At 64.3% G+C, this 115,343-nt stretch carries 108 protein-coding genes, 1 other RNA gene, 4 pseudogenes and 1 riboswitch (2 of these 114 cut by a window edge); of the genes and pseudogenes, 42 read left to right on the plus strand and 71 right to left on the minus strand.

Going from position 1 to position 115,343, the window contains the following annotated elements; all coding sequences use genetic code 11:
• Positions 1–610 carry the 3' portion of a citrate synthase gene (locus ORS3428_RS04200; protein ID WP_071095124.1) on the plus strand. It extends 536 nt beyond the left edge of the window, so 610 of the gene's 1,146 nt are visible here — the last part of the coding sequence; its start codon lies beyond the left edge, outside the window; its stop codon occupies positions 608–610.
• A 42-nt stretch (positions 611–652) separates the two neighbouring features.
• Here ORS3428_RS04200 and phaR read toward each other — a convergent pair whose 3' ends face one another.
• The gene (gene phaR / locus ORS3428_RS04205; RefSeq protein WP_071094870.1) at positions 653–1,252 is read right to left on the minus strand and encodes a polyhydroxyalkanoate synthesis repressor PhaR; all 600 of its coding nucleotides are present in this window, start codon (positions 1,250–1,252) and stop codon (positions 653–655) included.
• Between the two features lie 306 nt (positions 1,253–1,558).
• On the opposite strand from phaR, the gene ORS3428_RS04210 reads away from it, so the two are divergent.
• From ORS3428_RS04210 to ORS3428_RS04235, 6 genes are all read left to right on the plus strand, one after another.
• A complete protein-coding gene (locus ORS3428_RS04210) occupies positions 1,559–2,746 on the plus strand; it encodes an acetyl-CoA C-acetyltransferase (RefSeq protein WP_071094873.1) in 1,188 nt (395 codons plus the stop codon).
• A 114-nt stretch (positions 2,747–2,860) separates the two neighbouring features.
• Complete coding sequence (gene phbB / locus ORS3428_RS04215) at positions 2,861–3,586, plus strand: acetoacetyl-CoA reductase (protein ID WP_071094875.1); 726 nt, start codon at positions 2,861–2,863, stop codon at positions 3,584–3,586.
• 713 nt (positions 3,587–4,299) lie between these two features.
• Positions 4,300–7,662 carry a helicase-related protein gene (locus tag ORS3428_RS04220; RefSeq protein WP_071094877.1) on the plus strand — a complete coding sequence of 1,121 codons (3,363 nt, stop codon included), beginning with the start codon at positions 4,300–4,302 and terminating at the stop codon, positions 7,660–7,662.
• A 14-nt stretch (positions 7,663–7,676) separates the two neighbouring features.
• Positions 7,677–8,069: an RNA-binding S4 domain-containing protein gene (locus ORS3428_RS04225; RefSeq protein ID WP_071094879.1), complete on the plus strand. Its 393-nt coding sequence runs from the start codon at positions 7,677–7,679 to the stop codon at positions 8,067–8,069.
• A gap of 136 nt (positions 8,070–8,205) precedes the next feature.
• Positions 8,206–8,544, plus strand: a complete 339-nt coding sequence (fdxA, locus tag ORS3428_RS04230; RefSeq protein ID WP_071094881.1) for a ferredoxin FdxA — start codon at positions 8,206–8,208, stop codon at positions 8,542–8,544.
• Positions 8,545–8,916: 372 nt separating this feature from the next.
• Positions 8,917–9,498 (plus strand): CarD family transcriptional regulator, encoded by a 582-nt coding sequence (locus ORS3428_RS04235; RefSeq protein ID WP_071094883.1) that lies wholly within the window; start codon positions 8,917–8,919, stop codon positions 9,496–9,498.
• Between the two features lie 169 nt (positions 9,499–9,667).
• On the opposite strand, the gene ORS3428_RS04240 is transcribed toward ORS3428_RS04235, so the two are convergent.
• The 3 genes from ORS3428_RS04240 to ORS3428_RS04250 form a co-directional block, all read right to left on the minus strand.
• Positions 9,668–10,435, minus strand: coding sequence for an amino acid ABC transporter ATP-binding protein (locus ORS3428_RS04240; RefSeq protein ID WP_071094886.1), 768 nt, complete (start codon positions 10,433–10,435; stop codon positions 9,668–9,670).
• Positions 10,432–11,112 (minus strand): ABC transporter permease subunit, encoded by a 681-nt coding sequence (locus tag ORS3428_RS04245; RefSeq protein ID WP_071094888.1) that lies wholly within the window; start codon positions 11,110–11,112, stop codon positions 10,432–10,434. The genes ORS3428_RS04240 and ORS3428_RS04245 overlap by 4 nt, the downstream gene beginning before the upstream one ends.
• Positions 11,113–11,337: 225 nt before the next feature.
• Entirely contained in the window at positions 11,338–12,111 is a 774-nt protein-coding gene (locus ORS3428_RS04250; protein ID WP_071094890.1) for an amino acid ABC transporter substrate-binding protein, read from the minus strand.
• Positions 12,112–12,417: 306 nt separating this feature from the next.
• Here ORS3428_RS04250 and ORS3428_RS04255 point away from each other — a divergent pair, with 306 nt between their 5' ends.
• The gene (locus ORS3428_RS04255) at positions 12,418–13,281 is read left to right on the plus strand and encodes an RNA polymerase factor sigma-32 (protein ID WP_071094892.1); all 864 of its coding nucleotides are present in this window, start codon (positions 12,418–12,420) and stop codon (positions 13,279–13,281) included.
• A gap of 158 nt (positions 13,282–13,439) precedes the next feature.
• On the plus strand, positions 13,440–15,449 hold the full coding sequence (locus tag ORS3428_RS04260; RefSeq protein WP_071094894.1) for a caspase family protein: 2,010 nt from the start codon (positions 13,440–13,442) through the stop codon (positions 15,447–15,449).
• 91 nt (positions 15,450–15,540) lie between these two features.
• Here the strand turns inward: ORS3428_RS04260 and ORS3428_RS04265 are convergent, their stop codons facing one another.
• The 4 genes from ORS3428_RS04265 to thiB all read right to left on the minus strand — a co-directional run bounded on the left by ORS3428_RS04265 (position 15,541) and on the right by thiB (position 20,728).
• Positions 15,541–16,947, minus strand: coding sequence for a M48 family metalloprotease (locus ORS3428_RS04265; RefSeq protein ID WP_244507850.1), 1,407 nt, complete (start codon positions 16,945–16,947; stop codon positions 15,541–15,543).
• A 214-nt stretch (positions 16,948–17,161) separates the two neighbouring features.
• A complete protein-coding gene (gene thiQ, locus ORS3428_RS04270; RefSeq protein WP_071094896.1) occupies positions 17,162–17,947 on the minus strand; it encodes a thiamine ABC transporter ATP-binding protein in 786 nt (261 codons plus the stop codon).
• Positions 17,944–19,551: a thiamine/thiamine pyrophosphate ABC transporter permease gene (gene thiP / locus ORS3428_RS04275; protein WP_244507851.1), complete on the minus strand. Its 1,608-nt coding sequence runs from the start codon at positions 19,549–19,551 to the stop codon at positions 17,944–17,946. The genes thiQ and thiP overlap by 4 nt, the downstream gene beginning before the upstream one ends.
• A 166-nt stretch (positions 19,552–19,717) precedes the next feature.
• Positions 19,718–20,728 (minus strand): thiamine ABC transporter substrate binding subunit, encoded by a 1,011-nt coding sequence (gene thiB / locus ORS3428_RS04280; RefSeq protein WP_071094900.1) that lies wholly within the window; start codon positions 20,726–20,728, stop codon positions 19,718–19,720.
• A 43-nt stretch (positions 20,729–20,771) separates the two neighbouring features.
• Positions 20,772–20,886, minus strand: a riboswitch (TPP riboswitch).
• 146 nt (positions 20,887–21,032) lie between these two features.
• On the opposite strand from thiB, the pseudogene ORS3428_RS31090 reads away from it, so the two are divergent.
• The 3 genes and pseudogenes from ORS3428_RS31090 to ORS3428_RS32175 all read left to right on the plus strand — a co-directional run.
• Positions 21,033–21,674: pseudogene (locus ORS3428_RS31090) on the plus strand (thiamine diphosphokinase); the annotation flags it as partial.
• A gap of 4 nt (positions 21,675–21,678) precedes the next feature.
• Entirely contained in the window at positions 21,679–23,499 is a 1,821-nt protein-coding gene (locus ORS3428_RS04290; protein ID WP_071094904.1) for an ABC-F family ATP-binding cassette domain-containing protein, read from the plus strand.
• A gap of 134 nt (positions 23,500–23,633) precedes the next feature.
• Complete coding sequence (locus ORS3428_RS32175) at positions 23,634–23,795, plus strand: type II toxin-antitoxin system CcdA family antitoxin (protein WP_244507852.1); 162 nt, start codon at positions 23,634–23,636, stop codon at positions 23,793–23,795.
• Positions 23,796–24,076: 281 nt separating this feature from the next.
• Here ORS3428_RS32175 and ORS3428_RS04300 read toward each other — a convergent pair whose 3' ends face one another.
• Together ORS3428_RS04300 and ORS3428_RS04305 are read right to left on the minus strand one after the other, a co-directional pair.
• Positions 24,077–25,834 (minus strand): hypothetical protein, encoded by a 1,758-nt coding sequence (locus ORS3428_RS04300; RefSeq protein ID WP_071094906.1) that lies wholly within the window; start codon positions 25,832–25,834, stop codon positions 24,077–24,079.
• Positions 25,835–25,903: 69 nt separating this feature from the next.
• Complete coding sequence (locus tag ORS3428_RS04305; RefSeq protein ID WP_071094907.1) at positions 25,904–27,202, minus strand: adenylosuccinate synthase; 1,299 nt, start codon at positions 27,200–27,202, stop codon at positions 25,904–25,906.
• 267 nt (positions 27,203–27,469) lie between these two features.
• On the opposite strand from ORS3428_RS04305, the gene ORS3428_RS04310 reads away from it, so the two are divergent.
• The gene (locus tag ORS3428_RS04310) at positions 27,470–28,408 is read left to right on the plus strand and encodes a DMT family transporter (RefSeq protein ID WP_071094910.1); all 939 of its coding nucleotides are present in this window, start codon (positions 27,470–27,472) and stop codon (positions 28,406–28,408) included.
• 120 nt (positions 28,409–28,528) lie between these two features.
• On the opposite strand, the gene serA is transcribed toward ORS3428_RS04310, so the two are convergent.
• From serA to glmM, 5 genes are all read right to left on the minus strand, one after another.
• Positions 28,529–30,130 carry a phosphoglycerate dehydrogenase gene (gene serA, locus ORS3428_RS04315; protein WP_071094912.1) on the minus strand — a complete coding sequence of 534 codons (1,602 nt, stop codon included), beginning with the start codon at positions 30,128–30,130 and terminating at the stop codon, positions 28,529–28,531.
• A 63-nt stretch (positions 30,131–30,193) separates the two neighbouring features.
• The gene (locus tag ORS3428_RS04320; protein WP_071094914.1) at positions 30,194–31,369 is read right to left on the minus strand and encodes a phosphoserine transaminase; all 1,176 of its coding nucleotides are present in this window, start codon (positions 31,367–31,369) and stop codon (positions 30,194–30,196) included.
• Between the two features lie 293 nt (positions 31,370–31,662).
• Positions 31,663–32,541 (minus strand): outer membrane protein, encoded by an 879-nt coding sequence (locus ORS3428_RS04325; RefSeq protein ID WP_071094916.1) that lies wholly within the window; start codon positions 32,539–32,541, stop codon positions 31,663–31,665.
• Between the two features lie 207 nt (positions 32,542–32,748).
• Entirely contained in the window at positions 32,749–33,597 is an 849-nt protein-coding gene (locus ORS3428_RS04330) for an outer membrane protein (RefSeq protein ID WP_071094918.1), read from the minus strand.
• 222 nt (positions 33,598–33,819) lie between these two features.
• Positions 33,820–35,172: a phosphoglucosamine mutase gene (glmM, locus tag ORS3428_RS04335; protein ID WP_071094921.1), complete on the minus strand. Its 1,353-nt coding sequence runs from the start codon at positions 35,170–35,172 to the stop codon at positions 33,820–33,822.
• A 369-nt stretch (positions 35,173–35,541) separates the two neighbouring features.
• On the opposite strand from glmM, the gene ORS3428_RS04340 reads away from it, so the two are divergent.
• Positions 35,542–36,402, plus strand: a complete 861-nt coding sequence (locus tag ORS3428_RS04340; protein ID WP_071094923.1) for a hypothetical protein — start codon at positions 35,542–35,544, stop codon at positions 36,400–36,402.
• A 385-nt stretch (positions 36,403–36,787) separates the two neighbouring features.
• On the opposite strand, the gene ftsH is transcribed toward ORS3428_RS04340, so the two are convergent.
• The 9 genes from ftsH to ybgC all read right to left on the minus strand — a co-directional run bounded on the left by ftsH (position 36,788) and on the right by ybgC (position 46,894).
• On the minus strand, positions 36,788–38,722 hold the full coding sequence (gene ftsH / locus ORS3428_RS04345) for an ATP-dependent zinc metalloprotease FtsH (RefSeq protein WP_071094925.1): 1,935 nt from the start codon (positions 38,720–38,722) through the stop codon (positions 36,788–36,790).
• 106 nt (positions 38,723–38,828) lie between these two features.
• A complete protein-coding gene (tilS, locus tag ORS3428_RS04350; protein ID WP_071094928.1) occupies positions 38,829–40,220 on the minus strand; it encodes a tRNA lysidine(34) synthetase TilS in 1,392 nt (463 codons plus the stop codon).
• 51 nt (positions 40,221–40,271) lie between these two features.
• Positions 40,272–41,393: a tol-pal system protein YbgF gene (gene ybgF / locus ORS3428_RS04355; RefSeq protein WP_071094930.1), complete on the minus strand. Its 1,122-nt coding sequence runs from the start codon at positions 41,391–41,393 to the stop codon at positions 40,272–40,274.
• A gap of 269 nt (positions 41,394–41,662) precedes the next feature.
• The gene (gene pal / locus ORS3428_RS04360) at positions 41,663–42,169 is read right to left on the minus strand and encodes a peptidoglycan-associated lipoprotein Pal (RefSeq protein WP_071094932.1); all 507 of its coding nucleotides are present in this window, start codon (positions 42,167–42,169) and stop codon (positions 41,663–41,665) included.
• Between the two features lie 244 nt (positions 42,170–42,413).
• The gene (tolB, locus tag ORS3428_RS04365; RefSeq protein ID WP_244507855.1) at positions 42,414–43,685 is read right to left on the minus strand and encodes a Tol-Pal system beta propeller repeat protein TolB; all 1,272 of its coding nucleotides are present in this window, start codon (positions 43,683–43,685) and stop codon (positions 42,414–42,416) included.
• Positions 43,686–43,764: 79 nt separating this feature from the next.
• Positions 43,765–44,922, minus strand: coding sequence for a cell envelope integrity protein TolA (locus tag ORS3428_RS04370; RefSeq protein ID WP_071094936.1), 1,158 nt, complete (start codon positions 44,920–44,922; stop codon positions 43,765–43,767).
• Positions 44,923–44,930: 8 nt separating this feature from the next.
• Positions 44,931–45,392: a protein TolR gene (tolR, locus tag ORS3428_RS04375; protein WP_071094939.1), complete on the minus strand. Its 462-nt coding sequence runs from the start codon at positions 45,390–45,392 to the stop codon at positions 44,931–44,933.
• Between the two features lie 9 nt (positions 45,393–45,401).
• Positions 45,402–46,112 (minus strand): protein TolQ, encoded by a 711-nt coding sequence (gene tolQ / locus ORS3428_RS04380; RefSeq protein ID WP_071094941.1) that lies wholly within the window; start codon positions 46,110–46,112, stop codon positions 45,402–45,404.
• A gap of 308 nt (positions 46,113–46,420) precedes the next feature.
• Positions 46,421–46,894 carry a tol-pal system-associated acyl-CoA thioesterase gene (ybgC, locus tag ORS3428_RS04385; protein ID WP_071095127.1) on the minus strand — a complete coding sequence of 158 codons (474 nt, stop codon included), beginning with the start codon at positions 46,892–46,894 and terminating at the stop codon, positions 46,421–46,423.
• A 122-nt stretch (positions 46,895–47,016) separates the two neighbouring features.
• Here ybgC and ORS3428_RS34190 point away from each other — a divergent pair, with 122 nt between their 5' ends.
• Entirely contained in the window at positions 47,017–47,148 is a 132-nt protein-coding gene (locus ORS3428_RS34190) for a hypothetical protein (protein WP_274534781.1), read from the plus strand.
• Positions 47,149–47,257: 109 nt separating this feature from the next.
• Here ORS3428_RS34190 and ORS3428_RS04390 read toward each other — a convergent pair whose 3' ends face one another.
• The 7 genes from ORS3428_RS04390 to rcdA form a co-directional block, all read right to left on the minus strand.
• Positions 47,258–48,166 carry a metallophosphoesterase gene (locus ORS3428_RS04390; protein ID WP_071094943.1) on the minus strand — a complete coding sequence of 303 codons (909 nt, stop codon included), beginning with the start codon at positions 48,164–48,166 and terminating at the stop codon, positions 47,258–47,260.
• Between the two features lie 129 nt (positions 48,167–48,295).
• Positions 48,296–49,333, minus strand: a complete 1,038-nt coding sequence (gene ruvB, locus ORS3428_RS04395) for a Holliday junction branch migration DNA helicase RuvB (protein ID WP_071094945.1) — start codon at positions 49,331–49,333, stop codon at positions 48,296–48,298.
• A gap of 43 nt (positions 49,334–49,376) precedes the next feature.
• The gene (gene ruvA / locus ORS3428_RS04400) at positions 49,377–49,997 is read right to left on the minus strand and encodes a Holliday junction branch migration protein RuvA (RefSeq protein WP_071094947.1); all 621 of its coding nucleotides are present in this window, start codon (positions 49,995–49,997) and stop codon (positions 49,377–49,379) included.
• 10 nt (positions 49,998–50,007) lie between these two features.
• Positions 50,008–50,427, minus strand: coding sequence for a type II toxin-antitoxin system VapC family toxin (locus tag ORS3428_RS04405; RefSeq protein WP_071094949.1), 420 nt, complete (start codon positions 50,425–50,427; stop codon positions 50,008–50,010).
• Positions 50,405–50,674, minus strand: a complete 270-nt coding sequence (locus tag ORS3428_RS04410) for an AbrB/MazE/SpoVT family DNA-binding domain-containing protein (protein ID WP_071094951.1) — start codon at positions 50,672–50,674, stop codon at positions 50,405–50,407. The genes ORS3428_RS04405 and ORS3428_RS04410 overlap by 23 nt, the downstream gene beginning before the upstream one ends.
• Positions 50,675–50,730: 56 nt before the next feature.
• A complete protein-coding gene (gene ruvC / locus ORS3428_RS04415) occupies positions 50,731–51,240 on the minus strand; it encodes a crossover junction endodeoxyribonuclease RuvC (RefSeq protein ID WP_071094954.1) in 510 nt (169 codons plus the stop codon).
• Between the two features lie 211 nt (positions 51,241–51,451).
• On the minus strand, positions 51,452–51,985 hold the full coding sequence (gene rcdA / locus ORS3428_RS04420; RefSeq protein ID WP_071094956.1) for a protease adaptor protein RcdA: 534 nt from the start codon (positions 51,983–51,985) through the stop codon (positions 51,452–51,454).
• Positions 51,986–52,505: 520 nt separating this feature from the next.
• On the opposite strand from rcdA, the gene ORS3428_RS04425 reads away from it, so the two are divergent.
• On the plus strand, positions 52,506–53,057 hold the full coding sequence (locus ORS3428_RS04425; protein WP_071095129.1) for a DUF2269 family protein: 552 nt from the start codon (positions 52,506–52,508) through the stop codon (positions 53,055–53,057).
• A 34-nt stretch (positions 53,058–53,091) separates the two neighbouring features.
• Here the strand turns inward: ORS3428_RS04425 and ORS3428_RS04430 are convergent.
• Positions 53,092–53,858: pseudogene (locus ORS3428_RS04430) on the minus strand (sulfite exporter TauE/SafE family protein).
• A gap of 174 nt (positions 53,859–54,032) precedes the next feature.
• Here ORS3428_RS04430 and ORS3428_RS04435 point away from each other — a divergent pair.
• Positions 54,033–54,490 (plus strand): annotated as a pseudogene (locus ORS3428_RS04435) (GNAT family N-acetyltransferase).
• 30 nt (positions 54,491–54,520) lie between these two features.
• On the opposite strand, the pseudogene ORS3428_RS04440 reads toward ORS3428_RS04435, so the two are convergent.
• Positions 54,521–55,246, minus strand: a pseudogene (locus ORS3428_RS04440) (class I SAM-dependent methyltransferase).
• Positions 55,247–55,458: 212 nt separating this feature from the next.
• Between ORS3428_RS04440 and ORS3428_RS04445 the strand changes: the two are divergent.
• The 10 genes from ORS3428_RS04445 to ORS3428_RS04490 all read left to right on the plus strand — a co-directional run bounded on the left by ORS3428_RS04445 (position 55,459) and on the right by ORS3428_RS04490 (position 65,045).
• Positions 55,459–56,106, plus strand: coding sequence for a thiamine phosphate synthase (locus ORS3428_RS04445; RefSeq protein ID WP_071094958.1), 648 nt, complete (start codon positions 55,459–55,461; stop codon positions 56,104–56,106).
• A gap of 1 nt (position 56,107) precedes the next feature.
• A complete protein-coding gene (locus tag ORS3428_RS04450; protein WP_244507853.1) occupies positions 56,108–57,268 on the plus strand; it encodes a tetratricopeptide repeat protein in 1,161 nt (386 codons plus the stop codon).
• 131 nt (positions 57,269–57,399) lie between these two features.
• Positions 57,400–57,966, plus strand: coding sequence for an elongation factor P (gene efp / locus ORS3428_RS04455; protein WP_040974387.1), 567 nt, complete (start codon positions 57,400–57,402; stop codon positions 57,964–57,966).
• Positions 57,967–58,089: 123 nt separating this feature from the next.
• A complete protein-coding gene (locus tag ORS3428_RS04460) occupies positions 58,090–58,890 on the plus strand; it encodes an inositol monophosphatase family protein (protein WP_071094960.1) in 801 nt (266 codons plus the stop codon).
• Between the two features lie 98 nt (positions 58,891–58,988).
• Entirely contained in the window at positions 58,989–59,681 is a 693-nt protein-coding gene (gene trhA / locus ORS3428_RS04465; RefSeq protein ID WP_071094962.1) for a PAQR family membrane homeostasis protein TrhA, read from the plus strand.
• A gap of 101 nt (positions 59,682–59,782) precedes the next feature.
• Positions 59,783–60,802 carry a MotA/TolQ/ExbB proton channel family protein gene (locus tag ORS3428_RS04470; protein ID WP_071094964.1) on the plus strand — a complete coding sequence of 340 codons (1,020 nt, stop codon included), beginning with the start codon at positions 59,783–59,785 and terminating at the stop codon, positions 60,800–60,802.
• A gap of 1 nt (position 60,803) precedes the next feature.
• Positions 60,804–61,832, plus strand: coding sequence for a peptidoglycan -binding protein (locus ORS3428_RS04475; protein WP_071094966.1), 1,029 nt, complete (start codon positions 60,804–60,806; stop codon positions 61,830–61,832).
• A 254-nt stretch (positions 61,833–62,086) separates the two neighbouring features.
• Positions 62,087–62,479: a hypothetical protein gene (locus ORS3428_RS04480; RefSeq protein ID WP_071094968.1), complete on the plus strand. Its 393-nt coding sequence runs from the start codon at positions 62,087–62,089 to the stop codon at positions 62,477–62,479.
• Positions 62,480–62,900: 421 nt separating this feature from the next.
• Complete coding sequence (locus ORS3428_RS04485; protein WP_071094970.1) at positions 62,901–63,326, plus strand: hypothetical protein; 426 nt, start codon at positions 62,901–62,903, stop codon at positions 63,324–63,326.
• Between the two features lie 234 nt (positions 63,327–63,560).
• Entirely contained in the window at positions 63,561–65,045 is a 1,485-nt protein-coding gene (locus ORS3428_RS04490; RefSeq protein WP_071094972.1) for a carboxypeptidase M32, read from the plus strand.
• A 35-nt stretch (positions 65,046–65,080) separates the two neighbouring features.
• Here ORS3428_RS04490 and ORS3428_RS04495 read toward each other — a convergent pair whose 3' ends face one another.
• Positions 65,081–66,883 carry an ABC transporter transmembrane domain-containing protein gene (locus ORS3428_RS04495; RefSeq protein ID WP_071095131.1) on the minus strand — a complete coding sequence of 601 codons (1,803 nt, stop codon included), beginning with the start codon at positions 66,881–66,883 and terminating at the stop codon, positions 65,081–65,083.
• Between the two features lie 206 nt (positions 66,884–67,089).
• Between ORS3428_RS04495 and rpmE the strand changes: the two genes are divergently transcribed.
• Positions 67,090–67,311 carry a 50S ribosomal protein L31 gene (rpmE, locus tag ORS3428_RS04500; RefSeq protein ID WP_071094974.1) on the plus strand — a complete coding sequence of 74 codons (222 nt, stop codon included), beginning with the start codon at positions 67,090–67,092 and terminating at the stop codon, positions 67,309–67,311.
• Between the two features lie 403 nt (positions 67,312–67,714).
• Here rpmE and ORS3428_RS04505 read toward each other — a convergent pair whose 3' ends face one another.
• From ORS3428_RS04505 to ORS3428_RS04515, 3 genes are all read right to left on the minus strand, one after another.
• Positions 67,715–68,041 (minus strand): SelT/SelW/SelH family protein, encoded by a 327-nt coding sequence (locus ORS3428_RS04505; RefSeq protein WP_071094976.1) that lies wholly within the window; start codon positions 68,039–68,041, stop codon positions 67,715–67,717.
• A gap of 18 nt (positions 68,042–68,059) precedes the next feature.
• On the minus strand, positions 68,060–68,809 hold the full coding sequence (locus ORS3428_RS04510) for a YebC/PmpR family DNA-binding transcriptional regulator (RefSeq protein ID WP_071094978.1): 750 nt from the start codon (positions 68,807–68,809) through the stop codon (positions 68,060–68,062).
• 225 nt (positions 68,810–69,034) lie between these two features.
• Positions 69,035–69,358, minus strand: coding sequence for an ArsR/SmtB family transcription factor (locus tag ORS3428_RS04515; protein WP_071094980.1), 324 nt, complete (start codon positions 69,356–69,358; stop codon positions 69,035–69,037).
• Between the two features lie 52 nt (positions 69,359–69,410).
• Here ORS3428_RS04515 and ORS3428_RS04520 point away from each other — a divergent pair, with 52 nt between their 5' ends.
• Genes ORS3428_RS04520 through ORS3428_RS04530 form a run of 3 tightly spaced genes read left to right on the plus strand, consistent with a single transcriptional unit; the run spans position 69,411 to position 70,822 of the window.
• Complete coding sequence (locus ORS3428_RS04520) at positions 69,411–69,893, plus strand: SRPBCC domain-containing protein (protein ID WP_071094982.1); 483 nt, start codon at positions 69,411–69,413, stop codon at positions 69,891–69,893.
• Between the two features lie 29 nt (positions 69,894–69,922).
• Entirely contained in the window at positions 69,923–70,312 is a 390-nt protein-coding gene (locus tag ORS3428_RS04525) for a VOC family protein (protein ID WP_274534782.1), read from the plus strand.
• Between the two features lie 42 nt (positions 70,313–70,354).
• Positions 70,355–70,822, plus strand: a complete 468-nt coding sequence (locus ORS3428_RS04530; RefSeq protein WP_071094986.1) for an SRPBCC family protein — start codon at positions 70,355–70,357, stop codon at positions 70,820–70,822.
• Positions 70,823–70,846: 24 nt separating this feature from the next.
• Here ORS3428_RS04530 and ORS3428_RS04535 read toward each other — a convergent pair whose 3' ends face one another.
• The 4 genes from ORS3428_RS04535 to ssrS form a co-directional block, all read right to left on the minus strand.
• A complete protein-coding gene (locus ORS3428_RS04535) occupies positions 70,847–71,614 on the minus strand; it encodes a TerC family protein (RefSeq protein WP_071094988.1) in 768 nt (255 codons plus the stop codon).
• An 82-nt stretch (positions 71,615–71,696) separates the two neighbouring features.
• Entirely contained in the window at positions 71,697–72,521 is an 825-nt protein-coding gene (locus tag ORS3428_RS04540) for a TIGR00282 family metallophosphoesterase (protein ID WP_071094991.1), read from the minus strand.
• A gap of 69 nt (positions 72,522–72,590) precedes the next feature.
• Positions 72,591–73,178 (minus strand): 5-formyltetrahydrofolate cyclo-ligase, encoded by a 588-nt coding sequence (locus tag ORS3428_RS04545; RefSeq protein WP_071094993.1) that lies wholly within the window; start codon positions 73,176–73,178, stop codon positions 72,591–72,593.
• A gap of 82 nt (positions 73,179–73,260) precedes the next feature.
• A non-coding RNA gene (gene ssrS / locus ORS3428_RS04550) (6S RNA) lies at positions 73,261–73,416 on the minus strand.
• A gap of 113 nt (positions 73,417–73,529) precedes the next feature.
• Here ssrS and ORS3428_RS04555 point away from each other — a divergent pair.
• From ORS3428_RS04555 to msrB, 4 genes are all read left to right on the plus strand, one after another.
• Positions 73,530–74,369, plus strand: coding sequence for an AAA family ATPase (locus tag ORS3428_RS04555; protein WP_071094995.1), 840 nt, complete (start codon positions 73,530–73,532; stop codon positions 74,367–74,369).
• Between the two features lie 88 nt (positions 74,370–74,457).
• Entirely contained in the window at positions 74,458–74,904 is a 447-nt protein-coding gene (locus tag ORS3428_RS04560) for a GNAT family N-acetyltransferase (protein WP_071094997.1), read from the plus strand.
• Positions 74,905–74,911: 7 nt separating this feature from the next.
• Positions 74,912–76,102 carry a vWA domain-containing protein gene (locus ORS3428_RS04565; RefSeq protein WP_071094999.1) on the plus strand — a complete coding sequence of 397 codons (1,191 nt, stop codon included), beginning with the start codon at positions 74,912–74,914 and terminating at the stop codon, positions 76,100–76,102.
• Between the two features lie 96 nt (positions 76,103–76,198).
• Positions 76,199–76,603: a peptide-methionine (R)-S-oxide reductase MsrB gene (msrB, locus tag ORS3428_RS04570; protein ID WP_071095001.1), complete on the plus strand. Its 405-nt coding sequence runs from the start codon at positions 76,199–76,201 to the stop codon at positions 76,601–76,603.
• A 74-nt stretch (positions 76,604–76,677) separates the two neighbouring features.
• Here the strand turns inward: msrB and ORS3428_RS04575 are convergent, their stop codons facing one another.
• Positions 76,678–77,022 carry a hypothetical protein gene (locus ORS3428_RS04575; protein WP_071095003.1) on the minus strand — a complete coding sequence of 115 codons (345 nt, stop codon included), beginning with the start codon at positions 77,020–77,022 and terminating at the stop codon, positions 76,678–76,680.
• A gap of 135 nt (positions 77,023–77,157) precedes the next feature.
• On the opposite strand from ORS3428_RS04575, the gene ORS3428_RS04580 reads away from it, so the two are divergent.
• Complete coding sequence (locus ORS3428_RS04580; RefSeq protein WP_071095005.1) at positions 77,158–77,667, plus strand: arsenate reductase ArsC; 510 nt, start codon at positions 77,158–77,160, stop codon at positions 77,665–77,667.
• Positions 77,668–77,795: 128 nt separating this feature from the next.
• Here ORS3428_RS04580 and ORS3428_RS04585 read toward each other — a convergent pair whose 3' ends face one another.
• The 10 genes from ORS3428_RS04585 to ORS3428_RS04630 all read right to left on the minus strand — a co-directional run bounded on the left by ORS3428_RS04585 (position 77,796) and on the right by ORS3428_RS04630 (position 89,514).
• A complete protein-coding gene (locus ORS3428_RS04585) occupies positions 77,796–78,245 on the minus strand; it encodes a DUF4268 domain-containing protein (RefSeq protein ID WP_071095007.1) in 450 nt (149 codons plus the stop codon).
• Positions 78,246–78,265: 20 nt separating this feature from the next.
• Positions 78,266–78,526, minus strand: a complete 261-nt coding sequence (locus tag ORS3428_RS04590) for a DUF2312 domain-containing protein (protein WP_040974416.1) — start codon at positions 78,524–78,526, stop codon at positions 78,266–78,268.
• A 218-nt stretch (positions 78,527–78,744) separates the two neighbouring features.
• A complete protein-coding gene (gene pyc, locus ORS3428_RS04595; RefSeq protein WP_071095009.1) occupies positions 78,745–82,203 on the minus strand; it encodes a pyruvate carboxylase in 3,459 nt (1,152 codons plus the stop codon).
• 438 nt (positions 82,204–82,641) lie between these two features.
• The gene (locus tag ORS3428_RS04600) at positions 82,642–83,760 is read right to left on the minus strand and encodes a branched-chain amino acid ABC transporter substrate-binding protein (RefSeq protein ID WP_071095012.1); all 1,119 of its coding nucleotides are present in this window, start codon (positions 83,758–83,760) and stop codon (positions 82,642–82,644) included.
• 137 nt (positions 83,761–83,897) lie between these two features.
• Positions 83,898–84,245: a DUF6867 family protein gene (locus ORS3428_RS04605; protein WP_071095014.1), complete on the minus strand. Its 348-nt coding sequence runs from the start codon at positions 84,243–84,245 to the stop codon at positions 83,898–83,900.
• An 18-nt stretch (positions 84,246–84,263) separates the two neighbouring features.
• Positions 84,264–84,992 carry an ABC transporter ATP-binding protein gene (locus ORS3428_RS04610; RefSeq protein ID WP_071095015.1) on the minus strand — a complete coding sequence of 243 codons (729 nt, stop codon included), beginning with the start codon at positions 84,990–84,992 and terminating at the stop codon, positions 84,264–84,266.
• Positions 84,992–86,380, minus strand: coding sequence for an ATP-binding cassette domain-containing protein (locus ORS3428_RS04615; RefSeq protein WP_071095017.1), 1,389 nt, complete (start codon positions 86,378–86,380; stop codon positions 84,992–84,994). The genes ORS3428_RS04610 and ORS3428_RS04615 overlap by 1 nt, the downstream gene beginning before the upstream one ends.
• Positions 86,380–87,804 (minus strand): high-affinity branched-chain amino acid ABC transporter permease LivM, encoded by a 1,425-nt coding sequence (gene livM / locus ORS3428_RS04620; protein WP_071095019.1) that lies wholly within the window; start codon positions 87,802–87,804, stop codon positions 86,380–86,382. The genes ORS3428_RS04615 and livM overlap by 1 nt, the downstream gene beginning before the upstream one ends.
• Positions 87,805–87,808: 4 nt before the next feature.
• Entirely contained in the window at positions 87,809–88,711 is a 903-nt protein-coding gene (locus tag ORS3428_RS04625; protein WP_071095021.1) for a branched-chain amino acid ABC transporter permease, read from the minus strand.
• Between the two features lie 416 nt (positions 88,712–89,127).
• Entirely contained in the window at positions 89,128–89,514 is a 387-nt protein-coding gene (locus tag ORS3428_RS04630; RefSeq protein ID WP_071095023.1) for an ectoine synthase, read from the minus strand.
• A 165-nt stretch (positions 89,515–89,679) separates the two neighbouring features.
• Here ORS3428_RS04630 and ORS3428_RS04635 point away from each other — a divergent pair, with 165 nt between their 5' ends.
• Positions 89,680–90,567: a LysR substrate-binding domain-containing protein gene (locus tag ORS3428_RS04635; protein ID WP_071095025.1), complete on the plus strand. Its 888-nt coding sequence runs from the start codon at positions 89,680–89,682 to the stop codon at positions 90,565–90,567.
• A gap of 18 nt (positions 90,568–90,585) precedes the next feature.
• Here ORS3428_RS04635 and ORS3428_RS04640 read toward each other — a convergent pair whose 3' ends face one another.
• The 3 genes from ORS3428_RS04640 to ORS3428_RS04650 are packed head-to-tail and all read right to left on the minus strand — an operon-like array spanning position 90,586 to position 93,891.
• Complete coding sequence (locus ORS3428_RS04640; RefSeq protein ID WP_071095027.1) at positions 90,586–91,587, minus strand: 4-hydroxyproline epimerase; 1,002 nt, start codon at positions 91,585–91,587, stop codon at positions 90,586–90,588.
• Positions 91,588–91,620: 33 nt separating this feature from the next.
• The gene (locus ORS3428_RS04645) at positions 91,621–92,952 is read right to left on the minus strand and encodes an NAD(P)/FAD-dependent oxidoreductase (RefSeq protein WP_071095029.1); all 1,332 of its coding nucleotides are present in this window, start codon (positions 92,950–92,952) and stop codon (positions 91,621–91,623) included.
• Between the two features lie 45 nt (positions 92,953–92,997).
• On the minus strand, positions 92,998–93,891 hold the full coding sequence (locus ORS3428_RS04650) for a dihydrodipicolinate synthase family protein (RefSeq protein ID WP_071095031.1): 894 nt from the start codon (positions 93,889–93,891) through the stop codon (positions 92,998–93,000).
• 69 nt (positions 93,892–93,960) lie between these two features.
• On the opposite strand from ORS3428_RS04650, the gene ORS3428_RS04655 reads away from it, so the two are divergent.
• Positions 93,961–94,653: a GntR family transcriptional regulator gene (locus ORS3428_RS04655; RefSeq protein WP_071095035.1), complete on the plus strand. Its 693-nt coding sequence runs from the start codon at positions 93,961–93,963 to the stop codon at positions 94,651–94,653.
• A gap of 9 nt (positions 94,654–94,662) precedes the next feature.
• Here ORS3428_RS04655 and ORS3428_RS04660 read toward each other — a convergent pair whose 3' ends face one another.
• The 3 genes from ORS3428_RS04660 to ORS3428_RS04670 form a co-directional block, all read right to left on the minus strand.
• Positions 94,663–94,980: a hypothetical protein gene (locus tag ORS3428_RS04660; protein ID WP_071095037.1), complete on the minus strand. Its 318-nt coding sequence runs from the start codon at positions 94,978–94,980 to the stop codon at positions 94,663–94,665.
• Positions 94,981–95,243: 263 nt separating this feature from the next.
• Positions 95,244–95,549, minus strand: a complete 306-nt coding sequence (locus tag ORS3428_RS04665; RefSeq protein ID WP_071095039.1) for a hypothetical protein — start codon at positions 95,547–95,549, stop codon at positions 95,244–95,246.
• Between the two features lie 434 nt (positions 95,550–95,983).
• Entirely contained in the window at positions 95,984–97,480 is a 1,497-nt protein-coding gene (locus ORS3428_RS04670) for a CoA-acylating methylmalonate-semialdehyde dehydrogenase (protein ID WP_071095041.1), read from the minus strand.
• Positions 97,481–97,852: 372 nt separating this feature from the next.
• On the opposite strand from ORS3428_RS04670, the gene ORS3428_RS04680 reads away from it, so the two are divergent.
• The 3 genes from ORS3428_RS04680 (at position 97,853) to ORS3428_RS04690 (ending at position 101,489) form a co-directional block, all read left to right on the plus strand.
• Complete coding sequence (locus ORS3428_RS04680) at positions 97,853–98,734, plus strand: LysR family transcriptional regulator (protein ID WP_071095046.1); 882 nt, start codon at positions 97,853–97,855, stop codon at positions 98,732–98,734.
• Between the two features lie 155 nt (positions 98,735–98,889).
• On the plus strand, positions 98,890–99,330 hold the full coding sequence (locus ORS3428_RS04685; protein WP_071095048.1) for a hypothetical protein: 441 nt from the start codon (positions 98,890–98,892) through the stop codon (positions 99,328–99,330).
• A 38-nt stretch (positions 99,331–99,368) separates the two neighbouring features.
• Positions 99,369–101,489 (plus strand): phospholipase D-like domain-containing protein, encoded by a 2,121-nt coding sequence (locus tag ORS3428_RS04690; protein WP_071095133.1) that lies wholly within the window; start codon positions 99,369–99,371, stop codon positions 101,487–101,489.
• 5 nt (positions 101,490–101,494) lie between these two features.
• On the opposite strand, the gene ORS3428_RS04695 is transcribed toward ORS3428_RS04690, so the two are convergent.
• The 10 genes from ORS3428_RS04695 to rsfS all read right to left on the minus strand — a co-directional run bounded on the left by ORS3428_RS04695 (position 101,495) and on the right by rsfS (position 111,299).
• Complete coding sequence (locus ORS3428_RS04695; RefSeq protein ID WP_071095050.1) at positions 101,495–102,751, minus strand: D-amino acid dehydrogenase; 1,257 nt, start codon at positions 102,749–102,751, stop codon at positions 101,495–101,497.
• 22 nt (positions 102,752–102,773) lie between these two features.
• Positions 102,774–103,298 (minus strand): nucleoside-diphosphate kinase, encoded by a 525-nt coding sequence (locus ORS3428_RS04700; RefSeq protein ID WP_071095052.1) that lies wholly within the window; start codon positions 103,296–103,298, stop codon positions 102,774–102,776.
• Positions 103,295–103,714 carry a nucleoside diphosphate kinase regulator gene (rnk, locus tag ORS3428_RS04705; protein ID WP_071095054.1) on the minus strand — a complete coding sequence of 140 codons (420 nt, stop codon included), beginning with the start codon at positions 103,712–103,714 and terminating at the stop codon, positions 103,295–103,297. The genes ORS3428_RS04700 and rnk overlap by 4 nt, the downstream gene beginning before the upstream one ends.
• Positions 103,715–104,061: 347 nt before the next feature.
• Positions 104,062–105,174, minus strand: coding sequence for an alanine racemase (gene alr, locus ORS3428_RS04710; protein WP_071095056.1), 1,113 nt, complete (start codon positions 105,172–105,174; stop codon positions 104,062–104,064).
• Positions 105,175–105,633: 459 nt separating this feature from the next.
• Positions 105,634–106,152: an RNA pyrophosphohydrolase gene (locus ORS3428_RS04720; RefSeq protein ID WP_071095060.1), complete on the minus strand. Its 519-nt coding sequence runs from the start codon at positions 106,150–106,152 to the stop codon at positions 105,634–105,636.
• 48 nt (positions 106,153–106,200) lie between these two features.
• Positions 106,201–107,394, minus strand: coding sequence for a divergent polysaccharide deacetylase family protein (locus tag ORS3428_RS04725; RefSeq protein WP_071095135.1), 1,194 nt, complete (start codon positions 107,392–107,394; stop codon positions 106,201–106,203).
• A gap of 164 nt (positions 107,395–107,558) precedes the next feature.
• Complete coding sequence (locus ORS3428_RS04730; RefSeq protein WP_071095063.1) at positions 107,559–108,890, minus strand: S41 family peptidase; 1,332 nt, start codon at positions 108,888–108,890, stop codon at positions 107,559–107,561.
• Position 108,891: 1 nt separating this feature from the next.
• Positions 108,892–110,226 carry a murein hydrolase activator EnvC family protein gene (locus tag ORS3428_RS04735; protein ID WP_071095065.1) on the minus strand — a complete coding sequence of 445 codons (1,335 nt, stop codon included), beginning with the start codon at positions 110,224–110,226 and terminating at the stop codon, positions 108,892–108,894.
• A 151-nt stretch (positions 110,227–110,377) separates the two neighbouring features.
• Entirely contained in the window at positions 110,378–110,860 is a 483-nt protein-coding gene (gene rlmH, locus ORS3428_RS04740; RefSeq protein ID WP_071095067.1) for a 23S rRNA (pseudouridine(1915)-N(3))-methyltransferase RlmH, read from the minus strand.
• A gap of 61 nt (positions 110,861–110,921) precedes the next feature.
• On the minus strand, positions 110,922–111,299 hold the full coding sequence (rsfS, locus tag ORS3428_RS04745) for a ribosome silencing factor (protein WP_071095069.1): 378 nt from the start codon (positions 111,297–111,299) through the stop codon (positions 110,922–110,924).
• A 241-nt stretch (positions 111,300–111,540) separates the two neighbouring features.
• Here rsfS and ORS3428_RS04750 point away from each other — a divergent pair, with 241 nt between their 5' ends.
• Complete coding sequence (locus ORS3428_RS04750; RefSeq protein WP_071095072.1) at positions 111,541–112,395, plus strand: mechanosensitive ion channel family protein; 855 nt, start codon at positions 111,541–111,543, stop codon at positions 112,393–112,395.
• 24 nt (positions 112,396–112,419) lie between these two features.
• Here the strand turns inward: ORS3428_RS04750 and ORS3428_RS04755 are convergent, their stop codons facing one another.
• The 3 genes from ORS3428_RS04755 to ORS3428_RS04765 form a co-directional block, all read right to left on the minus strand.
• The gene (locus ORS3428_RS04755) at positions 112,420–113,715 is read right to left on the minus strand and encodes an MFS transporter (protein WP_071095074.1); all 1,296 of its coding nucleotides are present in this window, start codon (positions 113,713–113,715) and stop codon (positions 112,420–112,422) included.
• A gap of 79 nt (positions 113,716–113,794) precedes the next feature.
• The gene (locus ORS3428_RS04760) at positions 113,795–114,382 is read right to left on the minus strand and encodes a nicotinate-nucleotide adenylyltransferase (RefSeq protein WP_071095076.1); all 588 of its coding nucleotides are present in this window, start codon (positions 114,380–114,382) and stop codon (positions 113,795–113,797) included.
• Positions 114,383–114,631: 249 nt separating this feature from the next.
• Positions 114,632–115,343, minus strand: the 3' portion of a protein-coding gene (locus ORS3428_RS04765) for a glutamate-5-semialdehyde dehydrogenase (RefSeq protein WP_071095078.1). 575 nt of this gene lie beyond the right edge of the window; the window shows 712 of its 1,287 coding nt (coding positions 576–1,287); the start codon falls outside the window, past its right edge; the stop codon is at positions 114,632–114,634.

The following is a 115,343-nucleotide window of genomic DNA, read 5'->3' on the forward strand; positions in this document are numbered from 1 at the left end:
AGCGGAGCCGGTCCATGAAAGGCTGGCGCGCGGCTGGTCGGTCGGCGCCGCCAGCGCCGATCTCATCCGCAAGGCGCTGGTGCTGCTCGCCGATCATGAGCTCAACGCCTCGACTTTCGCCGCGCGCGTCGCTGCATCCACCGGAGCGCCGGTCGCGGCCTGCCTGCTGGCAGGGCTCGCCACCCTTACAGGTCCCCGCCATGGCGGCGCAAGCGCCGCCGCAATCGCCCTTGTCGAGGACGCCGAGCGGCTGGGGGCGAACGACGCGATCGCGCGCTGGCTGGCTCACGATCGGCCGCTGCCCGGCTTTGGCCACCAGCTCTACGCCGAGGGCGATCCGCGCGCGGAAGCCCTGCTGCCGGATTTCGAGATTGATGACGCGCTGTTGCGTCTGCGCGACGCCGTTCTCGTCGCGACTGGCCTGCATCCGAATGTCGATTTCGCGCTGGCCGCGCTGACGCGGAGGCTGCGGCTGYCCGCCGACGCGCCGTTCCGCCTGTTCGCCCTCGGACGCAGCGTCGGCTGGACGGCGCACGCCATCGAGCAGGTGACCAGCAACAGGCCGATCAGGCCGCGCGCGCGTTATGACGGACCACTACGGCCGGAATGATCTAAGGTCTAACCGTTGGGGATCAGCCGAAAGGCCCATCCTTCACGACATCGTGTCGAGCTTGCGCTGCATCGCGGCAATCTGCGCCTTCAGCTCCTGCAGGTCGTCGGCCTTGTCCGATGCTTCCTTCTTCTGCGGCTCGGCCGGGGTAGAGGAATTGCTGTTGGCGGAAGGGAACGGCGTGAACATGCGCATGGCGTTCTGGAACATCTCGACATTCCGGCGCGTCTGCTCTTCCAGCGCCTTCATCGGCGTCTTCATCATGTCCATGGGCGTCTTGCCGAAGGCGCCCTTCATCTGCTCGCGGAAGCRCTCCTGTTCCTTGGAGAAGGCGATCATCGACTGTTCGAGGAAGCTCGGCACGATCATCTGCATCTGGTCGCCGTAGAAGGCGATGAGCTGGCGCAGGAACGGGATCGGCAGCATGTTCTGCCCGTCCTTGTTCTCCAACTCGAAAATGATCTGGGTGAGCACCGGATGCGTGATGTCGTCGCCGGTCTTGGCGTCCTGGACGGTGAACTCCTCGCCCTTCTTGACCATGTCGGCCAGATCCTCGAGCGTCACATAGGTGCTGGTGCCGGTGTTGTAGAGCCGGCGATTGGCATATTTCTTGATGACGATCGGGTCGTCTTTTGYGGCCATCCGTATCCTCCCCAGGATACCGGCGCGTCCACTGTAAGCAGCCGGTAACGATTGCGCCATTTATCGAGGATATGCGCAAAAGCATCACAATTCCAAGTGCTTTGTGCACTGCGGCATCATTTAATGCATTACCCCCGGAGCAATTCATGCTGCGCGGCGAAACTCGATGCCGTGGCGATCCGCCCGCGCTCTGCTTTCTCTGCATGGYGGCCATGCCTATTTCCGGTTTGACTCGGGTTCCCTAACGGGCAAGAAAAGTCTTCAATGCTCGCCTGAAACACGACACCCTGAAGCCTGGAGAAGAAAATGTCCGCTTCCAATTCAATTGTCGTCGCCAGCGCCGCCCGCACGGCGGTCGGCTCCTTCAACGGCAGTTTCGCCGCCACGCCCGCGCATGAGCTCGGCGCCGTGGTCATCAAGGAATTGCTCGCGCGGACCAAGGTCGATCCGGCGGAAGTCGACGAGGTCATCCTCGGCCAGGTACTGACCGCCGCCCAGGGCCAGAACCCCGCTCGCCAGGCCTCCATCAAGGCCGGCCTGCCCAAGGAGACCACCGCCTGGGGCCTCAACCAGGTCTGCGGCTCCGGCCTCAGGGCCATTGCGCTCGGCATGCAGCAGATCGCCACCGGCGACGCCAAGGTGATTGTGGCCGGCGGCCAGGAATCGATGTCGCTTTCGCCGCACGCCCAGCACCTGCGCGCCGGCGTCAAGATGGGCGACTACAAAATGATCGACACCATGATCAAGGATGGCCTGTGGGATGCCTTCAACGGCTACCATATGGGCAACACCGCCGAGAACGTCGCCCGCCAGTTCCAGATCACTCGCGACGACCAGGACCAGTTCGCRCTGGCCTCGCAGAACAAGGCCGAAGCGGCGCAGAAGGCCGGCAAGTTCAAGGACGAGATTGTCGCCGTCACCATTTCGGGCAAGAAGGGCGACACCATCGTCGACCAGGACGAATATATCCGCCACAGCGCGACGCTGGATGCCATGACCAAGCTGAAGCCGGCCTTCGACAAAGAAGGCAYGGTCACCGCCGGCAATGCTTCGGGCATCAATGACGGCGCCGCCGGCGCGCTGCTGATGACCGAGGCCGAGGCCGTGCGGCGCGGCATCACCCCGCTGGTCCGCATCGCTTCCTGGGCGACGGCCGGTGTCGACCCCACGATCATGGGAACCGGACCGATCCCGGCCTCGAAGAGGGCGCTGGAAAAGGCCGGCTGGTCGGTCAACGACCTCGACCTCGTGGAGGCCAATGAGGCCTTCGCCGCGCAGGCCTGCGCCGTCAACAAGGGCATGGGCTGGGATCCTTCGATCGTCAACGTCAATGGCGGCGCCATCGCCATCGGCCATCCGATCGGCGCTTCCGGCGCCCGCGTCTTCAACACGCTGGTCTACRAGATGCGCCGCCGCGGCGCCAGGAAGGGTCTGGCGACGCTGTGCATCGGCGGCGGCATGGGCGTCGCCATGTGTGTCGAAGCGCTGAACTGAGCGAATAGCGAATAGGGAGCGAATAGGGAAAGGCGTTCGCGCGGCGGGACATCAAATCCCTACTCGCTATTCGCTACTCCCTATTCGCTCCTCCGACCAAAGGGAGGAATACGCATGAGCAAGGTAGCAATCGTCACGGGCGGATCGCGCGGCATCGGTGCGGCGATATCGGTCGCCCTGAAGAGCGCCGGTTATTCGGTTGCCGCGAACTATGCCGGCAATGACGAGGCGGCGGCAAAGTTCAAGGCCGAGACCGRCATCCCCGTCTACAAATGGTCGGTCGCCGACTACGACGCCTGCGTCGCCGGCATCAGGCAGGTCGAGGCTGATCTCGGCCCGGTTTCAGTGCTGGTCAACAATGCCGGCATCACCCGCGACGCCATGTTCCACAAGATGACCCGCGAGCAGTGGCAAGAGGTCGTCGACACCAACCTCTCCGGCGTCTTCAACATGACGCATCCGCTGTGGGGCGGCATGCGCGACCGCAAGTTCGGCCGCATCATCACCATCTCCTCGATCAACGGCCAGAAGGGCCAGGCCGGCCAGGTCAATTATTCGGCCTCGAAGGCAGGCGATATCGGCTTCTCGAAGGCGCTGGCACAAGAAGGCGCGCGCGCGGGCATCACCGTCAACGTCGTCTGCCCCGGCTACATCGCCACCGACATGGTCAAGGCGGTCGACGAGAAAGTGCTCAACGAGCGCATCATCCCGCAGATTCCGGTAGGCCGCCTCGGCGAGCCGGAAGAAATCGCGCGCTGCGTCGTCTTCCTGGCATCGGACGATGCCGGCTTCATCACCGGCTCGACGATCGCCGCCAATGGCGGCCAGTATTTCGCCTGAAGCCTTTGACTGCCAATGGCGGGCGGTTCGRCACGGCCGGACCGCCCGCCATTGTCTGCGCTCGCGGCGCGGCTGCGCGACTTATGCCTCAATTCGGCACAGAAAGGTTAACGGGCGCGCCGCGCCCTGTGCAAAACCTCGCTCGCAACCTGTGAATTGTCGGTGCGCAAGCTGTGGACAACACCATATCTATGGGTGAACAAAACGGGAAAATTGGCGGATCGCTGATTCGTCGCCGATTCGTTCCGGCTTTGGTCGGAAGGTTAACACGGAGAGCCGAAAATGGCGCCGAAATGATTAACGGCGGTTAGGAAAGATCAACCATTTCATAATGTTGGTGTCTGAGCTCGCGCCGGCCCCGGTCGTTCATCGGCAAAGGTTAACAGCGCTCCCGTGCTTGCCTTGGCCAAGCATGAAACGGGCCAGTCCACAGATTCAGCATGTGGTGAGATTCGCCATCAAAAAATCCACATATAGCCGTGAACAAACCCTGAATCAGGACGAGTCAGTGATTCGTCGCCGATTCGTTCCAGACTCGTTCCAACGGTTAATCCACAGCAGATTTGATCGACGCCGACCGGAAATTGCCGGCTTCCTGGGGAACATTCTGCTTTCGCTTCGCGCTTTAAATCCCTATGTGTCGCCCTGTCACACGCGGCGGCGTCGCCGTGTTCCCGACAACAAGCGGCAGAAAGACTTAAACTTCCGAGCCGATGAACATTCAGCCGAAACACACCCAGCCGCTGATCCTTACGGGCCGCGACGTGACGGCCGTGCTTGGGCCGACCAACACCGGCAAGACCCATCTGGCAATCGAGCGCATGGTGGCGCATGAGACGGGCGTCATCGGCCTGCCGCTGAGGCTGCTCGCCCGCGAGGCCTACGGCCGCGTCTGCGAGAAGGTCGGCGCCCACAAGGTGGCGCTGGTCACCGGCGAGGAGAAGATCGTTCCCGCCGGCGCGAAATATTCCGTCTGCACCGTGGAGGCGATGCCGCGCGAGACCGATGCGGCCTTCGTCGCCATCGACGAGGTGCAGCTTGCCGGTGACCTCGAGCGCGGCCACATCTTCACCGATCGTGTCCTGCACCTGCGCGGCCGCCAGGAAACTCTGCTTCTCGGCGCCGCCACCATGCAGGGCATCCTGCAGCGCCTGCTGAAGGGCGTTTCGGTGGTGACGCGGCCGCGGCTGTCGCACCTTGCCTATGCCGGCTCGAAGAAGCTCACCCGCCTGCCGCGGCGCACGGCCATCGTCGCCTTCTCGGCCGACGAGGTCTACGCCATCGCCGAGCTGATCCGCCGCCAGCAGGGCGGCGCGGCCGTCGTGCTCGGCGCGCTCTCCCCCCGCACCCGCAACGCCCAGGTGGCGCTGTTCCAGTCGGGCGACGTCGACTATCTCGTCGCCACCGACGCCATCGGGATGGGGCTCAATCTCGACCTCGACCATGTCGCCTTTGCCCAGAACCGCAAGTTCGACGGCTACCAGTACCGCAACCTGACAGCGGCCGAGCTCGGCCAGATCGCCGGCCGCGCCGGACGGCACCTGCGTGACGGCACTTTCGGCGTCACCGGCCAGGTCGATCCGTTCGACGAGGATCTAGTCCAGAAGATCGAGGGGCACGACTTCGATCCGGTGAAGGTTCTGCAGTGGCGCACCGCTGATTTCGATTTCACCAGCCTCGATGCGCTGAAGCGCTCGATCGAGACCAACGCGCCGGTGGAAGGATTGACGCGCGCGCTACCGGCGGTGGACGCCCAGGCGCTGGAGCATCTGTCGCGCGACCAGGATATCCGCGCGCTTGCCTCGGGCGTGGAACGCGTCGCGCTGCTCTGGGAAGCCTGCGCGCTGYCGGACTACCGCAAGATCGCGCCCGCCCAGCATGCCGACCTCATCGCCTCCATCTACATGGACCTTGCGCGGCGTGGCCATGTCGACGAGAATTACATGGCCGAGCAGGTGCGGCGGGCCGACACGACGGATGGCGACATCGACACGCTGTCGCACCRGATCGCCCAGATTCGCACGTGGACCTTCGTCTCCAACCGACCGGGCTGGCTGGCCGATCAGGCACACTGGCAGGAAAAGACGCGCGAAATCGAAGACAGATTGTCGGATGCGCTGCATGAGCGGTTGACGAAACGCTTCGTAGACCGCAGGACTTCCGTCCTCATGCGGCGCCTTAGAGAAAATACCATGCCTGAAGCCGAAATCAGCCCAACCGGAACCGTCCTCGTCGAAGGCCATCACGTCGGCGAGCTGCAGGGGTTCCGCTTCACCGCCGACCAGAGCGCCGGCGGCGAGGACGCCAAGGCGGTGCGCACCGCCGCCCAGAAGGCGCTCGCTGCCGAGTTCGAGGCGCGTGCCGAGCGCTTTGCTGCCTGCGCCAACGGCGATCTTGCCCTGGGTTCGGACGGCACTCTGCGCTGGATCGGCGCACCGATCGGCACGCTTGTTGCCGGCGACGAGCCGCTGAAGCCGCGCCTTGTGCTGCTTGCCGATGAGCAGCTCACCGGCCCTGCCCGCGACAAGGTGGCGGCGCGCGCCGAGCGTTTCGTCAACTTCCAGATCGAAACGCTGCTGAAGCCGCTGGTCGATCTGAAGAATGCCGAGCAGCTTACCGGCATCGCTCGCGGCATCGCCTTCCAGCTCGTAGAGCATTTCGGCCTGATCAACCGCCGCGACATCGCCGAGGAAATGAAGTCGCTCGACCAGGAAGGCCGCGCGGCGCTGCGCCGCCTGGGTGTCCGCTTCGGCGCCTACCACGTCTTCGTGCCGGCACTGATCAAGCCGGCGCCAGCCGGGCTGGTGACGCTGCTCTGGGCGCTGAGGAACGACGGCAAGGACAAGCCGGGCTTCGGCGACGTCGTCCACGCGCTGGCCTCGGGCCGCACCTCGGTGGTCATCGATACGGCCTTCGACAAGACCTTCTACAAGCTCGCCGGCTACCGCAATCTCGGCCGCCGCGCCGTGCGCGTCGACATCCTTGAGCGGCTGGCCGACCTCATCCGCCCGGCGACCAACTGGAAGCCCSGGCTCGGCCAGCGGCCGGACGGCGCCTATGACGGCCATGCCTTCATGGTGACGCCGCCGATGATGTCGATCCTCGGCGCCACCGCCGACGACATGGAAGAAATCCTGAAGGGCCTTGGCTACCGCGCCGAGCCGAAGCCGGCCGCCGAGGTGAAGGCCAAGCTCGAGGCACTGGACAACGCCGCCCGCGAGGCCGCCGCTGCAAAGCTCGCGGCGGAAGAGGCTGCGCGCGCCGCGCAGGCGGCCGCAGCAACGGCCGGCGATGCTGCTGCCGAGCCGGTCGCCGAAGCTCTCGATACGGACGCGCCGACTTCCACCGAAATTGCTGCCGAACCGGGTACTGGTGCGGCTATAGAGCCTGTTGCAGCAGAAGAACCGGTTGCCGTGGAAGAACCAGCAGGAGCAGTTGAAGAATCCGCCGAAAGCGCCGAGGCGCCCACCTCACCCTCGATGGGGGAGGTCGCGGCGCGAAGTGGCGCGGGTGGGGGTGACGGCGCCGACGATGCAGGCAGTGCTGACAGCACCGGCGCTCCCCCTGCGCTGCGCGCCGACCCTGCCCACGAGGGGGAAGGTAATGGCCTCGAAGCCTCCGCCGAATCCGAGGAACCAAAGCCTATCCTCCTGTGGCGGCAGGCGCGCTTCGATCATCAGCGCCCGCGCCATCGCCACGACAACCGCCGCGACAATCGTGCGCGCAATGGCCAGGCCGCGCGCGAGGGCCAGGCAGGCGGCCCGGCCGGCGATCGGCCGGCTCAAGAAGGCCGCCGCGACCAGCGCGACGGCGCCGGCAAGCCGCGCTTCGATCGCAGCAAGTTCAAGCCGAGACCGGAGGCCGGCGAACGGCGCGAAGGCCGGCCGCAGGGCGAGCATTTCGACCGCCGCGAGGGGCGGCCTGACTGGAAGGCCAACAAGCCGGACGGCAAGGGAAATGCTTCCGCCGGCAAGCCGGTCTTCCAGAGCAAGCCGCGCGAGGAGCGCCCGCAGCGCTTCGACCCGGATTCGCCCTTTGCCAAGCTCGCCGCCCTGCGCGACCAGCTGAAGAAGTAGCCCGGCAGGTTGGAATGGTTGGAGAAGGCCGCCAGCGCATCGACAAATGGCTGTTCTTCTCACGGGCGGTGAAATCGCGGTCGCTGGCGGCGAAGCTCGTCGTTGCCGRTCGCGTCCGCATCAATCGCGACAAAGCAGCGCAGGCCTCGGATCTGGTCAAGCCTGGCGATGTGCTGACCATCACTCTCGATCGGCGCATCCTGGTCTGGAAGGTCCTGGACTGCGGAACCCGGCGCGGTCCTGCCGAAGAGGCGCGGCAGCTTTATGAGGACATGTCGCCGCCCCCGACGCCAAAGGGCGAGTCCGTTCCCGACGCCATCCCGGCTTTGCGCGAGAGCGGCAGCGGCCGCCCGACCAAGCGGGAGCGCCGGCAAACGGACCGGCTGCTCGGCGAGGATACAACCTGACCCTGTTGCGGCAAGCTGTTGGAATTCCATTCCGCGACGCCGGCACAGGCAGCAAGCCCTGCCCTTGCCAGCGGCGGACAAAGGCGTTACCTCACGCTTAAAAGCCCAGCAAAAACGGGACGTCCCGGAGCCTGCAATGACCTACGTCGTGACCGACAATTGCATAAAATGCAAATACATGGACTGTATCGAGGTCTGTCCGGTCGACTGTTTCTACGAAGGCGAGAACATGCTGGTCATCCACCCGGATGAGTGCATCGACTGCGGCGTCTGCGAACCCGAGTGCCCGGCCGATGCGATCAAGCCCGACACCGAGCCCGGCCTCGACAAATGGTTGCAGGTCAATTCCGAATATGCCGAGAAATGGCCCAATATCACAGCCAAGAAAGAGCCGCCGGCGGACGCCAAGAACTTCGACGGTGAGACCGGCAAGTTCGAGAAATATTTTTCRCCGGAGCCTGGCGAAGGCGACTGACGTGTGAGGCCGGCGGCGCCGGCATGACGCTGCGTAACAGGGCCGATACAATTGCTGTCTTGACAGGCAGAGGCGGCGCTCGGCCTTAGCGAACGCAGCAAAACCTTGATTCTTCCGACTTTTTGTGTTATATGAGCCAAACATGCCGGTGACACAACGTCGATTTATGGCGCCAAACGCCCCAAATCACTGAAAGGTGAGCTTCTCAATCCGGACCAGAGCGATCTGGGGCAGGCTGTCGCATTCGTGCGGTGTGCCGGTCTCGGCCTATCCGGTGGGTTCATCCTGTTGYGCGGCTGACGGTCGGCTACACCGATCGCATGGGTTTGGGCCGGCATGAGCCGGTGACACAACTAAGGAGTTCAGGGCGTAATGGCAACGATCACCCAGCAGAAGAAGTCCACCGCAGCCCGTCACGGGTTCAAGACCGGCGAGTTCATCGTTTATCCGRCGCACGGCGTCGGCCAGATCGTGGCGATCGACGAGCAGGAGGTTGCGGGTCACAAGCTGGAACTGTTTGTCATCGATTTCCAGAAGGACAAGATGCGGCTCAAGGTGCCGGTGGCCAAGGCGACCTCGATCGGCATGCGCAAGCTGTCGGAAGAGGACTATGTCGATCGCGCGCTGAAGGTCGTGCAGGGYCGCGCCCGCATCAAGCGCACCATGTGGTCGCGCCGTGCGCAGGAATATGATGCCAAGATCAATTCCGGCGACCTGATCTCGATCTCGGAAGTGGTGCGCGACCTCTACCGCGCCGACAACCAGCCGGAGCAGTCCTATTCCGAGCGCCAGCTCTACGAAGCCRCGCTCGATCGCATGGCCCGCGAGATCGCCGCCGTCAACCGCATGTCGGAGACCGAGGCGGTGCGCCTCATCGAGGTCAACCTCAACAAGGGCCCGAAGCGCGGCGCCAAGGCCGACAACGAGGAAGCCGAGCAGGAAGAAGCTGCCTGAGCTTCTCGCTTACCGATAACAAAGAAAAACCCGGCCTCGTGCCGGGTTTTTCTTGGGACTTTACCCTCCCCCTTGTGGGCAGGGTCGCTGCGAGGCAGCGGGTTGGGGGTGCGGCGCACACCCACCGGGATCTTCGGTCCGATCTCCCGACAAGCGGGAGGTAGAGGGCTTAAGCCCCGGCTTCCTTCCGCGCCTCCTGCCTGAGCGAAGCGATGAAGCGCTTTGTCCGCTCGCGCTCAGGCTTGTCGAACAAGACCGAGGCCGGCCCCTCCTCGACGATCGCGCCGGCATCGAGGAACACCACCTCCTGCGCGATCTTGGAGGCGAGCCTCAGATCATGCGTGGCCATGACCATGGTCGTGCCCTCGCGGGCAAGCTGTCCCAACACATCGACCACCTCCTGCGCCAGTTCCGGATCGAGCGCCGAGGTCGGCTCGTCGCAAAGCAGCACGCGCGGCGACGGCGCCAGTGCCCGGGCAATCGCCACGCGCTGCTGYTGGCCGCCGGACAGCGTTGCCGGCCAGGCATCGGCCTTGTGCGCCATGCCGACCTTTTCGAGCAGCGCCATTGCCCGCTCGCGTGCCCGCGGCTGCGGCCATTTCAGCACCGTCACCAGCCCTTCCATGACATTCTCGATCGCCGTGCGATGCGGAAAGAGCTGGAAGTTCTGGAACACCATGCCCGTCTGCAGGCGCACGCGCTGGACATCCCTTGCCGGCACCTTGCCGCCGGYGTGGAATTCCAATGTCTCGTCGCCGATGYGCAAGGCGCCGGAGGTCGGAATCTCCAGCAGGTTGATGCAGCGCAGCAGGGTGCTTTTCCCGCCACCCGAAGGGCCGACCAGCGCCGTCACGCTGCCTTCGTCGATGCTGACRGTGACCCCCTTCAGGACAAGGTTGTCGCCGAAGCGCTTCTCGATGTTGGTGAGGCCGATCATGCRCTGGCCTCCAGGAAACCGCCATAACGGTTGAGCCGCACTTCCAGCCGGGCCTGCAGCGCCGACAGCACCGAGCTCATCACCAGGTAGAGCGCAGCCGCCTCGACATAGAGGATCAGCGGCTCATAGGTGGTGGCGACGATGCGCTGCGCGGCCTGGAACATCTCCGGCACCGTTATCGCCGCCGCGAGCGAGGTGTCCTTGACCAGCGAGATGAAGGTGTTGGAAAGCGGCGGCACCGCGACACGCCCTGCTTGCGGGAGAATCGTGCGCCGCATCGCTTGGCTCCAGGTCATGCCGATCGAATAGGAGGCCTCCCACTGCCCCTTCGGCACCGAGCCGATGACGGCGCGAATGATCTCCGAAGAGTAGGCGCCGATATTGAGCGTGAAGCCGATCAGCGCGGCAGGGAAGGCATCGAGCAGGATGCCGGCGGACGGCAGGCCGTAGAAGATCAGGAACAGCTGGACCAGGAGCGGGGTGCCGCGGAAAATCCAGACATAGAAGCGCACGAGCGCGACCAGCGGCTTCGGGCCGAACAGCCTGAGCAGCGCCGTGATCAGCCCGGCGATGAGCCCGAGGGCGAAGGACAGCAGGGTCAGCGGCACGGTGAAGATCAGTGCCGCCCACAACAATGTCGGCAGCGACTCCAGCATCAGTTGCAACCAGTGCGGCACGGAGCCCTTCTCCTTTCCGGATGCGACGGCATCTTGCCTAATGCATGTCGCCCAAAGGTGCGCAGCGGTTTTGGCAGAACGACACGCATCAAAACAAAGACCTAAAGCGCGCCGCGGGAATTCGTTTCGTCGCGACGCGCTTTAGGATTGTCGAATGACTATCACGCAAAAGCCGGCGGGCCGTCAAAGACGACCCGCCGGGATTCAAAGGAAGGACGATCTGGCTTACTGCGAAACGTCCTGGCCGAAATAGGTGTCGGCGATCTTCTTGTAGGTGCCGTCGGCCTTGATGTCTGCCAGCGCCTTGTTGATCGCGGCGACCAGTTCCGGATCGCCCTTGCGCACGATGACGCCGGAATAGTCGGCGTTCTCTTCCTGCGCGGCGATCTTCACATTGGCGTCGGGCTTGTGCTTCTTGAAATCGAGGAAGGAGAGGCTGTCGTTGATGGTGGYGTCGGCGCGGCCGGTCAGAAGCAGCTGGATCGACTGGTCGAAGCCGTCGGTGCCGACGAGCTCGGCGCCGTTCTTCTCGGCGAGCTTGCCGAAATTGGAAGTCAGCGACTGCGCGGCCTTCTTGCCCTTGAGATCGGTGAAGGTCTTGATGTCGTTGTTGTCGCCGCGAACGATCAGCACCGCCTTGGACGCGATGTAAGGATCGGAGAAAGCGTATTTGGCCTTGCGGGCATCGGTGATGCCGACTTCGTTGATGACCGTGTCGTAGCGGTTTGCGTCGAGACCGGCGATCAGGCCGTCCCACTTGCCTTCGAGGAACTGGGCCTTGACGCCGAGCTTCTCAGCGATCGCCTTGGCGATCTCGACATCGAAGCCGACCAGCGCTCCGGATGCGTCATGATAGGTGAAGGGCGCGTAGGTACCTTCCGTGCCGACCTTCAGGACGCCGGCCTGCTTGATCTGGTCGAGATTGGCGCCGGCATGGCCGGCGGTGACCGCCAGAACCTGCAGCGTTCCGGCGACGAGGAGCGATTTGAGCCATTTCATTTTTCTGTGATCCCGTTTTGACCGGTGCCCCGGCGCATTGTGAGAGCCGCAAACTGACAGATAGATGTCAGCGAAATAAGGAACCAGATTTCAAAAATTGGCTCAGCCAGAAATCCGATTCTCGAAATTATTCCGACTCTCGGCAGGCGGCTTCCCGGATCGATGACAAAACCACACCTGGCGCACTGCGTGTGCGCGTCCGCCGCAAYGGAACCATCCATGCGGCTGACACGTTGCAGGCTGTTGTAGGGCGCGGTGACGTCTTTTCAACGGGTATCAGCGAAGCGACTGCCAAGAGGAGCCGGCATGATCGAAGACGCGGCAGGRCGGACATTGGTCCGGGCGGCAATGAAGGCTCCTTATCTCGAGCGAGAGGAGGAGCACCTTCTGGCCTTACGCTGGAAGGAGGAGAACGACCACCAGGCACTGCACAGAATCACCGTTGCCCATATGCGACTGGTGATTTCCATGGCCTCGAAATTCCGCCACTACGGCTTGCCGCTCGGCGACTTGATTCAGGAAGGCCATGTCGGACTGCTGGAGGCGGCGGCCCGTTTCGAGCCCGCACGCGAAGTGCGCTTCTCGACCTACGCGACCTGGTGGATCCGCGCCTCGATGCAGGACTATATCCTGCGCAACTGGTCGATCGTTCGCGGCGGCACGAGTTCGGCGYAGAAAGCTCTGTTCTTCAATCTGCGAAGGCTGCGCGCGCGGCTCGCCAACGGCGCCGAGCCGATTTCCAACACCTCGCTCTACCGTGAGGTCTCCGCCGCGCTCGGGGTGCCCGAATCCGACGTGGYGATGATGGATTCCCGCCTCTCAGCTCCGGACAGCTCCCTCAACACCCCGCTCGCCGACGAAAACGGCGCCGCCGAGCGGATGGATTTCCTGGTTTCGGAGGATCCGCTTCCCGACGAAGTGGTCGGCGAGACGATCGATATCGAGCGCCGCGCGGTTTGGCTGAAGAGCGCGCTCCGCGCGCTGAACGCCCGCGAGCTCAGGATCATCGAGGAGCGCCGGCTGAGCGACGACGGCGCCACGCTGGAATCGCTCGGCGCGGCGCTCGGCATCTCCAAGGAACGCGTGCGCCAGATCGAGGCGCGCGCCATGGAGAAGCTGCGGGCGGCGCTGGTCAAGCAGAACCCGGAATTCCTGGCGGAAGCGGCCTGAACGCTGACGCGGCGACTCGAGGTCGCCAACAAGCCATCGATCAGCCATACCGGCGGCTTCTCTTCACCCGTATCTGCGGATTGTGAATTCTTTAACAGACCCCCGCGTCCTAAACTGTCTTCCTAAATGCGCCAGATCAGAGCGGATGGGGGCTTGCCATGCTGCGGTGCTACGCGTTCCTTGCAGCCTTGATCCTCGTGGGCTTCACGACGTTCGAAGCTCATGCCGATCGCAGGGTTGCCTTTGTCATCGGCAATTCCGAATACCGAGAAATCCCGGCCCTCAAGAACCCGGATAAGGACGCCGAGGACGTGGCGAAAACGTTCCGGCTGGCCGGCTTCGATGTGTTCGTCGCCAAGGACTTGACCAAGCTTCAGTTCGAGGAGCGGTTTCGCAACTATCTCGCCGCTGCGGACGGCGCCGACCTCGCCGTCGTCTATTATTCGGGCCACGGCTTCCAGATCGGCGGCGAGAATTTCCTCATCCCGGTCGATGCCTCGCTGAAGAACGCTGCCGACATCGAGGTCCAGGCGTTCAAGCTCGACGACGTGCTGCAGCAATTGCGTTCGAAGTCGAAGATCCAGGTGATCATCCTCGATGCCTGCCGCAACAATCCGTTCCCGCGCAAGGACTATTGGCTGCGCGACCAGCTGATCGTCACCGGCGGCGCCGGCCTTGCGCAAGTGCAGAGCTCGCTGAACACGCTGATCGCCTTCGCAACCGAGCCGGGCGCGGTCGCCTATGACGGCACCGGTGCCCTCAGCCCATTCTCGTCCGCCTTTTCCCGCCGCGCGCTGGYGCCGAACCAGGAGATACGCGCCGTCATGGCCGCCGTTCGCCGCGACGTGGTCAAGGCCACCAACGGCAAGCAGGTTCCCTGGGAGAACTCCTCGCTGATCGATGACGTGGTGCTGATGCTCCGCGACGGCGCCGAGGGTCAGCAGGTCATGGCCGAGCAGGAGCAGCCGGGGGCGGAGAGCGGCATCCACATCACCGGCGCCGCAGAGGCGATCGAAAACCACGATATCAGCATCCCGGTCGGCATCGGCCCGGTTCCGCTGAAGCTCGATTTCCCGACCAAGGACCCCGCGGTCAGCCTCAAGCTCGCGAGCTATCCGGCAACGGGAACGCTGTCGCTGCCGGACCGGACCCTGTCTCCGGATTCCAGCCTGACGGCCGGTGAGGTCGACAATTTGCGTTACGAGCCGCAGATCGGCTCGGCAGCTCCGGTCGAGGTTGGCTTCCAAATCCGCGCCGGCAAACTGTCCAAACAGGCGACGATGAAGCTGTCGCCAAGCGTCGACCCCTGCGACCAGGCGGCGGGCGCACCGCTCGACCTGCAGGGCGTCGCCCCCGGCCGGTTGCCGAACGAGATCGGCGCCGATGCGGTGAAGGCCTGCGAGGCGGCGGTGAAGGCCTACCCCGATGTCGCCCGCTTCCGCTACGAGCTCGGGCGGGCGCTGCTGGCGGCCGGCAAGGTCGACGAGGCCAGGAAGGCCATTCACGATGCCGCCGACGGGGGGCATGTCAGGGCCGTCTTCGAGCTAGGCTACATCGCCTCGTCCGGGATAGGGGCAGCTGTGGATCCGACGAAAGCGAACGGCTTCTATTCAGAAGCGTCCGACAAGGGAGATCCCTACGCCATGGCCGCTTGGGGACGCGCCCTGTTCAATGGTTTCGGTGTCCAGCGCGATACCGGCAAGGGGCTGGACCTGCTGCTCAAGGCGGCGGCGATGGGAAATGTCAATGCCATGAACGATCTCGCGGTGATCTTCAAGGATGGCCGCAACGGCGTRCCCGCCGACGCGGCCCGTGCCTTGGCTTTCCTCAAAGCCGGCATTGAGCGGCAAGAGGTTTATTCGATGAGCCTGCTCGGTCTCTCCGCGCGCAGCAGCCCGACGGTCGCAGCGTGCAAGCCGCCGAAAGTAATCACGAAGATAAAGGTGGTCCGCATACCCGCGCCGAAGGCGCCAACGGTGACAGTCCCGGCAGCGGTCAAACCACCGCCGAGCGATCCCGGGCCGGCGCCCTGGCGTGGYAGTGGCGGCGATCATTCCGGGCCCAGCAACGGCGGCTCCAACGGCGGCAACTCTAACTCCGGCAGCACCGGCAGCTCTAACTCCGGAAGCATTGGCAACTCTGACACCGGCAGCACCGGGCTCTTCTGACGGACCACAGCAGCAATGGAATGGGTGGACCAGCCGAATAGACAGCGCCGAGCCATTTCCTGGCGAAGCCGCCTGAGCGCGGGCGCCGACCCTATTTGTCGGTGACGATCTTGACCTTGTCGCCGGCCGAAACGGTCGCGCCGGGCGACATTGCGTTGAGCACCCGGAAGAGATCCAGCTTGCGGTCRACGCCGACCATCTGGGCCGCAAGCGAGCCCATCGTCTGGCCGGCCTGGACGGTGAGCACCCGGATATGCAGCGGCTTGAGCGCCGCCTTCTCGGCCGCGCTCAGCGTGCGGAAGGATCCRCTGACCGAGCGCGCGACCGGATCCAGCGCGGTGCTGGCCGAAGGGGCTGCGGTCAGCAGCCGGTAGACCTGCCCGYCGGCGCGGATCACCGCGATGTCGAACTGCCACCCTTGAGCGACGGCATGCGCCGCCGCGGCGTCATTGCCGTTGATCGTTTCCTGGCGCACGCTGGTGTCATCCAGTCCGGCGACCCAGCCGCTGCGAATGTAATCGGTCAGCGAAACCGACTTGTCGATCGCCACGCCGTCAAAGCGGATGGCGATGTCGCCAGGTCCGGTCGCGGTCACCGCGGCCGCAGAATTATCGATGACGAAGCCGTCCGGCACCGAGAACGATACACCGAGGCCGGGATGCAGGAAAGTCTGACCGCGCACATAGCCCTCTTGCGGCGTGTCGCCATAGAGTAGGCCGTCAATGCCGGCGAGGAACGCATCGCGGTCGCGCGTGCCGACACCCGGCGGTCCGAAATTACGGGCGAGGCGCTGCGCCAGCTCGATGCGCTGCGGCGTGTTGGGATGCGTAGCCAGGAAGTCGAGACTGGCATCGGTCGCGCCGCTGACCGAGCGGAAATCGGTATAGGCGGACATCGACTGCAGGAAGCGGCCGGCGGCGTAGGGATCATAGCCCGCCTCGCCGATCGACTTGATGCCGATGGCATCGGCCTGCAGTTCCTGGTTGCGCGAGAACTGCGCGAGCCTGAGCTTGCCGCGGATCAGCGCCGCCTTGGCGGTCGGGCTGTCGCCGAGTACATCGGACACCACCTTGGTCGCCAGYCCTTCCTCGGCCTCGAGCTGCTGGCGCTGCAGGCCGTGATTCGCGGTGACGTGGCCCATCTCATGCGCGATGACGGCGGCAAGTTCCGACGAGTCGTTGGCAAGAGCCAGCAGCCCGCGCGTGACATAGAGATAGCCGCCCGGCAGCGCGAAGGCGTTGACGTTGGGCGAATTGAGGATGGTGATGCGATAGGTCTGTGTCGGGTTGGCCGACACCACCGTAAGGTTGCCGACGACCTTGGCAACCATGCGCTCTAGCTTGGGATCGGAATATTCGCCGCCATAGGTGGCGAGAATGCGCGGATGCTGCGCCTTCGCCATCTCTGCAAGCTTGGCGTTGGYGACGACGTTGTCGACCGTGATCGGCCTGTCGGACGGCTGGAAGCCGGATTCCTGAACCTCCGGAGGCGTGAACATCTGGYAGCTCGCCAGCGCCACGGTAAAACTGGCCAGCGCGAAAAATCGCGTCAGCGGCTTCGTCCACACTTTCTCCGCGCCGGTCGGCAGATCGGCCTCCTTTCCAGATTCTCGGCAAATCAGCCCGGCCCGGGCCCGCATGGCCGGACCTAGCCACACTCCCCCGGACAAGGCAAGCAAACGCCTGAGCGCCCACTTCCGGTTTGGCCGTAAATTATGTCCGCTTCCGGGCAATATGTCGTGATTCCCCGCGCACGCCTTTGGCTCCGATATAGCGGCGGAAGGCGTCCGGTCCAGAGCGATCGAAGAAATCCTTGGCCGGTCCGCTCGCGGCGATCCTTCCTTCGTCGAGAAATGCCATGTTCTCCCCGATGCGGCCGGCATCCTCCGGCTGGTGCGTGACGAAAAGCACGGTCATGTGCCGCTCGGCATGGATCGCGGCCACGAGATCGAGCATGTCGTCGCGCAGCGCCGGACCGAGCGAAGCGAAGGGCTCGTCGAGCAGGAGCACCGGCCGGTCGCGCAAGAGTACCCTTGCCAGCGCGACGCGTTGCCGTTCGCCGCCGGAAAGCTCGCGCGGCAGCCGCTTCTCCTTGCCGGCAAGGCCGACGCGCGCCAGAGCGTCCGCAACCGCGTGGCGGTCGGCGGCGGTCAGCCTGAGCGATGGCGAGCGGCCGAGCCCGACATTGCCTTCGACCGAAAGATGCGCGAACAGGTTGTTTTCCTGGAACACCATCGACACCGGGCGCGCGGAAGGCGGTGYGTTGCCGACATCGATCCCGCCGATCAGCACTTTTCCCGCGCCCGGCGATTCGAAGCCGGCCACCAGATTGAGCAGCGTCGACTTGCCCGACCCGCTCGGCCCCATGATGGCGGTGATCTTGCCGGCGGCGAATTCCGCCTCGAAGCGGAACGATGCCTCGCCATAGCTGAACGATACGCCCTGTAGCGTGACGGCCAGCCCCTTCTCCGCTGCAACGCCGCTGCTGGTCGCTGTCATGATTTTGCTTCCCGTCCCAGCCAGTCGGCGACGACCACCAGCATCAGGCAGACGAGGCCGAGCAGCAAGGCGAGCCCCGCGGCGTCGGCGGTCCGGTAGCTGCTCATGCGAGCGAGCAGAAGATAGGGCAGGGTCTGCACCGAATCGCTGCCGAACAGYGCGATCACGCCGAGATCGCCGAGCGACAGAGCCATGGCGAAGGCAAAGCCCGTGGCGAGCGGCCGCCTGAGCGACGGCCAGTCGACCAGGCGCAGCCGGTTCCAGCCGGAAATGCCGAGCGCCAGGCAGAGCCGCTCATGGCGCTCGCTCGCCGCATCATAGGCCGGACGAACGGCGCGGATGGCGAAAGGCATCGCCATCACAGCGTTGACGGTGACGACCATGACGGGCGCGACGGCGAAGACATCCGTGACGCCGCGCAGAGCCAAGAACCAGCCGGCGCCGACCACGATCGGCGGCACGACGAGCACGAAACCGGCGCCGGTGTCGGTAGCATGTTCGAGCAGCGACATGGCGCCGCCCGCGCGGCGCCGCAAGGCCAGCGCGCGCCGTGCCGCGATCAGCGAGAGCGACAGCATCACGCAAAGCAGCGCCGAGAGGAAAGAGAGCCCGGCGCTGGTGAGCGTCGCACGGCGCACAGCGTCCTCGCCGGCCAGCCGGCCGAGGTCCGCCCCCAGCCCGGCAAGCACCGTCGCCGCCATCGGCCCGGCGACGAACAGCAGGGCAAGCACAATCAGGCCGGCATTCAGCGCGGCCTCGACCTTGCCGCTCGCAAGATAGCGGCGTGGCGCCACCGGCAGATTGGCATCGCCAACCGTATTGGCGCCGAGCCGCGTCAGCACGGCGACCACGACGAAGGTCAGGGCGATCTGCAGCAGCGTCAGCACCACAGCGCGGGCCGGGTCAAAATCGAAGCGCAGCGCCTGGTAGATGGCAACCTCCAGCGTCGTCGCGGCCGGTCCGCCGCCCAGCGTCAGCACGATGGTGAAGGAGGTGATGCAGAGCATGAAGACCAGACCGGCCACGCCCGGCAAGGCCGCGCGCAGCGCCGGCCATTCGATAAGCCGGAACGCCGGCCGGGCGCCCATACCGAGTTGGCTTGCCAGCCGCCATTGGTCGGTGGGCACGGTGCTGAGCGCCTCCAGGAACAGCCGCACGGCAAGCGGCAGGTTGAAGAAGACATGCGCGATCAGGATGCCGGACAGGCCGTAGATGCCTGGCCATTCCCCTCCGCCAATCGTGCCGAGGACACCCGCGAAATAGCCGGCATGGCCGTAGAGCGCCAACACGCCAAGCGCCGCGACGATCGCCGGCAACGCCAGCGGCACCGTGAAAAGCTGCAGGATCAGGCGTCGTCCGGGAAAACCCGGATGCCTCGACAAGGCGCGCGCCACCAGCAGCGCCGGCGCGACCGACAGCAGCATCGACAGCAGCGCCTGCCACAGCGTGAAGCGGGCGACCCGCAGGAGATAGCCGTCGAAGGCCGCGGCAGCGCCGGATGGATCGCCCGCGCCTTCAAGGACGAGGCCTGCAAAGGCGCCGCCGATGAGCACGGTGATGGCCGCAAGGGCCACGATGCCGGCGGTTATGCGGGGGTCAGGCACCAACCTTCCACCCTCCCCCTTGTGGGGAGGGTCGGTGAGTGGATGCCGCGAAGCGGCATCCACGAACCGGGGTGGGGACGGTGAGAAAATGCGCAACGTCGCTACCCCCACCCCGCTCCGCTTCGCGGATCGACCCTCCCCACAAGGGGGAGGGTGAGAGCCGCCGTCACTTGCTCATCGCCGCCAGCCACTCATCCACCCAGGCCTTGCGGTTGGCGGCGACCTCCTCCGGACTGAACAGCAGGGTCTTGGTTGGCTTCACCAGTTTGTCGAAGGCCGGATTGAGCGGCTTGTCTGTCTTGCCAGCCGGGAACATCCAGTTKGTCTCCGGAATGACGTCCTGGAATTTCGGTCCCGTCATGAAGGCTATGAACTTTTCCGCCAGCGGGTTCTTCGCGCCGGTCTTGGTGATGCCGGCGACCTCGATCTGCAGATACTCGCCCTCCTCGAAAGACGCGGCCTGGTAGCGTTCGGTGTTCTCGGCCACCATGTGGTAGGCCGGCGAGGTAGTATAGGAGAGCACCATCGGCGCCTCTCCCTTGGTGAACAGGCCGTAGGCCTCGCTCCAGCCCGGCGTCACGGTCAGCACCTTCGACTTCAGCTTGGCCCAGGCTTCCGGCGCCTTGTCGCCATAGACCGACTTCACCCAGAGCAGCAGGCCGAGGCCGGGCGTCGAAGTGCGCGGATCCTGGATGACAATCTTGTCGGAACCATTGCCCTCGACCAGTTCCTTCAGRCTTTTCGGCGGCTCTTTTAGCTTCTCGGTGTCGTAGACGACGGCGAAATAGCCATAGTCGAAGGGCACGAAAGTGTCGTCGCTCCAGCCGCCGGGCACATTGATGCCGGACACCGCGCCGTGCGGCGCGAAAAGGCCGCTCGCCTTGGCGTCCGCGGTCAGGTTGGTGTCGAGGCCGAGCACGACGTCGGCCTTGGTGCCGGCGCCTTCCAGCTTGACGCGGTTGAGCAGTGCCACACCGTCGGCGACCGAGACGAATTCGAGATCGCAATTGCATTCGGCCTCGAATTCTTTCTTCACCGCGGGGCCGGGACCCCACTCGGCTGTGAAGCTTTCATAAGTGTAGACGGTGAGTTTGTCCTTAGCCTCGGCGGGCGCAGCGCCCGTGAGCAGCGAAACGAGGCCGGTCGCGAGAATAAGACGGGACAATAACGAGCGCATCGGCGCCTCCTTTCTTCGAGTGACAAGGAATTGAGGCGTCGGATGTTCCGAAGCGTCTAATCCCTCCGCCGGTACAAACCGGATCAGGTTCAGCGGGTTGGCTTTCTGCCTCTCAGCCGGTCCGCGAAAGTCAGCGTCCGGYACCCCGTTAGAGCGCTTCGAGACATAGGCCCGGCCGCAGCAGCGTGCAAGCGGAACTTTGCCGGGGCATCCAGTGCATTGCTGCCACTTAGGGCTTGGCTGCGTTCAGTCTGGACGCGGCCCGGCTTCCGTTTCGCGGGCGGGGCTGGTAAGGGCGACGCCCATGGGCACATTCACCATCCTGCTTGGCGGCGAGCTCTTCCGCACGCCTCGGCTCGATCGCCAGATCGAAGGCTCGCGCGTCATCGCCGCCGATGCCGGTATCGGCCATGCACGCATGCTGGGCCTCATGCCGGAACTCTGGGTCGGCGATTTCGACTCGGTGCCGCCGAATCTCCCGGATGATCTGGCGGCCGTGCCGCGAAAGGTCTTTCCGGCCGAAAAGGACATGACCGATGGYGAGCTCGCCATCGCCGAAGCGCTCGCGCGTGGCGCGACCAGCCTGGTGCTGGTCGGCGCATTCGGCGGCAAGCGCGCCGACCACGCCTTCCTGCATCTAGCGCTTGCGGTTCGGCTGGCCGAGGCGGGCACGACCGTCCTCCTTACCAGCGGTGCGCAGGAAGCGGTTCCCATCCTGCCCGGCAAAGCCGGGTTCGACTATGCCGACGGCACGCTGTTCTCAGTGCTTGGCTTCTCCGACCTTTCCGGCCTGACACTTACAGGCGCCAAATGGCCGCTCGACCGCGTCGAGGTGGCGTTCGGCTCATCGCTCACTATATCAAACGAGGTCAAGGGCCGGCTCGAGATCGCGCTTGAGCGTGGCCGAGCGCTGCTGCTCGCCCACCCCTATCCTCTTCCCGAAAGCTGWCATGGCTCCGCCTCTCCTCAATCTCGACGGCATAAAACTGACCTTCGGCGGCACGCCGCTGCTCGAYGGCGCAGCACTCAGTGCCTCCGCCGGCGAGAAGATCGCGCTGGTCGGGCGCAACGGTTCCGGCAAGTCGACCTTGCTCAAGATCGCCGCCGGGATGATCGAGCCGCAGGACGGCGAAGTGTTCCGCCAGCCCTCGGCGACGGTTCGCTACCTGCCGCAGATGCCCGACATGGATGGCTTTGCCAATGTGCGGGCCTATGTCGAGGCGGGTCTTGGCCCGGCCGACGATCCGCATCGCKCCACCTATCTGATGGAGCATCTCGGGCTTACCGGCGAGGAACGGCCGGGCGACCTTTCCGGCGGCGAGGCGCGGCGCGCGGCCCTTGCCCGCGTCATGGCGCCCGAGCCCGATATTCTGCTCCTCGACGAGCCGACCAACCATCTCGACCTGTCGGTGATCGAATGGCTGGAAGAAGAGCTTGCCCGCACCTCCTCGGCAGTGATCCTGATCTCGCATGACCGCCGCTTTCTGGAACGCGTTTCGCGCGCCACCGTCTGGCTGGACCGCGGCCGGACGCGCCGGCTGGACAAGGGATTCGCGCATTTCGAGGAATGGCGCGACCAGGTGCTGGAGGAGGAGGAGCGCGAACAGCACAAGCTCGGCCGCCAGATCGTGCGCGAGGAGCATTGGCTGCGCTACGGTGTGACAGCCAGGCGCAAGCGCAACATGCGTCGCCTCGGCGAGTTGCAAGCCATGCGCCAGCGCTTTCGCAGCCATCGCGGCGCCGAGGGCACGGCCACGATGGTGGCGAGCGATGCCGCCGAATCCGGCAAGCTGGTGATCGAGGCCAGGAACGTCGACAAGAGCTTCAGCAACCTGACTGTGGTCAAGGGCTTTTCGACCCGCATCCAGCGCGGCGACCGTGTCGGCCTCGTCGGCCCGAACGGCGCCGGCAAGACGACACTTCTGAAAATGCTGACCGGCGAACTGGCTCCGGATGCAGGCACTGTACGGCTCGGCGTCAATCTGGAAATCGCCACACTCGACCAGAAGCGCGAGGCCGTCGACCCGCAGGAGACGCTGGCGCACTATCTCACTGACGGGCGCGGCGAGAACCTTCTGGTCAACGGCGAGCAGCGCCATGTCGTCTCCTATATGAAGGATTTCTTGTTCAAGCCGGAGCAGGCACGCACGCCGGTGCGAGAGCTTTCTGGCGGCGAGCGGGCGCGGCTGCTGYTTGCGCRCGTGCTGGCGCGGCCGGCGAACCTACTGGTGCTGGACGAGCCGACCAACGACCTCGACATGGAGACGCTGGAACTGCTGCAGGAACTGGTCGCCGGATTCGCCGGAACAGTGATCCTAGTCAGTCACGACCGCGACTTCCTCGACCRCACCGTCACGAGCGTGATCGCGCCGGACGGCGGCGGACGCTGGATAGAATATGCCGGCGGCTATTCCGACATGCTGGCACAGCGCGGCGGCTCCAAGCTGGAAGATCGCAAGGCAAGGCCGAAGGTCGAAGCCGCTGAGGCAGGCACGACGGCCAAGGCCGATCAGCCTGCCTCGAAAAGCCCGGCGAAGAAACTCTCGTTCAAGCAGAAGTTCGCGCTGGAATCCCTGCCGAAGAAGATCGAGGCCGTGACCGCGTCGATCCAGAGGCTTGAGAACAACATCGCCGACCCTTCCTTCTACGAGCGTGACCCGGTCTCGTTCCAGAAGACCATCGCAGCCCTGGACAAGGAGCGCACGACGCTGGCGGCGCTGGAGGAAGAGTGGTTGGAGCTGGAGATGCTGCGCGAGGAGGTGGAGGGGTAGATTGAAGATGCGCCCCCACCCGCGTATCCATAAGGTGTAGCCGGAGGCGCGTATGTCCGAACCCAGTGCCCGATCTTCGCGAAGGCCRCTGAAARGCTCTATCGATCAGCAAATAATCGAAGACACGAAGGCGTTTGAGCATCGACATCCGTCGCGCCGCCGAGTTGGGCATCGCGAATGCGATTGCCGCCGAAAAGACCGGTCAATGGCAAGAAGAGAACAAGGACGCCATTGAAAGCTGGAACGACTACGTCAGGCARAACGGACTGCCCCTCGCCAAATATCGGTTATTCTAAGGAGACGCGWTAATGTCGGCCTCGGCGCCGCCCCTCATCCGCCTGCCGGCACCTTCTCCCCGTATAGTTACGGGGAGAAGGAGGAAAACTCCGACGCCAACGCCCCTTCTGGAACGCCGGTGATTGGCGAAATCGTCGATGACAGCGCCCCTCTCCCCGTCACTATGCGGGGAGAGGATGCCGGCAGGCAGGTGAGGGGCGGCGCCGACGTCGGAAACATACAGGGGCAAAGCCACCCCAGGCCGATTTCGTTTCGGAAAACATTTAAAACCTGGCGGGCCTCACCCCGACGTCTTCGCCGCCCAGGCCTTCAGCGCCTCGTCAAAGACCTTCTCGCCGGGAATGCCCTTTTCCATCGTGAGCAGGGCGCGGCGTCCGGTCTTGTAGACCACCGGCACGTCGATCCAGTCCTGTCCCCTGAGCAGCGTCAGATTGGCGTCCTCGTCAGCCTTGGTGTCGTTGAGCGCGACGAGGAAGAAGCCGTCGGCGATCTTTGCCGGGATGCCGATCAGCGGGCTGCCGRCATCCTGCTCGGAGCTCTTCATGGCGATGCGCAGGATGTTGTCGACACCGCCGCCGTCAAATCCTTCCGGCGTCAGGAAGATCATTTCGACGATGTGGCTGGCCGGCAGGGTCTGGTCGGTGTTGCGCCGGATCGTCATGCGCAGCTGGATATCCTTGCCGGGAATCGTCGCCTCGGCGCGGATCGCCGGCTCCGGCGGCAGGTCGCCGCCGGGCGATTCCTGCACCAGCGACCAGACGATGCTGCCCGGCTCAGCCGTGCCCTGCTGCGTGCTCGTGCGCTCCTCATAGAAGATCGCCTTCTGGCCGACCGGCACGGTCGCTTGGGCCGTTGCAGGCGTGGGCGCCGCGCCGGGCGCGGGCGGTGTGGTCCCGSCTGCCGGGGGCTTGGTGCCGGCGGCGGCCGCAGCCGGATTGGCAGGCGCTGTCGGCGGCGTTCCCGCGGCAGGCGGGGTCGCGCCCGGCGTCTTATTGGTTGGCGGTGTGCCGGCCGGCGGGATCGTCGTGGCAGGCGGCGGCGTGGTCAGCGCGGCGACGGATTCGCCCTCGCCGATTGTGCTCTGCCCGGCGGYAGGGCCGGCATCGACCTCTTTGCCTTCAGGTGTCAGGCRCTGTGTGAACTTGGCCGTTTCGGCTGGCTCATTCGCGGCGGCCGCGTTATTGCCCGCGGCCGGCGGAGTAGCTGCCGTCTCGGCAGCCGGCTTTGCCGGAGYGGGCTTGACCAAAGGCTCGGTCGAGACCGTCTTGCTGCCGCCTCCTCCGCCGAAGCCGAGCATCGAGCTGAACGCATTCTTGTTCAGCCAGATGCCGTAGCCGCCGCCGGCGAGCACCAGCAATGCGACAACGGTCGCAATCAATCCGCCATAGCTGCGCTTGCGCGGGGGCGGCCGCAGCCGCTGGAAGGTTTCGGCCGCCGGCTGCTCGTCATTGGCGAAGACATCGCTGCCATCCTCCAGTTCGCCGGCGTTCATGCCGGGCTGGTCGATGTCGTCCTCGCGCGGCGAGGGCATCGGCGGCGGAGGCGCCTTCTGCCAGCTCGGCTCCGACTTCGTTGTGCTTTGCCAGCTCGGTTCCGGCTTCGCAGCAGCACTCTGCCGGCTTGGCTCCGCCTTTGGCGCGCTGTGCCAGCTTGTTTCCGTCTTCAGCGGTGCCAGCGTCGGCTTGAGCGGCTCAGCCTTGGCAGGCTCGAGCTTCACCGGCGGCTGCCGGACATGGCTCGGCTGGTTCCTGTTGCGGTCGATCGACGAGAAGATGTGTTCGAGCTCCGCCAGCGGATCGTCGGCCGGAGCGCTCTTGGCCGGAGCGGGCTTGGTATACTCGCGCTCGACGCCGGAAATGGCATCCTCGAGCGAGCGCTTCTGCTTGCTGATGACTTCGGCGGACAGCGGCGGCGAATAGTCCGCGAGCTTCTTCRCCAGCATCTCACGAGCATTCTCGTAAATCCGCTTGCGCAGCTCCGGCGAGGGTTCGCCGTGCTTGTCAAGCTGCTTTTTCAGAACACTAACGAAATCCGCCATGCGTCAGTTGACCTGCATTCTTTTCGCGRCGCCCGCAAATCAGTCGAGGCGCCGGGAAGGGCTGTGAAACTAGTCTTGAAACGGGTCAGTCACAAGTATCGTGTCGTCCCGCTCCGGGCTGGTGGAAAGCAGCGCAACCGGGGCGCCGATCAGCTCTTCGATGTAGCGGACATATTTGACGGCTTGTGCCGGCAGATCGTTCCAGCTCCTGGCGCCCGCCGTGGTCCCCTTCCAGCCTTCGAGCGTCTCGTAGACCGGCTCGACGCGCGCCTGCGCGCCCTGGCTGGCCGGCAGATAGTCGATCAGCTCGCCATCGAGGCGGTAGGCGGTGCAGACCTTGATCTCGTCCAGCCCGTCGAGCACGTCGAGCTTGGTGAGYGCGATGCCCTTGATGCCGTTAACGGCGACGGCCTGGCGAACCAGTACGGCGTCGAACCAGCCGCAGCGGCGCTTGCGGCCGGTGACGACGCCGAATTCGTGGCCACGCGTGCCGAGGAACTCGCCGATCTCATTCGTCTGTTCTGTCGGGAAGGGACCTTCGCCGACGCGCGTCGTATAGGCCTTGGTGATGCCGAGCACATAGCCGATCGCGCCAGGGCCGGTGCCCGAGCCGGCGGCGGCCTGCCCCGCCACCGTGTTGGACGAGGTGACGAAGGGGTAGGTGCCATGATCGATATCGAGCAGCGTTCCCTGCGCGCCCTCGAACAGGATGCGCTCGCCCGCGCGCCGCTTGTCGTCGAGCACTTTCCAGACACGGTCCATGTAAGGCAGGATCTCGCCGGCCACCGAGGTCAGCTCCTGCATGATCGCCTCATGCGTCGCCTCGGCATGGCCGAGCCCGCGGCGCAGTGCGTTGTGGTGCGTCAGCAGCCTGTCGACCTTCAGGGGAAGTGTTTCCAAATCCGCCAAATCCATCACCCGGACGGCGCGCCGGCCCACCTTGTCCTCATAGGCTGGGCCGATGCCGCGGCGGGTCGTGCCAATCTTGGTTCCGGAATTCGAGGCGGCGTCTTCGCGGAATCCGTCCAGCTCCCGGTGCAGCGACAGGATAAGCGCGGTGTTTTCGRCTATTTTCAGGCGCTCGGGCGTCACGTCCACGCCCTGCTCCTTGAGCTTCTTGATTTCGGCGACGAAGGCATGCGGGTCGAAGACCACGYCGTTGCCGATGATCGAGAGTTTGCCCTGCCTGACCACGCCCGACGGCAGGAGCGACAGCTTGTAGACCTTGCCGTCGACGACGAGCGTATGACCGGCATTGTGGCCGCCCTGGAAGCGCACGACCACGTCGGCGCGTTCCGACAGCCAGTCGACGATCTTGCCCTTGCCTTCGTCGCCCCACTGCGAGCCGACGACCACCACATTGGCCATGTTCTTTTCCCTTGAGCTGCCGCCTTGGCGGCTTGAAACGACAGGCCTCTATAGACTCATGCGCCGGCCGATGCGACCCTTTCTTTGCCCCCGAAACCCCAGAGCATGATCCCGAAAAGTGGGGAGCCGGTTTTTCGGAGGAGATCATGCTCCAATCGTCATCCGGAACCAGGCACAACAAATTTCGGCTTCCGCATCATTTACTTGGCCTGGCCGCTGCAATAGGCCGGCTTAGCTCCTCGAACGCGCCCCGCACCGGATTGAGCAATGCATCGAGCCGCCTATCTGTTCCTTCTCTCCACCACGCTGCTGTGGGGCGGCAATTCCGTGGCCGGCAAGCTTGCCGTCGGCCACGTGTCGCCGATGACGCTGGTCTTCCTGCGCTGGGTGTTGGCGGTGCTGATCCTGCTGCCCGTCGKCTGGCGGAYGGTTCGCCAGGACTGGCCCGAGCTGCGGCGCAACTGGCTGCTGCTTGCYGGCCTCGGCGCCWGCGRCTTCACGATCTTCAACGTCATCTTCTACACGGCGCTGAATTACACGACCGCGATCAACGTCTCGATCGAGCAGGCCGCCATACCGATCGTCATCATTCTTGCCAATTTCGTACTGTTCCGCCTGCATGTGCAGCGCCTGCAGATCGCCGGCGTGGCGCTGACGATTATCGGCGTTGCCCTCACCGCGAGCCATGGCGATCTAAGCCAATTGCTGAAGCTCGAGCTCAATTTCGGCGACGCGATCATGCTGGTCGCGGTTGTCTGCTACAGCCTCTATTCGGTGGGGCTTCGCCTGAAGCCTTCCGTCCGCTGGCAAAGCCTGATGCTGGCTTTGTCGCTCGCCGCGCTCCTGACTTCGGTGCCCTTCTTCATCCGGGAGGTGGCGGTAGGCCGGGTCATCGTCCCGGATGCGCGCGGATGGACGGTCGCATTTTACACCGCGCTCGGCGCCAGCGTCGTCTCGCAGATCTTCTATATCAGGGGCAATGAACTGATCGGCGCCAACCGGGCCGGGCTGTTCATCAATCTGGTGCCGATCTTTGGYACGCTGCTTTCGGTGCTGATCGTTGGCGAGCGATTTGAGCTCTATCAGGGTGTGGCGCTCGCGCTGGTGCTTGGCGGTATCGCGCTGGCCGAATACAGCGGCAGGCGAGCTGCCTTGCCGGCATCACTCGCACCTTCTCCAAGCATTTCAAGCCGCGGCCAAAAATAACGACCCAGCGCAGGATTGCGCCTGGCATCCCTGCACATGAGGTCAGGTAGATCTGACATTGTCAAAACGCCCCGCTTGCTGCCGCAGGCGGGGCGTTTTGATCTCAGGCGATCGGCCCGTTCATTCGCTGCCGACGTCAAACCGCAGCCGCTTGGCCGAGACGATCGACTTGTGTGCCCTGAGCTGATCCAGCACCTTTTCCGGGAAGGGCGCGTCGAGATAGAGCAGCGCGATCGCGTCGCCGCCCGGTCGGTTGCGGCCGAGCTGGAAGTTGGCGATGTTGACGCCATTCTCGCCGCAGACGGTGCCGAGCAGGCCGATGATGCCGGGCGCGTCGGCATTGGTCGTGTAGAGCATATGCTGGCCGACTTCTGCGTCGAGATTGATGCCCTTGATCTGGATGAAGCGCGGCTTGCCGTCGGAGAAGCAGGTGCCGGCGATCGAGCGCGTCCTGTGTTCGGTCTTGACGGTGAGCTTGATATAGCCGTCGAAGACGYCCGACTTGTCGCGCTTGACCTCGGCGACGATGATGCCGCGCTCCTTCACCATGAYTGGTGCCGACACCATGTTGACGTCCGAGACCTGCGGCCGGATCAGGCCGGCGAGGGTTGCGCTGACCAACGCGCGCGTGTTCATCGTCGCGGTCGAGCCGTCGAACAAGATCTCGACCTCCTTGATCGGATCCTCGGTGACCTGGCCGACAAAGGCGCCGAGCACCTCGGCAAGCTTGACGAAGGGCCTTAGCCGCGGCGCTTCCTCGGCTGTGATCGAAGGCATGTTGATGGCGTTGGAGACCGCGCCCTTGATCAAATAGTCGGCCATTTGCTCGGCGACCTGCAGGGCGACATTCTCCTGCGCTTCGGTGGTGGAGGCGCCGAGATGCGGGGTCACCACGACATTATCCATGCCGAACAGCGGGTTGTTCTCGGCCGGCTCGACCTCGAAGACGTCGACGCCGGCGCCGGCCACCTYGCCGCTCTTAAGCGCGGCAACCAGGTCGGCTTCGACCACCAGCCCGCCGCGCGCGCAATTGATGATGCGCACGCCGTTCTTCATCTTGGCGATCGCCGCCGCGTCGATGATGTTGCGCGTCTTGTCCGTCAGCGGCGTGTGCAAGGTGATGAAGTCGGCACGTGCGAAGAGCTCGTCGAGCTCGACCTTCTCGACGCCGAGTTCCTCGGCGCGGCTGTCGGACAGGAACGGATCGAAAGCCACGACATGCATTTTCAGGCCGACGCCGCGCGTGGCCACGATCGAGCCGATATTGCCGCAGCCGATCACCCCCAGCGTCTTGCCGGTGATCTCGATACCCATGAAGCGGTTCTTCTCCCACTTGCCGGCATGGGTCGAGGTGTTGGCCTCCGGAATCTGGCGGGCCAGCGCGAAGATCATGGCGATCGCATGCTCCGCCGTGGTGATCGAATTGCCGAAGGGCGTGTTCATCACGATGATACCCCTGCGGCTTGCCGCGGGGATGTCGACATTGTCGACGCCGATGCCGGCCCGGCCGACGACCTTGAGCTTCGCGGCGGCATTGATCAGCTTCTCGGTGACCTTGGTCGCCGAGYGGATGGCGAGGCCGTCATACTGGCCGATCACTTCGAGCAGCTTTTCCTTGTCCTTGCCGAGATCGGGCAGGTAGTCGACCTCGATGCCGCGATCCTTGAAGATCTGCACGGCGGTGGTTGAAAGTTTATCCGAGACGAGAACGCGGGGCGCCATGGCGGCCTCCTTGAAGGAAATTGGATGTGTCGGGAAATGGCGGCCCGCAGGCCGCCAGGGATCTCAGGCCGCTGCTTTCAGCGACGCCTTCTGCATGGCGAAGGCCCAGTCGAGCCAGGRCAGCAGCGCTTCGAGATCGGAAGTCTCGACGGTCGCGCCGCACCAGATGCGCAGCCCCGGCGGCGCATCGCGGTAGGAGCCGATGTCGTAAGCGACACCTTCCTTGTCGAGCGCCGAGACGWTCCCCTTGGCGAAAGCCGCCTGGCCGTCGGAATCGAGCGCCGCGACTTGGCTGTCCGTGAAGGAGAGGCAGACCGAAGTGTTCGAGCGTGTCGCCGGATCGACGGCCAGATGGCCGAGCCAGGGCGACTTGTCCACGAACCGGTCGAGYACCGCAGCGTTGGCATCGGCGCGGGCAATCAGCGCTTCCAGGCCGCCGATCGACTTCGCCCAGTTGAGCGCATCGAGGTAATCCTCGACGCACAGCATCGACGGCGTGTTGATGGTCTCGCCCTTGAAGATGCCCTCGATCAGCTTGCCGCCCGAGGTGAGGCGGAAGATCTTCGGCAGCGGCCAGGCCGGCTTGTAGGTCTCGAGCCGCTCGACGGCGCGTGGGCTGAGGATCAGCATGCCATGCGCGCCCTCACCGCCCAGCACCTTCTGCCAGGAGAAGGTCACGACATCGAGTTTTTCGAATTCGAGCCTTTGCGCGAAGGCGGCTGAAGTCGCATCACAGATGGTGAGACCCTTGCGGCCGGCCGGAATGAAATCGCCGTTCGGTACCCGCACACCTGAGGTCGTGCCGTTCCAGGTCAACACCACGTCGCGGTCGAAATCGATCTGCGTCAGGTCGGGCAGTTCGCCGTAGCTGGCCTCAAAGCGCCGCACGTCGGCGAGCTTCAGCTGCTTGACCACGTCGGTGACCCAGCCGGAACCAAAACTTTCCCAGGCGACCATGTCGACGCCGCGCTCGCCGAGCAGCGACCATAGCGCCATCTCGACCGCGCCTGTATCGGATGYCGGCACGATGGCGATGCGGTAGTCGGCGGGAACCTTGAGGATTTCGCGCGTCAGCTCGATTGCCCGCTCGAGCTTCGCCTTGCCGACCTTGGCGCGATGGGAGCGCCCAAGCGCGGCAGCTTTCAGYGCCTCGGCCGACCAGCCGGGACGTTTTGCGCAGGGACCTGAGGAGAAATTGGGATTTGGCGGACGGAGTCCGGGCTTGGTAAGCGTCGTCATCGTGGTCTATCCTTCCAGATAGTGGCCCCTCGTTGGGGAGGGGTGGCCCACGGACGGCGATATGCGCTCAGGCTCTCGGCGTCAAGAGCAAAGTTTTTGTCGCTGGCGGAATACCGGTACCGCACCAACTGGCCGCGCTAAACGCATGTCGCCCAAAAATGYGCCGCGACTTTGGGAAACAACATGCGCAAATACAAAGGTTTAAACCGCGTCGCAGCGCGGCGCTTTAGGCGCAAAAGCAAATGGCGGATCATCATCCGACCCGCCATTGCGATTGGATGCATTCTGGACGGTCACCAGAGGTCGTAGCGCAGCCCGACCTTGACCTCATGATAATCGATACCCTTGTGGATCGAGGGCGTGCCCGAGCTGTCGATGGTAGCGAATTTCGCCGATGGCACCGACACATATTGGTAGCCGACATCAAGCGCGACATTCCTGCTGACCTGGTAGGCGAAGCCGGCGCCCAGCATGTATGCCAGATTGTACTGTCTTTCGCGCGTAATCGTGCCGTCGTAAACGCTCGAATTGAAACAGTTGAAAGTCGTTGTCGTCGTAGTGCCGCCGCCGACCGTTGTGACGGAATCGTCCTGRCAGTCCCTGGCGCCCTGCGCGAGCGTATAGGTGCTGTAGGCCACGCCGAGACCGCCGCCGACATAGGGCGTGAACCCGACATAGGTCCCGAGATCGACAAAGGCGCTGGCCATGACGTCATACGCCTTGTTCCTCGTGTAGTCCGAGCCGTCGCAGGAGCGGCTGCCGGGACCCGAAACCTGGCTGACGATGTTGCCGGACGTGTTGTCGGTTACCGTCGTGGTCTGGGTGCCTTCGCAGGTGGTGACATATTTGTTGTCGAACTTGCTGGTCGRCATCAGCCCGAAGTTCAGTTCGCCGCGCAGGTAATCGTTGAAATGATAGCCCATGCCGATGGAGCCCGAGAGGGCGCTGACATCGGTGACGACACCGGCCGGCGTCTCCGAAAAATCGTAAGGCTTGTTGAAGGCGTAGCCGACGTCGCCGCGCAGATACCAGCCTGAGCCGACCTCGACCGGCTGATAGTCCGGCGCCTCGTCGACATAGATCGGCGGATTGTAGTCGGCCGACACCGCCTGTGCCGCCGGCATCAGCACGATTGCGGCGAGCGCCAGTGCTATACGCGATTTGAGTGTCATGGTCCCCGGCTCCTAAAGTTGGCGCCAGTCGCGAACGCGAGCACAGCTGCCGTATCAAGGAGTATTGTTAACCATAGTGGTTAAGTGCCGGTTAAGGATAACAGGCGGTTACCAAATTGATTTCGGTAAGACTTTACCAGCCGCGCACAAAGCAAAACCGCCCGGCTGATGCCGGGCGGCTGGCAAATCTCAGGATATTCGAAGCGACTACTTGGTGTAAACTGGCTGCGGCTCGGGCACATAGGGTTCCGGCGGCGGAGCGCAGTCGGACCTGCCGAACTGATAACGCAGGCCGCCGCGCACTTCATGCACGTTGATGCCGCGATCGTAGCCCGGACCGACATTGCTGTCCGAGGCATATTCGAACATCTTGCCGCCGTTGATATGGCTGTAGCGATAGCCGACGTCGAGCTTGACGTGATCGGTCAGGCAGTAGGAGGCGCCGGCCATCAGAGCGTAAGCAAAGCGCCAGCCCTTGCCGCCGGCATGCTCGAAGGAACCGTCGAGATCCGTGTTGTGCAGCGTGTCCCACTTGACCCAGGCGCCGCCGATGCCGGCGCCGACATAGGGTGTGACACCATGCCAGGTGCCGATGTCGACATAGGCGTTGGCCAGAAGCAGCAATGCCGAATAGGACGAGGTGTCGACGGAGGTACAGGCCACCGTGCCGCCGGAGCAAAAGCCGTTGGTCGAGCCGCGGAAATCGGACCTGGCCAGCCAGTCCGCGGTGAGATCGGTGCGGAAATACTGGTTGACCTGGTAGCCGACACCGGCGCCGGCAGAGAAGGCCCCCTTCAGCTTGCCGCTGGCGAAGCTGCCGGGAATTTGCGGCGGCGTCCCGCTGTAAGTCGTGTAATCACCGCCCCGAAACTTCGACCAGTGATAGTCGATATCACCGCGGATGTACCAGCCGCCGACATCGACCGGCTGAGCCTCGACTACAGGCGGCGGCGCCTCTTCGACCGGTGGCGGTCCCGCGAGGTCGGCGGCAAAGGCCGGCCCGGCCACTCCCGCGAACAGCGCGGCAATCAATGCCATTCTTGCTGTATTGAACATGCTGTCACCCCTGAGAAGCCTCGGGACGACGCCGCCCGAAGATGGTTGCCTCGGGCGTGGATAATGAATTGCAAAGGTTAAAAGCCGTTTAACCGTACCGATTAACCACGAATCTATACAATTTTAGATGGAATGCCGTTGTCCGGACGACTGTGGGCGCACAWCAAAGCCCGCCGGGCGGCGGGCTTCCGGAAGGCGAAAAGGCTCGATTGGCGGCGGCTGTCAGGCGGCGTTGCGCGTTTCCGAAATGATGCCGACAATATCGTTGACGACGGCTTCGACCAGCTGCGGATCGTCGCCTTCGGCCATGACGCGGATCAGCGGCTCGGTGCCGGAAGGCCGAATGACGAGCCGGCCGGCCTTGCCGAGCCGGTTGCGCGCATCCTCGATCGCCGCCTTGACCGGCGCCTCCTCCAGCGGCTTGCCGCCGGAGATGCGGACATTCTTCAGAAGCTGCGGTACCGGCTCGAACTTCTTCGACAGCTCGCTCACCGGCCGGTTCTGCCGCTTGATGCAGGCCAGCACCTGCAGCGCCGAAACTAGGCCGTCGCCGGTGGTCGAGAAATCGGAAAGCACGATGTGGCCGGACTGCTCGCCGCCGACATTCAGCCCGTGCGCGCGCATATGCTCGACGACATAGCGGTCGCCGACCTTGGTGCGGTGCAGCTGCAGCTTCATGTCGCCGAGGAAACGCTCGAGACCGAGATTGGACATCACGGTGGAGACCACGCCGCCGCCGGCCAGCCGCCCGCTCTGGTGCCAGGATTCTGCGATCAGCGCCATGATCTGGTCGCCGTCGATGATGTCACCGTTCTCGTCGACGATGACCACCCGGTCGGCGTCGCCGTCGAGCGCGATGCCGATGTCGGCGCGCACCTCGTGCACCTTCTTCTGCAGGCCCACCGGATGGGTCGAGCCGCATTCCTTGTTGATGTTGAAGCCGTTCGGCTCGACGTTGATTGCGACAACCTCGGCGCCGAGTTCCCACAGCGCCTCGGGCGCCACCTTGTAGGAGGCGCCGTTCGCGCAGTCGACGACGATCCGAAGCCCGGAAAGCGACATCGAGCGCGGCAGCGTGCGCTTGGCGAATTCGATGTAGCGGTCATGAACGCCATCGACGCGCTTGGCCCTGCCAAGCCCGTCGGAATCGGCAAGCGCAAGCTCGATGTCCTTGTCGAGCATGCCTTCGATGCGCTCCTCGATCTCGTCGGACAGCTTGTAGCCGTCGGGGCCGAACAGCTTGATGCCGTTGTCGTAGTAGGGGTTGTGCGAGGCCGAGATCATCACGCCGATGTCGGCGCGCAGCGAGCGCACCAGCATGGCCACAGCCGGCGTCGGAATCGGTCCGAGCAGGAACACGTCCATACCGGCGGCGCACAAGCCCGACACCATCGCATTCTCGATCATGTAGCCGGAAAGCCGCGTGTCCTTGCCGAGCACGACGCGGTGCCGATGATTGCCACGCTGGAACGAAAGCCCGGCGGCCATCCCGACCCTCATGGCCACCTCGGCGGTCATAGGAAATTTGTTGGCCCGTCCGCGGATGCCATCGGTGCCGAAATAGTGCCCTGCCATGTCTGCCAATGTCCCCGTCGGTTTTTCAGCCGCCCCTACTGCCACAATGGGGCCGCATCCGATCATCACATTTCGTGATTATATATTACCATTCCTTAGAAATTCATTGTCGCAGGCGGTCCAAGTGATTCGGCAGCCTACCACGATCTCGCACTATAGCCGCAATATACCAGCCAAGGCGAGCTTTTCCGCCGGATGCGGCTTGGAAAAACCTTGTTTGCACGAACAAATGCAAGCAATTCATCACCTTATCGGGAGGAACACACTTTGTGAGGGTATCCGCGCCGGAAGCATCTGGCGCAGTCCGAAGTTGAGAGCTATTGATTTCGTATAGGGACACCACCTGGCGGCAGCAAGGGAGAAAACGCCATGCTTATTCATAGACTTGCAACTCTGACGGGCCTCGCCGTCGCAGCCTTTTTCGTGGCGGCGCCGGCGAACGCGCTGACCATGGYCGAGTGCAGCACCAAGTATAACGCGGCCAAGGACGCGGGGACGTTGAACGGCCAGACCTGGAACCAGTTCCGCAAGGCGCAGTGCGRCAGCGACGCCTCCGCCGCAAYGGACACGAAGGCAGCAACCGACACCAAGGCGGCTGCCGAGACCAAGCCGGCCAAGAAGGCCAAGGATACCAATGCCGCGGCAGCCGACAGCTCAGCCAAGGGCCTCAGCGCGAAAGAGTGCAGCGCCAAGTACCAGGCCGCGAAGGCCGCAGGCACGCTGAACGGCATGAAGTGGAACGATTTCCGCAAGACCCAATGCGCGGCCGGCGCCACAGCCGCTGCCGCCGGCGGTTCCACGACCACGGCCAAGACAGCGACCTCCACCACCGCGCCGGCGGCTGCCTCCGGCAAGGGCCTGTCGATGGCCGAATGCAGCAGCAAATATCAGGCTGCGAAGACGGCCAACAAGCTCAACGGCATGAAGTGGAATGACTTCCGCAAGGCCGAATGCGGCGCCGCCGCTGCCGACGACGACACCGTGYCGGCTCCGACGGAAGCGACCTACACCAGCGAGCCGGCGAAGCCGACCGTCGCCGCCCCGAAGGGCGTGACCTTCCCGACGGCCATCTCGCCGAAATTCGCCAACGAGACCCCGGCCAAGGGCCGCATGCACACCTGCCTCGAGCAATACTACGCCAACAAGGACGCCAACACTCTCGGCGGCCTGAAGTGGATCCAAAAGGGCGGCGGCTTCTACAGCCTCTGCAACGCCAAGCTGAAGGGCTGATCTCTCCTTCAGTCGATCTGAACAAAGGCCCGCGCACCCCCAGTGCGCGGGCTTTTGCTGCCCATCGACCCGTTGGTCGAACCACGCCTGATCGGTTTTGCAGTATTCGCAGGCCCTCACCTGCCTGCCGGCATTCGCTCCCCGTATACCCGTATAGTGACGGAGAGAGGGCGCTCTCATCGACGATTTCGCCATCGCCACGGCGCAAGGAGGGAGCCGCGGGCGCCCCCTCTGCCCTGCCGGGCATCTCCCCGACATGGGGGGAGATTGACCGTCACGCTGGCTTTCGCCAATCGCAAACGATGCAAGTCACGGACTCTCCCACCCCCAAGCAAAACGCCGCGGCAGGACCGCGGCGTTTGTTGAGCAGTATCCGTTTTGAAGCTTACCCCTGCGGCTGCGGCTCCATGCCGCCTTCGGGCTCGGGGCCCTTCTTGCGGCGGCCGCCGGTGCCGGCCTTCGGCACGGYCGAGCCGCGGCTGGGCGGCGTGTCGTCGCCGAGGTCGCGGGCGGGCTTGTGGCCGGCGATCAGCTGCTTGATCTCGTCGCCGGTCAGCGTCTCATATTCGAGCAGACCCTCGGCGAGCGCGATCCAGTCCTTCTTCTTCTTGGTGAGCACGCTCTTCGCGGTCGAATAGGCGTCGTCGATCAGCCGGCGCACCTCGGCGTCGATGATCTGCGCCGTCTCTTCCGAGATGTTCTGCTGGCGCGCCACGGAATGGCCGAGAAAGACCTCTTCCTGGTTATCGCCATATGCGACATGGCCGAGCTTGTCGGRGAAGCCCCAGCGCGTCACCATGGYGCGCGCCAGCTTGGTCGCCTGCTCGATGTCGGAGGAGGCGCCGGAGGTGATATTCTCCTTGCCGAACTTGAACTCCTCTGCGACGCGGCCGCCCATCATGATCGCGAGCCGCGAGATCATGTATTTGTAGCTCATCGAATAGCGGTCGCCTTCCGGCAGCTGCATGACCATGCCGAGCGCGCGGCCGCGCGGAATGATGGTCGCCTTATGCAGCGGATCGGCGGTCGGCACGTTGAGCGCCAGGATGGCGTGGCCGGCCTCGTGATAGGCGGTCAGTTCCTTCTCGGCCTGCGTCATCGCCGACGAGCGGCGCTCCGCGCCCATCATGATCTTGTCCTTGGCGTCCTCGAACTCGGCCATGGTGACGAGCCGCTTGTTGYGGCGCGCCGCCATCAGCGCGGATTCGTTGACGAGGTTCATCAGGTCGGCGCCTGAGAAGCCGGGCGTTCCGCGCGCGATGACCTTGAGGTCGACATTGGGCGCCAGCGGCACATTGCGCACATGCACCTTGAGGATCTTCTCGCGGCCGACGATGTCGGGGTTCGGCACGACGACCTGGCGGTCGAAACGGCCGGGCCTGAGCAGCGCCGGGTCGAGCACGTCGGGCCGGTTGGTGGCGGCGATCAGGATGATGCTTTCGTTGGACTCGAAGCCGTCCATCTCGACCAGCAACTGGTTCAGCGTCTGCTCGCGCTCGTCATTGCCGCCGCCGAGGCCGGCGCCGCGATGACGGCCGACCGCGTCGATTTCGTCGATGAAGATGATGCAGGGCGCGTTCTTCTTGGCCTGGTCGAACATGTCGCGCACGCGGGACGCGCCGACGCCGACGAACATCTCGACGAAGTCCGAGCCCGAGATGGTGAAGAACGGCACATTGGCTTCGCCCGCGACCGAGCGCGCGAGCAGCGTTTTGCCGGTTCCCGGCGGGCCGACGAGCAGCACGCCGCGCGGGATCTTGCCGCCGAGCCGCTGGAACTTCTGCGGATCGCGGAGGAACTCGACGATCTCCTCCAGGTCCTCCTTGGCCTCATCGACGCCGGCGACGTCCTGGAAGGTGACGCGGCCATGCGCCTCCGTCAGCAGCTTCGCCTTCGACTTGCCGAAGCCCATGGCGCGRCCGGAACCGGACTGCATCTGGCGCATGAAGAAGATCCACACGCCGAGGATCAGGATCATCGGCAACCACGAGATCAGGTAGCCGAACAGCGAGTTTGAGCCGTCGGTTTCAGGCCGCGCGTTGATGGTGACGTTCTTGTCCTGCAGCCGCGAGACCAGCGAGGGATCGCCCGGCGAATAGGTCTGGAAGCCGTTGGCATTGTCCGTGTAGTTGCCCGAGATGCGGGCGCCGGCGATGGTCACGCTCTTGACCCGGCCGGCCGAGACATCCTGCAGGAACTGCGAATAGGCAATCTCGCTCGAGGCGCCGCGCGTCTGCGGCGTCTGGAAAAGATTGAAGAGAGCGATGAGCAGGACCGCTATGATCGCCCAGAGCGCGAGGTTGCGATAATTCGGATTCATCTATTGTCCTGTTGGTGTCCGCATGCGGACCCACGATGTGAAGGAAAGCTTGGGTTCTAACATAGGGAGAGCGCCTCCCCTTGCCAAGCATAACAGCACGGGTCGGTTAAGCTTTCGCCCATGCTCCGCTGCGATCATGGCCGTGAAAAGGCAGAGCCGGCAGCGGCGGCGCACCGATCAGCGCGGCGACCGCTGCGGCAGGCGGCAAATCGAAGGACGGGAGGAAGGTGGCGAAGGGCGACACCACCGGGACGATTGCCATCGGCGGCGGCGCCATGCCACCGCCAGCAAAATCAAGGCATTCGCCGTCGCGCCAGGCCGCGGGTTCGGCGGCAAGCGCCCTGCGCAGCAATCCTGCCGGCGCGCCGTCTTCTGCCGCAAGGCGTTTGGCGGCGACCGCCCCTAAGGGAGCGATCACCAAACCGCCCGATCTGTCGCTCAATGTGATCCGACGCCGACCGTCCCAAACGGCCTGGTCCTCGRCCGGAATGGCGGCGGGCAGGTTGCGGTCCTCGCGGCAAAGGAAGATACYGGTCCGCCGCGTGTCGACCACTGTCCGCGACAATGTGGCGCAAAGCGTGCCGGACCGCAGACGCTCGAACAGCGCCCGGCAGCGCGCCTCGTCGACCAGGAACGAAACGCCGCCGACCGTGGCGAGCAGGATGCGGAGCGCATAGATGCCGGCACCGCTGTCACCGCTGGCGGTGAAATCGCGGTCGAGGCGGATGAGGCCGGGACCCGGTTGGCCGGCGAAGGCGCCGATCAGCGTGGCCGCGCGCCGGCCGAGTTCCTGACGCTCCGCCGCAGCTTGATCGGTTCGCGCGATGGCCTCCTTGAACCGGCCTTCGCCATCGGTACCTGCAAGGGATGCGCGCACCCGCGGCCGCTCGAAACGCTGGTCGACATTGGTCGGATCCTCGATCCAGCCGATGCCGCGGCGCTTCAGCATCTCGCGCAATGCCGCGCGGCGCGTACCGAGCAGCGGCCGGGCGATCCATACCCGCCAATCGTAGAGCGTGGCGGGCGCCATGCCGGCGAGGCCGCGTCCCTCGCGCGCATCCTCGCGGGCCCCTTCGTCGCGCGCCTGCCGCATCAGCACCGTCTCCGCCTGGTCGTCGGCAGTGTGGCCGGTCAGGATCAGGCGGATACCTGCTTCTTCGGCCGCCTTTGCCAGCAGCCGATAGCGCGCCTCGCGCGCGGCGGCGGGCAGGCCGGTCGACGGCTTGCAGCCGGACCAGACGAGCGTGCGATGCGCAATGYCGTGCTCGGCGCAGAGGTTGTCCACGGCTCGTGTTTCCGCTGCCGAACCTGGCCTCAGGCCGTGATCGATCGTCACCGCAAGCAGCTTTGCCGCGGGCACGGTTCGGTCGAGATGATTTTTGAGAAGAAAGAGAAGGGCGGTCGAGTCGCTGCCGCCGGACACGGCCGCAACGGCGCCGTGGGAGAAGTCGAAGTCTGAGAAAAGGCGATCCGAAAGGTCAGCCCCGGTATCGAGCATCAGTGCATGTCGCCCAAACTTGGTCCCGGCTCCGGGACAACGACATGCAAGCTAGCACGATGCCAGTGCCTTTTCCTGCTTGATGCGTTCCTTCAGTGTGCCGGAGACATCCGGATAGCGCTTGYCGATCTCGTTGAAGGTGGCGCAGGCCACGTCGTTCTGCTTGAGGCCGACCAGCGAAACCCCGAGCTTGAGCAGCATGTCGGGCGCCTTCTTGGCCTTCGGATATTCCTTGCTGGCTGCGAGGAACACCTCCGCAGCGTCGCGGTATTTCTGCTGGCCGAGCAGCGACTCGCCCAGCCAGTAATGCGCGTCCGCCGCCTTCGCGTCCTTGGGGAAGCGGGAGATATGATCGCGGAAACCCTGCTCGGCAGTGSGGTAGTCGCCCGACAGGATGAATTGGTAGGAGTTGCGGTAGAGCTCGTCGGGATCGTTGGTCGAGGGCAGCGAGGCCATCACCGTGCCGCCGGACTTGCCCTTGCCGCTCTTGGCGCCGGTCTCGGCCGCGGGAGCGCTCGCGGTGGCGGTCGAGGGCGCCGCCGGCGTGCTCGCCTGCGGATCGGCCTCGGCATTGACGACATTGCCGTTCTTGTCGACCGTGATGGTGCCGAAGGTCTTCGGCGGCGCGCCGGTGATCACCTTTCCAGGGTCGCCGGTCTGCGACTCGACAATGACCTCGCCGACGGTCTTGCCGCCGCCCTGCGCGCCGGTGCCGGCCGGGGCTTTCGTCGCCGGGGCATCGGCGACGCTGGTATCGGCGCCGGCATCGCCAGCACCTGTGTTGCCATCCTGAGGCGCGGCCTCGGACTTCTTCTGGCCGGCAGGTCTACCACCCTGCGACCCGCCCTCGAGCTGCTGAAAGCGGAACTCGTTGTCTTCCTGCTGCTTTCGCATCTGCTCCTGCATTTGCAGGATCTGGAAATTGAGCTCCTCGATCTTGCCGTTCATCTGACGGAGTTGGTCTTCCAGACCGGTCGCGCCGGCGCTGTCCTGCTGCGCCATCTGGGCCTGCTCCGGCTTCTTCTTGTCGCCGAAGATGCCGAGCGTCGGCAGATGGAAGGTGAATCCRCTGTCCGAGGATTGCCCGCTGCTGTTCGCCGGCGCGGCGACGCTCGCGATGCTTGATACGAGCAGCAGCGCAAGCGTGCCGCTCAGGACCGTTCTGAAATGCATTTATGTCTCTCGCCGTGAAAACTGTTGGCCTGATGCGCCTTTCCAAATCGGAAGGGAGGAAGCGCCCCCGCGCTCATAGCAGGACGCGAGACTTCGGCCAAATTTTGTTTCACCCTGTTGCAGACGAAAAAGGCGGCCCTGGGGCCGCCTTTCGTTCCGCAATGTTGTATTTTTGCCGCCCACAGCGCCGCGCGTCGCCAGACGCGCAAAGGACGCTGTGGCGCTTATGGTCCCTTCCGAAAATCGGTACCGATTTTCGGCGCGGCGCGTCAGGAGCCGGCRCCGGAGAGCGTCGTGACGGCGCGGCGGTTCTGCGACCAGCACGAGATGTCGTCGCAGACCGCGACCGGGCGCTCCTTGCCGTAGGAGATCGTCTTCAGGCGGTTGGCCGCGACGCCCTTGGAAACCAGGAAGTCGCGGGTAGCGGCGGCGCGGCGGGCGCCCAGCGCCAGATTGTATTCACGCGTGCCGCGCTCGTCCGCATGGCCTTCGATGACGATGGCATACTGTCGGTACTGGTTGAGCCACTGCGCCTGGCGCGCCAGCGTGGTCTGCGCGTCGGCGCGGATCGCCGAGGAGTCGGTATCGAAGAAGATGCGGTCGCCGATATTGACGGTGAAGTCCTGCGCCGAGCCAGGCGWGGCGGCGCCGGCGCCATTGAGGCCGAGATCGGCCGCGCTGTTCGGGGTCTTCTTCGAGGCRCAACCCGTAATGGCGAGTGCCGCCACCAACGCGATCATCGCGGGATTTCTGGTAAGTGCTGCGATACGGCCCATGCCGCCCTCTCCTTCGCATTCGAGTGATTTCGTTGATCACCCAGTAACCACGTTTGGGTTAACCGCGGTTCAAGAAACACAGTTAATATTTGGTTTCGGCCGCCGTCCTCGGCCATTCCGACAAGCGCCCAAGATGCGCGCGGACCGTAGGCGGAAATGCGRCCAAAACGCGACCAAGCCGCGAAAAGGCGGGATCTCGGCCCGGCTTCTTCAGTTCYTCAATTCCTCAGTTCCCCAATTCCTCTTACTCCAGCAACGGCGACCAGGCCGGATCCGAGGCGAAGTTCGACGTCGGGATCTGTTGCTCGTTGCGGCCGGYGAGATCGACGGTGACGAGCTTCGGCCCGCCGGCGGAGTCGCGGAAGAACATCAGCACGCGGCCGTTCGGCGCCCAGGTCGGTCCTTCCTGCTGGAAGCCGGAGGAAAGGATGCGCTCGCCCGAGCCGTCGGTGCRCATGACGCCGATCTGGAACTCGCCGCCGGTCTGCTTGGTGAAGGCGATGAGGTCGCCGCGCGGCGACCATACCGGCGTCGAATAGACGCCGTCGCCGAAGGAGATGCGGGTCTGGCCCGAGCCGTCGGCGCCCATCACATAGATCTGCGCGCGGCCGCCGCGGTCGGAGGTGAACACGATCTTGCTGCCGTCGGGAGAATAGGACGGCGAGGTGTCGATCGCGGTCGAATTGGTGAGCCGGGTGGTCGAGCGGCTCCTCAGGTCCATGGCGAAGATGTTCGAATTGCCGTCGTCGCGCAGCAGGCTCATGATCACCTTCTGGCCGTCGGGCGAGAAGCGCGGCGCGAACGTCATGCCGGGGAAATTGCCGACCAGTTCGCRCTGCCCGGTCTCGATCTGCAGCAGGTAGACCTTCGGCTGCCCGCTCTCATAGGACATATAGGTGATTTCCTGCCGGTTCGGCGAGAAGCGCGGCGTCAGCACGATCGAGCGGCCGTCCGACAGGTAGCGCACATTGGCGCCGTCCTGGTCCATGATGGCGAGGCGCTTCTTGCGACCGTTCTTGGGGCCCGATTCGTCGACGAAGACGACGCGCGTGTCGAAATAGCCCTTTTCGCCGGTGAGCCGCTCATAAATCGCGTCGGCGATGATATGGGCGACGCGCCTTGTGTTGGCGTCGTTGGCAAAGAACTGCTCGCCCGACATCTGCTGGCCGGCAAAAGTGTCCCACAGCCGGTACTGGGCGCGGATGCGGCCGTCGGCCTCCTTGCCGACGCTGCCCGTGACCAGCGCCTGCGCATTGATCACCTTCCAGTCTTCGAAGCGCGGCGTGGCATCCGGGCTCGAGATCTTTTCGATGAAGGCGCTCTTGTCGATCGGCGCGAACAGGCCCGACCGCTTGAGGTCGGCCGTGACGATTTCCGTGATCTGGGCGCCAAGCGCATCGCCGGACTTGAAATCCGTGATGGCGATCGGCAGCGGYTCGACATTGCCCTTATTGACATTGAGCTCGACGAGGGYCCAGGCCGGCAGGGTGGTGCCGGCCGTCATGCCCAGCGCCATGGCTGCAATCGTCAGGAGCGGCTTGAGGAAAGAWCTCATGTCTTCTCGCTTCTCTTCTTTGATGGTTCAGACGCCGGGCTTAGAGGCCAAGCATCTCCCTTGGATCGAAGGTGACCCGGATGTCATTCCAGATATCCTGCTTGCCGGCAGGAACCTGCAGGCCGGCCACATCGCATTTTTGAACTGCGCGGACGGCGCTTTCATCGAACTGCCTGTTACCRCTCGACTTCTCGACAGACGGGCGGCCGTCGAGCTTGCCGTTGGTGTCGAGATTGAACCGAACCACAACGACGAAATTCTCCGAACCTTCCAAGCCGACAGGCAGGGTCCAGCAGCCGCCGAGCTGAGCCTCAAGGGCTCCCTGCTCCGACTTCGACAGCTTCTGGCCCTGGTCCTTGTTGCCGCCGAGCGATGCCTGCTGCGTCGAGCGCTTGGCGCYGCCGCCGGATGGCTTCTGCTTGTCGAGCAGCGCGGAAATCTCGTCGGCGTTGAACTGCTTCTCATCCGACTTCGGCTTCGAGGAGGCCTCCTTGACCGGCTTTTCCGCATCCTTGCGGTCCGGCGCCTTGGCGCTCTCGGCCTGCGCCGGCTGCGGCTTTGGCCGCGCCTCCGGCGCCGGAGCAGAATCCGGAAGCTTGGCCTCTTCGGTCGGCTGTTCCTTGGCGATCGCCTGGGCGACGGCGTCAGGCTTCACCTCTTCCTTCGGCTGGATGGCAGCGGTCGTGTCCTTCGGCGGTGTCGGAGCCGGCTCCTTGGCCGGTGTCGGCTTGGGCTCCGTCTGCTTGACCGGCTGGGGCTTGACCTCTTCCTTCGGCGTCGGGGTCGGCGCCACTTCGGTGGCCGGCACCGGCTTCGGTTTTTCCTGCGGCTTCGGCACGTCCTCGACAGCCGGCTTCTCGGTCGGAGTCGGTGCCGGCGGTGGCGCCGATGTCTTTTCGACCGGCTTCGGCTTTGCCTCGTCCGTCACCGGCTTGTCGGTATCGACGCTGTTTTCGCCAACCTTCTGAGCATCGGGAACGATATCCGGACGCTTCGTCGGAACGGGCGCCGGCTTCTCATGCATGACGGCTTTCTTGTCGCCTTGCAGCGACTGCGCGATGGCCTCCATCGGCACGATGTCGACCGCCACCGACTCCACGTCGGCGGCTGGCATCGCGGGCGGCGACGACAGCGTGAACAGTCCGAAGGCCAGCACGACCGCATGCAAGATCACCGATGTGGTGAGACCCGTGCGCATCTTGGTGTCTACTGGTCCTGTTCCTGCAGCGAGATCAGGCCGATGTTCTTGTAGCCGGCAGCCTGGATGAGGCCCATCACCTTCATCGCGGCACCGTAATTGGTAGCCTTGTCGCCGCGGATGAAGATGCGCTCGTCATAGCCGGTCTTCGAGATCGCCTGCAGCTTCGCCACCAGCTCGTCGACCGGGATCTCGGTTTCCTGCAGGTGAATCTCGCCGGAGGCGCCGATCGAGATGATGATCGGCTGCGTGTCGACATTCAGCGCCTTGGCTTTGGTCTCCGGCAGGTCGACCGGAACGCCTACGGTCAAGAGCGGCGCCGCGACCATGAAGATGATCAAAAGCACCAGCATCACGTCGACCATCGGCGTGACGTTGATTTCCGACATCAGGCCATGATGGCGCCCACGCCGCCTGTGGCCGCGTCCGCCCCGCCCTATGCCACCTGCGCTAGCAGCAGACATCCCCATGATCGTACCTCAGGCCTTCTGCGCGACTTTTTCATCGATTTGGCGCGAGAGTATGGCGGAGAACTCGTCCGAGAACCCTTCCATGCGCACCGCGAGTTTGTTCGCGTCCGATGACAGCTTGTTGTAGGCGATGACGGCGGGGATGGCCGCGAGCAGGCCGATCGCGGTCGCGAGCAGCGCCTCCGCGATGCCGGGCGCCACCACCGAGAGGCTGGTGTTCTTCGAGGCGGCGATCGCCTGGAAGGAGGTCATGATGCCGATGACGGTGCCGAACAGGCCGATGAAGGGCGCGGCCGAACCAGTGGTGGCGAGGAAGCCGAGACGGCCCTCCAGCCTTTCCATCTCGCGGGTGAGCGCCAGATCCATCRCCTTGTCGATGCGCGTCTGCAAAGCCAGCGGCGATTTCGCGCCCTTCTCGAAGCTCTTTTTCCATTCGCGCATGGCGGCGACGAAGATCGCGCCCATGCCGGTGGTCTTGCGGTCGGACAGCGTGCGATAGAGTTCCTCTAGCGACTGTCCCGACCAGAACACCTGCTCGAAGCGGTTCAGTGCCAGCCRCATGCGGCTGTAGGCGACGAGCTTGTCGATGATGATCGCCCAGGTCCAGATTGAGGCGCAGAGCAGGCCGATCATGACCAGCTTGACCACCCAGCTGGCCTGCATGAACAGGGCCCATATCGACAAATGCGCGCCCGGTTCGGYGAGTGCGATGTTTTCCATGACTACGTCCTTAAGAATTTTCCGGGCATCGCTGGCGGCTCGCCCATGGGCATCCCTCTGGTCCGATCGCGCGAAGCTTGAAGCTTGCGGGACAAGCCCCGAATGCACCGTTTCGCGGCCTTTTCGGGGCAAATATTGGTGAAAGGAAGGCGCACGAATTGCGCCAATCTTCACCAATTCCTTCATGAACCGTTATGGTTAAGGATGGGTTAGGATATGAAGCGCGGCGCATTGCCGCGCCCACCCCCCGGCGCCACGCCTGGACGTGGCCGGTTAATGCCCTAAGCCGAAGCCGGCTGGAGGTGAAATCAACCGCTCGCCTTCGGCATGAAAGCGGCRATCCATTCCTTCGGAAATCTGCGCGGCCGGCCGTTCTCGCCGATGATCRCCGCCTCGACCTTCGCCTCGACCAGCACCTCGCCGCCGCGCTTCAGCTGCTGCGCCATGAAGATGCGAGCGCCGGAAATATCCTCTGWGCGCGTGTCGATGGTGAGGATGTCATCCATGCGCGCCGGCGAGCGGAAGTCGATCTCCATGCGCCGTACAACCCAGACGATGCGCTCGCCATGCTTGCCGTCAGCAAGTTCGGTATGATGAACGCCGGCAAGCCGAAGATAGTCCGAGCGGCCGCGCTCGAAGAATTCGAGATAGCGCGCGTGGTAGACGACGCCGGAGAAATCGGTGTCGGCATAGTAGACGCGAGCCATCAGGCGATGGCCGAAATCCGTCAGCGTCCCGGAAAGCCCGGCGCTGAATGTCGCCGATTCACCATGATCGTCCATCGCGCTTTCCTTTTCAGGCCCGAGCGGCACCTCAAGCCCGCGGGCTTTCATGCATGTCGCCCAAGACCGCTGCACACTTTGGGCGACACGCATAGCCGCGGCCCGGGAACCGGATGGCACTGTTGGGCGAGATGATCAAGACCTTGACGGCGGCGCTGCTGGCGCCTGACGCCATGATCAACCGCGCCGGGCTGAAGGTGATCGTACCTGCACCTCATCCCGTGCGGCGGCAACCGCCAGATCGGGACGAGTGAGTTGATGGACGGTTCCGCTATGGCGATGCCTCCGGCGGCGACAAGGCAGGGCCCAATGCGATGGATATGATCCGGTTACTTCGGCCAAGGCAGTCCTGCCTTGGCCTGGTCAGGCCGAGCCGAGATCGATCTGCACGATCTCCGGCGGCATGYCGAAGCGCACCGGCATGATGCTGAAGCCGAGCCCGCCCGAAACAATCAGGTTGCGGTCGTTCTCAACGACATGGCCATAGGCGTATCGGTTGCCGAAGTCGGACGGCACGACCGGCGAATAGCCGAACAGCCGCACCTGTCCGCCATGGGTGTGGCCGGACAGCGTCAGCGAAACCCGCCGAGGCACTTTCGGAAAAATATCGGGCTCATGCGCGAGCAGGATGATCGGTTCGCTGCCTTGCACCTTGGCCAGCGTGCCGTCGAGATCGTCCAGGCCCTTGAAGCCGTGGCGACCCAGGGCTCTGCTCGGCCGGATTGCCAGCTGGTCCGCAAGTCCGGCAACCCAGAAGCCATGTCCGTCTTTCTCCAGCCGCATGACGTCGTTTTCCAGCACCGGGATGCCGACACCCTCCAGTGCCTTGCGCGCGACCGTCGGCCCGACCTCGGCCCGTTGCGCGGCATGGTCGTGCCACCAGTCGTGATTGCCGAGGATTGAGAGCACGCCGAGCGGCGCCCTCAGTCCAGAAAGGGCGGAGGCCCAATCAGGCGCGGACACATCGGCGGTCACCAGGCGCATGCCGTCGACATAGTCGCCAAGCAGCACGATCAGGTCTGGCTGCAATGCATTCGTCTTTTCGACCAGGGAGGCGATGCGCTCCGGCGTCATCCAGGGACGGCAGGYATGGACGTCGGCCAACGCAGCGACRCGCAGCTTGAGGCCTGCCGGCCAGTGGGGTGGCGTGAGGGAATAGCGTTTCACATGGGTGAGCAGCATCGGCTCAATGCCGACCGCATAGGCGCTCAACGACACCATGGACAGGAACGAGCCGCCGACGAGGCGCAGAAAGCTACGTCTGGTGATCATCGGTCAGCCCCGGCCCCTGGGAATGCTCAAGCTTGCCTTAGAGGCCGCAATTGCGCCTTCAGCTTGGCGGAGCCAAGGAGATTTTGCGCAGGAAGGGTCTTTCAAGCGCGTCCGACGAACAAATGTCCGTTACTCTTCCTGGAACAGGCTGATCTGCTGCTGCACGAGGTCTCTCGGCGGATCCAGGCCGAGATGGCGCCAGGCATTGGCGGTCAGCACGCGGCCGCGCGGCGTGCGCTGGATGAAACCCTGCTGGATGAGATAGGGCTCGATGATGTCCTCGATGGCGTCGCGCGGCTCGGAGAGGCCTGCCGCGATGGTTTCGATACCGACCGGGCCGCCGCCGAAATTGCGGGCGATCATGGAAAGGTAGCGGCGGTCGAGCGCATCGAGGCCGAGCGCATCGACCTCCAGCCTGGTGAGCGCCTCGTCGGCGATGTGCTTGTCGACATGGCCGTCCCCGGCGACGGAGGCGAAATCGCGCACTCGGCGCAACAGCCGGCCGGCGATGCGGGGCGTGCCGCGGGCGCGGCGTGCGATCTCCAGCGCGCCATCGTCGCCAAGTGGCATTTGGAGGATGCGTGCGCCGCGGCGCACAATCTGCTCCAGTTCCTCGACGCTGTAGAAATTGAGCCTGACCGGGATGCCGAAACGGTCGCGCAAAGGATTGGTCAGGAGTCCGAGGCGCGTCGTGGCGGCAACCAGCGTGAAGCGGGCGAGGTCGATCTTGACCGAGCGCGCCGCCGGCCCCTCGCCGATGATCAGATCGAGCTGGAAATCCTCCATCGCCGGGTAGAGGATTTCCTCCACCGCCGGATTGAGCCGGTGGATCTCGTCGATGAAGAGCACGTCGCGCTCTTCGAGGTTGGTGAGCAGCGCCGCGAGATCGCCGGCCTTGGCAACGACCGGTCCCGAAGTCGAGCGGAAATTAACGCCGAGCTCGCGCGCCATGATCTGCGCCAGCGTCGTCTTGCCGAGCCCCGGCGGACCGACGAATAGCACATGGTCGAGCGCCTCGCCGCGGCTCTTGGCGGCATCAACGAAGACCTTGAGGTTGGCACGCGCCGCCGCCTGGCCRACGAACTCGTCGAGCGTCTGCGGCCGCAGCGTCTGGTCGGCGTCCTCGCCGCGCTTGTCGGGGGCAATGAGGCGGGGCGATAGGCTCATGCCGCGTTCCTCGCATATGGCTTATGGCAGGACAAGCGCTGCCTCACCGTGCCAGCTCCTTCAGCCCAAAGCGGATAAGCTTCGACGCATCGGCGCCCTCGCCGGCCGACTTCAGCGCCGCCGCCACCGCATTGGCGGCGATGTCGCGCGAATAGCCGAGATTGACCAGCGCCGAGACCGCATCGGTGATGGGTGCTGCCGCCAYGCCCTCGCCAAGCTCCTGCTTGAGGGCAATCGTGCCGTTGGCAGCGCCGGCATAGGCCGGCGCCTTGTTCTTCAGCTCCGTCACGATGCGCTCGGCCACCTTCTTGCCGACGCCGGGCGCGCGGGAAACCATGGCGATGTCGCGCAGCGCAATGGCATTGGCGAGATCTGCCGGCGCCAGCGTCGACAGCACCGCCAGCGCCACCTTGGCGCCGACGCCCTGCACATTGTTCATCAGGAGGCGGAACCATTCGCGCTCGAGCGCCGTCTGGAAGCCGTAGAGCCGGATCATATCCTCGCGCACATAGGTCTCGATGAACAGCACCACCGCCTCGCCGGGCCCCGGCAGCGATGCCAGCGTGCGCGCCGAGCAGTAGGCGACATAGCCGACGCCGTGCACGTCGACGACGCAGGAGTCTTCGTCGATCTCGTCCAGCGTGCCTTTCAGCTTGCCGATCATGTCCTGGCTCTCATGGGTGCGTTTCCGGAGAGATGATTTCGAGGTCGGGAAAATAGCTGCGGTAGCGAGCTGGGTCGCGTGTCAAAAGACGGTGCCCGGCAACGGTCGCATGAGCGCCGATGAAAAAGTCGGGCGGCGTCCTTTCCCGAACGCCGCCGGCGCGGCGGTAACGGGAATGCGCTGCTCCGGCCACAAACGCCGCCTCCCACGGCACAAGTTCGCGATCGATCTTGAGCATGTCCGTCGCTCTTCTAAGCTGCGCCTCTGTCGCGATCAGCGGCGCCAGCTCGGACCAGACGATCGTGTTGACCACCAACGCGCCTTCGCGCCGACAGGAGGCGAGGGTCTTGGCCGACCATTCCGTCGACAGCCCGACCGGGCCCCAGACGTCGATCAGCACATTCGTGTCAACCAACGTCGAGATCTTCACGCGGGCCCCTCAACCACTCCATGTATTCGTCGGTTGTCATGCCACCCAGATCCAGCGTCCCCTCCATTTTATCGAGGACCTCCCTGAATTTGCGGGAGACTTCCTCCTCGGACAGGTTTTTGTTGACGGCGATAATACGCGCGCCCTCGTCGGTCGCCACGAACTCCACCTCCGAGCCCGGCCCGATACCCAGGTGATCTCTTATCTGTTTGGGGATTGTGACTTGCCCCTTGGTGGTCACACGCATGGTAATACCTCGAAAGTATTACTTATCGTGCCGGCCGGAACAAGTCAAGAACATCGCTATCCGRCAATCGCCATCCGGTAAGCGGCGCTCTGCCGGTGATGTGCGTGGCAGATGGCGATGGYCAGAGCATCGGCGGCATCGTCGCTTTCGAAAATCGCCTTCGGCATCAGCACCTTCACCATCATGTGGATTTGCTTCTTCTCGCCGTGGCCGACGCCGATCACCGCTTTCTTGACCGCGTTGGGGGCATATTCGGCCACCACCAGCCCGGCGCGTGCCGGCACCAGCATGGCGATGCCGCGCGCCTGGCCGAGCTTCAGCGTCGCCGTCGCGTCCTTGTTGACGAAGGTCTGCTCGACAGCCGCCTCGTGCGGCATGGCCTGATGCAGCACCTCGGCCAGCCCGTCATGCAACTGGCAAAGCCGCGTCGCGAGCGGCGCCTTGTCGTCGGAGCGCACGGTGCCGGAAGAGACGAAGCGCAGCGAATTGCCGAGGCTGTCGACGATGCCCCAGCCGGTGCGCCTCAGTCCCGGATCAATGCCGATGATGCGAATCGTTTCCACCATGCGCCAAGTCTAGCTTCGACACATGGGGATGCCAGCGAAATGTGAACAAACCAGAAACGGCCACACAGGGACAGGCAGCTTCAGAATTTGGTCTGATGAGTCATATAGCGTCGTTTTCGAGAACCGGAGCGGAGCGTGCTCAACTACGTGAGCACCGGAAGCGCAGAAAACGGCGCTAGATGGCCATCGGAGCGAATTGTCAAGCGGCCTGTCAGCCGCGCGCGAAGGCCGTGTTCAGCAGACTGATCTGGTCGGAAACCGGATTGGCGCGCCGGCCAGCGGCCAGCACGTCGCTCATGGCGCCGCCGCCATAGATTTCCTCGTCCATGCGCCRCACCAGCGCCTGCAGGCGAAGCGACCGCGTGACGAGGTCCAGAAACTCCTTCGGCAATTCGTTCCAGCCGAGCGCTTCGTCATGCGCCGAAGCGGTGTCGAGCCGCACCTTGGATTTCTCCGAGGCGACCTGGTCGCGGGTCATCTCGCCGGAATTCGCCGCCCGCTGCAGCAGCAGCCAGGAAGCGACCTGCATCAGCCTGGTGGTCAGCCGCATCGATTCGGCTGCATAGAGCGTCGCTGCCGTGCRCGACAGCTTCTTGGCCTCGAGCCTGCCCTTGCCGTCGAGATATTCTGCCGCCTGCTCGACCAGGCCCATGCCTTCCTGATAGAGCGGCTTGAAGGATTGGGAGAAAACCCGGCGCTCCGCCAACTTGATGGTTTTCGCGCTCCCCTTCGAAGGCTCGTTCATCGATACGCCCCTGCACTGCCGCAAGCCGATTCGGCATCCTTGCCGATACAGCCTGCCCCTTAAACGACTGAGGCTTGAAAATGCGCTTCGACGCCCGCGAAGGCAAGCGCATGTTTAACAAACGGTTAACGCCGGGGTGCCCGTTGCCTTGCTTTGGCGGACAAAAAAAGAGCCGCGGATAAGGCGGCTCTCAGGAGTTTAACAGGGAGGCGTCAAACAAAGTGGCTCCAACCACTCGGTAAGAATCCAGAAAACTGGATGGCCTCAGTAAACGCCCGTAAAGCTTAATGAAGCCTTAACACGGAGCGGATTTTTTGACCGAACGGCCTTTCCTGTGCCGGAACGGGACAGTCGCCCTTTCCTGCCGGCCAGGATCCTCCGGCGCCTATTGCGGCGCGGAAACAACGTGACCGCCGCCGCGACATCGTTCCGAAACACGCCATGCGCTAAACGCCCGCACTCTCAACGGCCGTCGCAATCGACGCTGCAGCAATTCAAGATGGACATTCAGGGGCGCACCATGGACTGGTATTCAATCGTCAAATTCCTTCACGTCGTCTCGGCCATTCTGTGGGTCGGCGGCGGTTTCGTCCTGTTCCTGCTCGGCGTGCTTGCCGAGCGCGCCGGCAACGTCGAGGAAAAGCTGCAGGCGATGCGCGCCAGCGGCCAGCTCGGCGGCCGCTTCTTCGCGCCGATGTCGATGCTCACCTTGATCTTCGGCCTGATCATGTGCGGCTTCTGGGTCGGCTTCTCGGATCTGTGGGTCGTCATCGGCCTCGCCGGCTACGCCACGACCTTTTCGATAGGCATGCTCGTCTTCAAGCCGACGGGCGAGYGGATGGGCGCCATGGTCGCCAAGGAAGGCGTGACGCCGGCGCTGCTTGCCATGGGCCAGCGTATGATGGGCTGGGCGCGTTTCGACTATGCGGTGATGCTCGTGATCATCGCCGACATGGTGCTGAAGCCCACTTTGCATGACATCGGCATCCTCGCCGGCATGGTGATGGTAATCGCCCTCGGCGCGGCGCTCGCCCTTGGCGGCAGCCGTCAGATGGTGGCGAGCGCGGCCTGAGCATTTGTTGCTGCGGGCGGCCGGAGAGCCGCCCTCACATCAGGCCAGCGATGCCGTCCCAGAGCAGCTTCAACGCCACCACCGCGACTGTCGCGTAGGTGAATGGATAAAAGACTTCCGGCCGCATGCGGCRCACCAGCCAGGCGCCGGCAATGGTCGAGAGCGGCGCCAGCGGCATCAGCGCCAGCGATGCGGTCAGGTTGGCGCTGTCGAACTGGCCGAGCGCGAAATAGGGGATGAGCTTCAGCGCATTGGTGGCGGCGAAGAAGATCGCCGCCGTCCCCGACAGCACCTTCGGGTCGAGCCGGATCGGCAGCGCATAGACCTGGAAGGGCGGGCCGCCGACATGGGCGACGAAGCTGGTGAAGCCGGCGATGGTGCCCCAGAAAGCCGCCGCGATCCGGTTCGGCTCCGCCGCGTGATCGGCGCCGTRGCGGAACTGCAGGTAGATCCACCGCAACACGAAGATCAGCGCGACGGCGCCGACGATCAGGMGCACCATCTCCTCGGTCACCAGGGCCGCAGCCAGCCGAGGCCGATGCCGATGACGGCGCCCGGCATCATGTCGACCAGCATCTTGCGGTCGTAGATGCCCCACCACGTCCACACCGAGACAATGTCCATCAGGCAGAGGATCGGCAGCAGGATCGCTGCGGCCTGCACCGGTGGAATGGTCAGCGCCATTAGCGGCACGCCGACAAAGCCGACGGCTCCGCCGAAGCCGCCTTTCGACAGGCCGACCAGGATGACTGCCGGAATGGCGGCGGCATAGAACCATGGATCGCTGAGCAGGCCTGGCATGATGAAGGCGTCTGGGGGCGGGAGCGGGTGGCGGGAGGCCCGCAATAGACCACAAAGCCCGACGCCGCGATAGCCAATCTGCCCGCGCAGCCGATCGGCGCGTTAAATTGTCCGGTTTGCAGCGGGCCGCGCGGGCCGTACATAAGGTCGCCGGCCGRGCACGAGGGTTTGACAATGAGCGAGATCCTGATCCGCCGCGCGGAGGAGGCCGATCTCCCRGCGATCGTTGCGATGCTTGCCGACGATAGGCTCGRCAGCGCCCGGGAAGATGYCAGCATGCCGCTGGCGCAAGCCTATCTGGATGCCTTCGCGACGATCGACAGCAACCCGAACCAGTTCCTGGCGGTGATGACCGACGGCGCCGCTGTCATCGGCACTTGCAGATCGGCTTTCTCGCCGGGCTGTCGTCGCGGGGCGCCTGGCGCGGCCAGATCGAAGCGGTGCGCATCGCGGCRCATCGGCGCGGCGAAAGGCTCGGCCAGCGCCTGCTGCAATGGGCGATCGGCAAATGCCGCGAGCGCGGCTGCAGGGTCGTCCAGTTGACGACCAACAAGAGCCGGCTCGACGCGCATCGCTTCTACGAACGGCTCGGCTTCAAGGCGAGCCACATCGGCTACAAGCTGGACCTCTGATCCACCGCGGAGCGAAGCCGCCTGGCGCATTCATCGCCGGGCCTGTACCAGCAGGAACATGGGCCGCTCCAGCTCTTCGGCCAGTTCCGGCCTGGCGGCGATCTGCGCATCCGTCGGACGGAATTCCCCCACATGCCCGATGGTGAACCCGGCCTGGATCAGGTGATTGAGCGTGGTGCCGATGGTGCGGTGATGCTTCACCACGCCCGGTGCAAGCCAGTCGGTCGTGCGCGGTCCTTCGACCAGATACCGATCGACGGGCCATGTCTTTCTGCCGGCGACGTCGACGGACCACCCCGGATTGGTCGGTGCCATGAAGATCGGATGCTCCGTGGAAAAAGTCGAAGAACCCGCCGGGGACGAGAGCCTGATGAACAGTCGCGAACAGCCGTGCGACATCGCTGACATAGTGTAGGGCGAGCTGTAGGCGAGGTCGAAGCGCCCCTTCGGCAGGCTGAGCTCGTCGAGGTCGGCACGCTCATAGTTGATGTTACGATCGGAGCCGGCGGCGCGCGCCCGGGCGAGCATCTTCTCCGACAAGTCGAGGCCGAGAACCTCCTTGGCTCCATGCTCGCGCGCCCAGCGGCAGAACCAGCCGAAGCCGCAACCGAGATCGACGATGCTTAAGCCGTCGACCTTCGGCAGCATGGCGCGCAGCGCCGGCCATTCGGGCGCGCCGTCAAGTCCTTGCACCGAACGGTCGAGGCGGCTGTAACCCTCGAAGAAGTCGGCCTGGTCGTAGATGTTTTGCGCCATCGGCTCCTCGCTCTGTCTGTGCTCTCGTCCGCCGGCCAGCGGAGGACTTTCCACAGGCCGTCTGCCAATCATCAAAGATTGGCGCAAGCCGCCGCCGTCCGATACATTTCGGCCGCGATCCTTGCACGCCTCCTGTTCAAGCCGGATGCTTTGCTCTATGCCGCAATGCAACCATCTTCGCCCGGCATAGGCGAAACCGGGATCGAAGACCGATGAACGATTTAACGCCGCCCAACCGCTGCCGTATCGTGCTGATCGCGCCGAAAGATGCGCCGGCCGATCGCATTGTCCAGGCATTCGAGGGGGGAGACATCGCCTCGCTCATCCTGCCCGAAAACGGCATGGACGAGGCCTCCTTCCAGGCCTTCGCCGAAAAGATCGTGCCGATCRCCCAGGCCGCCGGCATTGCCGTCATCATCGCCGGCGACAGCCRCATCGCCGGCCGCGTTCACGCCGACGGCATCCATGTCGAGGCTGGCAGAAAAGACCTCGCCGAGACGATCGAACGCCTGGCAAGCAAGATGATGGTCGGGGCCGGCGGCGCCAAGACCCGCGACGACGCGCTGGAGCTTGGCGAGGAGCGGCCCGACTATATGTTCTTCGGCCGCTTCGGTTACGACAACAAGCCCGAGCCACATCCGCGCAACCTGGCACTCGGCGGATGGTGGGCCGAGATGATCCAGATCCCCTGCATCGTCATGGCCGGATCCGATCTCTCCTCGGTGGAAGCGGTAGCGGCCACCGGAGCTGAATTCGTGGCGCTCTCCAGCGCGGTCTTCGCCAATGGGCTCGACCCGCGCGCGGCGGTCGCCGCCGCCAATGCGCGGCTCGACGAAACCGCGCCGCGCTTCGAGGACTGACGTGCGCTGGCCTAGGCTTCCCTTCGTGGCACTGGCCGCCGCCTTGACGATCCAGGCGGCCGCGGCGATTGCCGGTGAGACCGTGCCGGTGCCGCAGCCGAGGCCGGACACGAGCACGCCGGACACACCTGCCCCCGATAATGGCGCTCCCAATGCTGGCGCTCCCAGTACTGGCGCCGCGAGCAATGGCGCCCAGAACACAAGCACCCCGAATGGAGGCGCCGCAAATACCGGCGCCGCGCATCTCGACAAGCCGATCGAGACGCCGCTGCCGCAGCCGGCGACGCTTGCGCCGCCATCGGCCGACACCGTCAATCCCGATCGCTTCGGCGCCAAGCCGCCGGACGCCGCCTACGGCGCCTTCCAGCGCGGACTCTACAAGACCGCCTACAACCTTGCCATGGTCCGCGCCAAGAATGGCGACCCCGCGGCCCAGACGCTGGTCGCCGAAATCCTGTCGCGCGGACTGGGCGTGCCGCTCAATGCGGCTGAGGCCGCGAAATGGTACGCGCTGGCCGCCGAGCAGGGCGTGCCGGAGGCGCAATTCCAGTACGCGCTGATGCTGCTCGACGGCCGTTATGTGAAGAAGGACGACAAGGGCGCCTATGCGCTGATGCAGGCTGCCGCCGAGGCCGGCAACCGGCTTGCGCAGTTCAATTTCGCGCAGTTGCTCGTCCAGCAGGATCCGGGCGATGCCGGCATTGCCAAGGCCGCCGTGTATTACCAGCGCGCCGCCGATACCGGCCTTGCCGACGCCGAATACGCGATGGCGCAAATCTACGCCAACGGCGCCGGCGGCAAGCAGCGCGATGACGCCAAGGCGCGCACGCTCTTGGCGCAGGCCGCACGCCAGAATTATGRCACCGCGCAGATCGATCTCGCCAGCTGGATGATCGAGGGCCGCGGCRGCGATCGCGACCTGAAATCCGGCTTTGGCTGGATGAAGCGCGCGGCCGAGGGCGGCAATGTCGCCGCCCAGAACCGCCTCGCCAAGCTCTATATGGCCGGCATCGGCACCGACCCGGACCTGATCATGGCCGGAGCCTGGTATATCGTCGCCYGCCGCGCCGGGCTGATCGACCCTGAGATGGACGATTTCCTGCAAGGCCTCGACGACGACCAAACCAAGCAAGCGCTCCAGAAGGCAAACCGCCTGCCCTGAAGGCGCTTTGCTGCGGCGGCCAGCTCGGTATCCTCCTTGCCGCCCTCCCTTGCCACCCAGGGCGATTTGTGGTCTTGGAGGCGCCAAAGCGCGGTCCGCGCCAAAAAAATCTCATTCCGGATCAGTTCATCATGGCCAAGATCAGTGGCAGCGAAATCCGTCCCGGCTACGTCATCGAGCACGATGGCGGCCTGTGGGTGGCGGTCAAGACCAACACCGTCAAGCCCGGCAAGGGCGGCGCTTACAACCAGGTCGAGCTGAAGAACCTGATCAACGGCACCAAGCTCAACGAGCGCTTCCGCTCGGCCGAGACCGTCGAGCAGATCAGGCTGGAGATGAAGGATTTTTCCTTCCTCTACGAGCAGGGCGACGCGCTGGTGTTCATGGATACCGAGAGCTATGAGCAGCTCGAACTGAACAAGGATTTCGTCGGCGAACGCGCGGCCTTTCTGCAGGACGGCATGATGGTGACGGTCCAGCTTTATGAAGAACGGCCGATCGGCATCTCGCTGCCCGATCAGGTGACGCTCACCATCACCGAGGCCGACCCGGTGGTGAAGGGCCAGACGGCTGCCTCCTCCTACAAGCCGGCGGTGCTGGAGAACGGCGTCCGCGTGCTGGTGCCGCCCTTCATCTCCGCCGGCGAGCGCATCGTCGTCGACACCAACGAGATCACTTACGTGCGCCGCGCCGAGTAGAGCATGATCCCGAAGTTGCAGACTTTTCGGAGAAGATCATGCTTCGAAGGAATGATTTTAGAGCGGGATGACGATTCAAGGAAACGCATCCCGCTCTAAGCGGCCAGCAACAGGAAGATAAGAATGGCACGCTCCGCGATCCTCAATGTCATGGTCCAGGCCGCGATGAAGGCCGGCCGGTCGCTGTCGCGCGATTTCGGCGAGGTGCAGAACCTGCAGGTCTCGATGAAGGGACCGGGCGACTATGTCAGCCAGGCCGACCGCAAGGCGGAAGAGATCGTCTTTGCCGAATTGTCCAAGGCGCGGCCGGGCTACGCCTTCCTGATGGAGGAGCGCGGCGCCGTCGACGGCGAGGACGACCAGCACCGCTGGATCGTCGACCCGCTCGACGGCACCACCAATTTCCTCCATGGCATCCCGCTCTTTTCGATTTCGATCGCGCTTGAGCGCCAGGGCCAGATCGTCGCCGGCGTCGTCTACAATCCGGCGATGGATGAGCTCTACACCGCTGAGCGCGGCGGCGGCGCCTTCATGAACGACCGCAGGCTGCGCGTCGCCGGGCGCGGCAAGCTCATCGATGCCGTGATCGGATGCGGCGTGCCGCATCTCGGGCGCGGCCACCACGGCAATTTCCTGATCGAATTGCGCAACGTCATGGCCGAAGTTTCCGGCGTCCGCCGCCTGGGTTCGGCGGCGCTCGACCTCGCCTATGTCGCGGCCGGCCGCATGGACGGCTTCTGGGAAACCGGCCTCTCGTCCTGGGACATGGCAGCCGGCATCCTGCTGGTGCGCGAGGCCGGCGGTTTCGTGTCCGACATGGATGGCGGGCAGGACATGCTCGACACCGGCGGGGTCGTCGCCGGCAACGAGTTCATCCAGCGCGCGCTGCTCAAGACGGTAAAAAAGCCGTTGCCAACGCGCTGACACGTTCGGCGCGCTGAACCGTCGCAGTCGCAAAACTGCCACCGAACCTTGAAATACTGATCCGTGACCGCCCAGATTTGGGGACTTCGGAATTATTCATGATCGACGCGCGGCCACAGACTCATATCGAAATGCCCTTGGTGGGGCGTTGGCACTATTCGCGCGCCGAGATGATCGCCGATGGCATCGTCCATGCCGTGGGCATCGTGCTGGCGATCGCTGCCGGCTCGGCATTCCTGGCGCTGGCCGCTTTCCATTCCGGTCCCGGCGAATATGTCGCCGCGGTCTTCTACGTCGTGTCCCTGCTCACAGTGCTCTCGCTGTCGCTGGCCTATAATCTCTGGCCGATATCGTGGCCGGCGAAATTGATATTGCGCCGCTTCGACCACGCCGCCATCTATCTATTGATCGCCGCAACCTACACCCCTTTGCTTGCCCAGCTCCGCACCACGTCGCTGGCCTTGCCGATGATCATTGTGGTGTGGGCCGCGGCGGCGATGGGTATCGCGATCAAGATGTTCCTGCCTGGCCGCTACGACCGGCTGGCGATCGTCTTCTATCTTGCCATCGGCTGGAGCGGGGTCGTGCTCGCCGGACCGCTGGCCGAGACGCTGCCGACAGCCTCGATCGTGCTGCTGGTCGCAGGCGGCATCGTCTATTCCTGCGGTGTCATCTTCTTCGCCTGGAAAGGCCTGCGCTTCCACAATGYGGTCTGGCACGGCTTCGTCGTCACCGGCGCCGGGCTGCATCTGGCCGCCATGGTCGACTGCTTGGTCATCAGCCGCTTCTGAACCTTGGCGGCGGCCATATTGCCAAGCGCCATTCATTTTGGTCACAATTCCGTTTAAAGTCGCGACCAAATTTCGGCGGTGGCATCGGAAACGGGACACGGATGGCTTTTCTCAGATCCTTCGGCAGGCGCTCGGATGTCCTGGTCTACGATCCGCACAAACTATCGAGCCCGCAGGTCTTCCTGCTCACCATGGTGATCTTCCTGATCATCGTCGCCTTCATCGCCGCCATCCTCACCCGCCAGATCTCGAGAGCCTTCTCCAGCAATCCCGGCCTTAACGGCTTGATCATCGGCGTGCTCGTCGTCGGCATTCTGCTCGCCTTCGTCCAGGTCGGCCGGCTGTTCCGGGAAGTGCGCTGGGTCAATTCCTTCCGCGCCGGCTCCGAAACCACCGAGCCGGTGCTGCTGGCGCCGATGAAGGCGATGATCGGCCGCTCATCGACCATCGCATTCTCGACGAGCTCGATGCGCACCATGCTCGATTCCATTGCYACCCGCCTCGACGAAAGCCGCGACACCTCGCGCTACCTGGTCGGGCTCCTGGTGTTCCTCGGCCTGCTCGGCACCTTCTGGGGCCTGCTCAACACCATCGCCTCGATCCGYGAGACCATCGAGGCGCTCGATCCCGGCACCGGCGACGCCGCCGCGGTGCTCGAAGCGCTGAAGCAGGGCCTGTCGGCGCCGCTCGCCGGCATGGGCACCGCTTTCTCGTCCTCGCTGTTCGGTCTCTCCGGCTCGCTGGTGCTCGGCTTCCTCGACCTGCAGGCCGGCCGCGCCCAGACCCGCTTCTATACCGAGCTCGAGAACTGGCTGTCCTCGGTCACCGATCTTTCGTCCGACATCGTCGTCGCCGACACCCACCGTGCCGAGCCGTCCGAGGAAATCCGCCTGCTGTCGGAACGGCTGCGCAGCCTGCAGGAGAACGGCGGCGGCTCCAACCCGCGCGTCGCTACCGCCATGGCCAACCTTGCCGACGGCATTTCCGGCCTGGTCAAGAACATGCGCTCCGAACAGCAGATCATGCGCGACTGGGTCGAGGCGCAGTCCGACGAGCAGAAGGCCATGCGCAACACGCTGGAGAAGATCGCCGACGCGCTGAAGAAGCAAGGGGTCCACTGACGTGGCGCTGGCAAGACGGCGCGCCGACCGCCGCATCGACTACTGGCCGGGCTTCGTCGACGCGCTGTCGACGCTGCTTCTGGCGATCATGTTCCTGCTMACCGTCTTCGTGCTGGCGCAGTTCCTGCTGAGCCGCGAGATTTCCGGCAAGGACGTGGTGCTCAACCRCCTCAACTCGCAGATCAACGAGCTGACCCAATTGCTGGCCCTGGAGCGCTCGAACAGCCAGGACAAGGAAGATTCGCTCGCCAATCTGCAGGCGTCGCTGTCGGCGGCGGAAGCCGAAAAGAGCCGCCTCGAACAATTGCTGGCCCAGGGCGCCGGCGCCGGCGACGCGGCCAACAAGCGGGCGGAAGCGCTGTCCGGCGAGCTCAGCAACCAGCGCCAGATCAGCCAGCAGGCGCTGAGCCAGGTCGAGATCCTCAACCAGCAGATCGCGGCACTTCGCAAGCAGATCGCAGCGCTCGAGGACGCGCTCAACGTCTCCGAGCAGCGCGACCGCGAATCCAACACCAAGATCGCCGATCTCGGCCGCCGCCTGAACGTGGCGCTGGCGCAGCGTGTCCAGGAGCTCAACCGCTACCGGTCCGATTTCTTCGGCCGGTTGCGCGAGATCCTTGCCGACCGCGAGAACATCCGCATCGTCGGCGACCGCTTCGTCTTCCAGTCGGAGGTGCTGTTTCCGACCGGCTCCGACGTGATCAACGATGCCGGCAAGGTCGAGATGAAGAAGCTCGCCGACGCCGTCATCGAACTGCAGAAGGAAATCCCGCCCGAGATCAGCTGGGTTCTGCGCGTCGACGGCCACACCGACAACAAGCCGCTGTCCGGCACCGGACGCTATCGCGACAACTGGGAGCTTTCGACCGCGCGAGCGACCTCGGTTGTGAAATTCCTGATCGAGAACGGCGTGCCGGCCAACCGGCTGGTCGCCGCGGGCTTCGGCAAGTTCCAGCCGCTCGATCCGTCCGATACGGATGAGGCGCGCAGCAAGAACCGCCGTATCGAACTGAAGCTCACCGAACGCTGAGCAGGCGCTGCAGCCGTTTCGCGCGAGTTGCGGCCTGATTGTGCAGCCGGGTTTTTAGGGCCCGATGCGCGAGTGACAAGGCCGGAAAACATTACCCTTTTTTAATTCCACTTGGCAGGGTACCGCCCCTAGGTTGTTATGTGGGCCGAGAACCGCCGGCGGTGACTCCCATCGCGACGCGACGGAACCAGACGGCCCGGGCCGGAAGGCGGGCCGTTCCGGCGCTGCCTTCTCAGCAAAAGGGAGGCGCAGCCATGCGCTCATTCAAGATTCCCAAGACCGCGGCACTCGCCGCACTTATCGCTGCCGTTCCGTTCACCGGCGCCTATGCCGCATCGGCGGGCTTCTACACCCCGCGCACGGCAGGCCTGATCGACCAGGCGCAGAGCGTCGATCAAGGCATCACGGCTGCAAGGCAGATGGACAAGATCAAGCCGGACGAGGCACGCAGCCTTCATGTGCGRACCGCGCACATCAGCCGAGTCGCGCAACGCGCGGCAACCGCTGGACATGGCTCTATATCGGCTCCGCAGTACCAGCAGCTGGTGGCGCAGCTCGATCACGTGAGCCAGAGCCTGCGGAACGCCACGGGCAGCAGCCCGCTCATCGGCGACGGCGCGGATGGCGGCTATTATCCGAACGGGTGAATTCCATCCATTGCAGCGCGCTTTACGCGACGGCCCTCGCGCGTCTTTTGGCGCGCGGGGCATACCGGCGGCTGCCTGGTTTCGGCACGCGGAATCGCTCGATTCGCCCGGCGCGGATGAGACGCTTAGCTAGGACCCCGCCGCATCGAATTGAACCTCACCGAAGGTTGATCCGGCATCACGCAAACTCACGCGAATTTGTTCGCCGGCTCAACTCTCGGGCGCAGAATGTCGGCAGCAAGGCCTGAAAACATTATCTTTTTTTAATTACCCACATCGACTTGGCGCTCCTAATTTGCCGCGCAGGGCCGGGGACCGCCGGCAATGCCTCCCATCGCGACGCRACGGAACCGGACGGCCCGCAAGGTCGGAAGGCGGAGCGGGATTGCCACTGCCTTCCCCAGCAGAAGGATGCGCCCTCATGCGCGCTTCACCATCTCTCAAGACTGCAACACTCGCCGCGGTTCTGATCGCCGCTCCGCTCGCCGGCGCTTATGCCGCCGGACATCACAAGGGGGTGCTTGACGCAACCGATCCAACCGATTTCACCGGACCGCGCGTGACCAGCCTCATCAATCAGATCCAAGGTGTGGACCAAGGCATCAGGGACGCACGGGAGGCGAACACCATCTCGGCCGCCGAGGCRCAGCGGCTGCATATGCGCGCCGCTCACATCAGCCAGGCTGCCGAGAGGGTCGCCGCCTCGGATCGTGGCAGGATCCCTGCCGCGCAATATCACAACCTGCTGCGCCGTCTCGACCATGTCGACCAGAAGCTGATGGTCGATACCGGCAGCGGCTTCCTGATGGGCGACGGCGCCGACGGCGGCCACTACCCGAACGGCTGAGCAATTGCGGGAACGGAAGGCGCCCGAGGGACCAGGCCCCGAGGGCGCCTTTTTTATCACCGGCGGAACCAAACCGGAAAATGGCGAGCACCGCCGGCATCGTCTGGATGGACAGGATCTTCCGGCCGGCGGTCGCCCGCCTCTCCGTCTGGCCTCCGCAAGGACGTGGCGATCGGGGTTGCCAATGTCCGCCCGTTGGTATCTTTTCGCGCCGTCCAAATTGCGGAACCCACCATGTCCTTCGAAAAACTCGACCAACTCGGCCACAAGCTCGAAGCGCTGGAGCATGCGCTCGCCATCCTCGGCGCCGACGAGGCGACCCATATGGCGGTCGGCGGCGGCGAGAAACGCGCCGAGGCGATGTCGGCGCTGGCCGGCATGCTGCACCGCCAGGCCACGGCGCCGGAGATCGGCGACTGGATCGCCGCCGCCGAAGCGGAGCCGCTGAACGACGAGCAACAGGCAGCGGTCAGGGAACTGCGCCGGCAATACACCAACCTCACCTGCCTGCCGGCCGAATTCGTCGAGCGCCAGACGACGGCGCGCATGCGCTCCGAGCAGCTGTGGCGCGACCTGCGCGCCAAGAACGACTGGACGGGATTCCTGCCGGCGCTGGAAGGCGTCGTGGCGCTGGTGCGCGAGGAAGCGGCGCTGCGCGCCGACGCGCTCGGCCTCGACCCCTATGACGCGCTGATGGAGCAATACGATCCCGGCAACCGCGCCGCCGAAATCACGCCGGTGTTTGCCGAGCTGAAGGTGTTTTTGAAGGATTTCGTGCCGCGCGCTTTGGCGGTGCAGGACGCACGGCTGGCGAAGCATCCGCGGAAGCCGCTCTCCGGCAGCTACGCCGTCGACAGGCAGCGCGAACTTGGCCTTGCCATGATGGGGGCGGTCGGCTTCGACCTCACCCATGGCTCGCTGTCAGTGTCGCACCACCCCTTCTGCGGCGGCGTGCCGACCGATGTTCGCATTACCACCCGCTACAAGACGTCCGACTTCCTGTCGGCGCTGATGGGTGTGCTGCACGAGACCGGCCACGCGCTCTATGAGCAGAACCTGCCGAAAGCCTGGTCGCACTGGCCGCTCGGCAAGGCGCGCGRCATGGCCGTGCACGAGAGCCAGAGCCTGTTCGTCGAGAAGCAGATCGGCCGCAATCCGGCCTTCTGGCGCTGGGCGTTGCCGGTGGTCGAGAAGCACCTCGGCGAGGCCTGGTCGATCGACGACATCCTGCCGCATGTCCACCATGTGGAGCGCGGCCTGATCCGGGTCGATGCCGACGAGGTCACCTATCCGCTGCATGTCATCCTGCGCTACGAGCTCGAGCAGGATCTCGTGTCCGGCCGGCTGGAAGCCACCGACCTGCCCGAGGCCTGGGACGCCAAGATGCGCGACTATCTCGGCCTGTCGACCGTCGACGACCCCGCCGATGGACCGATGCAAGACGTGCATTGGCCGAGCGCCGCCTTCGGCTATTTCCCGTCTTACACGCTGGGCGCCATGATGGCGGCGCAGCAATGGGCGGCAATGAGCAGGGAGCACCCGTCAGCGGACGAGGATCTCGCCAAGGGCGATTTCAGCGCCATCAACGACTGGCGCCGCAAAAGGATCTGGTCACAGGGCTCGCGCTGGTCAACGCCGGAGCTGCTCGAGCGCGCCACCGGCGAGAAGCTCAACGCCGCCTATTTGACCGAACATCTGCGCAGGCGCTACGGCGACTGACGCGCACCGGCTTGCGGCCGCAACCTTGGGCGCGGCTACTCGGCCGCGCCTTTGAAGGCGCTCGCTCCCGTTTCGAACTGCAGCTTGGCGAGCCGTGCATAAGTGCCGCCCTTGGACACCAGGCTCTGGTGCGTTCCCTCTTCGACGATGCGTCCGGCTTCCATGACGAGGATGCGGTCGGCCTTGAGCACCGTCGCCAGCCGGTGGGCGATGACGATGGTGGTGCGGCCGCGCATCAGGCGTTCGAGCGCCGTCTGCACCAGCGTCTCGCTTTCGGCGTCGAGCGCCGAGGTCGCCTCGTCGAGCAGCAGGATCGGCGCGTCGCGCAGGATGGCGCGGGCGATCGCCACGCGCTGGCGCTGGCCGCCGGAGAGCGTCACGCCGCGCTCGCCGACCTGGCTGTCATAGCCTTTGTCGAGCTTGACGATGAATTCGTCTGCAAGCGCTGCCTTTGCCGCCGCCTCGATCTCGGCATCGCTGGCGCCCGGCCGGCCGAAGCCGATATTGTCGCGCGCGCTTGCCGCAAAGATGGTGACGTCCTGCGGCACGATGGCGATGCGCCCGCGGATGGCGGCAGGATCGGCTTCGCGCAGGTCGACGCCGTCGATGACGACGCGGCCGCTTTCCGGATCGTAAAAGCGCAGGATCAGCGAGAAGACGGTGCTTTTTCCCGCCCCCGAGGGACCGACGATCGCCAGTGTCTCGCCGGGCTTCACCTGGAAGCTCAGGCCATGGACAGCCGCCCGGTCCGGCCGCGCCGGATAGGAGAAGGAGACGTCGTCGAAGCTGATCGCGCCTTTGGCCTTGGCCAGCAGCGGCTGCGGATCGACGGGCGGCTGGATGGCAGGCCGCTCCGCGAGGATCTCGGTCAGCCGCTCGGCGGCTCCCGCCGCCTGCGCCAGTTCGCTCCACACTTCCGACAGCGCGCCGAGCGCACTGGCGGCCAACACGGAATAAAGCAGGAACTGGCCGAGCGTGYCTGGCGACATCGTGCCGGCAAGCACGTCGCGCGAGCCGAACCAGAGCACCGCCACCACCGAGGAGAAGACCATGAAGATGGCGAAAAAGGTGAGGAAGGACCGCGCGAAGACCGAGGTCCGCGCCGCCTCGAAGGCAGCCTCCACCGCCGCCGAAAATCGTCCTGTCACCAGCGTCTCGTTGGTGAAGGCCTGCAGCGTGCGCACGGCACCGATCTGCTCGCTGGCATAGGCGGTGGCGTCGGCAAGCGTGTCCTGCGCCAGCCGCGACTTGCGCCGCACCGAGCGGCCGAAGGCGACCAGCGGCAGCACGATCAGCGGAATGGCGGCAAGCACCAAGCCGGAAAGTTTTGGGCTGGTGAAGACCATCATCGCCACAGCGCCGAGGCCGAGAATGACGTTGCGCAGCGCGACCGAGGCGGTGGCGCCGACCGCCGATTTCACCTGCGTCGTGTCGGCGGCAAGCCGCGACACGATCTCACCCGACTGCGCGCGATCGAAAAAGGCCGGAGACAAGGTCGTGACATGCGAAAAGACGTCGCGGCGGATATCGGCGACGACGCGTTCGCCAAGCGTGATGACGAAATAGTAGCGGCTGGCCGAGGCGGCCGCCAGCAGAGCTGCCATCCCCACCAAGGCGGCGAAATACTCCGCAATGAAGGTGGAGCCCGCCGCCTGGAAACCATGGTCGATCATGCGCCGCACGGCCATCGGCAGCGCCAGCGTGGCGGCCGCCGCGACCGTCAGCGAGATCAACGCGCCGACCACCATTGCCCGGTAGCAGGTGACATAGGGGAAAAGGTTCCTGAGCGGGCGGATCGAGCGCCTGCGCTCGTCTCCACTGACACCGATATCCGCCATGAGCTTTTCCTCCGGCCGCCTGCCGGTATTGCGCTTCAATATGCGCTTGCCGCGGCCTTGTGATTCAATTCCGGCTGATGTATAGGCTCGCCGACCGTTTTAGAAGCCGTGGCTTTTCATTAGCTGCGGCTTCGAGTTTTAAAAGGGGGCGCATCGACGCAGGCCATAGGCCCGTCACCAGCGCCGGCAAGCCAGGAAACACGACAATGAAGGCCGATATCCATCCCGACTACCACACCATCAAGGTCGTCATGACCGATGGCACCGAGTACCTGACCCGCTCGACCTGGGGTAAGGAAGGCGACACGATGAATCTCGACATCGACCCGACCACCCACCCGGCCTGGACCGGCGGCCAGCAGACCCTGGTCGACCGCGGCGGCCGCCTGTCGAAGTTCAAGAAGCGCTTCGAAGGCTTCGGCCTCTAAGCCGGGTAGCCTGCAGAATTTGAAAGACCCGCCTCGAGGCGGGTTTTTTGTTGCAGGTTTGGTCTCGTGCAGCGTCGGCGCTGCCCCTCATCCTTACCCTCTCCCCGTGAAGAACGGGGAGAGGGGGGCGCCGGCGCAGGAGCTTGTCCCTTCTCCCCGTTTTTCACGGGGAGAAGGTGCCGGCAGGCGGATGAGGGGYAGCGCCAACTGCGGCAAGTGGCCACCGCCGCGCCTCAAGTCTCAGAGCCTCGCCTGCTACCCACCCACCAGCTTCGTCAGCGCCATCCGCTTGCATGGCCGCGTCGCCCATCTGCCGGACGAGAAGCGCCGTCACGCGATCGCGGCAATGGCGCATCATCTTCGCATGGCGCTGAAAGCAGGGGGCAATTGCAAAGATCGCGCCTCAGGCGGGGTCTTTTTTCGTCTGGTCCTCGGATGCGTGACGCTTGCGGTCCGCATGCCCCAGATCGCGCTCCGGGTCGATGACATCGCGGACCAGTTGCTTGAGCTTGGYCGCATCCGGAAAGCCGCCGTCGCGCTTGCGGTCCCAGACAAGCACGTCGTTGCAGGCAATCGTGAAGATGCCGCCGGTGCCCGGCACCAGCGTCACTTCGCCGAGATCGGTGCCGAAGGTCGAGAGCAGTTCCTGCGCCATCCAGCCGGCACGCAGCAGCCACTGGCACTGCGTGCAATAGGTGATGCGGATGGTTGGCTGCGGCTTCTCGCTCATGCCGGATTGCGCGACCGATCAGGCCGCGCTGAGCTTGGCCATCGTCTCGTCGTCGACCTCGAAATTGGCGTAGACGCTCTGCACGTCGTCGTCGTCCTCGAGGGTGGCGACCAGCTTCATCAGCGACTGCGCGCGCTCTTCGTCGACCGGGACATTGTTCTGCGGCCRCCAGATCGGCTTCACCGATTCCGCCTCGCCGAGCGCGGCTTCCAGCGACTTCGACACGTCGCCGAGATTTTCGAAGCTGCAGTAGATGGTGTGGCCTCCCTCGTCCGACTCCACGTCGTCAGCGCCGRCCTCGATCGCGGCTTCCATGACCTTGTCGGCGCTACCGGCCGAGGCCGGATAATAGATCTCGCCGATGCGGTCCCACATGAAGGACACCGAGCCGGTTTCGCCGAGCGCCCCGCCGGCCTTGGTGAAGGCGGCGCGCACATTCGACGCCGAGCGGTTGCGGTTGTCSGTCAGCACTTCGACGATCAGCGCCACGCCGCCCGGCCCGTAGCCTTCATAGCGCACGGCCTCGTAGTTCTCGGCATCGCCCGCGGTCGCCTTGCTGATGGCGCGCTGGATGTTGTCCTTCGGCATCGAGACCGCCTTGGCGTTCTGCACGGCAAGCCRCAGCCGCGGGTTCATCGCCGGGTCCGGCGTGCCGGCCTTGGCGGCGACGGTGATTTCGCGCGCCAGCTTGGAAAACATTTTCGACCGCACCGCATCCTGGCGGCCCTTGCGGTGCATGATGTTCTTGAACTGTGAATGGCCAGCCATGGCACCCCTGTCGTATTCGGCTAGAGCATCCCGAAGCGAGGAGCCATCACCTCGCCCTCTGCAAAATGCTCGAATTCAAATTTTCAGAACGTCTGAGCTATGCCTGCGAAGGCACACGGCGCTCTCTGTCGGAATGGCCGGCTTATAGATAAATCGGCTCAATTCGTCCAGCCGCGCCATCGAGCCGGCAACCCAGCGCTCCGACAGCACTCCTACAACRCATGATCATCCTTCCAGATCCGACTTGAGCCGGTCGAGGATGCTGATCGCGTGCCCGGCATACTGGCTGATCCAGCGGTCGTGGATCTRCTTGATCGGCAGCGCGTTGAGATGGTTCCAGCGCTCGCGTCCCTCGCGCTTTGCCACGACGAGATCGGCCTCCTCCAGCACCTTGAGATGCATCATGACGGTGCAGCGGTCCATGTCCGGGAAAGCCTCGCAAAGGGTGCCCGTGGTTTGCGGCTGATCCTTCAGGCGATCCAGCAATTCGCGCCGGCGCGGATGCGCCAAGGCCTTGAAAACATGGTCGTCCGTGGTTTGGCTTGACATGTTATGTTTCTATAACATATCGTTCTGGCGAGCAAGGGAAGGAGCTGTGGATATGTCTCTCGGATTCAGGATTTCCGGACGCATCGGCAAACCGGTCGCAGAGGTCTTCGACGCTGTCGTCAATCCGACGAAGCTCAGCGGCTATTTCACCACCATCGGCGGCGCTTCGGCCCCGTTGGTCGCCGGAACCACCGTCACCTGGTGGAAAACCGTGCCTGTCGAAGTCGACGAGGTGACCAAGGACAGGCGCATCGTGCTGCGCTGGGATGCGACCGACGCCGACGGCAAGCCGGCCTACAAAACCCGCATCGAGATGAATTTCGAGCCGCTTGACGACGGCGGCACCTTCGTCACCATCGCTGAAGCCGGGTGGCACGAAGGCGAGGTCGGACTGAAGAAATCCTACCTCAATTGCGAAGGCTGGTCGCAGATGCTCGCCTGCATGAAGGCCTATCTCGAATACGGCATCAACCTGCGCGACGGCTACTATCGCGCCGAGATGAGGGGCGAGCCCGCCAACGAGACCAACATCTGAGCCCGACGCTCAAGCCAGGGAGATCGGCCGTGAAGGTAACCCCGTTCCTGATGTTCGAAGGCCGGGCCGAGGAGGCGATGACCCTCTATTGCGAGACCGTTCCGGGGAGTCGCGTCCTAGACGTCACGCGCTATGGCGCCGGCGAGGACGGCCCCGAAGGAACGGTCAAGCTGGCGCGCGCGTCGATCGGCGGCACGGAGGTGATGGTCTTCAACAGCCCTGTGCATCACGCCTTCACCTTCACGCCCTCGGTCTCGCTCTTCGTCGACTGTTCCTCCGAAGAGGAGTTGGAGCGCATTGTCGAGGCGCTGGCCAAGGACGGCGCGTTTCTGATGCCGACAGGCAATTACGGCTTCAGCCGCCGCTTCGCCTGGCTGAACGACCGCTTCGGCGTCTCCTGGCAGATCAACCTGCCTTGAGGCATCCAGCGGTTGGAGCCTTGGATGGAAGGGAGGACCGCCATGGAAATCAAAGAAGCCCCGATCGCCGAAGCCGGCATGYTGATCCGGCGGCCGGTCGCCGAAGTCTTCGAGGCGATCATCGAACCGGCGATCACCACGAAATTCTGGTTCACGCATTCGAGCGGCAGGCTGGACGGCGGCAAGCCGGTGCAATGGGAATGGCGCATGTACGGCGTCTCGACGACGGTCACGGTCAAGGAGATCGTCCCGAACGAAAAGATCGTCATGCAATGGAGCGAACCGCCGACCACCGTCGTCTGGACTTTCGCCGAAATGCCCGGCGACACCACTTTCCTGGAAGTCCGCAATTTCGGCTTCGCCGGCTCCGGCGACGAGCAGGTCAGCCAGGCGATCGRCTCGACCGGCGGCTTCTCGCTGGTGCTCGCCGGCGYCAAGGCGTGGCTGGAGCAAGACTTGGCGCTCGGCCTGATCGGTGACCGGCATCCGAAGGGCATTTCGGCCGAATAGGGCCACGCCCGTCCGGATTGGGGCTCAACGCCCGCTGCCGGACCTCTGCTTCTTTCGATGCCGCGCCAGCATGTTGAGGCCCTCGACCAGCGCGGAAAAACCCATGGCGGCGTAGATGTAGCCCTTGGGCACATGGTAGCCCATGCCGTCGGCGATCAGCGTCATGCCGATCATCAAGAGGAAGCCCAGCGCCAGCATGACGATACTGGGGTTCCTGGCGATGAAATCGGCGAGCGGCCCGGCCGCCAGCATCATCAGGCTGACCGCCGCGATCACCGCGATGTACATGATGGYGATCTCGTCGGTCATGCCGACGGCGGTGATGATGGAATCGATCGAGAAGACGAGGTCCAGCAGCAGGATCTGGAAGATGGCGCCGGCAAGGCTCATCTGCAGCGTGCCGCCCATCATCGTATCCTGATGGTCCTGTGGGTCGACCGTGTGGTGGATCTCCTTGGTCGCCTTCCAGACCAGGAACAGGCCGCCGGCGATCAGGATCAGGTCGCGCCAGGAAAAGCCGTGCCCGAGCGCCGTGAATATCGGCGTCGTCAGTTGCACGATGAGCGAAATGGTGGCGAGCAGGACGAGGCGCATGATCAGCGCCGCCGAGATGCCCAACCTGCGAGCGCGGGYCCGCTGCGCTTCCGGCAGCTTGTTGGTGAGGATCGAGATGAAGATCAAATTGTCGATGCCGAGCACGAYCTCGAGCACCACCAGCGTCAGCAGCGCGATCCATGCGGTCGGATCGGAAACGAAGGCGAAGTGTGGCGCCAGGAATTCGACAAGCTGCATGGAGGTCGTCCCCTCTACGATCTGAAGCAGGTTTTCGGCGAGTTCGGCGGGCAGTTAGGTATTTGGAGTTCCCATATCAATGTCACGACCAGAAGGCTGGCGCTGTTTCCTCGAGCCGCGGYCCGCGACGAAACGGCGCGATCTTCTCGGCAAGTCCGGTGCGGTCGGAAATCTCAACGCCAACGCCGCASAAGGTCGCCGGCCCGCTCGCCRCCTCGAAGCGGCCCTTCGGCACTTTCGACAGGAAGCGGTTGAGAGGCTCCTCCTTGTCCATGCCGAGCGAGGAATCATAGTCGCCGCACATGCCGGCGTCCGAGATGTAGGCGGTGCCGCCGTTGARGATCTGGTGGTCGGCGGTCGGTTGGTGCGTGTGGGTCCCGACCACCACGCTGGCGCGGCCGTCGACGAAATGCGCGAAGCACATTTTTTCCGAAGTCGCCTCGGCATGAAAATCGATCACCGCCGCATCGGCCTGCTCGCCGAGCGGACAGGCGGCAAGCTCGCGCTCGCCAGCCTGGAACGGATCGTCGAGCTCGGGATGCATGAAGACGCGCCCCATGATGTTGGCGACCAGCACCCGCGCGCCGTTCCTGGCGAGGTAGACGCCGGAACCGCGCCCCGGCGTGCCCTTGGGAAAATTGGAGGGGCGCAGGAAGCGCTCCTCGCGCGGCGCGAAGATCAGCGCATCACGCTGGTCCCAGACATGGTTGCCCGTGGTGACGACATCCGCGCCYGCCGCAAGGGTTTCGCGAAATATCTCCTCGGTGATGCCGAAGCCGCCGGCGGCGTTCTCGCCGTTGACGATGACGAAATCCAGCTTGAAGTCGGAAATTAGGCCCGGCAGCTGTTCCCACACCGCCGTGCGTCCTGTCTTGCCGACCATGTCGCCGAGGAAAAGAAGTCTCATACGATCCCTAGCCGAAAGCCCGCCAAGCTGCATGACTTTCGCGAAAGACCATGAGCCCCAAAGGACTATCTATAATTGGGGTGTGAACCGGCGCAACCCGCTCTCGGTGAGTATTTCCGGGATGATGACGTCGTGGTTCTCTTCCGGCACCATCGGAACCTCCTGGCAGTCGAAGGCGATACCGATTAGCCGGGGCGTCATCCCCTTGTCGGCGAGCCGGGCGATCGCCCGGTCGTAATAGCCGGCGCCGTACCCGATGCGGTGCCCGCGCGCGTCGAAGGCGGCGAGCGGCACCAGCATGAGCGCGGGGTCGAGCTCTTCAGCCTCCTCATGCGGCCCGATGGTGCCGAAGCCCATCTCGACCATCGGCGCGCCGTGCACCAGTTCGCGGAACACGATCGTGGTCTTGTCGAGGATCGCCGGCAGGCAGAGCCTGGCGCCCTTTTCGCGCAGCACAAACATCAACGGCCGCACGTCGACCTCGGTGCGCATCGGCCAGAAGCCGGACACGACCTGGCCGGGCTCGACGGCGATCTCATTCTTCGCGGTCTCGGCCATTTCGAGCGCGATCTCCACCCGCCAGAATTCGTCGAGCGCATCGCGCCGCGCCAGCGCTGCCTTGCGAAGCTGTTTCYTCAGGTCCTTTGGTGAGCTCATGCGCAGACGTTAGAAAAGGCCGGATTTGGATGGAGTTTCAGGAGCGACGTTTTCTACCGTACGAATCCCAAAATCGGGAAAGTGGCGATCCACACAACCGGTGGAGAGGTCGATCCCGGGTGCCTACAAAGTAGGTGGGCGCCGTGTGAGAAAACCCACGGGTCTTCCCAGGGACAGCTCCCTAAGGATCGATAAGGCCCCGGGGATAAGTTTCTCCTGCCGGGAAGCGCAGACCGCCAGCGCCAATATAAGCCGACACTCAGCCGGGCGCCACAAAAACGAATGGCCCTTCAAAGCTTGCACGCATCCTCATGGCTCCTTACGGTCCCGCCCGCACGGATAGGAGAAAAAATGCGTTTCGAAGGCACAGCGGCCTATGTCGCCGACAAGGATCTGATGGTGGCGGTCAACGCCGCGATCGCGCTGGAGCGGCCCCTGCTTGTCAAGGGCGAACCGGGCACCGGCAAGACCGAGCTCGCCCGCCAGGTGGCGGCGGCGCTCGGGCTGGAGTTCATCGAATGGAACGTCAAATCGACCACCAAGGCGCAGCAGGGCCTCTACGAATATGATGCCGTCTCGCGGCTGCGCGACAGCCAGCTCGGCGACGGCCGCTTCAACGACATCAAGAACTACATCAAGCGCGGCAAGCTGTGGGACGCCTTTGCCGCGCCGAAAAAGGTCGTTCTCCTGATCGACGAGATCGACAAGGYCGACATCGAATTTCCGAACGACCTCCTGCAGGAGCTCGACCGGATGGAGTTCTTCGTCTACGAGACCGGCGAGACCATCCGCGCCGAATTCAGGCCGATCGTCATCATCACTTCGAACAACGAGAAGGAATTGCCGGACGCCTTCCTGCGCCGCTGCTTCTTCCACTATATCCGCTTCCCCGACATCGAGACCCTGCACCGCATCGTCGATGTGCATTATCCCGGCATCAAGCAGAACCTGGTACGCGCGGCCCTCACCCAGTTCTACGAGATCCGCGACGTGCCGGGCCTGAAGAAGAAGCCGTCGACCTCCGAAGCGCTCGACTGGATTCGCCTGCTAGTCGCCGACGATATCGCGCCGGAAGACCTGCGCGCCGACCCGAAGAACATGCTGCCCAAGCTRCATGGCGCGCTGCTCAAGAACGAGCAGGACGTGCATCTCTTCGAGCGCCTCGCCTTCATGGCGAGACGGCAAGGATAGGCGACAGCAACAGCGATTTCCGCGTCTGTGGACCGTTGCCCGTGAGCCGTGGCTGCCGCAGCTTCGGACCAAAGCATTGGAGGAAGAAATGTCCGAGATCACCGTCCGCCCGCTGGCGCAGTCCGACCATGCCGACTGGCGGCGCCTGTGGACAGCCTACCTCACCTTCTACGAGACCAAGCTGCCGGACGAGGTCTATGACGTCACCTGGAAGCGCCTGTTCACGGCAGGCGAATTCGAGCCCAAGGGCTTCATCGCTACGCTGGACGGCAAGGCCGTTGGTCTCACGCACTACCTCTATCACCGCTCCTGCTGGTCTGAGGTCAACAACTGCTATCTGCAGGACCTCTTCGCCGACCCGGACGTGCGCGGCAAGGGCGTGGGCGCCGCGTTGATCGAGGCGGTGCGCCAGGAAGCCGGCAAGATCGGGGTGAAGAACGTCTACTGGATGACCCACGAGACCAACGCCACCGCGCGCCGGCTCTATGACCATGTCGCGCGCCGCACAGGTTTYATCGAATACGATCTGCTATAAGGGGCCGATGTTCATCCCCTTTTTCCTCGAACTGAAGGCCGCGCGGGTTCCCGTTTCGCTCAGGGAATATCTGTCGCTGCTGGAAGGGTTGGAAGCGGGACTGGTCGACTATGATGTCGAAGGTTTCTATTACCTCGCACGCTCGGCCCTGGTGAAGGACGAGCGCCATATCGACCGTTTCGACCAGGTCTTCGCGCATGTCTTCAAGGGCGTCGAGGCGCTTGCCGGGCCGGATGCCCTCGATGTCGTCAATATCCCGGAGGAATGGCTGCGCCGGCTCGCCGAAAAGCACCTGACCGACGACGAGAAAAAACTGGTCGAGGCGCTGGGCGGCTTCGACAAACTCATGGAGACGCTGAAGAAGCGGCTCGAGGAGCAGAAAGGCCGCCACCAGGGCGGCTCGAAATGGATCGGCACCGGCGGCACCTCACCCTTCGGCGCCTACGGCTACAACCCGGAAGGCGTGCGCATCGGCCAGCATGAGAGCCGGCATCGCCGAGCGGTAAAGGTCTGGGACAAGCGCGAGTTCAAAAACTTCGACGATGCGGTCGAGCTCGGCACCCGCAACATCAAGGTGGCGCTGAAGCGGCTGCGCCGCTGGGTGCGCGAAGGCGCCGAGGAGGAGTTCGATCTGCCCGGCACCATCCACGCCACCGCCGAGCACGGCTATCTCGACGTCAAGACGCGGCCTGAGCGGCGCAACGCCGTGAAGCTTCTGATGTTCTTCGACGTCGGCGGCTCGATGAATGATCATATCCGCAGCGTCGAGGAGCTGTTTTCGGCCGCGCGGGCCGAATTCCGCCAGCTCGAATATTTCTATTTCCACAACTGTCTCTATGAGCGCGTCTGGAAGGACAACCGCCGCCGTCTGGCCGAGACGATCCCGACCTTCGACCTGCTCCACAAATACGGCCCGGATTACAAGGTCATCGTCGTCGGTGACGCATCGATGAGCCCTTACGAGATCGCCCATCCCGGCGGCTCGGTCGAGCATTGGAATCCGGAAGCCGGCAGCGTCTGGCTCGCGCGGCTGTTGCAGCAATGGCCGAACGCGGTGTGGCTCAACCCGGAAGCTGAGAAGAACTGGCGCTACACCCACTCAATCGCGATGATCCGCGACATCTTCGGCGGCCGCATGTACCCGCTGACGCTCGCCGGGCTCGAAGCGGCGACAAAGCAGCTTTCGCGGAAACATTAGCGAACGACTGCGGCTGGGCAGGCCTGTAACAAATGCCTATGTTGGCGCGAATAGAGGCTGCAACCAACAACGAGCCGCCAAGGCCGAGGAGATTTCATGGACACCCACGCCTATCCCGTCACCCGCAGCGACGCCGAATGGCGCGCCCGGCTGACGCCCGAGCAATATGYCGTCATGCGCAATCATGGCACCGAGCGCCCCGGAAGCTGCGCCCTGCTCTACGAGAAGCGCACCGGCACATTTTACTGCGTCGGCTGCGACCAGCCGCTGTTCGAATCCAAGCTGAAGTTTGAGAGCGGCACCGGCTGGCCGAGCTTCAACGATCCGGTGCCGGGTTCGATCGAAACCACCGTCGACCGCAGCTACGGCATGGTGCGCACCGAATGCCATTGCTCGCGCTGCGGCAGCCATCTCGGCCATGTCTTCGAGGACGGCCCGCCGCCGACAGGCCTGCGCTACTGCATCAACGGCGTGGCGTTGCGCTTCGAGCCGGCGGCCTGAACGGCACTTCGCCATAGCTCCGGAAAGGGCGGCTTCGGCCGCCTTTTTTTGCACGCGCGGATACCCCGCACCGCTTACGCGACGACTGTCGCAATCAGCCAGAGCGCCGAGCCCAKCATCATCAGCGATGCCTTTGCGCCGCCTGTCTTTTCCGCGGTCCGCCAGACGGCCAGCGCAAGAAAGATGTTGTAGGGCACCGGCAGGAGATGCACCGTCAGCACCAGCCAGAGCGGAAGCTTCAGCCCGAGCAGGGCGAGCGCCAGTCCCGACGAGGCGATATTGATCGCCGTGCCGGCAAGCAGCATGTCGCGCCAGAACAGCCGGTCGAGCTGGGCTTCGCCTCTCCAGCGCGCGCGAAAGAAGCCGGCTGCGCGGTCGATTTTCGCCGGCGCGGTACCGGCTGGGTCAGGCTTGTCCATCAATCGAGCCTCATGGGCAGAATGAAAGCTTGACGCAGACGAAACAGAAACCCGCTGTCAAAGCGTGTATCATAACGGACCTGTGACCCACATCGTGTTCTGTCATTTGCACCAGCAAGCACAGCGAGGTTCGCAATGAGCGGTCATGTCTACAACGCTCTTTTTCTCTGCAACGCCAACTCGGCCCGTTCGATCATGGGGGAAGCCATCCTCAACCGCCTCGGCGGCGGCCGCTTCAAGGCCTACTCCGCCGGCGCGCACCCGAAGGGCACCGTCAGTCCTTATGCGCTCGAGCTGCTGGAAAGCCTCAGCTACGACACATCCTTCGCCCGCTCGAAGAGCTGGGACGAGTTTTCGGGCCCGGACGCGCCGGAGATGGATTTCATCTTCACCGTTTGCGACAGCACCGCCAATGAAAGCTGCCCGGTCTGGCCCGGTCATCCGATGACGGCGCTTTGGGCGGTGCCTGATCCAGCCAAGGCCGGCGGCACCGAAGCCGAGAAGCATCTCGCCTTCACCGATGCCTTCCGCATGCTGAGCAACCGCATCGCCGTATTCACGAATCTGCCGATGGAATCGCTCGACCGTCTGGCCGTGCAGCAGCATCTGGAGGAGATCGGCCGCGACCGCTCGCGGCCGGATTGAAACCGACTGCCTTGCGCGACAAGGCCTGGTGCGTGCCGCCCAAAACTGCGCAGCGGTTTTGGGGAACGGCATGCATCAAAACAAAGACTTAAAGCACGTCGTCCGAAAACGTTCAGCGCGACGTGCTTTTAAGGCTGGGCTTCGTCGCCCAGCACTTCGGTCACCGCGCGCTCGAAGCGCGAGCATTCCGTCACCAGCCAGTCGGCCATCGCCGGCCAGTTGTCCTCGGCAAAGCAGTTGACCCGCCACATCGAGTTGATGCCGAGGTTCTGCACGCTCTGCTCCGGCTTGAGCTTCAGYCGCGCCTCGATCGCCGGCCGGAACGGCTTCAGTCGCGTCCAGACATCCGTGGCGCCGAGCTTCTCGTTGCGGCCGAAGAAGACGCCGACCACATTCTCGCTGGGCGCGACATACATGGAAAGCACCAGCCCGAATTCGGGCAGCCCACGCTGCCAGAACCAGGGCCCGCGCCTAGCCAGCCGGGCCCTTTCTTCCGGATGCCGCTCGGCGAACAGCGTCCAGAACCCGCGGTGGCGGAACTCCGAAGCGCGGCGGCCGCCGAAGTCGAACTCATTCATGGCCGACCCCGGCCATGAGCTTAGACCATGCCGAGCGCGGCCTTGTAGAGGTCGAGGATGGATTCCTCCTCCTGCCGCTCGGCCTGGTCTTTCTTGCGCAGCCTAACGATGGTGCGAATCGCTTTGGTATCGAAGCCGGTGCCCTTGGCCTCGGCGTAGACGTCCTTGATGTCGTCGGAAATCGTCTTCTTTTCTTCCTCGAGCCGCTCGATGCGTTCGATGATGGCCCGCAGCTGGCCGGCYGCAACAGTCTGGCTGGTCTCGGTGATCTCGTCGGCCATTTTTCTCTCCGCGTTTTTCTGCGCCGCGGYGATTCCCGCCCGGCAAAATTGGAGCGGGTTCGATGCCCGAGCAGGCGCGACGGGTCAAGAAGTTATTGGTGCGGCATGAAAGGCCCGCTTGCTTCCAAGGCCGGCGCTGCCAGCTTCGACAATTGACTCGACGGCGGAACAATCTCGTTGCGTCGAACAATGYCTCGGAGCAGCCCGCCGACGACTACTCACCCAAACGCGATCAGCAGATCCTTGGCATCGATCTGGTCACCAGCCTTGACCAGCACTTCGGCGACCACGCCGTCGCGCTCGGCATGAAGTGCGGTCTCCATCTTCATCGCCTCGATCGAAAGCAGCACGTCGCCCGCCTTGACAGCCTGCCCTGGCGCCACGGCAAGCGCGGAAACCACACCCGGCATCGGCGCGCCGATATGCGCCTCGTTGCCCTGCTCTGCCTTGCGCCGCGCCTTGGCGGCGGAAGCGCCGTGCGCGCGGTCCGGCACTTTCACGCGCCGGGGCTGGCCGTTGAGCTCGAAGAAGACGGTGACCATGCCCTTTTCGTCGACGTCGGCGATCGCCAGGCAGCGTATGACCAGCGTCTTGCCCTTCTCGATGTCGACGAAGATCTCGTCTTCCGCCTTCATGCCGTAGAAATAGGTCGGCGTCGGCAGCACGCTGACGGGCCCGTAGGTTTCCTGCGCGGCGGCAAAGTCGGTGAAGACCTTCGGATACATCAGCCAGGATGCGAAGTCGAACTGCGAAAGCTTGCGCTCCAGCTTCTCTTCGATCTCCTTGCGGCTGGCCTTGAGGTTCGCCGGCTTGAGCAGCGAGCCAGGCCTGACCGTGATCGGCTTTTCGCCCTTCAGCGCCTTTTTCTGCAGCGCTTCGGGCCATCCGCCGGGCGACTGGCCGAGATCGCCGCGCAGCATCGAGACGACCGAATCCGGGAAGGCGATGTCCTTGGCCGGGTTCTCGACATYGGCGACGGCGAGGTCCTGGCTGACCATCATCAGCGCCATGTCGCCGACCACTTTCGACGACGGCGTCACCTTGACGATATCGCCGAACATCAGGTTGACGTCGTGATAGGCCTGCGCCACCTCGTGCCAGCGCGTTTCGAGCCCGAGCGAACGCGCCTGTTCCTTGAGATTGGTGAACTGCCCGCCCGGCATCTCGTGCAGATAGACTTCCGACGCCGGTCCCTTGAGGTCGCTCTCGAAGGCGGCGTACTGGTTGCGTACCGCTTCCCAGTAGAAAGAGATGTGGCGGATCCACTGCGGATCGAGGCCGGGATCGCGCTCGGTGCCCTTGAGCGCCTCGACGATCGAGCCGAGGCAGGGCTGCGAGGTGTTGCCGGAGAAGGAATCCATCGCCGCATCGATGGCGTCGACGCCGGTCTCGACCGCCGCCAGCACCGTCGCCGCCGAGAGGCCGGACGTGTCATGGGTATGGAAATGGATCGGCAGGTCGGTGGATTCGCGCAGCGCCTTGAACAGCACGCGTGCCGCTGACGGCTTGAGCAGGCCGGCCATGTCCTTGACGGCGATGATATGCGCGCCGRCTGCCTCGAGCTCCTTCGCCAGCCCGACATAGTATTTGAGATCGTATTTTGCGCGCGCCGGATCGAGGATGTCGCCGGTGTAGCACATCGCCGCTTCGATCAGCTTGCCCTCGGCGCCGACCGCATCCATGGCGACGCGCATGTTTTCGACCCAGTTCAGGCAGTCGAAGACGCGGAAGAGGTCGATGYCGCCGGCCGCCGCCTGGYGGACGAAATGCTGCACGACATTGTCGGGATAGTTGGTGTAGCCGACGCCGTTGGCGCCGCGCAGAARCATCTGCAGCAGAAGGTTCGGCGCGGCTTCGCGCACTTTGCTCAGCCGCTCCCACGGATCCTCGGTGAGGAAGCGCATGGCGACGTCGAAGGTGGCGCCGCCCCAGCATTCCAGCGACAAGAGCTGCGGCAGCGCCCGCGCATAGGTGCCGGCAATACCGGCAATGTCATAGGTGCGCATGCGGGTGGCGAGCAGCGACTGGTGGCCGTCGCGCATCGTCGTGTCGGTGACCAGAACCTGGCTCTGCGCGCGCATCCAGGCTGCGAACTTCTCAGGCCCGAGCGCATCGAGCCGTTGCTTGCTGCCGTCGGGAATGTTGCCGTTGAGATAGGGCACGACAGGTGGCGCGGCATCGTGCTTGGGCATCGGCCGTCCGCGCGTCTCCGGATGGCCGTTGACGCTGACGTCGGCGAGATAGTTGAGCAGCTTGGTGGCGCGGTCCTGCCGCTTCACCTGCTGGAACAGCTCCGGCGTCGTGTCGATGAACTTGGTGGTGTAGGAATTGTCGGCGAAGCTCGGGTGGTTGATGATGGCTTCGAGGAAGGTGAGGTTGGTGGCCACGCCGCGGATGCGGAATTCGCGCAGCGCACGGTTCATGCGCGCGATGGTCTCGGCCGGCGTCGGCGCCCAGGCCGTCACCTTTTCGAGCAGCGGATCGTAGAAGCGCGTGATGACCGCRCCCGAATAGGCGGTGCCGCCGTCGAGGCGGATGCCGAAGCCGGTGGCGCCGCGATAGGCGGTGATGCGGCCATAGTCCGGAATGAAATTATGCTCCGGATCCTCGGTAGTGATGCGGCACTGCAGCGCGTGGCCGTTGAGCTTGATGTCCTTCTGCGCCGGCACGCCGGATTCCGGTTTGYCGATGGCGAAGCCGTCGAGGATGTGGATCTGCGCCTTCACGATATCGATGCCGGTCACCATCTCGGTGACGGTGTGCTCGACCTGGATGCGCGGGTTGACCTCGATAAAGTAGAACTTGCCGGTATCGGCATCCTGCAGGAACTCGACCGTGCCGGCGCCGACATAGTTCGTCTCGCGCGCGATCTTCAGCGCATAGCCGCAGAGCTCCTGGCGCAATTCATTGCTGAGATACGGCGCCGGCGCACGCTCGACGACCTTCTGGTTGCGGCGCTGGATCGAGCAGTCGCGCTCGAACAGATGCACGGCATTGCCGTGCGTGTCGCCGAGCACCTGCACCTCGACATGGCGGGCGCGCTCGATCAGCTTCTCCAGATAGACCTCGTCCTTGCCGAAGGCGGCCTTGGCCTCGCGCTTSCCTTCCATCACCTCGCGGGCGAGGTCCGCTTCCGAACGGATGGCGCGCATGCCGCGGCCGCCGCCGCCCCATGAGGCCTTCAGCATCACCGGATAGCCTATCTCCGCGGCGAGCTTCTTCACCTCCTGCATGTCGTCCGGCAACGGATCGGTGGCGGGCACGACCGGCACGCCGACCTCGATCGCCAGGTTGCGCGCAGCGACCTTGTTGCCGAGCCGGCGCATCGTCTCCGGCTTCGGCCCGATGAAGGTGATGCCGGCGGYGGCGCAGGCCTCGGCGAATTCCGGGCTCTCCGACAGCAGGCCGTAGCCGGGATGGATCGCATCCGCGCCCGACAGTCTGGCGACGCGAATCACCTCGTCGATCGAGAGATAGCTTTCGATCGGACCCATGTCCTTGGCCAGATGCGGCCCGCGCCCGACCTGATAGCTCTCGTCGGCCTTGAAGCGGTGCAGCGAATATTTGTCCTCTTCCGCCCAGATCGCCACTGTTTTGAGGCCCAGTTCATTGGCCGCGCGAAAGACGCGGATGGCGATTTCGGATCGATTGGCGACGAGGATCTTCGTGATTGCCAAGGACTGGGCTCCAGCAGCGTAAGGTGGAATGAACCGGCGCAATGATTAGCGTGAAAATGCTGCAGCGCAAACAAAATCGCGCGACAATTAAAACGATTTAAATCGTTTGTTTGCGCCAAAGCCGCCGTGGCCACCCTCCGGCGGTTCAAATATGCATGCCGAGGCATCCTCGCGAAGGGCGACGCGGTCGACCCCTCGGCAAAGCACGCCTCCCGAAACTGGGAACCGGTTTCGGGACAAAGGCATGCGTAAAATCAAAAATCTCAAGCGCATGGAGCGAACCTGAAAGATCGCAACTCGCTTTAAGTCTGTTTTGATGCATGTCGTCCCCCAAAACCGCTGCGCACTTTCGGGCGGCATGCATTAGTTTCCCGGACAACAAAAATGCCCGGCGCTCGGCGCCGGGCATCCTTGAAAAGTCGGCTTTTGTTGGCCGGCTTATTTCTCGAAGTAGCTGTACTTGCCGTCCTCGCCCTTCTTCCACTCATAGATGACATAGTCCGGACGGGTGATGTCGCCCTTGGAGTCGTAGCCGATCTCGCCGATGGCCGTCTTCCACGGACCGCCCGACTTGATCGTGTCGGCAACCTTCTGCGCATCGTCAGCCGAGCCGACCTTGGCGATCGCCTGCGAGATGATCTGAATCGCGGCGTAGGAGTAGAGCGTGTAGGCTTCCGGCTCGAAGCCGGCCGCGCGGAACTTCTCCACCACCTCCTTGGCGGCCGGGTTCTTGCGCGGATCCGGAGCGAAGGTGTTCAGCGTACCAGCGACTGCGTCGCCGGCGATCGAGGCCAGTTCGTTGGAGACGATGYCGTCGCCCGAGAACAGAGGCGCCTTCAGGCCCTGGTCGGCCGACTGACGGATGATCAGGCCGGCTTCGGTGTGCAGGCCGCCCCAGTAGATCAGCGTGACGCCGTTTTCCTTCATCTTGGCGATGAGGGCCGAGAAGTCCTTGTCGCCGACATTCACGCCTTCATACATCACTTCCTTGATGCCGTTGGCGTTCAGGTTCTTCTTGGTCTCGTCGGCGAGGCCCTGGCCATAAGGCGTCTTGTCGTGGACGATGGCGATCTTGGCGTCCTTGAAGTTCTTGGCGATGTAGTCGCCCGCCACCTTGCCCTGCTGGTCGTCGCGGCCGCAGGTGCGGAAGGTGTTCCACAGGCCGCGCTCGGTGAGCTGCGGATTGGTCGCGGCCGGCGTCATGACGAGGATGYCGTTCTCCGCATAGACTTCCGACGCAGGAATGGTCACGCCCGAGTTGAAGTGGCCGTCGACGAACTTGACGCCGTCAGCGACGAACTTATTGGCGACCGAAATGCCCTGCTTGGGGTCGGAGACGTCGTCGCCGATCTCGAGCTTGAGCTTCTCGCCGTTGATGCCGCCCGCCRCATTGATGTCGGCGACCGCCTGTTCCGCGCCCTTCTGCAGCTGCGCGCCAAAGGCGGCGTTCGGACCGGTAATCGGACCGGCGACGCCGATCAGGATGTCGGCCCACGCGCTGCCRCTGAACGCGATGAACGCGGTCAGCGCCACGGCGGACAAAAGTGATTTTTTCATTGAAACGCTCCCATTTACGGAGTGGGCGTGGATGATACTTTCATGCGATGCCCACCCTTATCGCAGAAAGCATAGAATGCCGATTTTCAGGCACTTGTCACGCCGATTCATCCCCGAAACGACGTCAATCATGAACCTCAACCCTTCGGTTTCCAGCTCAATAGGGAAGCTCTTTCGTAGAGCCAATTATACTGCCTGACCATCTGGTTCGTGCGCGTGTATTGATAGCCGAGGAAGCCCAGTATCGTCAGTACGATGGTGTCGACGATGTAGTAGTGCAGCGAGAACATCGTGCCATCGAACAGGGCATGATGGATGAACCGGATGCCGATGCCGAGACCCAGCATATAAAGGAACAGCCGGAAGTGGCTGTTCCAGGTCTGCGCYGCCGCCTTGCCGGTCATCCAARCCGCCCAGCCGCCGAGCAGGCAGGTGACGAACAGGAACTGCCAGATCGAGGCTTCTTCGTAGAGAACGCCCTGCATGATTGATGTCTCCCGACCTTAGTGATGCCCGCCTTCGAGATAGGCGGCGCGCACTTCCGGATTGGCGAGCAGATCCTTGCCGGTGCCGCTCATCGTCACATTGCCATTGACCATGACATAGCCGCGATCGGCCAGCTTCAGGGCRCCGAAGGCGTTCTGCTCGACCAGGAACAYGGTCAGCCCTTGCGTCCTGTTCAGTTCGCGGATGGCGTCGAAGATCTGCTTGACGATCAGCGGCGCCAGACCCAGCGACGGCTCGTCGAGCAACAGCAGCTTTGGCCGCGCCATCAGCGCACGGCCGATCGACAGCATCTGCTGCTCGCCGCCGGACAATGTGCCGCCGCGCTGGTTGATGCGCTCCTTCAGCCGCGGGAACAGCGCGAAGACCTTCTCGGCATCCTCGTCATAATGCTTGAGATTGTCGATGCTGGCGCCCATCTGCAGGTTCTCCATCACCGTCATGCGCGGGAAGATACGGCGTCCCTCCGGCGACTGGGCGATGCGCATACGGGCGATCTCGTGCGTCGGCATCTGGGTGATGTTGGTGCCGGCGAAGGTGATGGTGCCCGCGCGGGCGCGTGGCGCGCCGAAGATGGTCATCATCAGCGTCGACTTGCCGGCGCCGTTGGCGCCGATCAGCGCCACGATCTCACCCTGGTTGACGGTGACGTCCACCCCGTTCAGCGCCCGGATGTTGCCGTAATAGGTCTGCACGCCCTTGATATCGAGCAGCGTTGTGCCGGCCATTATTTACCCCCACGCTTGGCTGCGGCCGCCCTCTTGGCGAGTACCTTGGCCTGGCCGATCCAATCCTCGCGAGCGATGCGACCGTCAAAGGCGAGATATTGTTCGGCCGCCTCGACGTCGRCCTTCTTCCAGGCCGCGATCTGGTCGAAATGGAAGATCCCATGCTCGTTGAGCGCCTTCTCGCTGATGGGCCCGATGCCCTTGATCAAGATCAGGCGGTCCGGTTTCCCGTCACGTGGCGCGTCGAGCGCATTGGAAACCGCCTTTGGCGAAGCCGACTTCGCCRCTCCCTTYGTCGAGGCGCTTTTCGCCTTGGAAGACGGTTTGGCGGATTTCGCAGAGGTTACCGACTTGCTGGCAGCCGATGCCGCGAGCRCATCGACCTGAGCCGCCCTCGAGGCGTTCTTCGACACCGTGACCTTTTCGCCCTGGTCCGCGTGTTCGACAGTATCGGAAACCGGACCCGCCATCATCGAAGCGGAACTAGCCGGCCCGTGCGCCGCATCCGGCCCGGTATCAAGCTGCTCGATGACGTCCTCGTCGCCGACTTCGGTCAGCACGGTCTCGACTTCCTCGTCGGCGACGCCGAGATAGGCGGCGATGACGCGCGGGTCGGTCCTGACCGACTGCGGGTTGCCGTCGGAGATCTTGCGGCCGTATTCGAGCACCACGACATGGTCGGAGATCTGCATGACCACTGACATGTCGTGCTCGATGAGCAGGATCGAGGTGCCGGTGTTGTCCTTGATATCGATCAGCAACTCGTTGAGCGCGGCCGATTCCTTCGGGTTGAGGCCGGCGGCCGGCTCGTCGAGGCAAAGCAGCTCAGGCCCGGTGCACATGGCGCGTGCGATCTCCAGCCGACGCTGCGCGCCATAGGGCAGGTCGCCGGCCGGATCGTCGGCGCGCTCGATCAGGTCGGCCTTCTCCAGCCAGTGCCTGGCGAGCTCGATCGACTCGGCCGAGGCCTTGCGATAACTCGGGAAGCCGAACAGGCCGAGGAAGGTGTAGCCCGAGGCCTTCATCAGCTTGTTGTGCTGGGCGACGAGCAGGTTTTCCAGCAGCGTCATGCCGGAGAACAGGCGGATGTTCTGGAAGGTGCGCGCCACCTTGGYGTGCGCCGGGATCTCGTGGTTGGGCAGGCGCTCGAGCAGATAGGTCGCACCGTCACGCCGGTTGAGCGTGATCATGCCTTCCGACGGCTTGTAGAAGCCGGTGATGCAGTTGAACACCGTCGTCTTGCCGGCGCCGTTCGGCCCGATCAGCGCGGTGATCTCGCCGCGCCTGGCCTGGAAGGACAGGTCGCCGATRGCGACCAGKCCKCCGAACYTCATCGACAGGTGYTCGACCTGCAGGATGAAATCGCTCACGGAAGCTCGCATGTCCATCAGCCGTGACCCTCCTTGGTGAAGGAGCTTGAGACCGCTCTTCGCTCCTTGAGGAAGGCCGTCGGCTCGCGGCTGCCGACAAAGCCGCGCGGCTTCCACAGCATGACGATGACCATGGCCATGCCGAACAGAAGCATGCGGTAGAGTTCAGGGGTGAAGTCGGAGCCGAAGCCCGGAATGACCGTCATGTTGCCCCAGCGCAGGCCGGTCTTGAGGAAGTCGAGTTCGCGCAGGATCTCGGTGCCGCCGATCATCACCRGCGCCGCCACCGCGATGCCGCCGAGCGAGCCCATGCCGCCCAGCACCACGATGGCGAGGATGATCGCCGATTCCAGGAAGACGAAGGATTCGGGGCTGACGAAGCCTTGCCGTGCGGCGAAGAACGCGCCGGCGAAGCCGCCGAACATGGCGCCGGTGGCGAACGCCGTCAGCTTGGTTGTGGTGGTGTTGATGCCGAGCGAACGGCAGGCGATCTCATCCTCGCGCAGCGCTTCCCAGGCCCGGYCCACCGGCAGGCGGCGAAGCCTGATCGTGACGAAGGCGGTGAGGAAGCAAAGCCCCAGGATCAGGTAGTAGAGGAAGATTTTGTAATAGGCGCCCGACTGGGTGATGTGCAGCACCTTGGCGWTGTAGTTCGGATCCGAGACGTTGAACGACATCAGGCCGAAGAACGACACCTTCGGAATGCCGGAAATGCCGGCCGACCCATGGGTCACGTCGCGCCAGTTGATGAGCACGAGTCGGATGATCTCGCCGAAGGCTAGGGTCACGATCGCCAGATAGTCGCCGCGCAGTCTCAGCACCGGGAAGCCGAGCATCATGCCCCAGAAGGCGGCCATGGCGCCGGCCGCCGGGAGCAGGATCCAGAAAGACAGGCCGAAATGCGTTGCGAGTAGCGAATAGGCATAGGCGCCGACCGCGTAGAAGGCGACGTAGCCGAGGTCGAGCAGGCCGGCCAGCCCAACCACGATATTCAGCCCCCAGGCCAGCATCACATAGATCAGGATCTGGATGCCGAAATTGTCGACCCACTTCAGCGAGCCCTGGAAGCCGAAAAGCGAAACCATCGCGACGGGATAGAGGATCAGCACCGCGGCGCCGATCTTGTTGAAGTTCCGCCGCACGAAACCCGGTTCCGCCACGGCCGCGGGCGCCTTGGCCTTTTCGGCCCTGGACCGCTCGATCGCCGGCACCGCGTAGGCGACATAGATGAAGCGGCCGACGGCGACCGCGATGACCACTGCGGCAAGCAGGCCCCAGCGCTGCACCAGGATCAGTTCGTTGCTGATGTTCTGGTCGGTTCTCAGCCCGATGAACAGCACGAACAGGCCGAGGGCGATGGCGCCGGCATAGAACCCTTCGCRCAAAGCGCGCTGCATGGGAGTGGYGACGACCTTGCTCCCCGAAGATACGGTAACGGCCATGGGATCAGACCTTTTCGACTTCAGGCCGGCCTAGTATGCCGGAGGGCAGGAAGATCAGCACGATCGCCAGGATCGAGAAGGCGGCCACATCCTTGTAGTCGATCGAGAAATAGGCCGACCACATGCTCTCGATGAAGCCGATGAGCAGCCCGCCGAGCACTGCGCCCGRCAGCGAGCCGATGCCGCCGAGCACCGCCGCGGTAAAAGCCTTCACGCCCGGCACGAAGCCGTCAGAGAACACAACCACTCCGTAATACATCAGGAACAGCGTGYCGGCGACGGCGGCAAGCGCTGCGCCCATGATGAAAGTGATGGAGATAGTGCGGTCGACATCGATGCCAAGCAGCGCCGCCATCTTGCGGTCCTGCTCGCAGGCGCGCTGCGCCCGCCCCAGCGACGTCCTGTTGACGAGATACCAGAAGATCGCCAGCAGCACGGCGGTGACCAGCACGATGATGATCTGCTTCAGCGAGACGCTGATGCCGTCGATCGTGTAGACTTGGCTGACCAGCGGCGGGATCGGCTTGTTGCGCGGACCTTGGGTCACCTGCACGAAATTGGACAGCGCGATCGACATGCCGATTGCGGTGATGAGCGGCGCCAGGCGGAACGAGCCTCGCAGCGGACGGTAGGCGACCTTCTCGATGGTCCAATTATAGAGGCCGGTGAGCAGCATGCCCACGATCATCATGATCAGAAGCGCCACCACCACCGGCACCGAATAGAACATCGCGCCGAGGATCAGGAAGACGATGAGGGCCGTGAAGGCGCCGACCATGAAGATGTCGCCATGGGCGAAATTGATCATGCCGATGATGCCGTAGACCATCGTGTAGCCGATCGCGATCAGCCCGTAGATAGATCCCAGCGTCAGCCCGTTGATAAGCTGCTGGACGAAGTACTGCATATTTACGCGGCTCCCCTGGAATRTCGCCTTCGCGGACGCATTCCTTTTCGTATTGCCCCTAGTCGTAAAGTTTCGAGCCCGGATTGCAACGTCATTTTTCAATCGTCGCGCGTGGTTTGGAAGCACGCCGCCCGATTGCCCGTTTTTTCGCACCCGGCCCCTTGGACTATCGCGGACCCTATCATTGGCACAACGCAATGTCTTTGACGATTCAGCCGTATCATGCGCGCGGTTTCGAAGAAATCGCCGTCAAGATAATTTGATGTGAAGATTCCTTGCGTCAACGGGAGCGTCCGATTTTGCCCTCCCACACATTCCGCAGGGTCAGGATTCTGCTCAGTATGACGGTCATGTGACGGCGAGGCGACGCCGCGAATATTCGCCTCGCCGATGAAGCATTCTCCCAGCCCGAAGTTTCAGTAAGCGGAGCCGCTTCCCCCGTCGAGAGTATGCCGCTCCGTTCCGTGGAGCGGCGGATTGAAGACACTGACCAGCACCATGTCGCCGGCCGCATCGGCGCGCAGGTAGTGATCGTCATGGGCATCGAGAACRTAGATCGTGCCAGGTTCGATGCGGTGGACCTCGCCCGACATATCCTCGACCTCGCCGCTGCCGGAGATGCAGTAGCAGGCCTCCAGGTGCCGCCGATACTGAAGCCGCGACTCGCTGCCAGCACGCACGACCGTATGGCAGACTGTGAACCCCATACCGTCCCGCTGGGTGAGGAGCCGATGGCTCGTGCCATTCCCCCAATCAACGAAGAAGTCAGTTTTTTCTACATCAGCCAATTGCCTGGTGAACATGGCATCTCTTTCTTCTGAGTTATAGCGAGAGCGACAATGCTCTCGGATTGATGTGGTTTTTGCCGTTTCGATGCGCTATTTTTCGAAACCGGGTCAAGAAATGTCGTAAGCGGCCGCAAAGTTCAAATGACCGATTTTCGCCCAACACATTAGAAAAATTTACAGATGGACTATTTGCCGCTGAACGCCATTCGCGCTTTCGAAGCCGCCGCGCGCCATCTCAGCTTCTYTGCCGCCGGCGAGGAGCTGCACGTTACCCATCCGGCGATCAGCCATCAGATCAGGCGACTGGAAGAGTGGCTCGGCGTGCCCTTGTTTCACAGGGATGCCCGCAAGGTCCGCCTGACCGACGCCGGGCTGGCTCTCCAGGCCTCGGCGAACGCAGCGCTCTCCGACCTCGCGGCTGCCTGCCGGCGTATCCGCAGGAACGCAGTTGTCGCGTCGATCTCGGTGGGCTGCATTCCATCCATTGCCAGCCGTTGGCTGGTTCCACGCCTGCCGGACTTTACCGCCCATCACCCCGAGATTGCGATCCGCGTCGCCTATGCGAAGGCCGAAGACCGGCTCGATGACGACGACAACGACATCCTGATCACGCTTGGCGCGGATCCATCCCCGAGGGCCACCAGCCTGAAGCTCTTTTCCCGCGTCAGCCAGCCCGCCTGCAGCCCGCATTACCTGACCCGCAAGGGCCGGCTTGGCACGCCGACGGACATTGCCGCAGCGGACCTTTTGCATGACGAGACACGGCAGGGCTGGCGCGAGTGGTTCTCGCAAGCTGGCATAGCCGGGGCCGATGTCGGCAACGGGCCTGTCTTTGCGGACTTCAACATATTGGCGACCGCTGTCATCGCCGGCCACGGCGTCGCCCTTTGCCCAATCGAGGTTTTCCGCGAGGAGTTGCGACGCGGCGATCTCGTTGTCGTCTCCGACATCGCGACCGATAAGGACAAAGGCTACTATCTCACCATGTCGGCGCAGCCCTCGGCCGCCGAAATCACCTTTGCCGATTGGTTCCGCAGCCAGGTTTCGACGGACGGCGAAGCGGCCTGACGCGTCGACCGGGAGCGATCAGGTGACGATGAACCCATGCGCGAACGGATCGCGGTCGTCGATGAAGATGGTGTTCAATCCGGTCATGCGCGCCCAGCCGCCGATCGAGGGGATGATCGCCGGTTTGCYGGCCACGCTGACCTCCTTTTCGACCCTGCCCTTGAACAGCGAGCCGATGATCGATTCATGCACGAAATTGTCGCCCGCCTTCAGCCTGCCCTTGGCATGGAGCTGCGCCATCCGCGCCGAGGTGCCGGTGCCRCAGGGGGACCGGTCGATCGCCTTGTCGCCGTAGAAGACGGCGTTGCGCGCATCGGCCTCGGCATCTCTCGGCTTGCCGGTCCACAGCATGTGCGACAGCCGGTTGATGCCCGGGTTTTCCGGATGCACGAATGAATATTTCTCGTTGAGCCGCTGCCGCACCACCGGGCTCCAGGCGATGAGGTCGCCGGCCGAATAGTCGGCCATGTCGCGGTAGTTCTTCTGCGGTTCCACGATGGCGTAGAAATTGCCGCCATAGGCGACATCCACACTGATCTCGCCAAGCACCGGGCACTCCACCGTCAGCCCTTCGGCATAGAGGAAGGACGGCACGTTGGTGATGCGCACCTCCTCGACGTATTCGCCCACCTGCTTGTATTCGGCGACGACCAGGCCGGCCGGCGTGTCGAGCCTCAGCACGCCTGGGGTCTTGGGCTTCACCAGCCCGTGCTCGACCKCCATGGTGACCGTGCCGATCGTGCCGTGGCCACACATCGGCAGACAGCCGGAGGTCTCGATGAAGAGGATGGCGATGTCGCAGTCCTCGCGCGTCGGCGGATAGAGGATCGAGCCCGACATCACGTCATGGCCGCGCGGCTCGAACATCAGGCCGGTGCGGATCCAGTCATACTCGGCGAGGAAATGCGCGCGCCGCTCCATCATCGTCTTGCCCTCGAGCAGCGGGCCGCCGCCGGCGACCAGCCTGACGGGATTGCCGCAGGTGTGGCCGTCGATGCAGAAGAATGATTTCTTGGCCATGGTGCTTCCTAAAATATCAGAACCTGGAGGATGTCAGAACCGTTGCGCACGGAAAGGGGTGAGATCGAGCGGCGGAATCTGCCCGAGAACGAGATCGCGGATCAAGCGGCCGGTCGCCGCCGCCTGGGTCAGGCCGAGATGCCCGTGGCCGAAGGCGTAGAAGACGTTCGGCGTCCGCGCCGCACTGATGACCGGCAGCGAATCCGGCAGCGAGGGGCGAAAACCCATCCACTCGCGCCCGCCAGACGGATCGAGCCCAAGCAGGAAGCGCCTTGCCTTTTCCAGCATCGCCTTGGAGCGGGCGAAATTCGGCGCCCGCTCGATGCCGCCGAGTTCGACGGCGCCGCCGACGCGCAGGCCTGTCTCGAGCGGCGTGATGACGAAGCCGTGCCCGGAAAAGATCAGCTGCCGCTTCACGTCGAAGGCCGAGACCGGCAGCGTCGTGTTGTAGCCGCGCTCGGTCTCCAGCGGGATGCGGTCGCCGAGATTTCTGGCCAGGAGATGCGACCAGGCGCCTGCCGCGACAACGAGCTGCCTTGCTGTCCGGGTCGTGCCGCCGGCAAGCACGATCGCGGCACCGTCCGCGCCGGCTTCGACGCGGTCGATGCGCGCATGCTCGAAGCGGGCGCCGAGCCGTTCCGCATAGGCCCAGACTGCCTTGCCGAGCAGCTTGGGATCGGCGACCGTCTTCCAGCCCGRCACGAAGGTACCCTTGACGAAGCGCGGCGAGAGACCCGGCTGCAGCGCCGCCATCTCCTCGCCCTCGACATGGCGGAAGCCGATGCCGAAGCGCTCGCGCGCATGCCAGCCGGACAGCGCGGCACGGAACTCCGCCTCGCTTTCGTAAAGCTCTAGCGAGCCGTCCTCGCGCAGCATCGGTCGCGTGCCGGAGCGGTCGAGCAGACCCATCAATTCGGCCTCGGCGAGCTTCATCATGCCGGCCTGCGCCGCCAGGCTTGCTTCATAGTGCTTCCCGGCACCGGCGCGCCAGAAGCGCACCAGCCACGGAAGGAGCTTGGGCAGATAGGCTGGCGGGATGGCTAATGGCCCGAGCGGATCGGCAARCCATTTCGGYAATTRCCTGATCATGCCCTTATGCGCCAGCGGCAGCACGTCGGAGAAGGCGAAGGCGGCGGCGTTGCCGGAACTCGTCTCCTCGCAAATGCCGGTGCGGTCGAAGACGGTGACGCTGCGCCCCGCCTCGGCGAGAAAAGCCGCGGCGCAGATGCCGATGATGCCGCCGCCGACGATGGCGATATCTTCCCCTTCTCCCCGTCTATGCGGAGAAGGTGCCTGAAGGGCGGATGAGGGGCGGCCCTCTTCAGTCGACTTGGTATTTCCTTGCACGTTGGCGCTGCCCCTCATCTGGCTGCCGCCATCTTCTCCCTGTGAACGGGGAGCAGAAAGCTATCAGAACGCCGGCAGTTCCGACCGCACGGCCAGCGCATCCCYGACGATCGTTTCCACCGTCTTGCGGCGCTCTCCCGACAAAGGCTGACGCGRCATGCGCACACGGTCATTGGTATCGATCGCCAGCACTTCGGCAAGCTTGATGTTTTGTACCAGATAGGTCGAGACATCGAGGTCGAGCAACGGCCGGAACCAGCGATAGATCTTTAGAGCCTCCTCGCGACRGCCCTTTCTCATCAGCTGGTAGATGGCGACGGTTTCGCGCGGGAAGGCGGTGACCAGGCCGGCCACCCAGCCGATGGCACCGACCGAAAGCGCTTCGAAGGCGAGGTTGTCGACGCCGGTGAAGAGATCGTAGCGGTCGCCGAGACGGTTGATGATCTCGGTCGAGCGCCGGATATCGTCGGAGGATTCCTTGATGGCGACGAAGCGTTCGTCCGATGCCAGTTCCTCCATCAGGTCGACGGTGACGTCGACGCGGTAGGCGAGCCGGTTGGAGTAGATCATGACCGGCAGGTCTCCGGCTTCCGCGACGGCGCGAAGCGCGGCGACCGTCTCTTGCCGGTCGGTATGGTAGATCGGGCTCGGCACCACCATCAGGCCGTTGGCGCCCTCCCTGGCGGCGCGGCGGGCGATGCTTGCCGCCTCGCGCGTCCCGGGCTCGTTGACGGTCAAGAGCACCGGCTTCTTGCCGGCCACCTTCTGCGCCGTCTTCAGCACCTCGATCTTCTCGTCATGCGACAGCATCGGCCCTTCGCCGAGCGAGCCGCAAACGATGATCCCGTCGCAGCCGGCCTCCATCTGCAGGGAAAAGCAGCGCTCCATCTCAGCATGATCAAGGCGGTCGTCGGCCGTGAATTTGGTCGTGACTGCGGGGAAAACTCCAGCCCACATGGCTATCTCTCCATCTGATATATCAGTCGTATATTTATTAAGAACCGGGCTGTCAATGCTGAATCCGCTATGATATATGAAAAATATATCAGGAGCTGCGCATTGATATCCATCGAAACGGGGGCGGCCTTCGAGCCGGTTGCGACCAAGGCCTATCGTGTGCTGGAGCACATGATCGTGACGCTCGAACTGGCGCCTTCGAGTTTCGTCACCGAGGGCGCGTTGATCGAGCGGCTGGGCCTGGGCCGCACCCCTGTGCGCGAGGCGATCCAGCGGCTGGCCTGGGAGGGTTYGCTGGACGTGAGACCCCGCGCCGGTATCGCCGTCGCGCCGCTTCACCCCGGCGACTGGCTGCGAGTCATCGACGCCAGGCGTGGCGTCGAGGTGGTGCTTGCCCGCTCCGCCGCCCGCTTCGTCACCCGCGAAGCCGCGGACCTGTTTCACGAAGCCGCCCTTGCCATGCAGAAGGCGGTGATCTCCGGCAACGTGCTTGCCTTCATCCAGGCCGACAAGGCGCTCGACGAAGCGCTGGCGATCGCAGCCGATAATCCGTTCGCGGCGCGCGTCGCCGCACCCCTGCAGACGCACAGCCGTCGGTTCTGGTTCCGCTACAAGGCAGACACCGGCCTGGCCGAGTCGGCCGAGCACCACGTTGCGCTGATCCGTTCGATCCTCGATGGCGACGAGGAGGCGGCCGCCAGGGACGCAGACAAACTGATGGCGCTGCTGCGCGGCCACGCCGAGGCGGCCGCGACACGCTGATCGGGGTATCTAGCCGCCCGGCTGCCCGACTGAGGTGGCCAGCGTGTCTTCCCATCCCTCACCGGCCGCCAGTATGCAGCTCTGGCCCTTTACGTCGGTCATCAGGATGGTCCAGGTTCCGCTTGCCGAGACGAACACCTCGAAGATGGCGGCTTCTCCGGCCACGCCGTAGCCGAGCCGTTTCTCCTCGAATGCCGTTGCCAGCCTTGCGACCAAAAGGTCGTGGCCGCCGCAGATGACTTGCGCCTTCGCGGGGAATGCCGGCAACGCCATCGCGACGCCAACCGCCGCCAGCTTGATCCATCGAAACGAAAATTTGCGTGCCATTGGGCACCTCCTTCGCCTAAGCATTCCGGCAAGGGAGGCACATTCGGCCGCCTCAGTGTGCCGGAATGCACCAGGCCGGATTGGACGTCTTCATCGCGTCACTCCTTCTGGTTTTCCGGTCTGTCGCAGGGAGCACATGGCTCCCTGGATTCGATATGGTGGGCCTCCTCACCATAAACAAGCGGGAGCGCGGTGGAGGGTTCCGTTGAGCGCGCGGACARCAAGAACCGTGGCGAGATGCCTGGCTCGGCCCTGCGGGTGTATCAGGCGCCCGGCATGGCCGCCCTGATGGAAGGGCTGTCCCAGCCTTCGCCGACGGAAAGGATGYAGCTCTGCCCCTTGGTGTCGGAGGCAAGCACGGTCCAACTGCCTTGGTCGGACACAAAGATCTCAAGCACCACGTTCGGATTGATCAGCCCGTGCCCGGCTTCGCTTTCATGGAACTTGTCGCCGAGCGCCTTGATGATGTCGGCGCGCGGTGCGCATTGCGCGGCCGCATTGGCTTGCGCGGTGCCGCCTAACACCGCCGCCGTCGCAAGGAACGTCGCCGCCATAAGAAATCGTGTCATCTGACACCTCCTCGCGCCAGGCGAGAAACCCCGGCTGCAACCGGCGCAGTTTGTTTGGCCTGCACAAATGGCAGGAATACAGGCTAAGGCGGATGGTGGCCTGTTGGTTCCATCTGACAGCAGAGGAATTATTAGAGAATCGGAAGATGCTCTCGGGACGCGCTGCGCCGGGAACCCATGGACCTAGAGTTGCGCTTCGCTTGGGGGCTTTGATGGTGACAGGCTTGCCCTCTGCATGGACGAGACGAGAGGCAAGCGGCCCTCCTCTGCAGGTCCATAAATGAAAGCGCGGTCTTGCAYCGCGCTTTCTCAGTGAAGTGGAATTTCGACCGATCGGTTCATCGTCGGGATGACGAATTCCGCACCGTCCTTGATGCCTGCCGCTCGCCCGCAGCCGCAACGCGGCGAGGACGCGCAAGCTGGAGATCGTCCGGTCAGTTCATCGTCGGGATGACGAATTCCGCGCCGTCCTTGATACCGGACGGCCAGCGCGAGGTGACCGTCTTGGTCTTGGTGTAGAAGCGGAACGCATCCGGGCCGTGCTGGTTGAGATCGCCGAAGGACGACGCCTTCCAACCGCCGAAGGTGTAGTAGGCGATCGGCACCGGGATCGGCACGTTGATGCCGACCATGCCGACCTGGACCCTGGAAGCAAAGTCGCGCGCGGCATCGCCGTCGCGGGTGAAGATGGCGACGCCATTGCCCATCTCGTGGTCGTTCGCGAGCTTCAGCGCATTCTCATAGGTCGGCGCGCGCACCACCGAGAGCACCGGGCCGAAGATCTCTTCCTTGTAGATGCGCATCTCCGGCGTCACGTTGTCGAACAGGCAGCCGCCCATATAGTAGCCGTTCTCGTAGCCCTGCATCTTGAAGCCGCGCCCGTCGACGACGAGCTTCGYGCCTTCCTTGACGCCGAGATCGACATAGCCCTTGACGCGCTCCAGCGCCTGCGCCGTCACCAGCGGGCCGAAATCGGCGGAAGAATCCGTCGACGGACCGACCTTCAGGCTTTCGACGCGCGGCACCAGCTTTTCCATCAGCCGGTTGGCGGTGTCGTTGCCGACCGGCACGGCTACCGAGATCGCCATGCAGCGCTCGCCGGCCGAGCCGTAGCCGGCGCCGACCAGAGCGTCGACCGTCTGGTCCATGTCGGCGTCGGGCATGATGATCATGTGGTTCTTGGCGCCGCCGAAGCACTGCACGCGCTTGCCGGCCGCGCAGCCGCGCGCATAGATGTACTGGGCGATCGGCGTCGAGCCGACGAAGCCGACGGCCTTGATGTCCGGATCGTCGAGGATGGCGTCGACTACTTCCTTGTCGCCGTTGACGACGTTGAGGATGCCTTCCGGCAGGCCGGCCTCGATGAACAGTTCGGCAATGYGGATCGGCACGCCCGGATCGCGCTCCGAAGGCTTCAGGATGAAGGCGTTGCCGCAGGCGATTGCCGGAGCGATCTTCCACAGCGGGATCATGGCCGGGAAGTTGAACGGCGTGATGCCGGCGACGACGCCGAGCGCCTGGCGCATCGAATAGGTGTCGATGCCGGGGCCGGCACCGTCGGTGAACTCGCCCTTCATCATGTGCGGCGCGCCGATGCAGACCTCGACCACTTCGAGGCCGCGCTGGATGTCGCCGCGCGCGTCGGCAATGGTCTTGCCGTGCTCGCGCGCCAGTATGTCGRCCAACTCGTCATAGTCGCGCTGAACCAGCTCGAGGAACTTCATAAGCACGCGCACGCGGCGCTGCGGATTGGTGGCGGCCCACTTGGGCTGCGCGGCCTTGGCATTCTCGACCGCGGCGCGCAGTTCCTGCGCCGAGGCCAGCGCCACGGTGGCGCGCACCGAGCCGTCCATCGGCTGCATCACATCCTGYTTGCGGCCGCTGGTCCCGGCGACGCGCTTGCCGCCGATGAAATGACCGTATTCGATCATGGTTTCTCTCCCTTTTGGTGATGGCGCATTGTCCGCCTTTGCGGCGGCGATGGYAACGCGAGCCAGAACGCAACCGTTGTGCGGAAAATAGACAACGGCAGCCGGACGTGCATTAATTGTCGCAAATAGCAGATATGTCGGTCGTTAGGATACCTAGGTTGAGCTTCGTCGCGCCCCCCTCTGTCCTGCCGGACATCTCCCCCACTTGGGGGGAGATTGCGCTCTCATTTTTGCTTTCGCCAATCGCCAACGTCGCAACAGATGAGCCGGCGGCGGAACCGCTGATCTCCCCCCTTGTGGGGGAGATGTCCGGCAGGACAGAGGGGGGCGCGAAGGAACGCGACTTTGACCGTTGTCACCAAAGTCACCCCCATGAATTGGGATGACGTGCGCATCTTCCTAGCAGTAGCGCGCGCCGGCCAGATCCTCGGCGCGGCGAAACGCCTGGAGCTCAACCACGCCACCGTATCGCGCCGCATTGCCGCGCTCGAGGAGGCGCTGCGCACAAAGCTTTTCCGCCGCCTGACCACTGGCAGCGAGCTGACGCCGGCCGGCGAGCGCTTCCTCGAAATCGCGGAGCGCATGGAAAGCGACATGATCGCCGCGCGCTCGACCATTGCCGGCGAGGGCGACGATGTTTCCGGCACGGTGCGGATCGGCGCGCCAGACGGTTTCGGCGTCGCTTTCCTCGCCAAGYGGCTCGGCGAGCTGACGGCGCTTCACCGCGAGCTGACCATCCAGCTGGTGCCCGTGCCGCGTTCCTTCTCGCTGTCGCGCCGCGAGGCCGATATCGCGATCACGGTCGAGCGGCCGACCGAGGGCCGGCTGGTGGCGGGAAAGCTAGTCGACTACACGCTCGGCCTGTTCGCGTCCCGTGCCTATGCCGAAGCCAACGGCCTGCCGAAGRCGGCGGCCGAGCTCGGCCTGCACACGCTGATCGGCTACGTGCCGGACCTGATCGTCAGCCCCTCTCTCGACTATGCCGCAGAGTTCAGCCCCGACTGGCGCTCGAGCTTCGCCATCTCCTCGGCGCTCGGCCAGGCGGAAGCGGTGCGTTCGGGCGCCGGCATCGGCATCCTGCACACTTTCGTCGCCCGCTCGATGCCGGAGCTCGTGCCGGTCGACATCGTCGCGCCGATACGCCGCGCCTACTGGCTGGTCTATCACGAATCGGTGAGGCCGCTGCGCCGCGTCCAGCTGGTCGCCAATTTCATCACCAGGGCGGTCGAGCGGGAAAGGAGCTTGTTCGTGTAGATCCGCCTTCAGGCCGCATCCTTCGCACCCGTCAAACGATAGCGCAACCGGCATGCCGCCTTGCGCTTGCCACAAAGTCGCGGAGTGTGGCAGCAACGCGCTTCGCCTTTCCACGGAAGAGCGCGAGGGGGACTTCTCGGAAAGCCGGCGCAGACATGCGAGCCATTCTTGCCATCCTGCCGCTGCTTTGCCTTTCCGATTGCGCAAACCCGTGGGCCAAGGTTCCCGAAGCCGAACTGCCGAAGCCGATCCGCTCTGCGATGGCCCGCCCCTCGCCCTTCGTCTTCGGCAATTACTGCGGGCCGGGAACCCGTACCGGCGACCTTTCGGCGAAGCCGGTGGACCGCCTCGACGCCGCCTGCCGCATCCACGACGCCTGCTATATCGCCCGGCATGATCATTGCGACTGCGATGGCGCGCTGATCGCCTCGGCACGGGCGATCCGCGACGACAGGACGGCGCCGAGGAAGATGCGCGGCGAAGCCGAGCTTTTGATCGCCACTTTCGCGCTTCCGGTCTGCAAGATCTTCCCGCAGGGCTTCATGCCGCCGCGCGACCCGGCCGAGCTCAAGGCCATGAACGGGGCGACCGGGTGAGCTCAAGCGCCGTTGCGACAAGGCTGCTGCTCGCACTGATGCTGGCCGCCCTGGCCAGTTGCGCCGGCATGCCCGGCCACTCGGCTTGCGCGTTCTTTCCGGGCGACGACGCCTGCGCACGTCTGCCCATCTCGGCGGACGGCGCCGGCGCCGAAATCGCGACGGCGCATTATTTCGCGGATGATGGCAATGCGGCCTATGAGAAGCAGTTCGAGGCGCTGCTGGCCCAAAGCCGGATCGACGCGCTCGACCGGGCCAACGGCACCGGCCGCTTCGGCCACGACTGGCGCGACGTCCTCAACGACGGCTTCCGGGCGACCTATCGGGGACTGCGGCGGCTGGCGAAGCCGCTCGACAAGACGGAGCTGCAACCTGCCGCGGGCAGACCGGGCGAAGGTCGTTTCACCGGTCGCTGGCGCATGTCGCGCCAGACGCTCTATCTCGACGCGGCTGCCCGGCCATCCGCCCCCAAGACCTTCGGCTTCTCCGGTCTGGGAGCGCGCTCGGTCGAGATCGTGCTCCTCCAAGCCGGCCGGCAACCGGTCGACATCGGCGGCACCTGCGATGGTCCCCTGGCGATGCGCGTGTCAGGCCGATCGCGCACGGTCGCCAAAGGTGCCCCCTTCCATCTCCGCCTGCCGGCGGCGGAGGCATCCGCCAGCCTTTTTCCGAGCCAGGCGCTCACCCGCTGCGACCTCCGCGTCAGTTCCGGCCTCGCGCCGGCCGGCGCGCCGCTGACCATACTGCGCGAGGAGACCGCCGACCCCTGGATCGCGGCGCTCGACAGCCGCTACGATCGCTGCCCGGTGCCCGATCCGGCCGGGCTCGAAGCACTCGACCGCGTCTTCTATGCCGGCCGCTGGCTGTCGCAGACCTGCGCGCTGCCGCTCGGATCGCCGACCCTGCTGCGCAAATCGCGCGACGGCTTCAACGCCAAGGTCGAGGCGCTGCTGGGCAAGACATTGCCCGACAGCGCCTTCGACAAGGCCGACCCGGAGCTGCCGCTCGACTTCTCCAACGCCCCGAAACTGAGGCTCATCTATCTGTCGTCATTGGAGTTCAAGGCGGATTTCTCCGGCCGCATCATGGAGCGACTGATCCGCCATCACGCGGCGCTCGGCACCAAGGTGCGCATCCTGGTGACCGACGTGCTGGAGCGCGAGAAGGACGATGCCCTGCTGCACCGGCTGGCGGCCGAATTTCCCAATGTCGCGCTGCAGGAATATCGCTGGCGCGCCGACCATGGCGCGCCGGTCGACGAGCAGTTTTCGCAGCTGCACAAGACGCATCACATCAAGATGCTGGCGACGCTGGCCGAGGAGCCGGGCCGCTCACGCGTCATCGTCGGCGGCCGCAACATCCATGACGGTTTCCTGTTTCACAGCCCTGTCGACCTGACGCGCTATCCTAAGCTTCAGCAATACGGCAAGATCGACGGCTTCTCGCTGAACTACTATTCCAATTGGAGCGACTTCGACATCGAGATCGCCGACCGCGCGACGGTCGAAACGCTGGCCGCGCATCTCTCGACTGTCTGGTTGCGCGATGCCGACACAAACATTTCCCGGCCGTTTTCCATTCCGGTGCGCTCCGGCGGACGACCCCAGGGCGCGGCGCGGCACTTCATTTCCGTACCTTACGAGGATGGCCATGCGCTCGAAAACTACTTCGTCGAACTGATCGACGCCGCCGCGCATCGGATCGAGATCGTCAACCCTTACCTCAATCTGACGCCCAGCCTTGCCCTGGCCTTCGACCGGGCGCTGGCCCGGGGCGTCAAGATCGACATCATCGGCCGCATCGATCTCAAGGGCGATATCGGCGGCAGGTTCCTCACCGCGCTCAACAAGCTGTTCGTCGAGCGATATGGCGACCGCATCAACATCCGCGAGTTCAAGGCGCCCGACGTGGTGCTGCATGCGAAGATCATGATGATCGACGAGCGGCTGGTGACCATCTCTYCGGTCAACCTCAACAACCGCAGCTTCTTCCATGACAGCGAGAACGGCATGGTGGTGCTCGATCCGGCTTTCTACCGCCGCATGAAGCCGGTCTATGACGACTATCTCGCCCATTCGCAGCCGGTCGCTTCCAATGTCACCATTGGCTGGGCCTACCGGGCGCTGTTCAGCGGGGCATGGGTCAGGCAGGCGTTCTGAACCACCTACTTGAGGTAGCGGTCCGGGCTGAGGTCGAGCGCGTTGATCTCCGGCACCCGGTTGGAGATGATGTCGGCAAGCACCCTGGCCGAGCCGCAGGCCATCGTCCAGCCAAGCGTGCCGTGACCGGTGTTGAGATAGAGGTTGGACAACTCGCTGCGCCCGATCAGCGGCGGCCCGTCCGGCGTCATCGGCCGCAAGCCGCACCAGAAACTCGCCGCCTTGAGATCRCCGCTGCCCGGAAAGAGATCGCCGACCGAATGTTCCAGCGTGCGGCGGCGCGACTCATGCAGGCGCAGGTCATAGCCGGAAATCTCCGCCGTGCCGCCGACGCGGATACGGTCGCCGAGCCTGGTGATCGCCACCTTGTAGGTCTCGTCCATGACGGTCGAGACGGGTGCTGCCTCGGCATTCGTGATCGGCACAGTGATCGAGTAGCCCTTGACCGGATAGACCGGGATCGGCCTTTTCAGATCGCGCATGAATTGCGGGGAATAGCTGCCCATCGCCATCACGAAGGCGTCCGCGGACCTCCACCCGCGATCGGTCAGGACGGTGGCAAAGCGGTTGCGGTCCCTCACCATGCGGTGGATCGTCAAGCCGTATTCAAAGGTTACGCCGCGCGCCACGCAAAGCTCGGCGAGCTTGTCGGTGAACATCTTGCAGTCGCCGGTCTCGTCGCCGGGAAGCCTCAAGCCGCCGACGAACTTCTCGCGCACGGCGGCGAGCGCCGGCTCGGCCGCGATGCAGCCGTCCCGGTCGAGGATCTCGTAGGGCACGCCGTATTTCTTCAACACCTCGACGTCGCCGCCCGTGCCGTCGAGCTGCTTCTGCGTGCGGAAGAGCTGCAGCGTGCCCTTGGCGCGTTCGTCATAGGTGATGCCGGTCGCTGCACGCAGCGCCTTCAGCGTGTCGCGGCTGTATTCGGCCAGCGGCACCATGCGCGACTTGTTGAGCGCATAGCGTTCGGCGGTGCAGTTGCGCAGCATCTTGAGCAGCCAGGACCACATATGCGGATCGAAGGCCGGCCGCACCACCAGCGGACCGTATTTCATCAGCAGCCATTTGATCGCCTTCACCGGAATGCCGGGACCGGCCCACGGCGAGGCATAGCCGGGCGATATTTCGCCGGCATTGGCGAAGCTCGTCTCCAGCGCCRGCCCCGGCTGTCGGTCGATCACCGTGACTTCGTGTCCGGCTTCGGCAAGGAAGTAGGCGGTGGTGACCCCGATCACGCCGCCGCCCATTACCAGGACTTTCATTCAATGCTCCCTCAAAGGCCGATCATGCCGCCGAAGGGCCCGGATCGTCCCCTTCTGTCTGCCGGATTCTGCCACGCCCGCCAAGGGGCGAATGATCGGCGGTGGCGCTGTACACGAGTCTAAGGCCGTGGGGTCGCTGCCCGGCAGCGTCCCGCGCTGCGCGCCGCGCGGCTTCCGGCTGGTAAGCCACCTCCTCGAGAAGGATCCGTTCGCCCTTGCCATCGGTCTGGACGGATTGGCCCGTCCTCATGCCGAGCAGGCAGAGGCCACGCCCTGTGCCGACCGGCAGGCCGAACCCGACCGGAACGGAGGCATCGCCAAGCACGAGCGTTCGCGTCTCTGCCGGACCGCCATCGACGCGGAAGATCACCCGGCTGTTCAGCGTGGCAACGTCAGGCTCGWCCGTGCCGAGGGGAATGACACTGCTCTCGGCGAGCTTGCGCTCGAGCATCRGCACGGCTGGATCGGCCAAGGCGCGCCGGCGCATCAGCATCACTTCGAGGACCGAGAAATCCTTCATGGTGAGACAATACACGGCCCTGGTCATGGCGCCCTCCGCGGAGAGGGTTGCTCGACGGCGTGGATGGCCGCTGAAAGCGCCCGGCCGTCACGGCTTCGCCAGCGGACCGTGCGGCCGGCGCGAACGCCGATCAGCGCCGTTCCGAGCGGCGTCAGCACCGAGATGCGTTTCTCGGCGATGTCGGCTTCCGACGGATAGACCAGCGTGACCCTTTGCACGCTTCCATCATCGTCGCGAAGCGTCACTGTCGAGCCCATCCGCACCACATCAGCAGGCATTGCGGATTCGGCCGCGATCCTGGCGCGATCCATCTCGGCAAGYAGGTCTTCGGCCATTTCGGGCGAACGATCCAGAAAGGCTCTGGCAAGGCCGCTCAGCCGGTCGTGATCCGCGTCGCTGACGACGATCTGGTTTCTGGAACGCGATTGCGTTGTTGTATGCATAGCAAACCTCATGGACTGGCGCATCGACGAACCAATGCGCGCTGCCGCCTGCTCAAAAGGCGGCGGACAAAAGCCTGCAGCCCGCAAAGGGCTGGCTGGGTGACGATGTCAAGAACTCAAACGCCCCGGCTCGGCGGACGCCAAAGCGACCGCGCCGGGGCTACGCTCCCGCGATAGGGCAAACCCTGAATAAGGTTCTGGTATGGGCGAGGATGCTCATGCCTCGAACCTTGCCGAGAAGCACCGGCTTGTCAAGCAAGGTGCCTCTCTGGAGCAATTCCGCGAAGCGCGCAGCGGTTTTCCCGGAATTGCGAAAACTCGAATATTTAGAATGGATCAGCGATCCGTCAAACGCTGAACCGGTCTAAATCAAGCCCGACATATCGGCGGTGAAAGCGCGCACCCAGGCTGGTCAGCACCTCGTAGCCGATGGTGCCGGAATGCGCGGCCGCATCGTCGACGCTTTGCGATGGGCCGATGAGCTCGACAAGGTCGCCCTCGCCCAGCCTGCCGGCCGGTAGTGCAGAAATGTCGAGGATGATCGAATCCATCGAGACGCGCCCGACGAAGGGCAGCCTCACGCCTTCGAACCAGGCGGCCGAAGCCGCACGCCGGTGCCAGCCATCGGCATAGCCGAGCGAGATCGTCGCCAGCCTGAGCGGGCCTCGCGCATGAAAGGTGTGGCCGTAGCCGACGCCGGTGCCTTGCCCGACGCTGCGCGTCTGGACCACCTTGGCCTGCAAGCGCACCACCGGCAGCATCGGGTTCGGATCGCCCGGYGTCGGATTGATGCCGTAGAGCGCGGCGCCCGGCCGGGCGAGATCGTAGTGGTAGGACGATCCGAGAAAGATCCCAGACGAATTGGCGAGCGAGGCCGGTGCCTTGGGCAGCATCCGGCGCAGCCGCTCGAAGGCCAGCCGCTGCGCTTCGTTGGCCGGATTGCGCGGCTCGTCGGCGCAAGCGAGATGGCTCATCACCAACCGGATATCGATGCCGTCGAAGGCATCCTTCGCAAGTGCCTCGACTTCGGCGGGCGGCATGCCGAGCCGCGACATGCCGCTGTCGACCTGGATGGCGRCCGGCAGCTTTCGACCGGCGGTCCGGGCCGCTTCGCGCCACGCCTTCAGTTGTGCGGTGCTGTTGATGACCGGATGAAGTCCGGCCGCGATCGCTTCCGATTCGGAGCCCGGCGGCAAGCCGTTCAGGACAAAGATGTCAGGTCCAGGCCCGAGCGTTCCGCGCAGCGCAATGCCCTCGCCGAGCAGCGCAACAAAGAAGATGTCGCATCCTTCCTCAATCAGCGCCGATGCCACCAGCGCAGCGCCGAGACCATAGCCGTCGGCCTTGAGCACGCCTGCGCAGCGGGCGCCCGCCAGCCGCGCCTTGAGACGGCGGTAGTTCTGACGAATGGCGCCGAGATCGATGGTCAGGATCGCRCCGGCTGCAGCTTCGCTGAGCATCGAGTTATCCGTGGYGGCCGCTTGCGGCAAAGGCGTTTTGGCGTCGCTGATCAAGGCGACCGCCCCGGATAAAGACTGTTTGCACTTGTTGCGCAGACGCGCGGTTGTCGACGCCGGCGCTGCCCCTCATCGCCCTGCCGGGCACTTGTCCCCGTATAGCGACGGGGAGAAGGGGCTGGCGGTAACCTCGGCGCCTTTCTTGTAACGCTGGAGATTGGCGGAACCGGCGATGACAGCACCCCTCTCCCCGTCACTATACGCGGAGAGGATGCCGGCAGGCAGGTGAGGGGCGGCGCTGACGCTCCGCTGATATGCGCTTGYCATGCGTCATTCATGTCCGCCTCTTATTGCGGCACATCGGCATCAATATCAATGGAGTCTGACCCCGAGCAGCGCGAACCCATCTGCTCAGCCGAACCTGACCGGGAGAGTTAGGGCATGCCTCCGGCACCCGCGACACTACGAGACCAGATGCTGGAATGCTGCCACCACCTGCTCGTAGACCTTGCGCTTGAACGGCACGATCAGGTCGGGCAGTTCCTGCATCGGCTGCCACGCCCATTGATCGAATTCGGCCTTGTGGTCGCCCGGCGGCGGATTGATCTGGATCTCGCTCTCGTCACCGTCGAAACGGTAGGCGAACCATTTCTGCGTCTGGCCGCGATAGCGACCCTTGAAGGCGACGCCGACCAAATGCGGCGGCAGGTCGTAGTTGATCCAATGCGGCGCCTCGGCGAGCAGCGAAACGCTGCGCATGCCGGTCTCCTCGTAGAGCTCCCGCCCTGCCGCCGTGAGCGGCTCCTCGCCGGTATCGATACCGCCCTGCGGCATCTGCCAGAGCTTTGTGGTGCCGGAAAACTCGCTGTCCGGCTCGGCGATGCGGTGCCCGACCCAGACCAGCCCGGCAGGGTTGAGGATCATCAGYCCGACGCAGGGACGATATGGCAGCGTCTCCGGATCGATCATTTTCTTGGACATCAGTAAAGATTTTCCAGCCTTTCGAGAATTCCGGCGAGACAGGTGGTGCTATCCCTTTTGCGGATCAATGGCGACCGCGGAAATCGGCACGATCTCGATGCCGCGCTTCTTTGCCTCGGCCACCCAGGATGTCACCGTGTCGACAGTGATATCGAAGGCCGAGCCGATGCCGACGGCGGTGCCCTTGGCCCGCGCCGTCGCCTCGAGGCTGTCCAGCTTCTTCAGGATCTCGCCGCGGTCCTGAACCGCGTCGATCGCCATGTCGCCGGCGACGAAGGGCACGCCGTCCTTCAGCGCAAGGTCGGGCGCCAGGCTCCGCGAGGACGACCCGTCGTCGATATAGGCAAGCCCTCGTTTCCCCAATTCGGCCATGAACGGTCCCATCGCGTTTGCATCGGCCGAAAAGCGCGCGCCCATATAGTTCATGACGCCGGTATAGTTGGTCGTCCTCGACAGCGCCCAGTGCAGGCTCTTCAGGTTCTCGTCCGGGCTCGCCGAGACCGTCAGCGTGTTGCGCCCCGGATTGACGTTCGGATAGTCGAAGGGCTCGAGCGGTATCTGCATGACGATCTCGTGCCCGCTCTGCCGCGCCGCCTTCATCCAGCGGTCGATGCTGTTGCCCTGCGGCGCGAAAGCCAGCGTCACTTCGGCCGGCAATTTGGCGATGGCCGCCTGCGTGCCGGTCTGCGAGACGGCGAGCCCGCCGATCACGATCGCCACGCGGGCGCCGCGCGCGCCGGACCATGGCCGCGCATAGACGTCGAACGGCCGCCTGCCGTCCGCGGAACGGATCGGCAGCGGGCCGCTGTCGCCGGCCTCGATCAGCGCCCGGTCCGGGATATGCGCGACCTTCAGGTTCTGGCCGAGCGTGGAAGGATCTCGGATGACGATCCCCGCTTTCGGCGGGCCATCGCCCTCTTCGGTCTGCACGTGGATGATCTGCGGGCCACCGCTCTTCATCGGGGTGCTGGGTTTGGGGGTCGCTGCCGCTACTTCGGTCCGCGCTGGCGCCGGGGCCGGCGCGGGCGTTGGCGCTACGGTCACCTTCGGCGTCGAAACGGCTATCTCTTCAGGCTTGCGAAAAGGCTTTTCACGCAGCGCGATCGCCCCGGAGACGCCGGCCACCGCAAGCACCGCGAGCGTGGCGACAAGTGTACTGGTGCTGATGCCGCGCGAAGCGGAGCGCTGAGGCCGGATCGTCTGTCCGAGTGGGCGTTCGATATCCTTGCCGATGTCAGCCAAGCCGCAGCCCCAAGCCCRTGACGCAATCACCGAAACGATCACGTGCGAATTCAAATCCATTCGCGCGCCCGGCGCGTGCTCTCCGAATCAAACTGCCGGAACCTCGCGGTCCCGGCAGCATTGCATTGCTTCGCTCGGTCGGCCAGTGGCTGGCCGTCCGGCCTTTACTGGTTCATCACAGCCTTGTCCGGGTTCGGCGGGAACGCCGGATCGGTCTTTTGGCCGCGCAGCAGCTGCTCGGCATAGATCAGCTGCAGATCGTTCTTCGGGTCCGGCGGCACATAGGCGGCCGAGCCCGAACCGGTGGAGCTCTCGTCGGCRCCCTTGATGTGGCCCTTGAGATCGGATTCACCGCGGGTCAGGTCGCGGCCCTGCAGGTCCGGCGGCAGCGGCTGCTCGACCTTGATGTCAGGCGTGATGCCCTTGCCCTGGATCGACTTGCCGGACGGCGTGTAATAGAGCGCCGTGGTGAGCCTGAGCGCGCCATTTTCGCCGAGCGGGATGATGGTCTGCACCGAGCCCTTGCCGAAGGACTGCGAGCCGACCACGGTGGCGCGGCGCAGGTCCTGCAGCGCGCCGGCGACGATCTCGGACGCGCTCGCCGAGCCGCCATTCACCAGCACGATCAGCGGCTTGCCGTTGATGTCGTCGTTCTGCTTCGGCTTGGCGTCGAAACGGGTGACGTCCTTCGGGTCGCGGCCGCGGGTCGAGACGATCTCGCCGCGCTTCAGGAACGCATCCGACACGCTCACCGCCTGGTCGAGCAGGCCGCCCGGATTGAGGCGCAGGTCGAGCACATAGCCCTTCAGCTTGTCGTTCGGCACCTGCTTCTTGATGTTCTCGATGGCGTTCTCGAGGTCGTCATAGGTCTTCTCGGTGAAGGAGGTGATCTTCATGTAGCCGACGTCGTTCTCGACGCGGTACTTCACCGCCTTAACCTTGATGATGTCGCGCACGACCGTCAGCTCGATCGGCTTGTCGGCGCCCTGGCGCAGGATCGTGAGCTTGATCGGCGTGTTGACCGGCCCGCGCATCTTCTCGACCGCGTCGTTGAGGGTCAGGCCGCGCACCTCCTCGCCGTCGATCTTGGCGATGTAGTCRCCCGCCAGCACGCCCGCCTTGGCGGCCGGCGTGTCATCGATCGGCGTGATCACCTTGACCAGGTCGTTTTCCATGGTGACCTCGATGCCGAGGCCGCCGAACTCGCCCTTGGTCTGCACGCGCATATCCTGCGCCTGCTCCGCATTCATGTAGGAGGAGTGCGGGTCAAGCGAGGCCARCATGCCGTTGATGGCGTTCTCGACGAGCGACTTGTCGTCCGGCGGCGTCACATATTGCGCGCGCACCCGCTCGAAGATGTCGCCGAAGATCGCCAGCTGCTTGTAGGTCTCTGAACCCGCAGCATTCGCCGCCGAKCCGGGTGCGCCGTAGACCAGGCTCATTGCCGAAGCGCCCATCAGCGCGCCAGCAAACAGAAGCGACAATTTCCGCATCATTTCACGTCCTTCCAGAAAATCGGYCCGCCCACCAAGGTGCCGGATCGACGGGTTTTCCATCCTTGCGGAACTCCACATAGAGCTCCGGCGTCGCATTTCCATTCTGCGAAGCCGAGGTGCTTGCCACCCGGRCCTCTCCCATCGCGCCGATCGGTTCTCCTGCGAGCACCGACTGTMCAGTCGCGACGCTGATTCTGCTCATCCCCGCCAGAACGACATGATACCCGTCGCCCGCATTGAGGATCAAGAGTTGACCATAGGAGCGAAACGGCCCCRCATAAAGCACGTTTCCATCCGCCGGTGCGGTGACGATGGCTCCCGATTGTGTCGCAACCATGTCACCCTGCATCATCGCGCCATTGCCGTCGTCGGTGCCGAAGCGCCGTTTGATCTTGCCGATGACCGGCAGCGCGATCTGGCCCTGCAGTGCCGCGAATGGCGCCGAGGCGGTCAAACGATTGCCTTCAGGCACCGGCTGCGGGGCGGGCTCGCTCGTGGACGCCGTTGTGTCGCTGTCCGCCGATTTTCGCTCGGCAGCCTTGGCCTGCTCGGCTGCCTTGCGCGCCTTGTCGGCTTCGAGCGAGGCGATGAGGTCCTTGAGGCTGCTTGCCTTGGCCRCCAGCTGCTGCGAGTGCTGCTGCTCGGCGGCTAAAGCCGTCTCCGTCTGGGCCTGCAGCTTCTGCTTGGCTTCCAAAAGCATGGTGAGCCGCTTCTTTTCCGCCGTCTGCTCCGTCACGGCGCTGGTGAGCCGCGCCCGTTCGGCCTCGATCGACGCGGTCACCCGGGTCTGCTCCTTGAGATCGGCAACCAGCCTGTCGGTCTGCTGGCGCAGCTCCGGCACCACGGCGCCGAGCAGGATGGCGCTGCGCACCGACGACAGCGCGTCCTCGGGCTTGACCAGGATCGCCGGCGGCGGGTTGAGCCCCATGCGCTGCAGGGCGCCGAGCACTTCGGCAAGCACGTCGCGGCGCGCGGCGAGCGAGGCGCGCAGCTTTTCTTCCTCCGCCTTCAACCCTTCCAGCTTGGCGCCGATGTCCTCGATGTCCTGGCCGAGCTTCTGCTCGGTCATGGCCGACTGGATGAGCGCCGCGCTGATCGAGGCATGGTCCTTCTTCACCGTCGCGACATCGGCGGCGAGCTTGGCCATCCGCTCGGACGAGAGGGTGATTTCCCTGGAAACCTGCTCATACTCGGCCCGGCTCCGGTCGGGATCGGGCGCGCGGTCGAGCGCGTTTTCCGCCGCCCGGGCCGGCCCGAGCGCAATCAGGGCGGCGACGAGGGTCAAGCCGCAGCGGCTGCGCCAGGCGCGCGTTCTGAAATTCCAGCCTTCAGACATCAGGCCTCGACTCTAAACGCCGCTTCGTTAACGAACTATCAACCATGATGAAAGGGCCTGCGATGGCTTGATGATGTCGCGCCATTGGGGCGGAAATCCGGGCAAGAGGCCGTGACCCCCAGCTTTCGGCCGGGATCTGACGACCAACGGCTCACGCGCGGTGGTAGGGATGTCCGGACAGGATGGTCGCGACCCGGTAAAGCTGCTCGCCCAGCATGACGCGTACAAGCTGATGCGGCCAGGTCAGGGCTCCGAACGACAGCACCAAGTCGGCCTGCTCGCGCAAGGATTTGTCATGCCCGTCGGCGCCGCCTATGGCGATGACTAGCGCCTTGCGGCCGCCGTCGCGCAACTGCCCGATGCGGGCGGCCAGATCCTCCGACGACAGGGTCTTGCCGCGCTCGTCGAGCAGGATCAGCACGGAGCCGGGCTGCAGCTGGGACTGCAGCTTCTGGCCCTCCTCGCGGCGGCGCTCGTCGGCACTCTGTCCGCGGCTTTCAGGGATCTCGAGAATRCCGGTAAATTCCAGGCCGATCGCAGGCCCGCTCTTGGCGAAGCGTTCGAAATAGCGGTCGGCGAGTTCTCTCTCGGGGCCGGTCTTCATCCGGCCCACGGCATGAACGGTAATCTTCATCCTCGCCCCGGCGAGCCTTCACTCGGTGCCGCACCGCAATGGTCGCGGCACGCGATATGGCTCAGTGCAAGGTCTCTTCTTCGAGGTCCGGCGCCTGCCACATCTTCTCGAGATTGTAGAATTCGCGGACTTCTGGACGGAAGACATGGACGATGATGTCGCCCGAATCGATCAGGACCCAGTCGGCGCTGGCCAGTCCCTCGACGCGCGCCATGCCGAGGCCGGCATCCTTGAGCGCCTTGAGGAGATGATCGGCAACAGCCGAGACATGGCGGTGCGATCGGCCGGATGCGAYGACCATATAGTCGCCGAGGCTCGATTTACCCTGGATGTCGATTGAGACGATGTTTTCGGCCTTGGAGTCTTCCAGACTGGCAAGGACTGTTTTGATGGCAAGGGAGGCAGYATCGTTTCCGCTGATCCCGGCCGGCGAAGGCACGATATCGGCCTTCTTCCGCAGTGCTGTTCTCAGTGTGTTTCCTTTCCCAATAAGAACAACCAAATCACCCGGCAAAGCGGGTGACACCACTTAGATAGGCAGAGTTCCATTGCAGTTTCAAGACGGGTGCCCCTGCCCGAGCCAACGCGGCGCGGTTCGGCAGGTTCCGTAGTCCCGAAAAAATCGGAACCCTTTGCGCTCGGCACGGGTTATYGGCTGACCGACCGACGGGACTTCATCCATGCCGACCGACCCGCAACACGCACTTCTCACCCTCCAGGACGGACTTGCGCAGCTCAGCACGCTCATCGTCTCCTATGCCTTTTCTGCAATAGGCGCCGTCATCCTCCTGGTCGTCGGCTATCTCGTCGCCGGTCTTGCCGAGCGCTCGATCTACGCGGGCCTTGGCCACATCCAGGGCTTCGACGTAACGCTCCGCCAATTCTTTTCGAAGATAGTCCGCTACGCCATCCTTATCCTTGTCGTCATCATGGTGCTCGGCCAGTTYGGCGTGCAGACGGCATCGATCATCGCCGCCATCGGCGCCGTCGGCCTGGCTATCGGGCTGGCGCTTCAAGGCACGCTGCAGAACATCGCCGCCGGCATCATGCTGCTTGCCCTGAGGCCTTTCYGCATCGGCGAAAATGTCGAGGTCGGCTCGATCGCCGGGACGATCGAGGAGATCGGCCTGTTCGCCACCAGGCTGCGCACGGTCGACGGCATCTACATCCTGGCGCCCAACCAGACGCTGTGGAACCAGCCGGTGCGCAACTTCACCCGCAACGGTGTGCGCCGCACCGACATCACGCTCAACATCGGTTCATGGAACGACATCGACCGCGGACAGAGGACGCTGCTTGCCGCCGCCAGTACCGACAAGCGCATCAGTCGCGAGCCCAAGCCGATCGCCTTCGTGGCGGGCCTCGGCGACAGCACGGTTTCGCTCACGCTGCGCTATTGGACATCGGCGGCCGACTACGTCGCCACCCAGGCCGACATGACCAAGCGCGCCAAGCAGGCCTTCGACAGCGAAGGCATTTCGATCCCGTTGCCGCCGCCCGAGGCGCCGCCGCCGGAGGCTCGCAGGCATCAGTAGGGCAGTTGCGAGGCGGTCAGAATTTCAATCGTTGCTCCGCCGCGGCTCATCGTCGTCCGGCGCGAAGGCAAGCTCCACCGGCAAGGGCGCCTGCGCGCTCATCGGCGCGAAGCTGCCCGTCGCGATTGCGGGAGCCGGCCGCGCCGCAAACACCCGCCACAGCACGAACAGGCAGAAGGCCGAGGCGATGAAGATGCCGACATAGATGAAGGTCTCGGTGCCGAAGACGGCGGAAAGCGCCGTCACGATGCCAGGCACCACGAAGCCGGACAGCGACCAGGCAAAGAGCAGCGAGCTCGACAGGGCGAGCAGCTCGTCCTTGCCGGCGCGGTCGGCGGCATGWGCGCTGGAGAGCGAATAGATCGATTCCGAGGCTCCGTCCCAGATCAGATAGATCACCGCAAGGATGGCCAGCGCGCCGCCGTCGAAGCCGATGGCAAGCACGCTCGCGACGACCGCAAGAGCCGCGGCGCCCGCCAGCACGTAGCGTCGGTCGGTGCGGTCCGAAATCCAGCCGAGCGGCACCTGCAGGATCAGCGTGCCGATCGGCATTGCCGACAAAAGCAGCGCCACATCCGCCTGGCTGTAGCCCTTGGCCGTGGCATGGATCGGCGCGAAACCGGAAATGCTCATCGACAGGCCGCCGACCGCCAGCATGCCGACGACGCCGACCGGCGAGATCTTCCAGGCAAGCCCCAGAGCCACGGAAGCAGCTTGAGGTGGCGGCGGCTGGGCAAGCCGCGTCATGCCGACCGGCAGGATCGATAAGGCTGTGAAGGTGATGCCGATCAGCGGCACGGCCGCGGTCAGGATATCGACTGTGGCGAGCGTCGCGTAGCCGACGCCGAGGCCCGCGACGTAGGCGACATAGAAAACCGCCATGATCCGGCCGCGTATCGCATTGGGCACGGCATCGTTGAGCCAGCTCTGCGCGACGATGAAAATGCCGCAGATTGCGAAGCCGTAGAGCGCCCGCGCCGCGATCCACAGCAGCGGCATCGGACCGGCGCCGATCGCGGCATTGGAAAGCGCAATCAGCGCCGAAAGCACCATGAACGCGCGGGCGTGGCCAACCCTTCTGACCAGAGGCCCRGTCAGGATGCAGCCGGCGAGCCCACCGGCCGAGAGTCCCGTGACGATCAGCCCGGCCCAGGTCGGATCGAAGCCGTCGACACCGAGACGCACGGGGATGTAGGCGAACATCAGCCCGTTGCCGATCGCAATCAGCGCCATAGACACGATGACGCTGGCAATGGCGATCAGCGGCGCCGATTGCGCGGCTTGTCCCAGATCCGTGGTGGTGGGGCTCTTCTCCAGCATGCCTTGCCAACATCGCTCGCCGGAGGGCGAAAAGCAGCCACAAAAGCGACATGGCCAGGCTTCCCTTGTGGGAAGATGCTCAGCCCTTTGTGGCGTTGCGGATCGCAGTGGAGGAGAGCGAGGAACGCGGACCGTGGATGAAGGTCCAGGCCGGCGCCCGCATGCGGGCCAGCCGCGGCGCATCGCCCTCGTCGATGCGGGCATAATCGAAGGTCTTGGCGACGACCGACGACAGGAAGGAGAGCGTGGCGCCCGGCCGGTCGATGACCGCGATCGGGAAGGTGAGCACGATCTCGCGCCAGCGCTGCCAGTGGTGGAAGTCGCGCAGCGAATCCGCGCCCATGATCCAGACGAAGTCGACGCCCGGGTTGCGTGCCTTGACCAGTGCCAGCGTGTCGGCGGTGTAGCGGACGTGATGCGCCGCCTCGAATGCGGTGACCTTGATCTTCGGATTCTTGGCGATCTTTTCAGATAGCGCGACGCGCTCGGCGAGCGGCGCCAGCTCGCGTGCGCTCTTCAGCGGATTGCCGGGCGTCACGATCCACCACAGCTGGTCGAGCGCCAACCTTCTCAGCGCGATCTCGGCGACCAGCGCATGGCCGGCATGCGGCGGGTTGAAGGAACCGCCGAACAGGCCGACGACCAGGCCCTTTCCGGCATGCGGCATACGGAGATAGCGGGTGGGAACGGGTTGTTCAGGTTGGGAAAGCATGGTGCTAAGCACCCCCCTCTGCCCTGCCGGGCATCTCCCCCTCAAGGGGGGAGATCAGCAGCTCCACCGATAGCGCTTTTCTTCCAACGTTTGCGATTGGCGAAAGCCAGAGAGACATCTGATCTCCCCCCTTGAGGGGGAGATGTCCGGCAGGACAGAGGGGGGTGCCCAGGCGCAAGCGTCAGACCTTCAAGGCAGAAAAGATCAAGGCCTCACCTGTCCCGACCCGCGAACGCGGTATTTGAACGAAGTCAGTTGCTCGACGCCGACCGGTCCGCGCGCATGCATCTTGCCGGTGGCGATGCCGATCTCGGCGCCCATGCCGAACTCGCCGCCGTCGGCGAACTGCGTCGAGGCGTTGTGCAGAAGGATCGCCGAGTCGATATCGTTGAAGAATCGTTCGACCGCTTGCGCGTTCTCGGCGATGATCGCCTCGGTGTGATGCGAGGAGAAGGTCTCGATATGCTCGATCGCGCCAGCGACGCCGTCGACCAGCTTCACCGCGATGATGGCGTCGAGATATTCCGTCACCCAGTCGGCATCGGTCGCGAGGCTCGCGTCGGAAAAAGCCTGCATCACCTCGGTGTCCRCGTGGACCTCGCAGCCGGCGGCGCGCAGCGCTTCGAGGATCGGCACCAGATGCGTGGAGGCCACCGCACGGTCGACCAGCAAGGTCTCGGCCGCGCCGCAGACGCCGGTGCGCCGCATCTTGGCGTTGACGGCGATCTTCACCGCCATGTCGAGTTTCGCCGAGCGGTCGACATAGAGATGGCAGATGCCTTCGAGATGCGCGAAGACCGGCACCCGCGCCTCGTTCTGCACACGCCCGACGAGGCTCTTGCCGCCGCGCGGAATGATGACGTCGAGATTGCCGCCGAGCCCTTTCAGCATCTCGCCGACGGCGGCGCGGTCGGTG

This window comes from Mesorhizobium sp. ORS 3428 (assembly GCF_001854785.1).
In the GTDB taxonomy this organism is placed as follows: Bacteria; Pseudomonadota; Alphaproteobacteria; order Rhizobiales; family Rhizobiaceae; genus Mesorhizobium.

Excerpts from the sequence above, each read along its gene's own strand:
- ORS3428_RS04330 (WP_071094918.1), bottom strand. The coding sequence starts at position 33,597 with ATGTTCAATACAGCAAGAATGGCATTGATTGCCGCGCTGTTCGCGGGA.
- glmM (WP_071094921.1), bottom strand. The coding sequence starts at position 35,172 with ATGGCAGGGCACTATTTCGGCACCGATGGCATCCGCGGACGGGCCAAC.
- tolR (WP_071094939.1), bottom strand. The coding sequence starts at position 45,392 with ATGGGGATGTCTGCTGCTAGCGCAGGTGGCATAGGGCGGGGCGGACGC.
- ORS3428_RS04410 (WP_071094951.1), bottom strand. The coding sequence starts at position 50,674 with ATGCGTGTGACCACCAAGGGGCAAGTCACAATCCCCAAACAGATAAGA.
- efp (WP_040974387.1), top strand. The coding sequence starts at position 57,400 with ATGGCCAAGATCAGTGGCAGCGAAATCCGTCCCGGCTACGTCATCGAG.
- ORS3428_RS04460 (WP_071094960.1), top strand. The coding sequence starts at position 58,090 with ATGGCACGCTCCGCGATCCTCAATGTCATGGTCCAGGCCGCGATGAAG.
- rpmE (WP_071094974.1), top strand. The coding sequence starts at position 67,090 with ATGAAGGCCGATATCCATCCCGACTACCACACCATCAAGGTCGTCATG.
- ORS3428_RS04520 (WP_071094982.1), top strand. The coding sequence starts at position 69,411 with ATGTCTCTCGGATTCAGGATTTCCGGACGCATCGGCAAACCGGTCGCA.
- ORS3428_RS04565 (WP_071094999.1), top strand. The coding sequence starts at position 74,912 with ATGTTCATCCCCTTTTTCCTCGAACTGAAGGCCGCGCGGGTTCCCGTT.
- ORS3428_RS04580 (WP_071095005.1), top strand. The coding sequence starts at position 77,158 with ATGAGCGGTCATGTCTACAACGCTCTTTTTCTCTGCAACGCCAACTCG.
- ORS3428_RS04660 (WP_071095037.1), bottom strand. The coding sequence starts at position 94,980 with ATGGCACGCAAATTTTCGTTTCGATGGATCAAGCTGGCGGCGGTTGGC.
- ORS3428_RS04685 (WP_071095048.1), top strand. The coding sequence starts at position 98,890 with ATGCGAGCCATTCTTGCCATCCTGCCGCTGCTTTGCCTTTCCGATTGC.
- ORS3428_RS04760 (WP_071095076.1), bottom strand. The coding sequence starts at position 114,382 with ATGCCGCATGCCGGAAAGGGCCTGGTCGTCGGCCTGTTCGGCGGTTCC.